The organism is Streptomyces sp. NPDC088246, assembly GCF_044741025.1.
Taxonomy (GTDB): Bacteria; Actinomycetota; Actinomycetes; order Streptomycetales; family Streptomycetaceae; genus Streptomyces.
In genome coordinates this window covers 1-113,178 of record NZ_JBIURV010000026.1, presented here as the reverse complement: position 1 = coordinate 113,178, position 113,178 = coordinate 1, and the positions used below count along the sequence as shown (strand labels likewise).

Here is a 113,178-nt window from a genome sequence, read left to right as displayed (position 1 = left end):
AGTCGGCCCCGGATTCGGTGAGTTCCGCCGCCAGCGCGACGACGTCTTCCGGTCGCGCGAACGGGTCGTCCCAGCCGTGGTACACCGCGACCCTGCAGTCGATCTTCCGCGGAGTCAGTCCCGGCGGCGGGGTCAGCATGCCGTGGAAGGCGGCGACCCCCGTGACGGGTGCACCAGTCCGGGCCATGTCGAGCACGCACAGTCCGCCGAAGCAGAACCCGATGGCCGCGATGCGGGATGCGTCCACCTCGGGCAGCCCTGCGACGGTGGCGACCACGGTGGACAAACGGTCCGCCAGCATGTCACGGTCCTCCAGGAACGGCCGCATCAGCGCGTCGAATTCCTGTCGCGTGGAGCCGCTGACGCCCTTCCCGAAGAGATCCATGACGAACGCCTGGTGTCCCCAGGGCAGTACGCGTTCGGACATCTCGGCGAGTACGTCGCTGCGGCCCTCCGCCCCGTGGCACACCATGACCGTCGGTGCGGGACCGGCCAATGCAGCATCGCGTACGAGGATCCCCTCCAAGGAGGCGGAACCGTGTCGGTAAGCAACTGGCTTGCGGGATACCTCGATCTTCGGCACGGCAGAGATTTTAGGAGATGGCCTCCCAGCGGGACATGGGGCGTCCGACGCCGGCCCCTGGAGACGGGGCCGGGCCGAACCCGTCGGTCAGCCGACGTTCACATCGATGCAGGCGTAGAAAGCGTTGGCGGTGTCCGCGATGTTCCAGACCGCGAGGACCTTCTGCTTGCCCGTCAGGCCGCCGAAACTCACCTGATGGGTGACTGTGGCGCCGGGCTGCGCACCATTTTCGTTGAATTCGGCGATCTTCTGTCCGCCATCGAAGTGCTGCCATGTTCTTGTGGCGTGCCGGGCTGTCAGGACCCATCGGAAGGACGTGGCCCGGCTCACGGGGGTGGCCTTCCACCCCTTGGAGTCGTCGTGGAGTTCAGCGAACCGGCTGTTGCCACCGCTGCAGCTGGTCAGCCCTTTGGGCCTTCCACGCTCTGCGGCTCGTACTTGATGTCTCCGCAGCTCACGGTCCCGGCGGCGCACTGGGCCTGGCGGCTCGGAGGTGACGAGATGTATCCGTGGGCGTCGGCGGAACCGGCCGGAAGGCTCGGGGCCAGTACGGGTGCGAGTAAGGCACCGATGGCTGCGACTTTCTTCCTTTTGGCGTGCATGCTTCTCCTTCACATGAGGCGTCGCTGCACACGGGTCGGGCTGTGGGGGTCATGTAGCGGCAGGCCGGCCTCTCCAGTGTGGGGGGCCGAGAGGTGCGAAGGGCACGGCCAGATCCACCACCACGTATGCCCTGATGTTGCAGACGTCGGAAGGCGGCCTTGCGCTTGGACTGGACCATACCCGCCGACGCGTCCACGTCGACGGCACCGGCTTCGGTCGGAGTTGACGACACAAGCGACTTTCGGTCAGCCCTCACCAGGCCCAACTGGCCATACCCTCGGGGCTCAGGCCGAGATCACATGTGACAGGAGAAGTCATGACCGCACGTCTCCCCGTTCCGCCGTTCACGCGCGAGTCGGCGATCGAGAAGGTCAGGCTGGCCGAGGACGGCTGGAACTCCCGGACGCCCGAGAAGGTGGCACTCGCCTACACCGAGGACTCCCGGTGGCGAAATCGCGCTGAATGGATTATCGGGCGCGACGAAATCGTCGCCTTCCTGGCCCGGAAATGGGCCAGGGAGCTCGACTACCGGCTCATCAAGGAGCTCTGGGCGTTCGACGGCAACCGGATCGCGGTGCGGTTCGCGTACGAGTGCCATGACGACTCGGGCAACTGGTACCGCTCGTACGGCAACGAGAACTGGGAGTTCGACGCGAACGGGCTCATGAGTGCCCGGCACGCGTCCATCAACGACGTACCGATCCGGGAATCCGACAGGAAGTACCACTGGCCGCTGGGCCGCCGGCCGGACGGTCACCCCGGGCTGAGCGACCTCGCCCTCTGACGAGCCGACCAGGCGGGGACAGTCGGCCGCAGGCGGCGGCAGCCAGAAACCGCCCAGGAAGGGGCGGCCCTTGCGGAATATGCGCGCACTCTTCCCACCGTCGTGGCGCGATTCAGCCGGCGTCCGGAGCTTGGACGAGGCCGTCCGTGACCAGACCCTCCAGAACCGCCGCGCCCAGGACCTGCACCGCGGACTGCGGGCGGACCATCACCGTGAACTCCTTGATCAGGCCCGCCTCGTCGAACTGCAGCAGGTCGATGCCATGGATCTGCTTGCCGTTCACATTCGCCCGGAAGAGCAGAATCTCGGACGGGGCCTGTGCCCCGTCCGTGCTGGTCTCGGCCGATCCGTCGAAGTGGCCGATGTAGCGGAATTCCTCGAACGTACGCAGCAGGACCCCGAACAGCCCGAGCACCATGGGCCGCCCCTCGAACGGAGTGAACTTCACCGGGCTGTAGAGGCGAACATCCTCGGTGAACAGGCCGTCCAGTGCGGCGAGATCGCGCTTTTCGACGGCGGCGCGGAAACGGTCCGCGGTCTCGGCAGACATCATCAGCCTCCATACTATAGAATCTGACTATTCACTTTCATGAGTATCATGAAGGGTCAGACAGCGAAAGGGAAGGGTGTCGGGGCCATGGCCTTGCGGCATGCGGTGCTGGCGGCACTGCTGGACGGGGAGTACAGCGGGTATCAGCTGGCCAAGGCGTTCGATGTCGGCGTGGCGAACTTCTGGCACGCACTGCCTCAGCAGCTGTACGCCGAACTGGCCAAGCTGGAGAAGGACGGACTGGTCGCGGGCCGACAGGTGGTACAGGAGACCCGGCCCAACAAGCGGCTGTTCCATGTCACCGACGCCGGGATGGCCGAGCTGGAGCAATTCGCCGCGGCCAGTGCGAAGCCGGGATTCATCCGCGATGACCTGCTCGTCAAGGTCCAGGCTGCCGATCACATCGGAAGCGGTCCGGTCATCGATCAGCTGGACGAACGGGCGGCCGCCGCCTCGGCCAAGGTCGAGCTCTTCGGCAACCTGCTGCGGCAACTGCGCGGCGAGATGGACGAGGACGAGTTTCTGCTCAGGGGTGAGCGAATCGGACCGTATCTGACCTGTCTGCGGGGACTCGCCTTCGAGGAGGAGAACAGGGACTGGTGCCTCCGGATCGCCGCTCTCCTGCGCCGACGGCAGGCCGTTGCAGTGGAGGGCGACGGCGCCTAGCCGGTACCAGGCTGTTCCGATCCCACCGCTTGTCTGTCGTTACGTCGGTGGACGGCGCACTCTCCGGCCTCGCCGTGCCGGAATCACGGCGCCTCCGAGGCGGCGATCCATGTGATGAAGGGGCAGCACGGAGTTCGTGTTCCTCGACGAATCGAGCGGTGCGCCCGAAAAGGCTCGGATCCGCACCTCACCCGGTGACTGCGTCTTCGCACCGCCGTTCGTTCCGCATCGGGAGGGAATCCGAGCGCCAACGAGAGGCAATGGTGGTGATCGCGCGCAGCACCAGGCGGCGATCGTCGTCAATCTGCCCGAGCTGTACGTGCTGGGGGGGACGAGCCCGAGGCAGCTGAAGGACCGAAGGGCTCAACACGGCTGCCGCTCCGGGTCGCCGGCTCGGATTCCGGGGACGTTTCGGGGTTCACCCCGCTTGGGCGGGCTCCCCTCGCACCGCACGGTGGATACATGAACCACTCCAGCAGCTCTGTGTACAACCAGTCGTACGCGTACGGCGACGGCGAAATGACCTCCACGGTCGACGACTTGGAGCGATGCACCGCGGCGCTCTTCGCCGGCCGGCTGCTGCCGGCGCGGCTGCTTCGGCGCATGTTCACGTTGCCGCCCGAGCATGTGCGGATGCTGGGCAGCTCTTCGGCCCGCTACTCCATGGGCCTTCAGACCGCGACGGTCAACGGGGTCACGTTCTGGGGCAAGACCGGCAAGCAGTACGGAAACGACTCGGGGATGTTCTCGACCCTCGACGGGCAGCGGCGCCTCGCCTGGTCGTACTCACCGGTGGCGGGCGGCCCCGAGCAGCAACGCACGACGAAGCGGATCGTGACCGCGCTCACCTGACGAGCCCGGTGGTTCAGACCGACTGGTGGACAAATCGGACGGTGAGCGCGACCGTGGCCGAGCCCTTGATCACGCCGCCCCTGTTCCAAGTGATCCCGTAGTCGGCACGGTCCACGTCGATCTCCGCGCTCGGTGTGACCGCGGTCGGGGTGGACTCGGCGGTACGGGCCGAGAAGGCGAGCGGACGGGCTTCGCCCTCGACGGTGAGCCGACCGGTGACATCCGCGCGGCCGTCGGCACCGGGGATGACGCTGCCCGCCGTGAACAGGTCCTCTGGTATCTGCTGACGGTGCCGGAACACGCTGCCCCGATGAACCAGCTGTCTCAGCTGACGGGGTTCTCCACCGCCGGGACCACCAAGATCGTCGACCGGCTCAGCGAGGCGGGCCTGCTGGAGCGGCGGGCCTCGTGTTCCGACCGCAGAGTGACCTATGCCGCCCTGACTCCCGTCGGGCTGTCCGCCGCCGCCGACGCCTCCTCGGCGCTGGCTGCCGCCCTGCGTCGTCGCGTGGCGGCGGCCGGATTCGGCACGGATCGTTTCGCCGCCTTCGCTGCGGACATCGCGCTGCTCGACCCGGCACCGGGACCGTGCACCGCAGGCCCCGGCCGGAATGCTCCGGCATCTGAGCAGCTACCGGGCCGAGCCTCTCTCAGTGGCGCATCACCACCCCGTCACACCGTCGATCCGCTCGCGCAACAGGTCGGCGTGGCCGATGTGGCGCGCGTACTCCGAGATCATGTGGACGTGGACCATGCGCAGGCCGGCTGCCCCGTTCGCAAGCAGATACACGAGCAGGCCCGTGAGCAGATCACGCGAGAATCATCTCCGCGGACCCGCGCGCGCCTGCTCAGGCGCTCCCGACAGTCGTGCCGCGTGCGGCCGCTCGGCCCTCCCCGGCGGGTTCGAGGAGGTTTCTGCGCAGCGCAGCCACCAATTTCTCGTCAGCACCCAGGAGTTCGGCGGTGTAGTCGCGGACGGAGCCGTGGGTCGCGGCGAGATCCGCCAGGAACAACCGCATGACGTCGGCGGGCGCCTTGCCGTAACCGGGCCAGACCGGGTCCATGTCGGCGTGGTCCGCCCGCCAGTCGGCCAGGAGCCGTTCGGTAGCGAGCTCGGTGAGGGTGAAGTCGGTGACGATGTCGTCCTCGGCCACACCGAGCAGGGACAGAACGAGTGCGGCAAGCAGCCCGGTGCGGTCCTTGCCCGATGCGCAGTGGAAGACGACGGGGCCGCTGTCCTCGGCCGCGAGCACGTCCAGGGCGCGGCGAAGCTCGGCAACTCCGTCGCGGGCGACCTCTGCGTACCGGTCCGCCAGGAAGCGTCCGGTCTCCACATCCGGGCCCAGTACGGCCTGGTCGTAGGGCCGGTGCTCGATGCTGAGGTGGTGGTAGTGCAGTCCCGGCGTGTCGGGCACCCGCCCCTCGGCTGCGATCTCCCAGTCGTAACGCAGGTCGATGACCGTACGGACGCCGAGGGTCAGGAAACGGTCCCAGTCCTCGCCCCGGAGCTTGCTCAGCGAGTCGGATCGGTAGAGCCTCCCCCAGCGGACCGGGCGGCCGCCGTCCCCCCGGTATCCGCCCACGTCACGGAAGTTGTGCAGTCGCTCGAACGCTATGTGTCTGTTCACAATGCAGAACTTTAAGGCCATGTCACCGTGCACGACGGCGCGGTATCGGTGCTCGGACTTGGCCGGCTCGCCGCGCCGTACCGGCTGCGAGTCTGCGCCTTCGCAGGGGCTGAGCCGAGAATGCAGGCGTGTCTACTCCTACCCTCCTCACCGGACGCGATCCACGGAGCGAAGGGGCCCTGCTGCTTCTGTCGGCCGCTTCCGGGGCTGCCGACGCGTTCGTCTTCATCTGTGTCGGTCAGGTCTTCGCCGGAGTGATGACCGGGAATCTGGTGCTGCTGGGCGCTTCCGCCGCCGGTGCCGGGGAGCACGGTGTGTCCCTGCGTGTGATCACCGCACTCGTTTCGTACGGCTTCGGGGTCATGTGCGGTGCGTGGATGAGCGAGCGGCTGCGGTGGCCTTTGCCGGTGATGCTGCTGATCGAGGTGGCGCTGCTGGCCGCGGCCGCTGTGCTGTGGGCGCTGGACCTGATCACCTCCGACAGGGACCGGCTGGAGCTGCTGGTGCTCATTGCCGTCGCCATGGGGATTCAGGGCCGTATCCGCGCCACGCCCACCAATTACTTCACAGGCACGCTCACGTCGCTCGTCAGCCGCGTGACGCTGCGGTCGCGCAACCAGGGGGACGGTTGGGTGGCCGGCCGGCTGATCGCGGTCGTGGCAGGGGCGGCAGTGACCGCGCTGGCGGTACGGTTCTGGCCGGGTGCCGCAGCTACGGTGGCCGTGGCGCCCGCGGTGGGTGCGCTGTTGATCGAGTCGGTGCCCAGGAGGCTCTCCCGGGGCTGACCGCGCCCACCACGGGGTGAAGGGAAGCCCCGGCCGGATCGGGGGAATCCAGCCGGGGCGGCTCATATGTGGGCGCGATGTGCGACATCCACACATAGGTGAACGATAAACCATCGCGCCCCGTTCCCGAGAATCCGCACCCCGGACTGTGATTCACAGCACGGAATCAGGTCCTCCGGATGCGGATCAGCTGCCGGGCGCCTGGCCGCCGTAGCGGCGGTTGAACCTTTCGATACGGCCTGCCGTGTCCGGCACCCGCTTGGTCCCGGTGTAGGACGGGTGACTCGCCGACGAAATCTCCACGTCGATGACGGGATAGCTCCGGCCGTCCTCCCATGGCACCCGCCCATCCGCGTCCGCGGTCGAACGGGCCAGGAAGGCAGCCCCCGCCGCGCGGTCGCGGAAGACCACCGGACGGGAGACGGGGTGAATACGGGACTTCATGCGCGTTCCTTCCTTGCCACCGCGGGGAGGCGGATGGGATCAGGAGCCCGACGCGGGTGCGACGGTCAGCGCTCCTCACGAAAGAGGACGTGCTGCCCCACGACGGGGTCGAACTTACGCAGAACCAGCCGGTCGGGATCGTTCCGGCGGTTCTTGCGCGTCACATAACTCTGCCCCGTTCCGGCCGTCGACCGGAGCGTCACAACGGGGCGGGCCTCACTGCGTGCCATGAACGCCTCCACTCTCTTGCATCGACCCCACTCCCCCCTTATGGGAATGGGTATCGTTTTCGTTCTGATGCTGTAACGCGAGAGGGTCCCGACGCATTCCCGCCCACAAATCGCTTCGAGCCCCCGCCTTGGCGAGCCCCCCGCATATGCCCCGTTCCGGCCGGGCATGCCGCCCGGGGAACGGCGAGCGCGGGCGCACAACCACCTGCGCGCGTCGGATGACTTGCGTCAACTTCCGTCGACAGTACGGTTGTTCGACGGGACGACGCCCGGCGCAGCCTGTGGCATATGCCAGAAGCAACAACCCATCGAGTGTTGCCAAATCCCTTACGGGGTCCCGCGGCCTGTGCGACAGTCGTCTACGGTCCACCTTTCAGACCTGGTCGTGCCGCGCCTGTATCGGAGTACGAGATGCCGTCCCATCTGTCCGCGGACCGCCCCGCCCCACAGCCACCCGAGCGCGACGCCGTCGATGCGTTGATCAACCGGACCCGTCGGTTGCGTGGCGATGTGGATGCCGTGCGGCGGGACGCGGTGCTGATCGACGAGGAAGACCATGAGATGCGCTGGCAGCGCGCACTCTGTGATCTGGCGGTCCACCACCTCGATGATCTCGGCACACAGCTGGGACAGCTCAGAGAAGGTTTTGCGCCGGAGACCTCGGAACAGCCCACGGGGACTTCGACGCAGGACGGCGCGGAGGAGGCCTTCGACGAGCCGCGGCCCGGTTCGCTGATCGGCCGGGTGGGCAGCGCCGAGTGGAATCTGCTGACCGACGAGGTCACCTGGTCCGAGGAACTGTTCCAGATTTTCGGCAGGTCCCCCGATGCGGGACCTCTCTCGCTGGATGACCTCCCGTCCATGCTCCTTCCCGAGGACCAGTCCCTGCTCACCGCACTGGTCACCGACTGCCTGGTTGACGGAAAGCCGATAGACGGCGAATTCCGCATCCTGCGGACCGACGGCCGGATGCGCACGCTCCACATGATGGGCGAGCCCGTCCTCGACGCGGACGGGTGCACGGCCTCCATGTGGGCGGTTCTGCGCGATGTCAGCGAACTGCGGCGCAGCCAGCAAGTGGTGCGCACAACCCATGACTCGCTACGGCGCCGACACCACATGGCGCGGACCGAGCACCGGATGGCGGTCGAGCTTCAGAAGGCTGTGCTGCCCCCGTGGCGGGGCTCGCTACGGCTGCCTTCGCAGGGAGCGGGCGCACTGGAGATCGCGGCCCACTACCTTCCGTCGGAGTCGAGCTCCCTGATCGGCGGTGACTGGTACGACGCGCTGGAACTGCCGGACGGCAGGACCGTCCTCACGGTCGGCGATCTGACCGGCCACGGCATCCAGGCCACCTCGGCCATGGCGATGCTCCTGGGCGCGCTGCGCGGAATGGCCGTGGCCGGCATCGAGCCCGGGGCCCTCATGGGGCATCTCAATCAGTTACTGGAATCCTCCGCCCAGCCCGCTCTCGGCAGTGCGGTGTGCTGCCGTTTCGATCCGGCCACCGGCACCCTCGCCTGGTCACAGGCGGGGCACCCCGCACCACTGCTGTTCCGCAACGGAGAGGGGCGCCCGCTGCCGCCACCGGACGGCGTCCTGCTCGGCGCGGCTTCCGGGGTCGCGTACGAGCAGGACGAAGTACACCTGCTGCCCGGTGATGTGCTGATACTGCACACCGACGGGCTGAACCGTCTCAGCGACCGGGGTGCGGCCCCGGACGCGCTGCTTGCCCTCGCACCGCACTTCGCGCAGGCCCGTACGGCACAGGAGTGCGTACGGACGGTCGTCGCGGAGTTCGGTGGCACCGAGCGCCTGGACGACGCGTGCGTGCTGATCGCCCGCATCGGGGCGTAGAGCACGGCGACGCGCGCGCGGACACGTGGAACACCGGACACGGCGCAGTACGCAGGAGGGCGAACGGCCTACGGCTGCGGTGCCCGGACAACCGGTGGCCGGACTGTGGTCGGTCGGACAGGTGATGGTCGGGGTGTCCTCACTACGGCGCCCGCATGTCAGATCTGCGACGAGCGCCTTGGCCGCTTGATGATGGAGCTCTGCGGCAGGGCGAGCTTGATCTCCTCGCGCAGGTCCTCGATCTTCGCGTAGCCCGCGAACCGGCCCGTCAACCGGTACATCTCGCGCAGCCGGTCCCAGGTACGGTGCGAGGAGGTCTCCCCCATCGTCACCAGGGCGAGCCGCGCATAGCGGTCGGCCTGCTCGGGATCGTCGGCGATGAAGCACGCCGAGGCGAGTGAGATGTAGTCGAAGATCCTGGACCGCTGGCGCCCGTTGGCCCGAAGCTCCAGAGCCTGCTTGGCGTGGCGCTGAGCCACGATCGCCACCGAAGGATCGTGTTCGGCGAGCGTACGGAACGCCAGGGCCTGCATGCCGTGCAGATCCGCCTCGTCGAACAGCTGCATCCAACTGGGCGGCGGCACATCGCTCTTGTCCGATACGAAGAGCTCCTCGGCCTTGCCGAGCGTCCGGCGCATGGCCTGGCCGCGGCCCATGGACGCCTGCGCCCAGGCCTCGATGGTGTGCAGCATGGCCTGGGTTCGCGGCAGCACCATGTCTCCGGAGCCGGACTTGGCGAGCTTCATCAGGTCCAGGGCGTCGTCGGGACGGCCCAGGTGGACCATCTGACGGGCCGCCCTGGAGAGCGCCTCGCCTGCGCGCGGGCGGTCGCCGCCCTCGCGCGCCGCGTGGGCGGCGATGACGAAGTACTTCTGGGCGGTCGGTTCGAGACCGATGTCGTGGGACATCCATCCCGCGAGTACGGCGAGATTGGCCGCGACGCCCCAGAGGCGGCGCTGCAGATGTTCGGGGTGACGGAAGGCGAGCATGCCGCCCACCTCGTTGAGCTGGCCCACCACGGCCTTGCGCTGGAGTCCCCCGCCCCGGGACGCGTCCCAGGCGCGGAACACCTCGACGGACCGTTCTAGCGCCTCGATCTCCTCCGACCCGATGGGCGCGGCCTCGTACCGGTCGAAACCGGCCGGGTCCGCGTACAGGGGGTCGTCGGTCCTTGGGGCATCGGCCGCCAGTACAGGGTCGGTGTGCAGCCAGTCGTGCATGGGGCCGGTGATGGTCGATCCTGCGGCGAGCGCGGCGCCCGCGCTCACCAAGCCGCGTCGGTTGAGCATGAGGTCCATTCCCGTGAATTCGGTGAGGACCGCTGCCGTCCGCTCGGGCGCCCAGGGAAGTCCGTCGGGATTGTGCTGCTTCCCGGCCTCCCGCTGTTTCCCCGCACGCCCGCGTCGGCCGAACCCGAGGTCCTCGATGGTCACGACACGACCGAGCCGCTCGGTGAACAGGGCAGCCAGCACTTTGGGCACGGGATCGCGGGGGGACTCCCCCATATCGATCCAACGCCTCACCCGCGAGGTGTCGGTGGCCAGCTGCGGATGGCCCATGGCCGCCGCCTGCCGGTTCACCATTCTCGCGAGTTCGCCCTTGGACCAGCCGGCAAGGCCGAACAGGTCGGACAGGCGGGTGTTGGGTTCTCCGGTCACTTCAAGCCCCCAGGTTCTCGGCTGTGTTGACAGTAGCCCCCTGTCAGATGCCTTGCGACTATTCGCCAGGGTTCGCCAGGGTGCGCCAGATGGTCTGCTACCCGCGGTCCGATGTCAGGTAGGAAAGCGCCACCCCGCCCGGCAGCCCTAGGTACTCCCCAGGGTGCCGAACGGCCGCCGGCCGGGGCGGTGCACGCAACTTGTCGGCGCACGAAGGGATCTGTCTCGCCCATGTACACAGCATCGTCCTCCGTGACCGCCCCGCCCCGGCCGCTTCGTCCCCTGGGGGCGAGCGGCGGGCCGTACCTCGCACCGCATGCCGGTCCGCCGGTACCCGGCATGGTTCGGCCGCGGCGGCCGGCGGGGCTGGGCGGCCCGCCTCTCAGCGGGCGGCTGGACCTGTCCGGCCCGCAGGGCGCTCAGCTGAGGATGGCGATCGCCTCGGTGCACCGGATCTGTCCGGAGTTCAATCCGGTCCAGGTGCTGCGCCGCAGCGGCCGTTCGGTGCTCCTGGTCGGCTCCACCGGTCGCACCACTGCGGTCGCCAAGTGTTTACTGGACCACTCCCCCGCATGGTCGGAGCGGTTCCGTCACGAAATAGCTGCATATCGTGCGTTCGTCCGGCACCGCCCGCCGGTGCGGGTGCCTCGGCTCATCGCGGCCGACCCGGAGAACTGCACTCTGGTGATCGAACGGATGCCCGGCCGGGTGGCTGCGCTGACCCGGCACCCGTCGGAGGCGCCACCCCGTGCGGATGTGCGGGCCGCGCTCGGCGCGATCAGCCGGGTCAATGCCTGGCGGCCGGCTCCGGGGCTCTTCGACGCACCGCTGGACTACGCCTCGCGAATCGCCCGCTATCACGAGCTGGGGCTGTTCACCGACCGTGATCTGGGCGATCTGCAGAAGCTGCTGCACGGTCTGGCGCATGCGGGCGGCCGTCAGGGCATGGGGCAGTTCTGTCACGGCGACGCGCTGCTCTCCAACATCCTGCTGTCGCCCACGGGTCCGGTGCTGGTGGACTGGGAACACGCGGGCTGGTATCTGCCGGGCTACGACCTGGCGACGCTCTGGGCGGTCCTGGGCGACGCACCGGCCGCGCGGCGTCAGATCAGCCAGCTGGCGCAGGCCGCGGGGCCTGCGGCGCGGGATGCGTTCCTGGTAAACCTGATGCTGGTGCTGACTCGGGAGATCCGTACGTACGAGACGGCTGTCCAGCGGGCCATGCGGGAGCCGGCGCCTGCGGGAGCCGGTCAGGACCGGCCGGGTGTGCTCTCGTCGAGCGAGGAGCAGCGGCTGCTGCTGCGTCGGCTGCACGACGACTGCGCGATGGCCCGCCGGGCCGTACGTGCCGCGGTCGGCACTCGCTGACCCTGCCCCGGGGGACGCGCGCTGCGGGTCCGGTGCCGACACACCGGGCCCGCAGCGCGCTGTTGTGTTGTTTCCTCCGGCCCGTGCGCGGTCGGTCAGGGGCTCTTGAAGTCGACTGCGTCCACGTCGAACGAATTGTCCTGCGGGGACGTGAAGACGAGATACAACTTGTGGGTGCCCTTCAGTTCCTGGACGGGCACGGCCGGGGTTGCCTGGTAGTTGTCCCAGCCACCCGTGTTGGGGACCGGGGTGGTGGCGAGCAGAGGACCGTCGGGGGCGTCCGCGCGCAGTTCGATCGCGCCGACCCCGTACGGTGAGGAAAGCCGGTAGCTGACCGTGCCGATGCCTTCGACGCTCATCGGGTCGAAGGCGACCCAGTCGCCGTTGGAGACATCTCCGATCCGTTTGCCGTTCTCGGCGCCTTCCTGGGCGACGATCCGGGTGCCGGACTGGGCGTCGTAGTACTCCGCCTGCTTGTGCTTCGGCTGGAGCACGGCGCGACCGTAGCCGGTGAGGGCGGAGACGCCGTCGCCGCCCTTGTCCGTGTACTTGGCGTTGAGTACATAGGTGAGGTCCGCGCCTTCTGGGTGGCCGCCCAGGTCTCCGGTGTCCACGGTGCCTTCACAGCCGGGGATGTCGGTGGTGGGGTGCTCGTGGTCGTCGTGTCCGAGTGCCGGGTTGACGGTGACCTTGGAACAGTCGACCGGACCGTCCTCGGGATCGGTGACCGTGACCTTGTACGGGATCTTGTCGCCGAACTCGATGAGTTTGCCGCTGACGGGGAAGTCGATGGTCACCTTGGGGGCGGTGTTGCCTGCGGTGACGGGGATGTTGGCGTAGCCGGACTTGCCGGTGGAGTCGGTGACTTTGAGCTGGGCGGCGAAGTCGCCCTTGACCGTGTAGGTGTGGCTGGGGTTCGCGTCGGTGGAGTCGTAGGTGCCGTCGCCGTCGAAGTCCCAGGCGTAGCTGAGCGTGTCGCCGTCGGGGTCGTTGCTGCCCTCGCTGGAGAAGTCGACCTTCAGCGGTACGGGGCCGTCAGTGGCGGAGGCGGCGGCCTTGGCGACCGGCGCCCGCTGTCCCTGTGCGTAGTCGATGCGGTAGAGCCCGGAGTCGTTGTTGCCGCCGCCGAAGGAGCTGCCCCATTCGAGGACGTAGAGCGATCCGTCGGGGCCGAACGTCATGTCCATCGGCTTGTTGAACTTCTGGGAGGACAGGAAGTCATTGATCTTCAGGAGTTTCTGGTCCTTGTCGAAGCGGACTTCCTTGACGAAGTTGCGCGACCACTCGTAGAAGAAGCCTGCGCCCTCGAAGTAGGCGGGGAATTTCGTGGTGGACGGGTTCTTCTTGTCGTAGTGGTAGACGGGACCGCTCATAGGGGCCGAGCCGCCGCTGCCGACCTCGGGAAATTCGTTGGATTCGCCGTAGCCGTACCAGATCTCCGGCTGCTGGATCGGCGGGAGCTCGGTCAGACCGGTGTTGTTGGGCGAGGGGTTGACCGGGTTGGCGCAGTCGAACTTGGGGCCGATTTCCTTGGTGTCCGGGTTGTAGGGGGCATAGGCCTGGTTGTTGCCGTGGCAGAACGGCCAGCCGAAGTTGCCGGCCTTCTTGATGACGTTGTACTCGACGAGGCCTTCGGGCCCACGGTCGGTGGTCGGCAGTCCGCGGTCGGGGCCGTAGTCGGAGGCGTGAACGTAGCCGGTCTTGGGGTCGACGGTGAAGCGGAACGGATTGCGGAAGCCCATCGCGTAGATTTCGGGGCGGGTCTTGGCCGTTCCCGGGGCGAAGAGGTTGCCCTTGGGAATGGTGTAGCCGCCGGAGTCCTTCGGCTTGATGCGCAGGATCTTGCCGCGCAGGTCGTTGGTATTGCCCGCGGTGCGGGCGGCGTCCAGCATCTGCTTGCCCTCGCGCCAGTCGAGCGGGGCGTAACCCTGCCAGTTCGGGTCGAGGTTGGGCGGAGTGTCGTCGCCGACGCCGAGGTAGAGCGTGCGGTCGGGGCCGAACTCGACGGCGCCTCCGGTGTGTCCGGGCTCCGGGAACGTGCGGTCGCGGTAGGCGGGGACGTCGATGAGCTTCTTCTCGCTGGTGAGTTCGAGACTGTTGCCCTTGACCGTGAACCGGGAGAGCCGGTTGACGTCCTCGGTGGCGCCTGCGGGGGCGTAGTAGAGGTAGATCCAGTGGTTCTTCTTGAAGTCCGGGTCGAGTTCCATGCCGACCAGGCCGTCCTCACCGCCGGTGTAGACATCGAGCTTCCCGGCGGTGGTGGTGGCATGGGTCGCCGGGTCGTAGATGTTCACCTCGCCGCTGCGCTGGATGTAGAAGACGCGGCCGTCCTTGGCGACATCGAGCTCCATCGGGTCGGCGGTGTTGTCGTCGAGAGTGACCTTCTCGTAGCCGCTCCAGACGGTGCCGCCGCAGTCGCCGGGCTTGTTGCCCGCGGCCCACTTGACGCCGCCGATGACATGGGTGCGGAAGGCGGCTTCGCTGTACGAGGCCGTGTCGTGGCCCATGGCGGTTGCCCAGACCCTGCCGCCCTCGGTGTTGCGGCACCAGGAGATGGGGTGGTCGGCGCCCATGGCGGATCCGCCGGGGTTGTACGTGGTTTCGTCGGCGGTGACCAGGACGTGGACGTCACCACGGGGGTTCTTGTCGAAGTTGTACCACTCCTCGGGGCGCTCCCAGCGTTCCGGGAGTCCTGCGGTGGAGGGGTGGACGCGGTCGGCGACCTTGGCGGTGCCCTGAAGGACTCCGGGTGAGTGGGCGGGCATGTGGACGCCGCCGTTGATGGCCTCGTCCCACCAGGGGAAGGTGTCCTCGATCCCCATGTCGAGGGTGTTGTGGACGGCGACTACGCCGCCGCCGTTGCGTACGTACGTCTGCATGGCTTCGCGCTGGGCGTCGGTGTCCCAGACCATGCCGGAGTTCTGCAGCATGACGATGACGTCGAAGTCCTTGAGCAACGCGTCGTCGAAGACGGCGGGGTCGGCGGTCTCGACGAGTTCGAAGTTGTTGGCGGCCGCCTCTTCCTTGAACATCTGGATGCCGGCGGGAATGGAGGCGTGCACATAGCCGACGGCGCGGGTGAAGAGCAGGGCACGGAAGGCGGGGGCCTTACCGGTGGTGGCTGCGGTCGCGGGCAGCGCGGTCAGCGCGAGTAGCAGTGCGCTCACTAACGCGATGAACGTATGCCGTATGTCACGAGCATGACAGTCCCATCGTTGACGGCTCACGAGCGGGTCCTCTCTGCGGGTCGTGGACGAGCGGGGTCAGGGGGTGGTTTCGAGGGCACGGCGCAGAAACGCCAGGCCGTCGGTCGCGATGGTGTCCTGGGTGTCGGCGAGCGGCCGCCAGACGGAAGCGGCGACCGCTATGGCGTCGTTGTGCGCGGTGAACGACTCGATGCAGAGCGGACCGCGGTAGCCGCTCGTGATGAGTGCGGTCAGGAAGCCGGGCCAGTCGAGGGAGTCGGCGCCGGGGGCGCCCCGGTCGTTGGCGCACACCTGGACATGGACGATGCGGCCGGCAGCACGGCGTACGGCGTCGGGCAGGGAGCGTTCCTCGATGTTCTGGTGGTACACGTCGAGCGCGAGGCCGATGGTGTCCTCGGGTAGCCCGGTCAGTGCCGCGAGGGTCTGGTCGACGGTGTTGAGCAGGCTCGTCTCGTACCGGTTGAGGGGCTCCACGGCGATGCGCACACCGGCGGCGTGTGCGTGATCGACGACCGGGGCGAGGTTCTCCCGTAACTCCTCGTACGCCGCGGTGCGTTCGGTGCGGTCCATTCGCCAGGTGCGGCCGACCGCCGTGTACACGGGTCCGGCGACGGTGGGGGCGTTCACAGCCTGGGCTGCGTCGATGCAGCGATGCAAGTAGTCCTGGGTGACCCGGACGGTCTGCGGATCGGTGCGGACGAGATTGCGCTCGGGCGGCATGACGGCGATCACGGCGGCGACTGCGAGACCGGATGCGTCGAGGAGTCTGCCGACAGATGCGGGTGCCCAGTCCCGTTCGTTCTCCAGCGGGATCTCGACACAGTCGAAGCCCCACGCGGACAGGCGCGGCAGAGCGTCACCGAGCGCTTCGTATGTCACCGGCGAGTGCCAGATCCAGGGATTCGCGCCGAGCGGGAAAGCGGCGGCACTCACTTCTTGCCTCCCCACTTCTCCGGGAAGCCGGGGAGGTTCTCGCAGCCGCACATCGCGTAGTGCAGTGGCGGCATGCCTGGCTTGAGGTACTGGTCCAGGGTGTCCTGGGTGACGGTGGGCTGCGGAAGCTTCCACTCCTTGGGGACCTGCTCCCCCTTGAGAATCCTCAGCGCGGCGATGACGGGCGTACGCCACTGGAAAGTGGGGTACGACGGGGCGATCGCGGTGAGCTTCTTCTCTTTCCATACCTGGAGGAAGTCCTGCTGGTCCTCGCCGGTGATCGGCGGTACGTCCTTGCCGGCGTCCTCGAAGGCTTCGACAGCGGCGACGGAGGTCGCTCCGGAGTCCATCCAGACGCCGTCGATATCGCCGTTGCGGGTGATCGCGTCGGTGACGATCGCCTTGGTCTTGGCCGGGTCGCCGTCGGTGAACTTCACGTCCACGACGTCGAGTCCGCTCTTGTCGAGCGCAACCTTCGCCGCCGACCAGCGGGTCTCCAGCACATCGACGCCGGGGGAGATCCGCAGGGCGAGAATCTTCCCCTTGGGCTTCACCTTCTCGACGAGGAAGTCGGCGGCGACCGCCCCGTAACCGTAGCCGCCGATCGGGTTGATGAAGGTGACGGCGCACTCCGTCTCGACACCCCGGTCGAAGACGATCACGGGCACCTTTCCGCAGGCCTGCTCGACGGCAGGGGTGAGGGTGGCCGTGGTGTTCGGCGAGACGATCAGGACGTCACAGCCCTGACCGGCGAGCTCCTGGATGTCGGAAATCTGCTTGTCGTCCTTGCCCTGCGCGTCGAGCACGGTGAAGTCGGTGATCTCCTTGTGGAGTGCGACCTCGGCCTGCATGTCCTTCAGGCCGACCTGGCGCCAGGGGTTGAAGACTCCGGCGTTGGACAGACAGAGGTGGATTCCGCCGGGGCCCTTCTTCTTGTACTGCGTGGTGTCGACGAGCTGCGGCTGGAGCATCTGCTCCCACGGCTTGCCTGCGGGGCCCTGCGGGGACTCCTTGGCGAGGGCGAGCTGGCGGTCGTATTCGACCTGGTCGAAGAAGTTCGACTGCCGGCCGGTACCCGGGTCGCCCGCGGTGCCGCTCGCTGCTCCGGCAGGCGCGTCGGGCGGTGCGTCGCTCGTGCAGCCGGCGAGCAGGGCCGCGCCGAACAGAGCGGCGAGGGGCACGAGTGCGTGTCGGATCTTTCGCGTGCTCATGAGGGTTTCTCTCCCGAGGGCTCGGTGCCGCGGCGGCGCAACCGGGACCAGTCGGCTGCGCCGATGGCGACGGCTGCGATGACAATCACGCCTTGCACGGTCGATTCCAGGGCGCCGGAGACGCCCTGGAGATTGAGCAGGGTGAACAGCGCCTGGAGCGAGAAGGCTCCGGCCATCGCCGCGACGACGGAGCCGCGCCCGCCGCCGAGCATCACGCCGCCCAGGACGACGGCGGTGATCGCCTCGAACTCGTAGCCACGGCCGGCCTGCGCCGAGACTCCGGAGAATCCGCCGATGAGAACGGCGGCGAGTGCGGCCGCGGTGCCGGAGAGGATGAAGGCGATGGTGCGGGCGCGCGCGACCCGGACTCCGGCCAGGCTCGCGGCGCGTTCGCTGTCGCCGGTGGCGAGAAGCGTACGGCCGAAGTCGGAACGCATCAGGCGTACGGCGAGGAGGCCCGCAACGACGCACACGAGGACGGCCCAGGGCAGCCAGCCGAACGCGGTGCCGCGCCCGAGCCGGCGAAATGCCGCAGGCAGCGCGCCGTGCGGGGAACCGCCGGTCCAGAAGAAGACGGCGCCTTCGAGGATCAGCATCATGCCGAGCGTGGTGATGAACGACGGCACTCGCAACAGGGTGGTGATCAGTCCGCTGACGAGACCGGCAAGGGCTCCGGCCAGCAACAGGATCACGGTGACGAGCAGCCAGGGTGCGCCCGGGAACGAGCCGTACAGTTCGGCGGCGACGACCACTCCGGCAGTGACGATCGCTCCGACGGACAGGTCGAACTCCCCGCACACGATGACCAGATACTGACCTGCTGCGAGGATGACGAGAGGTGCGGCGCGCTTGATGAAGGAGAGGAAGCGGTCGGGTTCGTAGAAGCCCGGGTCGGTGAGGGCCAGCGCGGCAAGGAGACCGGCGAGCAGGATGTAGACGGGTGTGCCGGTGGTGAGGGCACTCAGGACGCGGCGGCCGGCGGGTGCCTGTGCACTGGTCATGCGGTCCTCTCCTGCGAGGTGCGGCGGCCTCGTGCGTACAGGGCGACCGCCACGATGATGACGACGCCTCGGACGACGTTCTTGAAGAACGGGTCGACGGCGAGCTGGTTGAAGACGCTGTCGAGCACGGCGAGGACAAGGACTCCGCCGAGGGTTCCCGCCACTCCCCCACGGCCCCCGGCAAGCGCGGTGCCGCCGAGAACGACGGCGGCTATGGACTCCAGGTCGTAGCGGGCCTCCGTGCCGGCCCAGGGAGCTCCGGCACCGAGCCGGGCTGCGAGGAAGAGGGCCGCGGCGCCGACACAGAGTGAGCACAGGACATGGGCGGTGACGACGGTGCGTCGGGTGCGGACCCCGGAGAGCCGGGCCGCGTGCTCGTCACCGCCGGTTGCGTACATGTGGTGGCCGAGCCGGCTGCGGCGGGTGATGAGCCAGAGAGCGGCCGCGACCGCGAGAAGCAGGAAGAGGGAGACGGGGACCGGTCCGATTCGGTCGTAGCCGAGGTGCTGGACGGAGGCGGGGACCCTGCCCGCCGGTCCGGTGTAATGGTCCTCGATCCAGCCGCGCAATATGAAGGCGGTGCCGAGGGTGGCTATGAAGGCGTTGACCTTGAGGCCGGTGACGATCAGTCCATTGGCCAGGCCGACGGCGGCGCAGAGGGCGAGGACGGCAAGGATCGCCACGGGAACGCTGCCGCTCTCCATCGTTTCCGCGGCGACGAGGGTACCCAGGCTGATGAGGTAGGCAACGGACAGGTCGAGTGATCCGGTGAGAATGACGACGGACTGACCGACGGCGACGAGACCGAGGGCGACGCAGTTCTGCAGGATCGTCACCACGTTGGTGACGGTGAGGAAGTCCCCGCCGCGGGCGGCGACGACGACCCAGCCGAGAACGGTGACAGCGAGGGCAGCGAGCCAGACTCCCGCTACGGGGCCGGTGAGGCGCAGCTCGGCTCTCCGTCCCGGGCCGGTGCGGTACCGGGTCTTCAGGTCGGGCCGGAGTACGGTCATGCAGCGCCCTCCCGCGTACGGTCGCCACCGGTGGCGACGCGCATGACGGCCTCTTCCGTGGCTCCGGCGGGAAGTTCGCCGGCGAGGCGGCCTTCCGACATGACGAGGATGCGGTCACTCATGCCGATCAGCTCGGGCAGTTCGGAGGAGACGATCAGTACGGCGAGGCCCTCGCTTGCCAGTTCCCGTACGAGGGTGTGGATGGCTGCCTTGGCGCCGACGTCGACGCCGCGGGTCGGTTCGTCGAAGAGGAGCACTCGGGGACGGGAAGCGAGCCATTTGGCGATGACGACCTTCTGCTGATTGCCGCCGGACAGATACTGGACCTGCTGGTCCTCGCCGTGAGCCTGCAGGCGTACGCGTTCCAGCAGCGCGGTCACCTCGCGGTCCGCGCGCGGTCTGCCGCGGGCGGGCACGGCCCGGGTCACGAGCAGCGTGTTGTCGGTCACGGACTGGCGCAGAGCGAGGCCTTCGGCCTTACGGTCCTCGGTGACCAGGGCGATTCCGGCCCGGACGGCGTCCCGGGGGCGGGACGGGCGAAGTGGTTTTCCGTCGACGGTCATGATGCCCGTGGTGAAGGGGGCGACACCGAAGAGGGCACGGGCGAGGGAGGTGCGACCGGAGCCCTGGAGACCGGCGACGCCGACGACCTCACCGGCCCGCAGAGTCAGATCGATACCGGAGATCCGGGCGTTGCCGCCACCGCTGACGGTGAGCCTCTCCGCGCCCGCCTCACCCGGGCGGGCGCGGGGCGGGTAGTAGGCGCCGAGTTCCCGCCCGACCATGGCGCGGACGACCGTGCCGGGGTCGGTGTCGCGAGTGTTGAGCGTGGCGACGCGGCGGCCGTCCTTGAGGACCGTGATGCGCTGCGAGAGATCGAAGACCTCGCGGAGCCGGTGCGAGATGTAGAGGATGCCGAGCCCACGGGCGGTCAGTCGGCGCACCAGTGAGGCGAGTTGTTCGACCTCGTGACCGGCGAGCGCGGCGGTGGGTTCGTCCATCACCAGGATCCGGACGTCGGAGGCGAGGGCCTTGACGATCTCGACGGTCTGCCGGCGTGCGACGGACAGTTCGTGGACGGGGGTCCGCGGGGTGATACCGGTCTCGCCCAGCTCGGCGAGGAGCTCGGCGGTACGCCGCTCCATGGCACGCCGGTCGACGAGTTTGTACCGGGTCGGTTCACGGCCGAGGAAGACGTTCTCGGCGACGGTGCGGTGCGGGAGCAGCGCAAACTCCTGGTGGATGATGCCGATCCCGGCGGCCTGGGCCTGCGCCGGATGACTGAAGGAGTACGCGGTTCCGTCGATGGTGAGGGTCCCCTCGTCGGGTAGGTGCTCGCCCGCGAGGATCTTCATCAGCGTTGACTTTCCTGCGCCGTTCTCCCCCACCAGGGCATGCACCTCTCCGGCTTCGAGGTCGAGCCCCACCCCTTGGAGCACACGCACCCCAAGGAAGCTCTTGGACACACCGTGCATCGTCAGCATCGAATGGCTCCTCGCTCAGCGGTCTGCAGAGCAGAGTCGTGACATGCCTTAGGACTGTCAAGGTCTCAAGTGCCTTTGATTTCAATCCACTTGTCGCAGACTTATGCCGATGGTCGAACGGAGAACGCCTTGTGAGCAGCGAAAGTCGTCCTTAGGGTGACTGTCATGTCTTCGCCGTCGGATCGCACATCCGCTGCCACCTCGCACTCGCCGGGTGAGGTGCTCGCGCTGATCAGTTCAGGGGCGGTGGCGACCCGTGCCGATATCGCCCGGATCACCGGGATGGCCCGTTCGACCGTCTCCCAGCGGGTGGACGCGCTGATCGGGCACGGTCTCGTGGACGAGGACGCCGACGGCGGTTCCACCGGCGGCCGCCCGCCGCGCCGACTGGCGCTGCGCACCCGTGAACACGCGGTGGCCGGGGTGGATCTGGGAGCCTCCCACTGCAGGGTGGCCCTGATGGACATCGGTGGCGCCACTCTGGCGGTGCAGGAGGAACCACTGTCGATCGGTGACGGACCGGACTCCGTACTGCGGCACGTGGAGCGGACCGTGCGCACCCTGCTCGACGAGGCGCACCGGAAGCCTGAAACGCTGCGGTCCATCGGCGTCGGGGTACCGGGCCCGGTGGAATTCTCCACCGGCCGACCTGTCGATCCGCCGATCATGCCGGGCTGGCACCAGTATCCGATCCCGGAGTTCTTCGCCGCCCGGTTCGGGGTGCGGGCACTCGTCGACAACGATGTGAACGTGATGGCGCTGGCCGAGCAGCGCCGTGCGTTCCCGGACTGCCGCTACCTGTTGTACATCAAGGTCGGTACGGGGATCGGCTGCGGGATCGTCGCGGACGGCCAACTGCACCGGGGTGCACAGGGCTGTGCCGGCGACATCGGACATATCCGGGTCGCGGACCTCGACGATCCGTGTCGGTGCGGCAATTCGGGCTGCCTGGAGGCAGTCGCGGGCGGTGCGTCACTGGCGGCGAAACTGGTCGGTCTGGGACTGGACGCGACGTCGGGAAGCGATGTGGTGCGGCTGGTGCAGTCCGGGAACCGGGACGCCGTAAGGATGGTGCGCGAGGCGGGGAGGGCGGTCGGCGAGGTACTCGCCGCTCTGGTGAACTTCTTCAATCCGGACACGGTGGTGGTGGGGGGCGCACTGGCCGCCGTCCACGACCAGTTGCTCGCGGGGGTACGCGAGGCGGTCTATCGGCGCTCGCATCCGCTGGCCACGCAATTGCTGCGGATCGAGCCGAGCCGTACGGGTGAGAATGCGGCCGCGGTGGGGGCGGGCATTCTCGCGATCGAGCACGCACTGTCTCCCGCCCAGGTGAACCGCCAGGTCGCGGGCTGACAGAGGCCGGGGCAGCCGGGTCCGTGACCGAACGGCCTCAAGTGCCCCTCCGTGTACGGATACCGTGCACGGAGGGGCACGAGTCACGCGGCCACGCGGTCACGCGGTCACGCGGTCACGCGGTCACGCGGTCACGCGGCCACGCGGTCACGCGGTCACGCGGTCACGCGGGAATCATCAGGTCCCACCGGGCCTCGAACAGTGCGCACCGGCACTCCGCCCAACTCCCGTCGCTGACGCCCGCTCCCCGGCCGCGACGCACTCCTGCTGGGTCCCGTACGAGCCCGCAACGTCCCAGCCCTGCGCCCCGACCTCGGAGGCGGCAGCGACCGAGGCAGTCGCGACGGTGACTGCGGCTCCGACGTCCGTGGTCGCGAGCGCCGTGGCAACGCCCATCGCCGCAGCGGCGGCGGTCCTGGTCAGCTTGTGCATGAAGGCCTCCACGCTGTTCGGATGCGCGCAATCCCTGGTGCTGCTGCCACGACGCCCTCTGCGGTCTCAGCGCGTCCGCACGATGTCCACGTCGGATGCCTTCACAAAGGCGACCCGGTGGCCGATCTGCACCGTCACGTACTTCTCCTTGCCGCGGAAGTACGAGTGGTCGAGCGGGTACGAGGCGTCGATCGTCGGGGCGTAGAAGAAGCCTGTGGGTGCCTCACCGCCGCCGGGATAGGACTGACCGGCCTTGATGGTGTACTGCAGCGGCGAGCCCACCCGCTGGTCCGCGAAGTCCGCGGGGTACTCGGACTTCTCCGGGTACGCCACCCCGTACACCGGCACCTCCGTACGGCCCGCCTTCGGCCTGACCACGTAGCCGGAGGTGGGTGTGGTGGTCCGGGTGTGGGCCGGGGACTGGAACCACGCCTTCTGGCCGTACCACCAGATCGCCGTCCAGCCGGGGGCGTGGTCCGCGACGACGGCCTGCTGGGTGGCGCTGATCTTGCTGCCCCAGTCGGCGGCGCAGTTCGTGCCGGGCGAGCCGTCGGTGTGCAGGCCGGGGTCGGAGAAGAGCGGTGCGTCGGTGGACGGTGCGGTGTGGAGCGGGACGGCGCTGGAGCCCTGGACCGGCAGGTCGACGCCCTTTTCGCAGTCGCGGAACGCCTGCTTGTTCTTCTTGAAGTCCGGGTTGACGGTGATGAGTTCGCTGCTCCTGGGGGCGCTCGGCACGGTGGGCTTGCCGAGCAGCGCCATGAAGTGGTTCCAGTCCCAGTACGTGCCCGGGTCCCAGTGCATGTTCTTGGTGCCGGACGCGCTGGTGGGCGGCACACCGTCGTGGCCGATGATGTGCTGGCGGTCGAGCGGGATGTCGTACTTGGCGGCGAGGTAGCGCACCAGCTTGGCGGTCGAGCGGTACATCTCGGGGGTGTACCACTTGGCGCCCTCGACGGCGACGCCCTCCTGCTCGATGCCGATGGAGTGGCTGTTGACGTACCAGTTGCCCGCCTGCCAGGCGACGTCCTTGCCCTTGACCATCTGGGTGACATGACCGTCGCCCGAGCGCACCACGTAGTGGGCGGAGGTCTGCTTCAGCGGGTTCTGGAAGATCTTCAGGGTGGTATCGAAGTCTTCCTCGGTGTCATGCAGAACAATGAATCTGATCTTGTTGGTGTGCGGCCGGTCCGAGGTGTCGTAGTTCCCGTACGTCTCCTTGTCGGCCGGGTCACCCGTCTGCTGGTAGGCCGCCGGTACCCAGTCGCATTCGAGGCCGCGCGGGCATTCCGGCCGCACCCCGTCCGCACCGGCCTGCGCTGCGGGACTGAGCAGCGCCATGCTCAGTGCGCCGACCGTGGTCAACGCGAGTGCGAGTCCGGTCCTCTGCTTGGACGTCATGACAACCCTTCTTGGAGCCGTGCGTGATCCGATCTCACTGTTCCGTTGCGCGCACACTCTCTGACCTGAGGTGATAGCGCGTCAAGAGTTCAGTGGAGGTCGCAGGTCGAGCCAGTGGACCAGACCACTGGCAGGGTGCCTGACCTGCGGTCGGAAAGTATCAACCGGTTTCTGACGCCGCCTCGTTACCTTGGCTCAACGGGGCGGTGGGCCGACCGGCGACATGCGCTCGCACGCCTTGAACGAGCGCACTTTTTATGTGACTAATCCCGGATGTGCGTGCCCCGAACGGCCGAAGGGTAGTGCTCGCGCGGACACGACCGGTCCGTGCGACGTACGCACGGAGACATCGGAAAGGCCGGACGCACATGGCTCAGCCCTTCACCCTGCCGGACTTCTACGTTCCGTATCCGGCGCGGCTCAACGCCCATGTCGAGGAGGCGCGACAGCACACCAAGAAGTGGGCGCGCAGCATAGGGATGCTGGAGGGTTCGGGTATCTGGGAGGAGAAGGACCTCGACTCCCACGACTACGCGCTGCTGTGTGCGTACACCCACCCCGACTGCTCGTCCGAGGCCCTCTCACTGGTCACCGACTGGTACGTGTGGGTCTTCTTCTTCGACGACCATTTCCTGGAGCTGTTCAAGCGCACCCCCGACCGCGAGGGCGGCAAGCGGTATCTGGACAGGTTGCCGGCGTTCATGCCGATGGACCGTGGGGCTGAGATGCCGGAACCGACGAATCCGGTCGAGGCGGGGCTGGCAGATCTGTGGGCACGGACGGTGCCGAGCATGTCCGACGCCTGGCGGGTCCGTTTCGCCGAGGCGACGAAGAACCTGCTCAATGAGTCGCTTTGGGAGCTCGCCAACATCAACGAGGGGCGTATCGCGAACCCTGTCGAGTACATCGAGATGCGCCGCAAGGTGGGCGGCGCCCCGTGGTCGGCGGGTCTCGTGGAGTACGCGGCGGGCGCGGAGGTCCCCGATGCGGTGGCCGACGAGCGTGCGCTGCAGGTGCTGCGGGATGCCTTCTCCGACGGCGTACATCTGCGCAATGATCTCTTCTCGTACCAGCGGGAGGTCGAGGACGAGGGCGAGAACAGCAATGGCGTGCTGGTCCTTGAGCACTTCCTCGGCTGCTCGACGCAGGAGGCCGCCGATGCGGTGAACGATCTGCTGACGTCGCGGCTGCAGCAGTTCGAGAACACGGCGCTCACCGAACTCGGTCCGCTCTGCGCGGAGAAGGGGCTGGACCCGGCGGACACAACGGCGGTGCTGGCATACGTCAAGGGGCTGCAGGACTGGCAGTCGGGCGGTCACGAGTGGCACATGCGCTCCAGCCGCTACATGAACGACGGCGGTGCCGGTGAGGCCGCGCTCGGCTTCGGTATGGCCGCGGCGTCGATCCGGTTCACACGCCGCTCGGAGACGGCCCGGCTGCGCAGCCACACCCATGTGCCGTACCAGCGTGTCGGCCCGTCCCTGCTGCCCGCCTTCGAGCTCCCGTTCGGTACGACGCTCAGCCCGCATCTGGACGGGGCGCGGGTACGGATCGTCGACTGGGCGAACCGTATGGGAATCCTGGAGGCTCAACCGGGCGTACCGGGATCGCACATCTGGGACGAGGAGCGGCTCCTCGCGACCGACCTGCCACTGTGTGCGGCGGGTCTGCACCCGGATGCGACGCCGGAGGAGCTGGATCTGTCCTCGCAGTGGCTGACGTGGGGGACGTACGGTGACGACTGGTTCCCGGTGGTGCACGGGCGGGCGCGCGACCTGGCGGGGGCCAAGCTCGCCAATGAGCGTCTGTCGCTGTTCATGCCCCTTGACGGGTCCGCGACGCCCGAGCCGGTCAACGCCCTGGAGCGCGGACTCGCCGATCTCTGGGCGAAGACCTCGGCCCCGATGGACGCGGGCGGGCGCCGTGCCTTCCGAACGGCGGTCGAGGACATGACCGCGAGCTGGGTGTGGGAACTGGCGAACCAGGTGCAGAACCGTATTCCGGATCCGGTGGACTACATCGAGATGCGACGGAAGACCTTCGGCTCGGATCTCACGATGAGTCTGTGCCGGCTGGGGCACGGCAGGAAGGTGCCGGAGGAGATCTACCACAGCGGTCCGCTGCGTTCACTGGAGAACGCTGCGTCGGACTACGCGTGTCTGCTCAACGACCTGTTCTCGTACCAGAAGGAGATCGAGTACGAGGGTGAGGTGCACAACGGCGTCCTGGTGGTGCAGAACTTCTTCGGTGTGGACTATCCGACCGGGGTGGCCATCGTGCACGACCTGATGAAATCGCGGCTGCGACAGTTCCTGCACGTCGCCGAGCAGGAACTCCCCGTGCTGTACGACGACTTCGAGCTGGACGCGGCGGCGAGGGAGATCCTGGCCGGGTACGTGCAGGAGCTCAAGCACTGGATCGCGGGCATCTTGATCTGGCACCGGGGCTGCCGGCGCTACCGCGAGCAGGACCTGCGGCGGGGCACCGGCACCCCGTGGCACCTCAGCGGTCCCACGGGGCTCGGTGTCTCGGCGGCGCGGGTGACCGCGCTGTTCGCTCAGCCCTCGGCCAGCAGCGTGTAGCGCCCGCCCGCACGCGCTTTGAAGACCTTCTGGCCGCTCGCGAACAGCGAGCTGCGGAGGGTTACTTCGCGGTTTCGGCTCGCCGTGATCACCACACGGCGGGCCTGCCCCGCGGCCCATTCGATGTCGACGGTGAAGCCGCCTCGGGCGCGCAGCCCGCGCACCGACCCGTCCGCCCAGCTCGCCGGGAGGGCGGGGAGGATCTCGACGGCGTCGTGCTGGCTCTGCAGCAGCATCTCGGCGATGCCGGAGGTGGCCCCGAAGTTGCCGTCGATCTGGAACGGGGGGTGGGTGTCCCAGAGATTGGGCAGGGTGGAACTCTTCAGCTGTTCGGCGAGCATCTTGTGGGCGTGGTTGCCGTCGCGCAGCCGCGCCCAGAAGTTGATCTTCCATGCCTTGGACCAGCCGGTGCCGCCGTCGCCGCGTGCGCCGAGGGAGACCTTGGCTGCTTCGGCCCATTTGCTGCTGGGTTCGATCTGCCGCCCGGGGTGCAGGGCGAAGAGGTGCGAGACATGGCGGTGGTCGTCGGCCGGGTCGTCGCGGTCGGTCTTCCACTCCTGGAGCTGGCCCCAGGAGCCGATCCGCAGCCCGGGGTCGAGCCGGTCGAGGGCAGTCTCCAGGCGGCTGCGGAAGGCAGGTGCGTCACCGAGGGTGCGGGCGGCCTCCAGGGTGTTGGTGAGGAGGTCGTGGACGATCTGCTGGGACATCGCGGCGCCCGCGGTGAAGTCGCCGTGTTCGGGAGAATAGCTGGGGGTGACGACGAGCAGTCCGTCGCGCGGGTCGGTGCGCAGATTGGCCAGCCAGAATTCGGCGGCCTCCTTCATGGCCGGGTAGGCGGTGGAGCGCAGATAGTCGGTGGAGCCGTTGAACCGGTAGTGCTCGTACATCTGCTGGGTGAGCCAGGCGGCGGCCTCCGGGAACCAGAAGGCGGTGGACCAGTCGTGAACGCCGGTGAAGCCGTACGGGTTGGTCTCGTTGTGCACGACCCAGCCCGCGGTCCCGAACATCTCCTTCGCCGTCTTCCGGCCGGGGGCGCGCATCGCTTCGATGTAGCGGTCGTACGGCGCGGTGGTCTCGGCGAGGTTGGTGACCTCCGCGAGCCAGTAGTTCATCTGCAGATTGATGTTGCTGTGGTAGTCGGCGGACCACGGCGGGGTGGTGGAGTTGTTCCAGACGCCCTGAAGGTTGGCGGGCAGCGAGCCGGCCCGTGAGGAGGCGATCAGCAGGTAGCGGCCGTACTGGAAGAACAGCGCCTCCAGGGCCCGGTCGGCGGGGCTCGTACCGTCCGTGTACTGGGCGAGCAGCTGATCGGTGGGCAGGTCGGACAGTTGCTGGCCGATGTCGAGGGCGACCCGGTCGAAGAGGGCGCGGTGGTCGCGTACGTGGGTGGCGCGGACCTTCTCGTACGAGGTCCGGGCGGCGGAGTCCACAGCGGCGGTGACCGCCCTGTGCGGGTCGTCGCCGCGGTAGGAGGGGTAGCGGTCGGCGTAGTCGGTGGCTGCGGCAAGGACGAACCAGGCGCTGTCGGCTCCGGTGACGGTGAGGGTGCCGTCCGCACCGGCGGTGACGGTGCCGCCGCTGGTCCGGATGCGGATCTGGGCCTCGAAGCACAGGCCGTTGTCCTTCAGGGCGCCACGTACGGTGAGCCGGTCCCTGTCGGCGGTGGCGGTGCAGTCACTGCGGGGTGAGGTGTAGCGCAGGGTGAAGGACACCTGTCCCGGACGGTCGGCGGATAGGCGCCCCACAATGACCTTGCCCGGGTAGGAGACGAAGAACTCCCGTGTGTGGACGGCGTCTTGGTGGGTGTACGTGACGGAGGCAAGGGCGTTTCGCAGATCGAGGGTGCGCCGGTAGGAGGCGTCGGGGGCGGCCGGGGCGCTCGGCAGGTCCAGCCACAGGTCGCCGAAGACCTGGTAGGCGCCGTAACCGCGGCGCGCCTGGCCGAGCTCGGCGGCGACAGCGTCCGGGCCGAGAGCGCCCTGACTGTCGAGGCGTTCCTGTACGCCGGAAAGGGCGCCGGGCCTGGGCGCGGTCCAGTTCCCGAAGTCGTAGCCCTCGGCGGAACCGGGGCCGCCGGTCCACAGCGTCTTCTCGTTGAAGGTGAGCCGCTCGGAGGCCAGTGTTCCGTACACGCTCGCGCCGAGGGCACCGCCGCCGATGGGCAGCGACTCGCGCTCCCAGCCCGCGGCAGGGGTGCTGTACCGGAGCGTCGGTTCCGCCGATTTCTCCGAGTACGCGGAGCCTTTCGCCTCCCCTGATTCATCGGAGGTACTGGCGGCCGCCGCCGTGTCGGAAAGGGCAGGGATTCCCAGCGCGAGAACACTGGTTGCGCCTATCGCTGCCTTCACTGTGGTGCGTCGCGTCATCCCGGATGTCATGCGGACGACGGTAAAGGTCCGACGACTGCCCCGACAAGGCACATGACAAAGCGGCCCCTTGGACAGAGGCCGCCAACACTTGGACAGATGGGTTATGCATGCGCCCCCAGCCGCCCGATGTGTACGGGCGGCCGACGAAGGGACGGTTTCAGCCCTGCTGGAACAGCTCGGCGGGCAGAGGCTTCAGCAGGGTGTACAGATCGTCGGTGATCGGCCGGTCCCAGCTGGCGATGGTGACGAGCACGCCGTCGCTGCGGTCGAACTGGACGCAGGAGATCCGGCTCTCGGAGAGCTTGACGCGGCGGACGATCAGCAGGTTGTCGCCCTGCATCACGGGCATGTCCTCGGTGCCGGTGACCTCGACCGGCTCGTCGTTCTCGAGCGCGAGCAGCAGCTGGGCGACCTCGAACGGGACCTGGCCCTCCTCGGTCTCGCGGGCGGGCGAGCCCTCCGGGAGATTGCCGATGATCATCGCGGGGCCGCGGCCGCCGAACAGGTCGTAGCGCAGAAAGACGCCCTGGCAGCTCCCGTCGGGCGCGGGCAGCAGACCGGCGCCGAGGTTTCCGGGCCAGTCCCCCGGGTCCATGGCCAGGACGTCGAAGTCGGGGCCCGCGGGTGTGGCGGCGCTACGGCGGCGGAGGAAGGACATGCAGACATGTTACGTGTCCGGGCTCACGTTGCGGAGCCGGGTCTGCGCCGGCCGGGACACAGCCGGGTCCGCGGCTCGGGCTCCGGCGGGCCCGATGGCCGCACTCCGGCGGTTCCGCGGCCCGTGCTCCAACTGCACCCCGGCCCCGCCCCCGGACCTGTCCGGTGGATCTCCGCGGGCCCGCGACGCCTGGCACGGCACCTCGCCGCGTTGTCGGAGTCATCCAAGTACGCCCAGTACGAGGACGATCCTTTCGCCTTGCGATGCACCGCACCAGACGCCGCGGGCTGATCCGCAAAGATCCGCCGGACAGGCCCTGGCTAGCCGGATTCCGCGGCCAGTGCCTTCAGCACGTCGACGGCCTCGGCGGCCCGGTCGTAGGGAACGAACAAGTGGTCGTGGTGGAAGCCGGCCACCACATTGCAGCTCAGCCCGACGTCGGTAAGCGCCAGGGACACTGCGGCAGTGAGCCCTACCGCGTCCAGCGCGGAGTGGACACGCAGGGTGATCCAGCCCGCCACGTAGTCGTATCGCAGCCCGGCGGAGACGGCATCCGTCTCCGGCAGCACCATGGTGAGCCCTTCGGGCTCGGTGACCGTGACGACCGGATTGACGCCTTCGGGCATCACCCCGTCGGGCGCGGTGGTGAAGACATGGCGTCCCGGGTTCAGCTCCGGCCGCATGCCGCTCAGCAGGGTTCGAAGATCGCGCTCACCTGTCATGATCACCACGCTACGTGGCGCGGTGGCGCTCGTGGTGACGTGCGACCCGGGCGCGGTTTCCGCAGGACGGCTTGCGCCACTCCTGGCGGGGATGCCCCTTGATGAAGTAGCGCACGCAGCGTGGGGCGCGGCAGGCACGCAGGGCCGTGCGGTCCGGTCCGGCGAGGAAGCCGACGGCCGCGCGGGCAAGGGCCGCGATCTCACGGAACGCCCCTGTGCCGCGCTCACCTTCCACCGGTCTTCCCTGGCCCGGCAGGTCCGGGTGCGCGGGCCCGTGGTCGCGGAGAGCGCCGAGCAGAGCGCGGCGGACTTTCTGGCCCGGGGTGCGGGGGCCAGGGCCGAGTCGCTGCTCGGGCGGCAGAGCAGCCCGCTCGGCGACCTCGCGGAGCGCGACGCGGCGGTACGGGAATCGCTGGCGCGCCTGGAGCGGGAGCCGGCTCTCGTACCGCCGGGCTGGACGCTGCACACGGTGCGCCCGCAGAGTGTGGAGTGCCGGCAGGGCGACAAGAAGCGCAGACACACACGGTTCAACTACCGTGCTGGCGAAGACGATTGGGTGCGCGAGCTGCTGTGGCCCTGAAGAGGAGCGCCGGGCGTTCGACGCTCAGGTGAGGTCGAATTCGCCGCTGCGGGCGTTCACCACGAGGGCGCGCCATTCGACCGGGGTGAAGATCAGCGACGGGCTGCCGGGTTTTCCGGCGTTGCGCATCGCGATGAATCCTTCGACAAAGGCGATCTGGACATCGCCCGCGCCCTGACTGCCCGACCGCCAGTCCGCTTCGCTGAGACCGAGGTCCGGCTTGTCCCAGCCCGCAAAGGGCTGCCGGCTGGTGGTGCTCTCCGCCACGTCGGCTCCTCCCACTTGTCGTCCCGGGCCAGAGCCCAGCCACCGACGGCGGCCTGGGACAGGCCGCGGGCCGGGCTTCCACCGGCCCGGGACGGACCGCGGTCAGCGGGTGGGAGGCTCGGCTCCGACCAGCCACATGGAGAAGAACTGCGCCCCGCCGCCGTACGCATGGCCGAGCGCCCTTCGCGCCCCCGCCACCTGGTGCTCGCCGGCCTGTCCCCGTACCTGCAACGCGGCTTCGGCGAAGCGGATCATGCCGGAGGCGCCGATGGGATTGGTGGAGAGCACCCCGCCCGAGGGATTCACGGGCAGATCTCCGTCGAGTTCGGTGACACCGGACTCGGTGAGCTTCCAGCCCTCGCCCTCGTCGGCGAAGCCGAGGTTCTCCAGCCACATCGGTTCGTACCAGGAGAACGGCACGTACATCTCGACGGCGTCGATCTCCCTTCGGGGGTCGCCGATCCCCGCCTGCCGGTACACATCGGCGGCGCAGTCCTTGCCCGCCTGCGGCGAGACGAAGTCCTTGCCGGCGAACAGGGTCGGTTCGCTGCGCATCGCGCCGCCGTGCACCCAGGCGGGCGGATGCGGCGAACGGTCCGCACCGGAACGGTCGGTGAGGATCATCGCGCAGGCCCCGTCGGAGGACGGGCAGGTCTCCGAGTAGCGGATCGGGTCCCAGAGCATCGGTGCGGACTGGACCTTCTCCAGGGTGATGTCCGGGTCATGGATGTGCGCGTACGGATTCTTGAGCGCGTTGCGACGGTCCTTGTACGCGACGAGGGAGCCGACCGTTTCCGGCGCTCCGGTACGGCGCATGTAGGCCCGGACGTGCGGGGCGAAGAAGCCGCCCGCGCCCGCCAGCAGCGGCTGCTGGAACGGGATGGGCAGCGACAGGCCCCACATGGCGTTGGACTCCGACTGCTTCTCGAAGGCGAGTGTGAGGACGGTGCGGTGCACCCTCGCGGAGACCAGATTGGCGGCGACCAGTGCGGTGGAGCCGCCGACCGAGCCCGCCGTGTGCACTCTGAGCATCGGTTTGCCGACCGCGCCGAGGGCGTCGGCGAGATAGAGCTCCGGCATCATCAGGCCCTCGAAGAAGTCGGGTGCCTTGCCGATGACGACGGCATCGATGTCCGTCCAGGTCAGCCCCGCGTCCTCCAGCGCACGGACGGCGGCCTCGCGGACGAGTCCGGCGATGGAGACGTCCCGGCGGGCGGAGACGTGCTTGGTCTGGCCGATGCCGACAACGGCCACGGGCTCCTTAGGCATGAGCACTCTCCCCTTCGAGGACGGCGACCAGGTTCTGTTGCAGGCAGGGCCCGGAAGTGGCGTGGGCGAGTGCCCGGTCGGACTCCCCACGGTGGATACGGGCCGCGGCCTCGCCGAGACGGATCAGCCCGGCAGCCATGACGGGGTTGGCGGCGAGCGCACCGCCGGACGGGTTGACGGCGACGCTGCCGTCGAGCCCGAGCGCCTTGCGCAGCACCACCTCCTGGGAGGTGAACGGGGCGTGCAACTCGGCGGTGTCCACGGGCCGTTCGAAGACCCCGGCGTATTCGGCAGCGAGCCGGGTGGATGGTGATTCGGTCAGCTCCCGGACCCCGAGACTGTGGGGCTCGATGCGGTGGTCGATACCGCGGATCCAGGCGGGGCGGGGGCACAGGGCCCGTGCGGTGTCGCCGGCGGCGAGGATCACGGCGGCCGCACCGTCTCCTACCGGCGGGCAGTCACCGGTCCGCAGCGGATGTACGACGTATTCGCCGGCCGGGACCGGGCCGGCGATCTGGGCGTGCGGGTTGTCCGCGGCGGCGGCGCGGCTGCGGGTGGCGATCGCGGCGAGCGCGGCCTCATCGGTGTCGCCCGCGTCGATCAGCGCCTGCGCCTGAAGTGCGGCGAGTGCGACGGAGTCCGGCCAGAGCGGGCCGACGTAGTACGGGTCGAGCTGGCGGGTGAGGACGTCGCGTACCTCACCGGGCGAGGACTTTCCGTAGGAGTAGACGAGCGCGGTGTCGTCCTCGCCCGTCTGGATCTTCACCCATGCCTCGTACAGCGCCCAGGCGCCGTCCATCTCCACATGGGACTCGGAGATCGGCGGGTGGGCGCCGACGCCGTCGAGGGCCATGGTGAAGGAGAAGGCGCGACCGGCGAGGTAGTCGCTGGATCCCGAGCAGGTGAAGCCGATGTCGCGTGCCCTGAGGCCGGTCGCGTCGAGGACCTGGTGCAGGACCGGCATGAGCATTTCGACTTCGGAGAGTTCGTCGGTGCGCCGCAGATGATCCGTCTGCGCGAAGGCGACGATCGCTACGTCTCGCATCTACAGCAGCTCCTTGTACGCGTCGTAGTCGGCATCCGGCTCTCCGGTGGGCCGGTAGTGGTCGGGGTGGCGGCCGCCCTCGGTCCAGACGGGCTCGACCCGCAGACCCATCCGCACCTGGTCGTACGGGATGCCGCCGATCCGCCCGTGCAGGGCGAGGTCGGCGCCGTCGAGGGCGATGTGGGCGTAGACGTACGGGACCTCGATGGCGTCGTTCATGGCGTTCTTGGCCTTGATGTTGACGATGCAGTACGTGGTGACGGTGCCGCGCGGGCCGACCTCGACCTGTTCGGCGGTGGCGACGCCGCAGGTGGGGCAGGCGCCGCGGGGCGGTACGTACACCTTGCGGCAGGACGGGCAGCGCTCGCCGACGGTGCGCTGCTCGGAGAGGGCATTGAGGTACGCGCTCTGGGCGCGGCCGGGGGTGTACGTGTAGTCGAGGCGGGCCGGGGTGACGATGCCGGTGACGGGGTCGGCGAACTCGCCGCTGTGCGGGGCGCTTTCGGCCGTCTCCTCGCCCTCGTACGGTTCGAAGCAGGCGATGTCCGTGATGGCACCGGTCCGCTGCGGGGCCCAGCGGATCCGGACCCGCATACCGGTGTTCACGGCTTCGGGTCCCGGCGAGTCGAGGACATGGAGCAGGGCTGTGTCGGCCCCGTCCAGCTTGACCAGCACCCAGGCGAACGGGGTGGCCAGGGGCTGGTCGCGGCGCGGGGCCGGGTTCCAGGCCCAGGTGGTGACGGTGCCGGTGGTGGCGACCTCGGTCAGTTCGCGCAACTCCTCGGCGGTGACGGGGTCGTACTCGACGGGCGGGACCATGACCTTTCCGTCGCCGGTCCGCACGCCGAGCACGGTTCGTTCACGCAGCCCGGTGAGGAAGGCGCTCTGGACCGGGCCCAGAGAGCGGGTGAAGGGGAACTCGACCACCAGTGGTGCGCTGAGGACGTCGGGCACGGTTGTCTCCTTGGCTCAGGCGCGCCGGTAGACGGGCGGGCGCTTCTCGGCGAAGGCGCGGGCGCCTTCCTTGGCGTCGGCGGTCGCGAAGACCGGCCAGCCGCGCTTCAGTTCGGCGGCGAGCCCATCGGTCTCGGTCATTTCGGCGGTCTCGTACACGGAGGCCTTGACGGCCTCGACGGCGAGCGGGCCGCAGGCATTGATCCGCTCGGCGACGTCGAGGGCCTGTTCCAGTGCGGTGCCGTCGGGGACGACTCTGCCGATCAGCCCGATGCGGGCCGCTTCGTCGGCGCTGTACGGGCGTCCGGTGAGCAGCATTTCGAGGGCGTGGGTGTGGGCGATCTGGCGAGGCAGCCGTACTGTCGAGCCGCCGATGGGGAACAGTCCGCGCTTGACCTCGAAGAGCCCGAAGGTGGCGCTCGCACCTGCGATACGGATATCGGTGCCCTGCAGGATCTCGGTTCCGCCCGCCACGCAGTGACCCTCGACGGCGGCGATGACCGGTTTGCGGGGGCGATGATGGCGCAGCATCGCCTTCCAGTGCAGATCGGGGTCGGCGGTCATCCGGTCGCGGTACTGCTCGCCATCCATCCCCTTGCCCGCCAGGGCTTTGAGGTCCATGCCGGCGCAGAAGCAGCCGCCCGCGCCGGTGAGGACCACCGAGCGAACGGTGTCGTCCTCGTCCGCCTCCAGCCAGCCGTCGTACAGCCCGACCAGCATCGGCAGCGAGAGTGCGTTCTTCGCCTCCGGCCTGTTCAAGGTGAGCACCAGCGTGGCGCCCTCGCGCTGCACGGTGAGGTGTTCCGTACCACCCATTGCCTGCCTCCCGTCTCAAGACCTAGAACAGGTTGCAGTAGGTGGGGGTCCAGTTCAATAGTTTTCTGACAGCCAGTCAGATTTCTTCGACGGCACCCCTTCCCACTTGTGCCTCCCAGCGCTCTAATGACCGCCGAGCCAGTCAGCATCCGACGCCAGGAGGAACGGTGGAGTACAACCTTGCCGACCTGTTCGAGTCGGTCGTCGACGCGGTCCCGGAACGCGAGGCGCTCGTCTACCTCGATCACCCCGGTACGGGTGCGGAGCGCCGCCTGACGTACGCGGAACTGGACGCGGCCGCCAACCGCATCGCCCACCATCTGATCGAGGCGGGCATCACCCCCGGCGAGCATCTGGGGCTGCACCTCTACAACGGAGTCGAGTACCTCCAGACGGTGCTGGCCTGCCTCAAGGCCCGTATCGTCCCGGTCAATGTCAACTACCGTTACGTGGAAGAGGAGTTGACCTACCTCTACCGTGATGCGGACCTGGCGGCGCTGGTCTTCGACGCCGAGTTCGACGAACGGGTCTCGGCCGCGGCGCCGAAGGCCCCGACCCTCCGTCACCTGATCCGGGTAGGGGCACCGGTTTCAGGCGTCCGCGGGCCGGACGCCGTGGCGTTCACGGACGCCGAGGCGGCCGGGAACCCGGAACGCGGCTTCGCGCCGCGGTCGGCCGACGACCAGTTCATCATCTACACCGGTGGCACGACCGGAATGCCCAAGGGTGTGATGTGGCGCCAGGAGGACCTCTTCTTCTCCGGCCTCGGTGGCGGTGCGCCGACCGGCGAGCCGGTGAAGACCCCGCAGGAGCTGGCCGAGCGGGTGGCCGCGGGCGGTGACGGGATCTCGTTCTTCCCCACTCCCCCACTGATGCACGGCACCTCGACGCTCACCGCGTTCATCGGTTTCAACTTCGGGCAGCGGGTCGTGATCCACCGCAAGTTCGTGCCCCAGGAGGTGCTCCGTACGATCGAGAAGGAGAAGGTCACCAGCGTGTCCCTGGTGGGCGATGCGATGCTGCGGCCGTTGATCGACGCACTGAAGGGCCCACTGAAGGGCACCGACTGTTCGTCGATGTTCTCCATCTCCAGCTCGGGCGCGATCATGTCGGACTCGGTGCGTGCGGAGTTCCAGGCACTGGTGCCGACGGTGATGCTGCTGAACAACTTCGGCTCGTCGGAGTCCGGGTTCAACGGTACGGCGACAGCCGACTCGGGCCCGGAGAAGGGGTTCCGGCTCCAGGTCAACTCCCGTACGGCGGTGGTCGATCCGGCGACGTACAAGCCGGTTGCTCCGGGCGAGCCGGGGCGGATCGCCCAGCGCGGCCATGTGCCGCTCGGGTACTACAACGACCCGCAGAAGACCGCGGAGACGTTCTTCCGCAGGGGCGACGAGCGCTGGGTCCTGCTCGGTGACATGGCGACCGTCGACGCGGACGGCATCGTCACGGTCCTCGGCCGGGGTTCGCAGTGCATCAACACCGGGGGCGAGAAGGTGTATCCCGAAGAGGTCGAGCAGGCACTGAAGGCCCATCCGGATGTGTACGACGCACTGGTCACCGGGGTGCCCGACGAACGGTGGGGAAATCATGTCGCGGCGGTGGTGCAGCTGCGCGAAGGGGCGGCCGAGCCCTCGCTCGACGACGTCCAGGCGCACTGCAGGACCCGTCTGGCCGGCTACAAGATCCCCCGCCGGCTGGTGATCACTCCGCGGATCCAGCGCTCCCCGAGCGGCAAGGCCGACTACCGGTGGGCCCGCTCGATCGTCGCCCCCCGGCGCGGCCCCGAGGGCTGAGACCGGGAACCGAGGGCCGGAAGTCACCCGGATGGCGCCCGGCCCGGTGCACCCCAGGGGCACCCGCACGGGCTCCGGTCCGGATCACCCGGATGCTCCGTCGCGCGCCGGCTCCGCACACCGGGCGGCGCCACCGGCCTGAGCCATACGGGGACGCTGTGTACCCGACCGCTCACCCTATGTGGCAATGGGGGGAAATCGCCCATAGCGTCGGCTCATGAGGAAACGACACATGATGAGCCTTGTCTCCGCCGCGGTCGTCTCGGCCGCGGGACTCGTCGTCTCGGCCGCGGTATTCGGGACGGCAGTTCCGTCCACCACCGTCGCGAGCCCGCGTGTGGTGCACCCCGGCGGGTCGATCCAGAAGGCGGTGAACGCTGCCAAGCCGGGCGACACGGTCGTCGTCATGCCCGGCACGTACCGCGAGACCGTCCTGATCGACAAGAAGGGCCTGACCCTGCGCGGCCTCGGCGACCGAACCGTCATCAAGCCCCCGACGGGGAAGACGCAGTCCACCGACGCCTGCGCGAAGGCCGGCAGCGGAATCTGCGTCCTGGGCAAGAAGGGCCGGACCGTCGACGGCGTGAGCATCGATTCGCTCACCGTCTCCGGATTCAAGAAGAACGGCGTCTGGGCCTCCTGGACGGACCAGCTGACCGTCCGGCGCGTGACCTCCGAGCACAACGGCGTCTGGGGCATCGCCCAGGAGCGCTCCACCCGCGGCCGGTTCACGGGCAACACCGCCCGCGCCAACGGCGACGCGGGTCTCTTCGTCGCGAACACCGTGGACGAGGAGGGCGGCGCCACCGATACCCGCGGCACCGAGATCCAGGACAACACTCTGGCGGACAACCGGATCGGTTTCACCGCCAGGCGCGTGAGAAACATGTCGGTCCACGACAACACCTTCACCGGCAACTGCAGCGGTGCCTTCATCGTGGGCGACGAGGGCAAGCCGCAGGCCGGAGCCATGACGATCCAGTTCAACCAGATCACCGACAACAACAAGTTCTGCGCCAAGACCGAACGCCTGCCCGCCATCCAGGGTTCCGGCATCGTGCTCACCGGCGCCGCGGACACCCAGGTCCGCTCGAACACGATCAGCAACAACGTGGGCGCCACGCCGCTCTCCGGCGGCGTCGTGCTGTTCAAGAGCTTCGTGGGCACGAAGAACACCGGCCACACCATCAGCGCCAATGTCGCGCTCGGCAACAAGCCGGCCGACCTGGCCAATGGAGACACCGGCAAGAACAACACCTTCGTCGCCAACGTCTGCAAGAAGTCCACACCGGCCGGGATGTGCTGACCGGTGCACCCTCGCACTAGGAGAAGCGAAACAGCATGACCACTGTGAGTCCCACCCCCACACCGACCCCCGCACACACCGCCCTCCCGCACCCCGTCACGCCCTCTCAGCCGGCCATGCAACTGCGCGAGATCGTCTTCGGGGCAGCCCGCGCGGCCGCTGTACGCGCCGCGGCCCGGCTGGGTGTCGCCGACGCGCTGGGCGAGACGCCCGCGACCGCACAGGAACTCGCGACGCTGGTGAAGACCGAGCCGGTGCCCCTGCGCCGGCTGCTGCGCGCGCTGTCCTGCTACGGGATCTTCGCCGAGACCCCGGACGGGTACTTCACCCACACAGAGATGTCCCGCCTGCTGCGCGAGGACGACCCGAACAGCCTGCGCAACATCTCCCTGTGGTGCACCGAGCCCTGGACCTGGGACGTCTGGCCGCGGCTCGACGAGGCGGTGCGCACCGGCAAGAGCGTCTTCGCGGACGTGCACGGCAAGGGGTTCTTCGACTACCTCCACCAGGACGCCCACGAGTCGGCCCAGGTCTTCAACCGGGCCATGACCACCTCCAGCATGCAGTCCGCGCTGGATGTCGCCGAACTCCTCGACCTCACCGGGGTGTCCGCGGTCGCCGACATCGGCGGCGGCCAGGGGCACGTGCTGGCCAGCCTGCTGGAGAAGCACCCGTCGCTCCGCGGTACCCTGATGGACCTGCCGGGTGTGGTGGCACGTGCCGACGCCCGGCTGCGGGACGAGGGGCCGCTCGTCGACCGGACCCGTATCGTGGCCGGGGACTGCCGCGAGGCCATCCCCGTCAAGGCCGATCTCTACATCATCAAGAACATCCTGGAGTGGGACGACGACAGCACGCGCAGGACGTTGCGCAATGTCGTCGCGGCAGCCCGCCCCGGAGCCAGGGTCGTCGTCATCGAGAACCTCGTCGACGACACCCCGTCGATGCGGTTCACCACCGCGATGGACCTGCTGCTGCTCCTCAACGTCGGCGGTGCGAAGCACACCAGGGAGAGCCTGGTGACCCGGATCTCGGATGCCGGACTGCTGATCGGCAGGGTCGTCCCGGTCAACCCCTACCTCCACGCGTTCGAATGCGTGGTCCCCGACTGATCGCCCCTCCCCGGCGAACTTCCCCGGGAACAACGGAAATCGCCCCGGGTCCGGCCAGTCGGCCGGACCCGGGGCGATTTCCCGCCTCAAGCGGTGGTGCCGCGCTCCCACCGGTAGAACTCGTGGGCCATGGCGTCCTTGGGGCTGCGCCAGGTCTTCGGGTCGTACGCGCTCACATATGCGGTGAGCTTGTCACTGATGTCCTTGAACGCCGGGTGCTCCGTCACCTTGGCGATCTCGGGACCCGGCGGACGGTCCGATTCGATCAGGTGCAGATAGACGTCGCCGAACTGAAAGAGCTTGCGCCTGGTGACGCCGACGAGGTGCGGCAGTTCGCTGCTGTCGGAGGCGGCGAACAGCTCGGCGATGTCCGGCGCCGAACCCGGCGCCATCCGGGCGACGATCAGAGCGTGGTGCATCGTGGGAGGCCTTTCTGGTTCCCGGCCCGGCCGCCCGGCCGTGCGGCCGGGCGGCGAGTCGTGGGCGGACGGCTGGTCAGCCGGCGGAGACCGAGGCGGTACGGTGCTCCCGGGCGCGCTGCTCGATCTTGTCCCGGATGAGCTCCATCTGGACCTTGGAGTTGCGGTTGATGTTGTCGGTCATCCACGCGTCGTCGACGGGTGCGTCGGGCCGCATCGCGAATTCCTGGGACCAGCGCATCTTTGTACCGCCGGGGACCTCCGAGTACTCCCACCGGATGTTCATGTGCTGGAACGGCCCGGGCTCGACACGGCGGGCGCGGACCGTGCGTGCGGCGCGGTCGACGGTCCGCTCGGAGACCCAGCTCCAGACCTTGTCGTTCTCGTCGGGGTGCATGGTCAGGCGGAACGTCGTGCTGTCGCCGTCCCGTTCGATGACTTCGACCGCGGCGTACTCACTGAACAGCCGCGGCCAGTTCTCCAGATCATTCGTCACGTCCCACACGAGGTCCAGGGGGGCGGCGATGGTGATCTCGTTCTCGGTGTGTCCGGACACTTCAGGCTCCAGTCATGAGGGTGGTGTTGACGAGGTCGAGGAATTCCTCGGGGGTCTTGCAGCGGTCGGCATCGGCCGGCAGCGCCCTGCCGTGCCGGTTCTCCAGCACGCCCACGATGCCGAGAAGGCCGAGCGAGTCGAGGCCGAACTCGTCGAAGGCGGACCCGGGACGCTTCTCCATGTCCCGCGGGTCGACGGTGAGGCCGGCGCCCTTCTTCATCAGGACGGCGAGTTCCGTGTAGGTCAGTCGATCGGTCATGAGGACTTCTCCTTACTCACACTTGGATGTCGGTGGGGCGCCGGAGCACCATCGCCGCGTTCGAGCCCATGAGCCCGCGGCTGATCACGAGCGCCGTCCGCAGTTCCGCGGGGCGCGCCTGGCCGGTGACCACATCGAGGTCGTGGCACACATCGAAGACGTTCGGGGTGGGCGGGATCAGCGCGTTCTCCATGGAGAGCACGGCGGCGGCCGCATCCAGCACCGGCGCACCGCAGTAGGCGCGCCCGATGCCGGTCTTGGGCGCCGTCACCGGTACCTGTCGGCCGTGCGCGCCGAGCGCGTCCGCAATCGCGAGCGCCTCGGCGCGGTCGGCCGCCGGTACGCCGAGGGCGTCCGCGAAGACGACGTCGATCTCGTCCGGCGAGCAGTCGGCCTCCCGCAGGGCGCCGATGATCGCCTGGGCGAGGCCCTCCCGGGACTCCTCCCACCGGGCCGCTCCGGTGAACGTGGCGGCGTGCCCGGCAACTTCGGCCCGGACACGGGCCCCGCGCCGACGGGCCGACTGCTCCTCCTCGACCACCAGCATGGCGCCGCCCTCGGCCGGCACGAAGCCGCAGGCGTCCGAGGTGAACGGCCGGTAGGCGCGGGCGGGGTCGTCACTGGTACTCAGGTCCTCGTACCCGAGCTGGCAGACGACCGAGTAGGGAGCCAGCGGTGCCTCGGCCGCGCCGACCACCACCGCTTCGGTACCGCGGCGGATCGAGCGGGCGGCATGCGCCAGCGCGTCCAGACCGCCCGCTTCGTCGCTGGCCACGACCGCGCACGGCCCCTTGAAGCCGCCACGGATCGAGATCTGGCCGGTGCTCGCGGCGTAGAACCAGGCGATGGACTGGTACGGACCCACGTAAGTGGATCCCTGTCCCCACAGCCGTTGGAGTTCCCGCTGGCCGAATTCGCCGCCACCGGACCCGGCAGCGGTCACCACGCCGACGTCGAAGGGTGAATCCTCGTAGTCGGCGCGGCCCAGCCGGGCATCGTCCAGCGCGATGTCCGCGGCGGCCATCGCGAAGTGCGTGAACCGGTCGGTCTGGACGATGAAGCGCTCTTCGATCAGCTCCGCCGCCTCGAAGCCCCGCACCTCGCCCGCGACCCGCAGCGGAAGCTGCTCGCACCCCTCGCGGGTGACCCGGTCGAGAACGCTGATCCCTTCGTGCGTCCTCTTCCAGAAGGCCTCGGTGTTGGTGCCGTTGGGGGCGACGACACCGATGCCGGTGACGACGGCCCGCCGCGCTCTACGGGTTTTCATGGTGTCCTCCCACCTGTTCTCGTCAAGGCCACCGCCGATTGGAAGCCGCCGAACCCGCTGCCGACCGAGAGGACGCTACGCAGCTTCAGGGGACGTGCGGTGCGCGGCACGTAGTCGAGGTCGCACTCCGGGTCCGGGCTCTCGTAGTTCGCCGTCGGCGGCACCGTCTGGTGGACCAGGGCGAGTACGCAGGCGGCGATCTCTATGGCCCCGATCGCCCCCAGCGAGTGGCCGACCATGGACTTGATCGAGCTCATCGGTACGTCGTAGGCGTGCGCGCCCAGTGCCCGCTTCACGGCGGCCGTCTCGTGCCGGTCGTTCTGCTTGGTGCCCGAGCCGTGTGCGTTGACGTAGTCGATCTGCGAGCCGTCCATGCGGGCGTGGTCGAGGGCCCGGTTGATCGCCTCGGCCATCTCCAGCCCTTCGGGGGTCAGCCCGGTCATGTGGTAGGCGTTGCCGAAGGTGGCGTAGCCCGCGATCTCGCAGTACACGGTCGCGCCGCGGGCCCGGGCGTGCTCCAGCTCCTCCAGCACAAGCACCGCTCCGCCCTCGCCCATGACGAAGCCGTCGCGACGGGAGTCGAACGGCCGGGAGGCGTGTTCGGGGTCGTCGTTGTTCGCCGAGGTGGCCTTGATCGCGTCGAAGCACGCCACCGTGATCGGGGTGATCGGTGAGTCGGACGCCCCGGCGATGCAGACGTCGACGCGGCCCTCCTCGATGGAGTGGAAGGCGTACCCGATCGCGTCGAGACCGGAGGTGCAGCCAGTGGAGACGGTCTGCACCGGGCCGTGCGCGCCGACCTGTTCGGCCACGGCCGAGGCGAGGGAGCTGGGTGAGAAGGCCCGCTCCAGATGCGGACCGGCCGGCCGGTGGTCGACATCCCAGCGGGCGCCACTGCCGCTGACGGCGACGTAGTCGTGCTCCAGTCGGGTGGTGCCGCCGACCGCGGTGCCCAGCGACACACCCATCCGCCAGGGGTCCACCGTCTCCGGGTCGAGCCCCGCGTCACCGAGGGCCTCCCTGGCGGCAACCATCGCGAACTGGACGTACCGGTCCGACCTGGCGACCTGGTCCGCGTCCAGTCCGTGCGCCGCCGGGTCGAAGTCGCACTCGGCGGCGATGCGGGAGCGGAAGCCGGCCGGGTCGAAGAGCGTGATGCCCCGGGTGGCGGTGCGTCCGTTCGCGAGGAGGTCCCAGAAGGCCGGTGCGCCGATGCCGCCGGGGGCCACGACGCCGACACCGGTGACCCCCACGCGGCGGGTCATGAGGCGGCCTCCGTTCGTTCCGGCGGGGCGACGCCCCCGGCGGACTCCGTGTGCTCGGTGTCGACGTGGCCGAGTTCCGGGCGCGGGGCGAGGGGGCCGAGGTGGAAGACCATGCGTGCCTCGACGTCGCCCACGTTTCGGAATCGGTGGCGTACGTGGGGAGGGATCAGCAGGCCCTGGTCGGGCCGCATCCGGTGCGGTTCACCGTCCAGATCCACCTCCAGGAGACCGTTCACGACGTACACGAACTCCTCGGAGTACGGGTGGTAGTGCTCGCCGATGCGGTCGCCGGGCTGAACGATGGCCAGCCCCATGAATCCGCTGGTGGCTCCCACGGCCGTCGGCGTGAGCATGGCGCGAAGGTCGCCTCCGCGCCTGCGGTTGGGCTGCGTCTCGCTGAGGTCCACGATGCGTGGCCGGTGCATGGTCATGACTGCTTTCCTCCTGGCGCATTGCGCGTTGTGATGACGGGTTGAGCGAGAACCCCCCAGGGTGCGGATGCGCGACTCAGGACTCCGTGGCCTGCCGATCCGTGATCAGGGTCATCTCGGACTCCGTCAGGAAGTGCGGGATCCCCTGCTCGGTCGTGGGCACGGCATTCGCGCCGCCGTCGAGGAGGCGTCCGAGCCTGGCCACCTTGCCGGGGCCGTCGATGCCGACCACCTGGGTCGGCTGCGCGTCGATCGGTCCGACCGCTTCGAGCAGGCGGACGACGACGTCGTCACGTTGGAAGATGGTGCTGCTGTCGATGATGCTCGCCGGGTCGTCGGCCGCCTCCTCGTCGTGACCGGCGAGCAGCCGGGCGAGTGCCATGCCGCATCCCTCCTTGGCCTGGTAGAAGAGTGCGTGCCGACGGATGTCCTCGGTCCTGTGCCGGCCCGTGGTCACGTGGTGGACGGTCGGGAGCGCCGCTCGGGTGAAGAACATCCGGGCGGAGTCCGGGTCGCTGAGGTCCCGGTCCTGCTCCAGGTACGGGTTGATGGCCTCTTCGACGGCCCTGACCTCGGGCGCCCGGGCGACGTGCCGCAGGGCCGCGAGGAGGTCGCCCTCGACCTCGACCGCCCGTACGACGCGGTTTCCGTGCATGAACAGCGAAGTGCGGCGCAGCCGGGTTACATCGTCGACACGAGCCTTCGGGGACTCGTAATCGGCCAGGATCTTCGCCACGATGTCCTCTGTGCCCGGCTTGACGGTGAAGGTGAGCGCGTGACGCACCACCCCGTCGCCCAGCCGGGCTGACGCCTGCAGGCGGCCCTTGGCCGCCTCGGGCGCCAGCTCGAACGCTTTGCCGGTCTCCCGCAGGACGCTGAAGCGCAGCGAACGGGTGTCGCGTACGCAGCTGTGCAGCGGCTGCACCGTCGCGACGTGCTCCTCACTGTTCACCCAGGCGAGGAACGGCGGTGCGCTCTCCCACTCGCTGGTGATCAGCCACTGGGAAGGGTTCTCAATGGACTGGCACAACTGGTCGCTGATGTGCCCGGGGACGGATGCCACCTGATTGCGCAGGTGCTCATACGCCTCCAGGAACTGCTTCTGGGCCCCGTCGTAGAGGTCCAGCAGCAGAACGACACGAAGCCTGGAACCGTCGAAGGCGGACTGGGAGATCCGTTCCGAGAGGGTGGCGGTCATCTTTCGATCTCCTTCGAGACGGTTTCGTGGTCAGGCCGGATGGCATGCCGTCAACCGTCGGTTGGCGAGTGGATCCGGAGCGGGGACTCTCCCGGCGGATGTGATAGGTCCGCCCCCGTGACTGCGGGCATCGTCTCCGTGACCGATCGTGAAACGCTGGTCCGGGTGGCGCGAGATTTATGAACCGTTCAGGTGAGCGGCCGTCCGAACCGCTCCGACAAGGGCATTGAACAAGGCAACCGAACGGCGTCCGAGCTGGAGCAACTGATGAACGAGAACGTCGACATTCGCGTACCGGTCCTCATCGTGGGCGGCTCGCTGGTGGGCCTGTCCGCCTCACTTTTCCTCGGCCGGCTCGGCATCGAGCATCTGCTGGTCGAGAAGCACCGATCCACCTCGACACATCCTCGCGGACGCGGCAACAACGTGCGCACGATGGAGGTCTTCCGCACGGCGGGTGCCGAGCCGGGCATCCGGGAGGCGGCCTCGGTCCTCGCCGACAACCACGGCATTCTGCAAGCCGGCTCGCTCACCGGGGACGACCAGGAGTGGCTGTTCAAGGAGATCGACCCGGGTGGCGGACTCGCCCGTTTCAGCCCGGCCGGCTGGTGTCTGTGCAGCCAGAACGATCTGGAACCCGTGCTGGTGAAACTGGCCCGTGAACAGGGCGGCGATCTGCGGTTCTCCACCGAGATGCAGAGCTTCGACCAGGACGGGTCGGGAGTGGACGCGGTGCTCAAGGACCGGGAGACCGGAGAACACATCAGTGTGCGCGCGGACTACCTCATCGCGGCCGACGGGCCGCGCAGCCCCATCCGTGAGCAGCTGCGCATCGACCGGACCGGGCCCGGTGATCTCTTCCACAACGTGAGCATCACCTTCCGCTCCCGGCAGCTCGCCGATGTAGTGGGTGACCGGCGCTTCATCGTCTGCTATCTGACCAACCCCGCTGCGGACGGGGCCCTGTTGCCGGTGGACAACAAGAAGGAGTGGGTGTTCCACGCGCCGTGGCAGCCCCAACTGGGCGAGACCCTGGAGGACTTCACCGACGAGCGGTGTGCCGAGCACATCCGTACCGCGGTCGGCGCTGCGGACATCGACATCGAGATCACCGGCAAGGCCCCGTGGCACGCCGCGGAGCGGGTCGCGGAGCGGTACGCGTGCGGCAGGGTCTTCCTCGCCGGGGACTCGGCCCATGAGATGTCCCCAACCGGGGCGTTCGGCTCCAACACCGGCATCCAGGACGCGCACAACCTGGCCTGGAAGCTCGCCACGGTACTCAGGGGCGAGGCGGGCCCGGGTCTGCTGGACACATACGAGGCGGAGCGACTGCCGGTGGCGCAGGCGACGAGCGCGCGGGCCTCGGCTCGCTCCAGCGAGCACAGCCACCCGGGATACGCGGCGGCGCCGGGCGTGGGCGGCGGGAAGCAGGGTGGCATGCTCACCGTGGCGCTGGGCTACCGCTATGTCCGCGGCGCCGTACTGGGTGCCGATCCACAGCAGCCCGTGGTGCCGCAGGGAATGCAGCTGACCGGTCAACCCGGCAGCCGTGCACCGCATCTGTGGGTGCGTCAGGCCGGTGATCGCAAGTCCACTCTTGATCTGTACGAGCGCACCCTCGTGCTGCTCACCGACGGTGCGGACGTGACATGGCGGCGGGCGGCGGCGCGGGTCGCCGACCGCCTTTCGGTACGGCTCCAGGCGTACGGCATCGGCCCTGGCGCCGATCTGGAGCCGGAGAACGGGGCCGACTGGGCCGGGATCCACGGCACGACGCCCGAAGGCGCCGTACTGGTGCGTCCCGACGGCTTCGTGGCCTGGCGGTCGACGGCTTCCGCGGCCGACGCCGAGGCCACCCTCCACGAGGTCCTGACCACCCTGCTGCACCGGACCTGACCCTGCCGGTGAGCGCCCGGGGAATGCGTCAGAGCAGACCGAACGACCGCAACTCCGCGAGGAATTCTTCCGGCCTCTCGGTGTGGACGAGGTGTCCGGCCTCGATGGTGACGAAGCGGCCACGGGGTATCCGTCCCGCCATCCAGGCCAGCCTGTCCTGGGCGATCTGGCTGGAGGGGCCGCCGCCGATGACGAGGGTCGGGGCGGTGATCTCGCCGAGGCGTTCCCGACCGGCCGGGTCCGGTTCGTTCAGCTGGGCGTTGGTCGACGGCACCACGAGCCAGTCGAAGTCCGGCTCCTCGTCGGGCCGTTCGACGAGGCCTCGCGGCGGGTCCAGCGGAAACGGCGGCGGGACCTCCTCCAGGACGAGCCGGCCGATCAGTCCAGGTTCCTGCTCGGCAAGCAGATACGCGGCAGCGGCGCCCATGGAGTGTCCGATCACGGTGGCACCCGCCAGGTTGCGGGCCTCCAGGAAGGCGTGCAGATCGTCCCGGAACAGCTCGAAGGAGTAGCGGCCGGGCCAGTCGCTGAGTCCGTGCCCGCGGAAGTCGAATGCGTAGACCCGGTGTTCGTCGGCCAGGCGTTCGGCAACCTCGGTCCAGGTCCTGCTGTCGCCGCCGCGACCGTGGACGAGCACGACGGGCGGCGCCGACGGATCCCCCCATACCCGGTAGGCGAGCCGTGTGCCACCGGCCTGCACGCTGAGCACTTCCGGATCGAGGAAGGCGTTGACCGTACGGACGAAGGCACCTGGATCGTCCAGCCAGGGGAAGTGCGCGGCGCCGCGCTGCACGACGAATTCGGCGTTCGGGAAGAGCGCCACCAGTTCGGCGGCGCGGTCGGGCGTCGGCCCTCCGTCGTACTCCCCCGCGAGGACGAGGACCGGCGCGGTCACGTTCCCCAGCGCGGCGACGGTGGCGGCAGGGTCGAAGGCGCCGTCCTGGTAATAGACCTGGGCCGCCTCGGAGTTGGTCTGCCCGGTTGCGGTGGCGGCATGGGCCCGGGCGAGGGCGTCCCATCGCCCGTAGGTGAACGGCTCCACGGCGGACCGGACCTCACCGGCGCCGCGCCCCGACCAGATGTCCTCCAGTGCGGTCCGCCCGGCCGCGTACCACGGTTCGTCGCGGCGCAGTTCACAGGCTTCGCGCCAGTCCTGGTCGGTGACCTCGATGCCGACGGCCCGGGTGTCGGGTGTGATGAGCGTGATCGTGCGCAGCCGCTGCGGGTGCCGGGCTGCGTAGAGCGCGGTCAGATCGGCGGAGCCGGAGTGGGCAAGCAGGTCGATGCGTTCCTGGCCGAGGTGTTCGCGCAGCGCCTCGACGTCGTCGACCAGCCGGTCGCAGCGGTACGTCGACGGGTCGTCCGGCACCGCGGAGTCCCCGGTACCGCGCAGATCGAGTACCACGAGCTGCCGGTGGGCCGAGAGTCCGCCGAGGTCACCCAGGTACGCGCCGGCACGCATCGGTCCACCGGGCAGACAGATGAGCGGTGCGCCCGATCCCAGGAGGCGGTAGGCGAGTTCGGTCCCGTCGTATGCGTGGAAGATCGGCATGTACGCCATCCAAACAGGGCCGGCCGGACGGCGCAGCCGTGTTCGGTGTGAGCGTATCCGCGAGAGGTGGCGCACGCGCAGCGTGGCGACAGTGATGAAGGGGCGGGACGCAGATGGGCTGTGTCGCCCCTCTTGCCATGTGGCGGAACATCCTGAATTACTGCTACCGAAAGATCGACCGAATGATCGGTCGCCTGCACGGAAGAGGGAGATCCGGATGACGGCTCTGCTGGACGCGGCGGAACGGCTGGGCCGCGACGAGCTGGAGGCACTCCAGCTGGAGCGGTTGCGGGCCACGCTGCACCACGCGTACGAGAACGTCGGCCACTACCGGGCCGTGTTCGACAAGGCCGGGTTGCACCCGGACGACTGCCGTACGCTCGCCGATCTCGCCCGCTTCCCCTTCACGACGAAGGCGGATCTGCGGGACAACTACCCCTTCGGTATGTTCGCCGTCCCCGAGGACCGTGTACGGAGGATCCATGCGTCCAGCGGAACGACGGGCCGTCCCACCGTCGTCGGTTACACCCAGCGGGACCTGGACACCTGGGCGGACATGGTCGCCCGCTCGATCCGGGCCGCCGGCGGCCGTCCTGGGCAGAAGGTCCATGTGGCGTACGGATACGGGCTGTTCACCGGCGGTCTGGGGGCGCACTACGGGGCGGAACGGCTCGGCTGTACGGTCATCCCGGCGTCCGGCGGCATGACGGCCCGCCAGGTCCAGCTGATCCAGGACTTCCGGCCCGAGATCATCATGGTGACGCCGTCGTACATGCTGACGCTCCTCGACGAGTTCGAGCGGCAGGGCGTCGATCCACGGACGACCTCCCTGAAGATCGGGATCTTCGGTGCCGAGCCGTGGACGGAGGAGATGCGGCGCGAGATCGAGGAGCGGTTCGCGATCGACGCGGTCGACATCTACGGTCTTTCGGAGGTGATGGGGCCCGGTGTCGCGCAGGAGTGCGTGGAGACCAAGGACGGGCTGCACATCTGGGAGGACCACTTCTATCCGGAGGTCGTCGATCCGTTCACCGGCGAGGTGCTGCCCCCGGGTGAGAAGGGCGAGCTGGTCTTCACCTCGCTCACCAAGGAGGCCATGCCGGTTATCCGCTATCGGACGAGGGACCTGACCCGGTTGCTGCCGGGCACGGCGCGGGTGTTCCGGCGGATGGAGAAGGTGACCGGGCGCAGCGACGATCTGGTGATCCTGCGCGGGGTGAATCTCTTCCCGACCCAGATCGAGGAGATTGTGCTGCGCACGCCGGGGGTGGCGCCGCACTTCCAGCTGCGGCTGACCCGCGAGGGCCGCCTCGACGCACTGACCGTGCGGGCGGAGGCACGGGCCGAGGCCACACCGGAGCAGCGGATGGCCGCCGCGGAATCGATCACGGCGGCTGTCAAGGACGGGATCGGGGTGTCGGTCGGGGTCGAGATCGTCGATCCCGGGACGCTGGAGAGGTCGGTCGGCAAGTTCAGGCGGATCGTGGACGAGCGTGAGGGGCGTTAGTACTCCAGCTGTGGATCGTGATCTCGCTGGCGGGGCCTGGTAGGGGCACGGGTACGGCCACCGTTGTTTATCGTGACTTGTGTGGAGTAACGATGAGACGGTGGCCGCAGGTCGCAGCATAGATTCCGCTCGCTGGCGGGAGGCGTTCGAGGCCCTGATGGCAAATCGCGGGACGGTTCGCCCGGGTCGAACCACGGCGCCGGGCTGGGCGGTTGGTGCTGGGTCTGCTGTCAAACCTGCCGCGCAAGAACTGCTGGACGATCGCGGAGTGGGCCGGGGAAGCGAGTCCGCACGGCATGCAGCATCTGCTGTGCCGGGCCTCCTGGGATGCCGACGCCGTCCGTGATGACGTCCGCGAGTACGTCGTCGAGCGCCTGCACGATGAGGAGGCGGTGCTGGTCGTGGACGAGACCGGCAACGTGAAGAAGGGTGTCCACACCGTCAGGGTCCAGCGCCAGTACACCGGCACGGCCGGGCGGATCGAGAACTCCCAGGTTGCCGTCTACCTCGTCTATGCGGGTGCCCGAGGCCATGCGGCGGTGGACCGGTCCCGCGGTCCCGGACCTGCGACCCGGACCGACGCGGGGCGGCGGGGCTCGGCGAGGACATCGTCTTCGCGACCAAGCCTGAACTGGCGCACGATGATCGAACGGTTCCTGGACGCCGGACACTGCGTCGGCCGGGTCACCGGCGACGAGATCTACGGAGGCAACCCGAAGCTGCGGTCCGCCCTGGAGGAGAACGGCCTGGGCTGTTTCCTCGCGGTGGTGCTCGGCCTAAGTCACCACCGAAGCAGGCGAGTTCCGTGCCGACACGCTCGCCGCGAAGGCGCCGAAGCATGCCTGGCAGAAGCTGTCGGCAGGCGCGGGAGCCAAGGGCCACCGCTTCTACGACTGGGCCGTCATCGACCTGGCCGAGCCCGGCCCCGGCCACCGGCAGCTCCTGCTGATCTGCCGCAACCGCCGCACCGGTGAAAAGCACACCAGATCGAGGCACATCCGCTCAATGACGCCTGAAACCCCGAGAACGGAGCCTTCGACGCGTTGGACGCCGCTGAGAGCGTGGAGCCCTACGCCACCTCGGTGGCCGACCCTGCGGCGCTCGACCTGACCGACGCCGTGACGCAGTGGTTCTCCGACTCGGAGTCGAACAACGGTCTGGCTGTGCGCGCCGGCGACGAGGAAAGCGACACCGCGACCGACATCACCTACCGTTCGTCGCGCTCGTCCGGGAAGGCGGAGACCCGGCCCCGGCTGCGCGTCGCCTACCTCCCGGCGACCGCACCGGGCAAACCGACCAACGTGCGTGCCATCCCCGGCGACAAGGGCCTGGTCGCCACATGGAACGCGCCGGAGGACACCGGCAACTCCGCCACGGACGAGCTCACCTACAGGGTGACTGTCCGCAACAGCGGTGACGTGCAGGTCGCCGAGGTCACCACCGCCGACCGGCGGGCCGTCTTCGGCAACCTCGACAACGGTAACGGCTACACCGTCGACGTGGCGGCCGTGAACCCCCTCGGCGCCGGTCAGGTATCCCGCTCCGGTCTCGTCAAGCACAGTGCGGCAGCAGTTGACGAGGCGGCGCTGAGGGACGTGGTCAAGCAGTTCGCGAGCGCTTCGGACGGTCTGCTGTCCGGTACCTACACGACCGTCGACGCGGCGCTGACCGCTTCCTCTCGTGCCTCGTCCTTCGAGACACTGCTGCGCGCCCAGGCTCCCGCCCTCCTGGAGGACCGGGCCGCCAACGCCCGCCACAACCTCGCCTACCGGAACTTCACCAGCGATCTGTCACAGGCCGTGGTCACTACCTCCGGCAGCACCGCGACACTGAGGCTCACCCGGACCGGCGCCCGGACCGAAGTCGAAGGCGGCAACGCCTCGGACCCGATCGAGGAGGAGATCGACGAGGAGATCGACGAGGAGTACGTCTTCGCGCTTCCGGGCAGTGGCAAGCCGCCCGTACTCCAACGGGTCAGTGACGACCGGGACGTCTACACCGAACTGCCGGCCGGTGAGAGCGTCCGCGTCGCGGTGACATCGGAGAGCACGGACGGCAACGAGACCCCGGAGACTCTGGACGCCCCGGCCATCGCCACGGACGCCGACGGATTCTCACTGGCCGATCCCAATCCGGCGCCTGTCCTGGCCCGTACCTCGCTCAACTACTCCGGCGCCGCCGCCTGGGCCAAGAAACACGCCAAGGACAAGGACGAGTTCGGCACCGACTGCACCAACTTCGTCTCCACGGCGCTCAACCGGGGCGGCAAGATGCGAATGAAGGCGCCCGGCTGGTACCAGAACGACCACTACTGGTGGCGGACCTACGGCTTCTTCGGCAACGAGACGTACTCCTGGGCCGCCTCCGATCACCTCTTCTCCTTCTTCAACAAGGAAGCAAAGGTAACCTGGCGCAAGTACGACAGCCAGGCCACCCCGGGCGACGTGGTCTTCTGGCAGTGGAAGAGCAATAAGCCCATCCAGCACGCGTCCATGGTCATCGCCAAGTCCGGCAGTCGCGTCACCATCGCGCAGCACACCAGCAAGTACCGCACGTCGACCATGGCGTCCGCCCGCAGTCGTAACCATCCCCGCTCAGTCTGGATCGCCCATGTCACTCCGCGCTGGTAAGCGCGCCACCCTCACCGGGGCCGCCACGGTCCTCGTCGTTCTCTGTGCGGCTGCCGTCTGGTGGTTCAACCGCACCGACGACGCCCCATACGCAATCGCCGCCGAGCCGCAAGTGAGCGTCACCTACGAGGGTCAGCGTCCGCCCGAGGAGGTGCGTACATTCCTGACTGTGTTCGTCCAGCGTCTGGCGGACGGGGATGTGAAGGGCATCGACACACTGGCCGACGGCTACCCCGACGGGGCGGCGACGACTCGGGAGTCCTCGGACTTCCTGCGCCCGCTCGCCACGGCGGCGGCGGCCGGCCCGGTCACCGCCCGTACCGAACAGGTACGCGACAACCGCTCGTTCCTGCAGCGTCTCAAGGCTCCCCAGGGCGGTACGTCCGAGGCCGAACTCACCCTGCCGGACGGCAAGCACGTGCGCATCCAACTGGCCAGGGAACACGGCGTGTGGTGGGGCTACGCCCTCGCCTCGGCCAGCTGATCCCGGGTCCCGACCAGCACCGCGCCCCGCACCCGGCAGCCTGCCGGGTGCGGGGCGCGGTGTGCGTGGCAAGCAGTAGGTGGCACGTCGCGGGAAGCCGGTCGTACCCAGTACGAACGGTCCCGCGACAGCCACATGATGACGTACAACCTGGAAGCCCGCCTTCCCCGACCGCGCCGCCGAAACGGCCGGCCGGCCGGCTGCGAGTCGCGGCCGGTCAGTCGGGCCACCTCGGCAAGGATCTCCGCGGAGCGGGCCAGGCAGGCAGTGGCCACCACGTCCCCCGGCCGAGGTCCGCGTCGGGAAGGATCTCCACGCCTTCCCGGAGCCGCCCGGGGCCGCAGGTCGGTGTGCTGTCCGCCATAGAGGTCGTCGGCCAGGACGCCGCTCTCGTACACCTGCCACTGCTCGTCCGTGGAGACGACGTCCACCGTTCCGTCCGCGTACGTCACTTCCAACTGGGCGAGCCGCACCAGGTGTTCGCCGTAGACGGCACGACGTCCGTCCCAGCCGTTGCCGAGCAGGACGTCCACGACGCTGTCGCCTTCGCGTAGCAGTGCGGTGACCTCGTGCACTTGGTAGCGCAGCCGGTGGTAGTAGCTGGTCCAGCCGGGGCCAGTACCTCGTCTCCGACGCGATGGCCGTTGACGGTCGCGGTGCAGACGCCGTGCGCGGTGGCGTAGAGGCGGGCCGAAGCAATGCCGGGACGCGGCCGTACCGTTCGGGTGAGGACGGGGCGGGGCGACCGATGCCGCCGATGGTGTGCGCGGTGATGAACCGGGCCGACCAGTCGCCGGGCTCCGGCAGGCCGGCCTCGGCGGTGGCGGGCTCGCTCCACTCACTCCACCGCCCGCTGGAAGCCACCCGCACCCATACCGGCGAGCCGTTCGCTCTGCTCACGGGTGATGCCCAGCGCCACAGCCCCACCGAGCCGCGGGCTTCTCGGAGCGTCACACCGGGAGATCCCGGTGGCCGGTACTGCCCTGCGCCGGTCAGCCGGCGGTCGAACTCAGCCCGCACGGCATCCCGCGTCGTCTGCCTGCGGCCCGACGCCCTGCCGGAGAGCGTGGCGCTCGGATCGCACGCCGGCGCGGTGTCGGGCCGGGCGGCCGCGCGGGCGCGCATCACACTCGGCCAGCAGTCCCGCAGGAGACGGACCGGACCGGCCCGGCACGATCCGGAGCCTCGACCCCGGACGCCGTCCCGCAGGACACTCACCGAGCTCCCTACGCGAGCCGTTCGCGCAGCTCCCGCTTGAGGATCTTGCCGCTCGCGTTGCGCGGCAGTTCGTCCACGAAGAGGACCTTCTTCGGGGCCTTGAAATGGGCGAGCCGCTCGCGGGCATGGTCGATGAGTTCGGTCTGTGTCGCGTCACCGTGCAGGACGACCACGGCGGTGACGGCCTCGATCCAGCGGTCGTCGGGCAGCCCGACGACCGCGACCTCGGCAACGGCGGGATGAGTGTAGAGGGCGTCCTCGACCTGACGGGAGGCGACGAGGACACCGCCGGAATTGATGACGTCCTTCACCCGGTCGACGACCGTGAAGAAGCCCTCCGCGTCACGCACGGCGAGGTCGCCGGAGTGGAACCAGCCGTCGCGGAAGGCTTCCGCGGTCTCCTCGGGCTTGTCCCAGTAGCCCTCGCACAACTGGGGTGAGCGGTAGACCACTTCACCGGCCGTGCCGTCGGGGACCTCCTTGCCGTCCTTGTCCACGACCCGGGCCTCGACGAAGAGGACGGGCCTGCCGCAGGAGTCCATCCGGCCCTCGTGCTCGTCCGGTCCGAGGACGGTGGCGAGCGGGCCGATCTCGCTCTGTCCGAAGCAGTTGTAGAAGGCGAGCGCGGGCAGCCGGTTGCGGAGCCGTTCCAGTACGGGTACGGGCATGATCGACGCGCCGTAGTACGCCTTGCGCAGCCCGCCGAGTTCGCGGATGGTGAAGCCGGGGTGCTGGGAGAGGCCGATCCAGACGGTCGGCGGGGCGAAGACGCTGTCGGCCTGCCCCGTCTCGACGAGGTCGAAGATCCGGTTCACATCGGGTGCGTCGAGGATGATGTTCTCTGCACCGACCGCGAGGTAGGGCAGCAGGAACACATGCATCTGCGCGGAGTGGTAGAGCGGCAGTGAGTGGACCGGCCGGTCGGTGGCGCGCAGATCGAGCGCGGTGATCGCGCTGACGTACTCGTGGACGAGCGCGCCGTGGGTCATCATCGCGCCCTTGGGTAGTGCGGTGGTGCCCGAGGTGTAGAGCAGTTGGACGAGGTCTCCCGCGGCCGGTTCGCGCTCCGGGGTGAAGGGACGCGGGGTGGCGGTGGCATCGAGGAGGGAGTCCGGCGCGTCGCGCAGCGCGCGTACGGAGAACGCGGCCGGAATCCGGTCGGCAAGGTCCGCGTCGGTGAGGACGAGCGCGCTGCCGGACTGGTCGAGGATGTACGTGAGGTCGTCACCGGTGAGGTTCTGATTGACCGGCACATGGACCAGGCCCGCGCGGGCACAGGCGAGGTAGCCGATCAGATACGCGTCGGAGTTGTGCGCGTAGGAAGCGACCCGGTCGCCGGGATACAGACCGTGTTCGCCGGTGAGGACCGCCGCCGCGGTACTGACCGCCGTGTCGAGTTCCGCGTAGCTCCAGGACCTCTCCGCGTACCGCAGGGCGGTGCTCGCGGGGGTACGCCGGGCGCTGCGGGCCACGACGCCGTCGACTGTGCTGCTCCGTACACCTGTCATGGCGTGATCCTGTGCGGCCGGAACCCGGTGGTCAAGGGGTCGGATACCGGTCGGGATGTTGACAGGGGTGCGGGGGTGCTGGCTGAGTGGCGCGTGGCGACTCGAGCCCTCGGGTAACCGCCTTTCGCGCACGCATAGTTGGGAGGACCGTTGCCTCTCCGTAACCGTCTCAGACTTCTTGCGATATCCGGTCTCGCGCTGTTCACCGTGTCGGCATCGCTGCCGCCCGCCGCGGCCGACGGCTCGCGCACACAGCGTCCGTCGGGCGGTGGGCTGTCCGCCGTGATCCGGTACACCGAGTACGGCATCCCGCACATCGTGGCGAAGGACTACGCGAACCTGGGTTTCGGCAATGGCTGGGCACAGGCCGCCGACCAGGTGTGCACGCTCGCCGACGGCTTCGTGACCCTGCGCGGGGAGCGGTCCAGGTACTTCGGTCCGGACGCGGCTCCGGACGGTTCGCTCTCGTCCGCGACGAAGAACCTCTCCAGCGATCTCTACTTCCGCGGGGTTCGCCGGAGTCACACCGTGGAGAAGCTGCTGAAGGTGCCCGCACCGGCGGGTCGGAGCCGCGACGTCAAGGAGCTTGAGCGTGGCTGGGCGGCCGGGTACAACGCGTGGCTGGCGCAGAACCGGATCAACGATCCGGCCTGCCGGGGCGCGGACTGGGTGCGCCCCGTGACGACGCTGGATGTCGCGGTGCGCGGCTTCGCGCTCTCCGTACTCGGCGGTCAGGGGCGCGGCATCGACGGCATCACGGCCGCTCAGCCGCCCACGGCCACATCGCAGACGCCCGGTGTCCCGTCGCCGGGCGATGCGGCGGACGCGGCACAGCGGCTGCTGTCGACGCAGAACGCGGACATGGGTTCCAACGCGGTCGCGTTCCGCGGCAGTACGACGGCGAACGGGCGTGGCCTGCTGCTCGGCAACCCGCACTATCCGTGGCAGGGCGGTCGGCGGTTCTGGCAGTCGCAGCAGACGATTCCCGGCGAGCTGAATGTGGCGGGCGGTTCGCTGCTCGGCTCGACGACGGTGTCGATCGGGCACAACGAGAACATCGCGTGGAGCCACACCGTGGCCACCGGTGTCACGCTCAACCTCCATCAGCTCACCCTCGATCCGGCCGATCCGACGGCATACCTCGTGGACGGCAGGCCCGAGCGGATGACGAAGCGCACGGTGGCGGTGACGGTGAAGGACGGCGGCGCCGTGACCCGCACCCAGTGGTGGACCCGCTACGGTCCGGTCGTGACATCGCTCGGTTCCGGGCTGCCGCTGCCGTGGACCGCGACGACGGCGTACGCGCTCAATGACCCGAACGCCATGAATCTGCGCTCCTCGGACACCGGACTCGGTTTCAGCAGGGCGCGCAGCACCGCGGACATCCAGGCCACGTTGCGCCGGACACAGGGGCTGCCGTGGGTGAACACCATCGCCGCGGATTCGTCCGGGCATTCGTTCTTCTCGCAGTCGCAGGTACTGCCGAGAATCACGGACGAGCTCGCGGCGCGGTGCTCCACCCCGCTGGGCAAGGCTACATATCCGTCCTCCGGGCTCGCGGTGCTGGATGGTTCGAGGAGCGACTGCGCGCTGGGGTCGGACCCCGACGCCGTGCAGCCGGGCATCTTCGGGCCGAGCCGGATGCCCACCGTCAAGGACGCCCCTTACGTGGAGAACTCCAACGACAGCGCCTGGCTGACCAACGCGGCGGCGCCACTGACCGGCTACGAACGGGTCTTCGGCACGATCGCCACGCCCCGCACGATGCGCACCCGGGGCGCGATCGAGGATGTGTCGGCGATGGCGGCGAAGGGCCGGCTGACCGTGGCCGATCTGCAGGAACAGCAATTCGCGAACCGCGCTCCGGCCGGTGATCTGAGCGCCGCGGACCTGGCGGGCGCCTGTGCGGCGCTGCCCGGAGACAGCGCGGTCGGCAGCAACGGCAAGGCGGTAGATGTGTCGGCCGCGTGCGACGTGCTGCGGCGCTGGGACCGGAAGACCGACACCGGCAGCCGGGGCGCGCTGCTCTTCGACCGGTTCTGGCGCAGGGCGGCCACGCTTCCGCCTGCCGAGTTGTGGAAGGTCCCCTTCTCCCCCGCCGATCCGGTCGGCACGCCGAACACACTGAACACCTCGGCGCCCGGCGTCACCAAGGCACTCGCCGACACGGTGACCGAACTGCGGGCGGCCGGCATTGCCCTGGACACACCGCTGGGGCAGTACCAGACGGTCCTGCGCAATGGGAAGCGCATCCCTCTCGGCGGCGGTACGGAGTCCCTCGGCATCTGGAACAAGACCGAGCCGGTGTGGGACGCGGCAGCCGGGGCCTATACGGACGTGTCGGCCGGGTCCAGTTACATCCAGGCGGTCGGCTGGACCGGTTCCAGGTGCCCGGTGGCACGCACCCTGCTCACGTACTCCCAGTCCTCCGACCCGAATTCGCCGCACTACAGCGACCAGACCGAGCTGTACTCGGGTGAGCGGTGGGTGACGTCCCGATTCTGCGAGAAGGACATTCTGCGCTCGCCCGCGCTGCGGGTGGTACGGGTGCACGAACGACGGTAGTCCGTGAGACACGATCGGTCCTTGTCCGCCCGCGGGGCGGTCAGGGGCCGATCGCGAGCGGCACCATATGGGCGGTGCCGGGGCCGAGTTGGAGCTGTCCGGAAGAGATGCGGTCCGCTCACGCGCCGCGGGCGCGAGTGGCCAGCAGGGTCGCCAGGACGCAAGGCGCGAGCAGCAGCCCGAAGGCGGCGCAGTAGCCGACGAATTCGGTCGAGCCGGCGCCCACACAGGCGTTGAACAAGGCGGAAGAGACGCCCAGAACCGTTATCTGGCCCAGGTTCTGACTGGTCTGCATCGCGCTGCTGGCATAACCCTGCCGGCCGGACGGGGCGTGGGAGAGCGACAGCACGGTGAGCGAAGGAGCGAGCAGACCCATGCCGACGGCCGCGACGACCATCGCCGATGCGGCAAGGGACGCGGGCATCGCGGGAAGCGTCCCCGCGGCGGCAACCACAACCGCCGCCGCCAGCACCAGCTCACCGGCCACGACCAGGCGGTGCCGGGGGACGCGCTCCAGCAGGCGGCTCTGTATCCAGGAGGAAGCGGCCCAGGCCACAGCAGCCCCCGTGAAGGCCAGGCCCGTCACCACGGGGGCCACGTCCCGGCCGGTGACCAGCATCAGCGGCACGAACGCCTCCAGTGTGAAGAACACTCCTGAACTCAGCCCGCGCAGCAGCACCGTGGCCGGCAGGCCGCGCATGGCACACCAAGTACCCGGCGGCAGCAGCCGCGGCGTGAACACCACCAGCAGCGCGAGCCCTCCCAGCGCGAAGAGCAGGTGGCGCAGGTCCCAGCCAGAGGCGCCGTACTGCCCCAGCGCCGCGCCCACGCTCACCGCTGTCGCGACCATCAGCGCAGGGCGCGGCGGTCTGTCTCCCGACTCTGCGTGCGCGGCCGGCCGGGAGCGGCCGCGCAGCACGGCCACCACGGCCAGCGCCGGCAGCACGGTCAGGGCGGCCAGGCCGTAGAACACCGCGCGCCAGGACCACCATTCGGCAACCAGCCCGGCCAGCGGGGGGCCGACCAGCGACGGAATGATCCAGCAGGCACTCATCAATGCCAGAGCACGCGACCGAAGCCGGTCGGGGTAGGCCTGGCCGATGGCGGCATTGATCGACACGGCGACCATCCCGCCCGCCAATCCGTCCAGGAAGCGCCCGGCGGCCAGTTGCCAGATCGAGGTGCTGGCGGCCGAGACGAGCAGGGTGAGCACGGCCAGCACCATGCCCGCCGCCAGCGGACGTTGTGCCCCGGCACGGTCCGCCCAATGACCGCCCAGTACCCCGCCCAGCAGACTCGCCGCCACGAAGCATCCCGCCACCAGCGGGAAGAGCGACACCCCCTCCAGGTCCCGTGCGGCCGTCGGCAGTGTAGGGACCACGGCCAGCGCGGCGAGCCCGGTCAGGAACATCACCGCGGCGAAACCGGAGGTGGCGGCCGCGTACGTTCTGGAGAACAGTCCCTCGGCGGTTTCGGAATGCGCCGACGGACGATCGGCCATCGCCGCAGGCGAGCCACTCGATGAACGCTTGTGGGAATCGGTCACGAGCGCACAAGGTATGTGGAGCGCACGAGGACATGCCACTCGTTTTCGGGCTGCCGCCGCCCCGGGCACGGACCGACGACGCATCAGGGCCCTCAACCTCATGCGGCGGCATCCGGCCGACAGGCCCGCGGCCTCGGCTTCGCCGAGCCGGCGCGTACAGCGTTGCCCCGCGGTTCGGAGCGGACCGCAGGTTACGCGGAGGCGTAAGGAGCGGCGGAGCCCAGGATGTCGAGGCTGTCGAGGGGGCGGTCCTGATGGGTGACCAACGTGGTCAGGGCGTCGGCCCAAAGGGCGACGAGCAGGTTCAGACGGGGCTGTCGCACCAGGTTTCGTGGTGCCTTGGCACGCAGTCGGTAACGCCCTTCGGCGCCGCTCAGCGAGCAGTGGACCGCGTCTGCGACCAGGTAGGTCCACGACTGGAGGAGCCAGCCGTCCGGTACCGCAGGCGGACCCGAGCAGTCGAACACGAACGCCGGGCCGGGCCGCGTGAGGCGGCCGTGGGGGTGGCGGTGCTCCTGGTGCCGGCGGGCCAGGACCTCCGCCACCGTGACGGACGGGCCGAGATCGAGTGAGTCTGCGACGAGACACGGCCGTGACCAGGCCGCGGTGCTGTCCGCTCCGGCGCAGCCGTCGTCGATGAGAACCGCGAGGCCGGCGCTCGGGCGCATGTCCGGGGCACGGAGCATGACATGCAGGGCGAGGTGGGCGGCTGCGGCGGGCGAGCGCATGACCGCGTGCCTGAAGAGTTCGGACGGGAGACGGTACGCAGCCGACACCGCGGGCTCAGGGGGCGGAATGCAGGGAATCAGGGCGTTGCTGTCGTCCACCCCGGCAGGAGGTGTCGGCGAGGTGTGCCGGAGTGGGTCCTGTGGGCCACCCGGCAGCCTTCGGGCGATGTCCGCCCACAGGCGGGTGATCGCCGCCGAGCCGGCCGTGTCGACGCTGCCGGCGATGCGCAGTTCCGGGCCGTCCCAGGACGCGCCGACCTCGGCTCGCAGGCCGCTTGTGGCCAGCCCCCAGTCTCCGGAGGTGGTGCGGTACCACTGGGCCGTTGTCGGCGTGCCTGGAGATGTGGGTGGGGCGTGCACGGCTCCCAGGGCTTCTCGCACCGCGTCGCGCAGGTCGGCGGGTCCTGCGGCGGGTACATGTACCCGGGCCTCCAAGGAGCGGGGGTTTCCGGGAGGTGTGCCGGTGTCGGTCATGGGCGGTGCTCCTCGGTGTGAGGCGGTCGTCTCATGGGTGTCGGACAGTGATGTCGCTGCCATGGCCCACCGGGTCCCCGGCGTGGATCGGGCCGCCGTGGACGATTTCGGCGCGCAGACCCCCTCGGTGGAGGAGACCGCGCACGAGGCCGGGCCGGGTCAGCTGTTCGAGACGGACACAGGGTTCGCTCAGCCGAAGCCCACGGAGCGTGGCCCTGCCGACTTGAAACTCGGTTCCCACGAGCGGGTTGAGCCGTATGCCTTGGCATACGACGTTGCGCCTGCACTGCGCGGGGGACAGCTCGATGCCGGTATCCCGGGCAAGTGCCTCCAGGGCTTCGAGCTCGATCAGGGTGATGTCGCAGACGCCGGTCGCACGGCCGGTACCCCGTTGCCCGGGACGCGGCCCCTCCCCTGCCCAGTAGTTGCGGTCGCCCTCCAGGCCGCGTCCTGCGACGGCGCGGGCCAGCGTGACAACAAACGTGGGGGCACCGGCGGCAGGAGCCAGATGCATGGAGACGACCCGTCCGTGCTCCACGATGTGACCTCCTTCTGAGAGACCTGACGTACTACGAAGTGTGCTTCGGCACGCTCGGAGCCGACGGGGACAGGAAGTTGTCGTGTATCGCCTGAAGCGAGCGGAAGCGGTCCACGTCCAGTTCTTCCAAGGGGAGCTCGCGGCCGACGAGGTCTTCCAGCAGCAGGATGAACTCCATGAAACCGAGGGAGTCGATGATCCGGTTCTCGATCAGGTCGAGATCGGCCGGGATCACCCCGGCCTCCGGGTTCCTGGCCCGCAGCCATTCGGTCACCGGTTTGAGCGCGTCTTCCATGGCCCACCTTCCGTGGATGTGTCGCGGGACCGGCCGGCCGCCTCGTAGGTGCGGCGGAACTGTTCGACGAGGACGGCGGCCGGGTGCTGTCCGGCGACCCTGGAACAGGATCGGCCGCAGTACATGGCCATCTCCTCGATACGGCCCGCCGTTGCGGCCACCGGGACGGCCGCACTGTAGCGGGGGACGGGCAGCCGTCTGCCCCCCGCCCCGGTCGTCGCGATGAAAGTCGCAGGGTGCCGGGGCGCCTGCCCCGTCAGGGAGTTCCGCAGTACGCGGTGCGGCCGGGCGGGCCAGCCGATGTCGAATCGTGTGGTGACGACGGTGTCGTCCGCCGACGCGTCGACCACACGCTGTTTGTAGTGGGGATGGGCGGCGGACTCCACCGTGGGGATGAAGAGAGTTCCGGCCATGGCCCCGTCCGCGCCCTGCACCAGAACCCGCACCAGATCAGTACCGGTCGCGACGCCGCCCGCCACCGCCAGCACGGCGTCGGGGTACCGGGCGCGTGCCTCATGCAGCAAGCGCGCCGCGGGCAGTTCACCGAGAAGGTGCCCGCCTGCCTCGGTGCCCTGGAGGACAAGGACCCCAGCTCCCAGCCGGAGGGCCGCGTCCGCGTCGTGGAGCGTGCCGACCTGGATCACCAGAACACGGCCCGACCGTACGACATCGTGCGCCGCGTCGGCGTCCGGTAGTCCGAAGCTGGTGACGAAGGCATGCCCGGGCAACTGGTCCAGGGCAGCGCGGAGCTGGGCCCGACAGGCGGCGGGGCCGGTCACCTCGGGGATGACGTTCACGCCGAAGGGGCGGGAGGTCGAGGCGACGACGGCTCGTACCAGTTCACGTACCCGTTCCGGAGGCTCCTTGTAGAGCGCCAGGGCGCCTCCCGCCCCGGCCCGGGAGACCGCGGCGCACAGTTCGGGCCCCGCGATGCCTCCCATACCTGCCTGAAGCAACGGGAGGTCGAGGCCGAGGGCGAACTGAAGCCGGTTCATTCCGCTTCGCCGGCCTTCCGTACGGCCACGGTCGCGGCGCGGAGGTCGCCATCGAAGCGTTCATTCATTACGTGCACCCAGCGTTCCAGCCCGAACGCGACACAGCCGGTGAACGCGGGCTTGTCCGCGTAGGCGATGGAGCGGCGTTCCCCGAAGAAGTTGCGGTGGTTGTTCATCGAGGCCACGGCGGTGCCGTCGGTGTGCACGTATTCGTCCTTGACCGGCGCGAGCAGCTGCATGACGGTGCGGGCGCCCTCCTGCTCGAAGAAGGGATCGGTCGCCGGCTGCCGGAAGAGGGTGAGGCCCAGGTCGGCGGCGAAGGCAGCGAGCCGCACATGGTGGTGTTCGAGGTGGTCGCGGACCTGCTCGGCAGAGCCGATACAGATGATCTCCCGCATGGTGAAGCCCCAGAGCCTGCGCAGTCCGTCGTAGTGGTCTTCGTGACGGAAGCACTGGGCGACCGTACTCACCCGCAGGGGGGTTTCCCTCGCGGTTCCGGAGAAGTGCAGAAAGCAGCCGTAGCAGGCGGCGGAGGGCAACAGGTGGTCGGCGTCCGCGAGGTCCCGCGCGGGCACGGGACCGTCGGCGGCACCGCGGCTGTGGGCATCGAGTCGGTCGGGCCGTATGCGGGAGACGGGGCTGCCCAGGTGCGGGAAGTTGCGGAAGTAGTCGAGAGTGCGGAGGTCGTCGGCGTTGAGCAGGGGCGGGAACATCATCCGCGTGGCTCCCGCCCGGGTTCCCCAGTCCGTGAACACGTCGTCCAGAACGTGCAGCAGTACGGTCGCGGACTCTCCGAAGGAAGCGAGACCGTCGCGCACGGTCCACGGGCCGGTGCGGGCTGCGGGGTCAGTACCCGGCATCGAGTACTCCGATCCGGGTGAGGAAGTCCGTGGTCTTGCGCAGCACCCGGGCATGGGCGGCCTGCCGGGCGGGGTGGACGAGCAGTCGCTGTCGGAGCGCGTATCCGTCCGCGATGCCCGCGTCGCGGTAGACCGCGGGGTTGTAGAACGACTCCATGCTCGTGGTCATGTAGCGGCCGACGTAGGCGCTGGTCTCGCGCCGGGTCCGTTCGTCGATGCCGGCCGCCAGGAGCCGGTCCCAGAGCAGCTCAACCAGTCGTCGCCCGAAGGCGATGTGGCGGGATTCGTCCTGGTGGTGAAGGCGGTTGATGTGGCGGATGGTCGTGTGCAGCCGTTCGTCGGCCGCGAGTCGGACGTTGTAGTGGTCGACTATCTGCTCGAAGACCAGGATGCGGATGAACACCAGGAAGTTCTCGATCGCCGCGTCCCGTGGAGTTTCAGGCAGTTTCAGCTTCTTGTCGGGGTAGATCTTGTCGGCGTACTTGAGGCAGAACGTGGCGAAGAACCACATGTGGTCGTTCTCCTCGCCGATGAAGTGGTGGAAGAACTCCGAGGGTGCCTCGAATCCGGGCGTGTGGATCCGCCGCATGACCTCGATGAGCAGCTCCCTGATGCCGTGCACGTTCAGGCTGTAGAAGTGGACGCTCTCCCAGCGGCTCAGGGCGTGCAGTTGCTCCGGGGTCAGGGTCTGCATCGTTTCGGTGCCGTGGACCGTCAGCAGTTCCGGGGACATCCAGAAGTCGTCGGTGGGAATCGCCTTGGGCCAGTCGAAGGTGGTGTACGGGTTGTAGTAGTCCGCAGTCGCTTTGTCGGAGAGCCGTTCCAGGAGCGCGCGGAACTCGGCGGTGTCGTCGGGAACGGGTGGGCGCACGTCGTGTTCCTGTCGGGTCAGGCCCTCCACCGGATCCCCTCCAGCAGCGCCTTGTGGAGTTCGGGATTGGAGGCGGCCACGCAGGAGCGCTGGTTGTCGACGCCCAGGTCGGTCAGCGCGGTGTTCCCGAGCGGCTCGCCGTAGCCGTCGGTGATGACGGCGCCGGCCTTCTCGGCGAGAAAGACCGCAGCGGCGATGTCGTAGGGGAACAGATGGAGCACGCGTCCGTTGCCGACCCGCTCGAACTCGGCAAGGAGCCCGGGGTCGTCGCGCAGCAGCCGGTTGCCGATGTCGACGTACGCGTCGAGCTGGCCGGTGAGCAGCCGGGAGATGGAGTACGTGGCGCTGTTGAAGACGAACACGCCACCGGTGTTCGCGGATCGGTCGATGAGGTGGCCGTAGGCGTCGGTCATCAGATGCGCGGGATGGCCGTTGAATTCGAGGGACCAGAACATCCGGGAGAGGTCGGTGGTCGTGGTCAGGGACGGTACGGGGCGGTCGTAGCCGTGGGCGGTCACCGCGTCCGCGCCGCGCTCCCCGTAGAGGTAGGCCCCCGTCCTCATCTCCATCAGCAGTGCGTATTCCACATCCGCGATGCGGGGGCGGTCGGACATCCGGGCCACGGCCACGGAAACGGTGGCCGATTCGAGTCCCGCGACGGCGGGTCTGGTGCCGTCGATGGGGTCCACGACGAGCAGGAACTCGGGTGCGGCGCCGTGGAATTGCAGTCCACGGTCCTCGGAGTAGACGGCGACCGGTACGCCGCCGTCCACGACGTGCTTCCAGACGGCGGCCTCCGCCACGTCGTCGAGGCCGAACTGCGCGTCGCCACCGGGTGAATGGCCTCGCACGAGCCGACTGTCGAGCCGGTTCTGCGCGGCCAGTACCTCGTCGCGCACCGATGCGGCGAGCTGTACGACGTAGTCCTTCATGCTGTCTCCGTGGTGAAGAGTGCGTCGAGCCGGTCGCAGAGCAGGTCGGCTTCGGCTCGGGTGATGACGAGCGGCGGCCGGATCTTGATGACGTTGCCCCGGCCGTAGCGTGAGGTCCGCAGGATCAGGCCGTGTTCCATCCCGCGCCGCGCCAGGGCCTGTGCCCGGTCGCTGTGGGGGCGGCCGTCCTCGTCACCGATCTCGATGCCGATCATCAGACCGAGGCCGCGCACGTCCACGATGGACGGATGAGCCGTGGCGAGTTCCCGCAGCCGGTTCATGATGTGTGCACCCACCGCTCGTACGTTCTCCAGGAAGCCGGGGCGGCCGATGACGTCAAGGGTCGTCGCTGCGGCTGCCGCCGCCAGGATGTTGCCGCCGTAGGTGAACGAGTGGTGGTCGCTGCCGAGCCCGGACATCCGTTCGTCGGCGATGATGGCGGCGACCTGCGCGCCGGAGCCGCCCAATCCCTTGCCGGCGGTCAGGATGTCGGGGCGCACGCCATAGTGCTCGGCCGCGAACATCCGGCCGACCCGGCCGATGCCCGTCTGTATCTCGTCGAAGATCAGCGCGATGCCCCGCTCGTCGCAGAGGGTGCGCAGCGCGGCGAGATATCCGTCGGGCGGCACTATGTTCCCGCCGCTGCCCGAGATCGGTTCCACGACGACGCAGGCGACGCTGCCCGAACTGGCATGGTCGAGGAAGTCGTTGACTCGCTCGACACAGAGCAGTCCACAGCTGTCGGGGGTCTGCCGGTAGAAGCAGCGCAGGCAGTAGGGGTCGGGGACCTGGACCACGCCGGGCATCAGATGCGGGAAGGGTGCCTTGCGGAAGGACTCACCCGACATGGTGGTCGTCATCATGGTCTGGCCGTGATGGCTGCGGAAGAGGGTGATGACATCGCGCCGCCCGGTGCTGATCTGGGCCATCTTGACCGCGCCCTCGTTGGCGGTGGACCCGCCCGAAACCTTGAGGTGCACCTTGGTGAGGTTCTCGGGACTGACTTCGACCAGGCGTCGCACCAGTTCGTTGACCGGCTTGGTCTGGAAGGTCGACGTCGCGTGCACCAGCCGTTCGACCTGGTCGCGCATCGCCTTGACCACTTCGGGGTGACTGTAGCCGAGGCTGAGGTTGAAGGTGCCGGACGCGCAGTCGATGTATTGATTCCCGTCCGCGTCGTAGAGATAGATCCCTTCACCGTGATCCATCAGGTAGTCGCTGACCGGGTAGTAGATCAATTCTTGGGCGTGCGTCAAGTCGACCATGTGTCTCCTGCTGCTCACGACGTGGAATTTCGACGTGCCCGGCAAGTGCCCTTTGGCGGGGGCGTTCCATCCGCACGGAACAGCCCCCGCGAATCACGGCCTCCCGTGCGGAGGGAATCCCGGTGCTGGAATTTCAGATGTCCAGCACGAAGGTGAACGCGGCATCCCAGCCGTCCGCGGTCCGACGGACATCCATCAGACACTCCGGCCGGAAATACTTGTCCAGGTGATTGCGCCGTTCGTCCGGGAAGTACAGCATCGTGGTCAGTACCTCACCGCCCGGGGGCTGCACCTTGACGTGCACGTGGCGTGTGCGGCCCGGGTACACGGCGGGCAGCACCGTCTCCAGCCGCCAGTTCCCGTCGCTGTCGGCGAACAGGTGGCCCCGGAGCCGGAACCCCTCCTCGTCGTAGACGCCCTCGTCCCCGACCTGCCAGAAGTCGAGGAGTGCGCCACCGACGGGCTTGCCTTCGGGGGTGACGATGCCGCCGTGGAGCAGCAGGGGCGTGCCGCCCTCCACATCGCCTCTGAAGTCCGGCTTGTGCGGGGTGTCGGGCTTGTAGAAGGGCCCTTCCTTCTGCTCCGGAGTGGGCGGGGTTCCATTGCATCTGACCGTTGGCGTCAGCGTCAGCTTCCCGTCGCCGGCTTCCGAAATCCCTTCCCCGGGAGTGGGGCGCAAGTCGCTTTCCGGCCTCGTGTTGTCCACTGCGAAATTCTCCCTTGTTCAAGGATCTTTCGACTCACGGAATCATAACGGCCCGACTTTGCACTGACCAGAACGTATCAGCCTGTTGAGGAGTGCTTATTGGCCAAGAACACCGGGAATTCGTCTTCCGATCTTCACGTTCCCGACCGCGGAATTACCTAAGGCATTGGATTAAGGCATTTTCACCGTACGGAAAGTGACGGTGTTGCAGAGGGTTATGAGGAGTGGGACGGAAGAGACGGACGAGCACGCGCGAGGAGGGGTATGTGAAGGGAATGGGCGGAGACTGAAGGCTGGGCTCGACACCTTCGGGCTGTCCGTGACTCCTGCCCCGGATCGCGGCATCCGGGGCGGCGGACGGCGGAGCCTCGTACGCCTGTCTTCGATGCCCCGCCGCGCTGCCCGCCTGCCTGCCTGGTGGTGCTGCGCCGGCTCCGGCGGCGTGGCCGGGGCAATACGGCGAAGAACCGCACCATGGAGCTCAGCCGGTACGGTCCGCCGCCGGCCCCGGTTCGTCCGCCAAGTGGTGGAGCAACACCGTCCGTGCCCCGGCGAAACAGTCGGCGTCGGGCGGCGCGGTGAGGATGTCCGCCAGGGTGAACAGGTCCAAGGTCCGGCTGAGTTCACGCCAGTCGCTCGGCAGAAGACCACCCGCGTGCCGGTAGCCGGACACGAACCCGTCCACGAAGGAGGGCGGATACAGATGGGCGAAGCGCAGCATATTGCCGATGTCGTAGAGGGGCGAGCCACTGAACGCTTGTTCCCAGTCCAGCACGGCCGCCACGTCCCATCGGCCACGCTCCCGTGAGACCAGCACGTTCTTGGGGTTGAAATCGCAGTGGACCAGTCGGCTGTGCCCGCTCACGTCGGCGACCCGGTGCGCGGTCCGCGCGGCGAGCCCGCGCAACGCGTCGGCCTCCACGGACGTCAAGGCGTTGCCGTCGCCGGTGGTGGCCAGGCATCGCTCGACGAAACCGGGCAGGTCGGCCGCCTCGTCACCCGCCTCGGCCGGAACGAGGGTGGCGTCGTGGAAGGGGCCCGGCCTGGGCAGCCGTACCGCGGCGATCCGGGCGAGGACCCCGCCCACCGCGCCGCCGAGCTCGGCCGCCTCGGCTGCGGTCGGCTCGTCGGCGAGCGCCTGTCCGAGGGGAATGCCGTCGGCGAACCGGTACACCAGCGTGGGCCTGCCCGTAGCGTTGCCGTACGGATCGGACGCGACGACGTCGACCACCGGAACGGTCGGCGCCGCCCGCTCCAGTACGGCCGACTCCACGGCGCAGGTGTTGCGGTGCATCCGGGTCCCGCTGGATCGGTAGCGACGCAGAACGTACCGCTCCCCCTGTCGTGTCGTCACCAGGCGCATGTCGTTGGTGAACCCGCCGGGCAGCGGGCTCACCTTCGACAGGCTCAGGCCGGGCAACGCTCGTTCCATCAGCCACGCACGGGTCGCGGTGTCGAGGCCGGCATGGTCACCGATCGTCATGACGGCCCCCCTTCCCGTTCGCGGCCCAGTTCAAGCGGTCCCTGCCGCCAACGGCGGTACGTCTGCGCCCGAGCCGTCCGCGGACGGTCGCGCCGTCCCGTCGCGGGCCACGTGCCGTGCTTCCTCGGCAGCCCGCTCGGCCAGCACCAGACCTCCCGCCGGTCCGGCGAGCGGGCCGAGGGCGGCAGGGACCACGAAGTCGTCGGCGGCATGCTCCGGCAGGCCCGGATAGCCGGCCAGTGACCGGGCGAGTTCCGCCCGCAGCAGGGGGAAGAGGCCGGGCAGTACGGCCATCCCGCCTCCGATCACTATGCGTTCGGGCGCGGTGGTGTAGATGATGTCGCGCAGCCCGGAGGCGAGGTAGACCGCCTCCATGTGCAGGGCGCGTCGGAGCACTTCACCACTCAGCTCCTCCGCCGGTCGTCCCCAGCGGGCGGCGACGGCCTCGCCGCCCGCCATGCCTTCCCAGCAGTCCGCGTGGAAGGGGCAGGATCCCGGGAAGTCGTCCCCCGGTATCCGGGGGACGCTGAGATGCCCCATCTCCGTGTGGACCAGGCCGTTGATGACGCGTCCCCCGATCACCGCCCCGCCGCCGATGCCGGTGCCGACCGTCAGGTACACATAGGTGCCCCGGCCCCGTGCGGCGCCCCAGCGGCCCTCGCCAAGCGCCGCGCCGTTGACATCGGTATCGATGGCAACCGGCACACGGAGCGCCGCGGCAATCGTTCCCGCGACGTCCACTCCGGACCACCCGGGCTTCGGCGTCGCTGCAAGGCGCCCGTAGCCGGGATGCGAGCGGCGCAGTTCGAGGGGGCCGAACGACGCGATGCCCACGGCGTCCAACGGCCCCTTCACCGCAGCCTCCTCGAAGAAGGCGACTGCTCTGGCCAGCGTCGGTTCCGGCTCTCCTGTGGGGAAGCGGATCTCGTCCTCGATCCGGTCGGGCGCCGATCCGACCAGGCACACGAACTTCGTCCCGCCGGACTCGATCGAGCCCAGCCGCGGCCCGTTCACGCGCCCACCGGCCAGCCGTCCGCGCCGGCCGGGCCGACGTCGGAGCGGATGACAACCTTCATGGCGTCGTACCGACTGCCCATCCCGTCGCGGCCGACCCCGCCCAGCGCGCCGAGCGCGTCCTCGTACGCCTCCAGTGGGAACTCGTGCGTCACCAGGCGTTCCAGTCCCAGACCGCCCGCCAGGTCGACGGCCACGGGGAAGGTGTCCCCCCGGAAGTCACCGGCACCGATCAGCCGGATCCCGCGATTGGTCAGCCGGAGCGGCCGCAGCGGCACGCTGTAGCTGTCGTCGAAGCCCATGAGGACGACCCGGCCGCCGTCGTCGATCAGGCGCAGGGCATCCTCCAGACCGCTGCCTGTGGTGTCGAACACGACGCCGGGACGATCACCTCCGGACGCCTTCGCAAGGGCCTCGGCCGCGTCCGTTCGGGACACGTCCACCACATGCTCGAACAAGTCGCGCGCTGCGGACAGCCGGTAGTCGTCCCTCTCGGCCACGATGACGCAGCGCGCCGTCCGGGCGGCGACCAGTGCGACGAGCACGCCGATCGGTCCCGCGCCCAGTACTGCCACGGTGTCATCGACCGTCAGACCGACCGCTTGAACGTTGTTGAGGACACAGGCGAGCGGTTCGATGAGTACCGCGCTACGGAAGGTCATCCCATCGGGAACGCGTCGCACGAACCGTTCCGGCAGCACCACGGCGTCGGCGTATGTCCCGTCACGGTCCACGCCGACCTCCGTCCCCGCCTTGTTCCGGCAGAAGTTCGTCGCCCCGCGCACACACGGCGCACACCAACCGCAGTACAGCGTCGGGTTGACCACCACTCGGTCCCCGACGGCGAGCGACCGCACCCCGGCACCCACCTCCTGGACCAGACCGACCGACTCATGGCCGAGCACCACACCCGGCCTTGCCGGGAAGCGACCGAGGAGAATCTTGCGGTCGGTCCCGCAGATCCCGGTGCCGACAACCTTCACCACTACGTCATCGTCAGCGCCGATGCGTGGCGCCGGACGCTCTTGCAGCTCGACGGACCCGGGCCCCAGGTAGACAAGTGCGCGCACAGGTACCTCCCTCTCGGTGTGCGGCAGCGAGTGCTGCCGGCGCCGTGCAAGGCGAAGCTGTGTTCGGCCATCGACGTTAGCGCAGGGCCACCTGCTGGGAAACGGCGCTTCTGAGCCGTTGGGCGCGCCGCCTCACCCCTGTCGGGCGGCGACGCTTCGTCCCCGTTCCCGTCGAGAATTTCGTCGCTGACTGCCCGCCAGAACTCCACGCGAGGTGAGTTCGCAGGGTGGCTGGTGCCACCCGTGGGCTCGCTCTGCCGCAGTCCCCCCGGACAGGGCTCAGAGGACCGCGGCCAGGACGGTCGCCGTGACCGAGGCGGATGCGCTGCCCACCGCGGCAGTCGTGATCTCGTGGACACCGTCCGTTCGGCAAGGGCTGCCCGCCGCCTCAGCCGACCGGGAGCGTTCTACGGGCGACGGGCTCCGGACGGTGGTTCACAGTGCCCGCCGGTGGCCTTCCCAGTACGGATCGCGCAGCCGCCTCTTGTACAGCTTGCCGTTGGGATCGCGGGGCATCTCCTCGATGAAGTCGATACTCCTGGGGCGCTTGTACCCGGCCAGATGGTGTTCGCAGTGGCTCAGGATCTCGGTGGCCAGCGCTTCCCCCGCCCCGTGTGTCCCGGCCGGTTCGACGACCGCCTTGACCTCCTCGCCCCAGTCGGGATGCGGAATGCCGAAGACGGCCACGTCGGCGACCGCGGGGTGGCTGAGGAGGGCAGCCTCGATCTCGGCGGGGTAGATGTTGACACCACCGGAGATGATCATGTCGATCTTGCGGTCGCGGAGGAAGAGGTAGCCGTCCTCGTCGAGGATGCCGAGGTCGCCGACGGTGAAGAAGTCGCCGATGCGGTTCTTCCTCGTCTTGGTCTCGTCCTTGTGGTAGCTGAATCCGCCGGTGTTCATCTTCATGTAGACGGTGCCGAGCTCGCCGGGCGGCAGGCGGTTGCCGTCGTCGTCGAAGACGGCGAGTTCGCTGATCGGCCAGGCCCTGCCGACCGTGCCCGGTTTCTTCAGCCAGTCCTCGGCGGTGGCGAAGGCGCCGCCGCCCTCGCTGGCCGCGTAGTACTCCTCGACACACCGCCCCCACCAGTCGATCATGGCCCGTTTGACGTGGTCGGGGCAGGGTGCTGCGCCGTGAATGGCATGGCGCATGGCCGTGACGTCGTATCCCCGCTTCACCTCGTCGGGGAGGGCGAGAAGGCGGTGGAACTGGGTCGGGACCATGTGCGTGTGGGTGCAACGGTGGGTGTCGATGAGGCGCAGCATCTCTTCGGGCACCCACTTGTCCATCACGACCAGCGGGTGCCCGATGTGCAGGGACGCTCCCGCGAACTGGAGGACGGCGGTGTGGTAGAGCGGCGAGCAGACGAGATGGACGTTGCCGTCGAAGGGTTTGATGCCGAAGATGCCGAGGAATCCGCCGAGGTGGCTCTCCTCGGGGAGCTTGCCGGGGAGCGGACGGCGGATGCCGCGCGGGCGGCCGGTGGTACCCGAGGTGTAGTTCATGACCCAGCCGAGGGTGCGGGCCTCGGGGGGTGCGTCGGACTGCCCTTCGAGCAGTTCGGCGTACGGGCGGAAGCCGTCGACCATGCCTACGGCATAGCGGTGGCCGGCCGGAAGCTCGGCCTCGTCCGCAGCCGCGGTCGCCGCCTGGGCGAACCGCTCGTGGGCGATGAGCACCTTGGCTCCGGAGTCGGCGACGATCCAGGCGATCTCGGGGCCGACGAAGTGGTGGTTGACGGGTACGAGATAGAAGCCGGCCTGGGAGGCGGCGAGGTAGGCGGTGAAGAACTCGACACCGTTGGGCAGGACGACCGCGAAGGCGTCGCCCCGTCGGAGTCCGGCCGCGCGCAGTCCGTGGACCAGACGGTTGGCTGCGGCGTGCAGCCGGCCCGCCGTCCAGCTCTCGCCGTCGGGCGCGATCAGAACCGTACGGCCGGGATCGGCGGCGGCCTGGGCCCAGAAGCCGTTGGGCGGCCGGTTCATGAGGCGCTCCGTCCGGCGATGCGGTTGATCCGGTCCACGGCGCGCTCGAAGCCGCGGGTCAGATCGTCGAAGACGGCCTGAACGCTGCGTTCGCTGTTCATCCGGCCGACGATCTGACCGACGGGGGTGCCGAGCAGCGCACCGGTCTCGTACTTCTGAATACGGGAGACGGCTTCGGCGACCAGCAGCCCCTGGAGCGGCATGGGCAGGGTGCCGGGTCCGGACGGGTCGTCCCAGGCGTCGGTCCATTCGGTACGGAGCTGGCGTGCGGGTTTGCCGGTGAGCGCGCGGGAGCGGACGGTGTCGCCGGAGCCTGCGGCAAGGAGTTTGCGGGTCAGCGCGCGGGAGTGGAGGTCCGCCTCTTTTGTGGTCAGCCAGAGGGAGCCGAGCCACACGCCCTGGGCGCCCAGGGCGAGTCCGGCGGCGATCTGCTCTCCGCTGCCGATGCCGCCGGCGGCGAGGACGGGGAGCGGCCCCACGGCGTCGACCACGTCCGGAACCAGGACCATGGAGGCGATCTCACCGGTGTGGCCGCCCGCCTCGTACCCCTGGGCTACGACGATGTCGATACCCGCGTCCGCGTGGTGGCGGGCGTGTCTGGCACTTCCGGCGAGCGCGGCGACGAGAACGTCCTGGCCGTGGGCGCGTCCGACGACGTCGGCGGGCGGCGACCCGAGGGCGTTGGCGAGGAGTTTGATGGGGTAGTCGAAGGCGACGTCGAGCTGGTTGCGGGCGACTTCCTCCATCCATCCGGTGATGCGCCAGCCGGACGCCTCGCCCTCGGCGAGTTCCGGTACACCGTGCTCGGCCAGGGTGTCCTGGACGAACTGACGGTGTCCGGCCGGGATCATCGCCTCCACGTCGGCCTCGGTCACCCCCTCCACCTTCTTCGCGGGCATGACGACGTCGAGACCGTACGGCTTGCCGTCGGTGTGCTCCTGCATCCAGTCCAGGTCACGTGCGAGGTCGTCGGGGGCGGTGTAGCGGACCGCGCCGAGTACGCCGAATCCGCCGGCCCGGGTGATGGCCGCGGCCACCGCGGGGAACGGCGTGAAGCCGAAGATGGCGTGCTCGACTCCCAGTTTCTTGCTCAGCTCCGTCTCCATGGGGCGCAGGATGCCGCAGTCGGACATTCGAGGGAAGAGATTTTCTGATGCAGTGTCAGATTCTTTGTGGCGTCGGGGGCCTCCGCGACAGCAGTGGTGACAGTAATCTCTGCGGCGGCAGGAAGTTTCATCGTCGGACGAAATTTCGAAAGTTACTTTCGCGCAGCAGGAAGGGGTTCCGGATGACCGAGGACGCGGCCGTCAGAGGGATCAGCCGACGCAGGCTGGGCGGTGGGATGCTGGCCCTGGGCGGAGCACTCGCCCTGGCGCCGATTCCGTTCGCGGAACGGGCGTCGGCCATGGAGTCGGGGGCGGGGTCGTCGGGTATGCACACAGGGATCGGGACGAGCGCGGCATCCGGGCAGGCCCGGCCGACGCTGCGGCGCGGATCCGCCGCCCGTGCCGGGTTGTTGCAGGGGCCTTTGGACCAATTGGTTGCCGATGCGGAGAAGTTCCTCTCCAACTCCCCCAAACACCCCTGGTACGCGGGTGCGGTGCTGCTGGCCGGGCGAGGTGGCACGGTGGCACTGCACCACCCGATCGGCAAGGCCGTGCGCTACGCGGCGTACGACGAGAAGACCGACACAGGGGTGGAGTTCCCGCCCGACCAGCAGATCGCCATGGCCGAGGACACGGTCTTCGACCTGGCTTCGGTGTCGAAGCTGTTCACCTCGATCCTGGCCGTGCAGCAGATCGAGCGCGGAACGCTGGAGCTGGAGGCGAAGGTTGCCTCATATCTGCCCGATTTCGCCGGTGGCGGCAAGCAGGACATCACGATCCGTCAGCTGCTCACGCATACGTCGGGCTTCCGTGCCTGGATTCCGCTGTACAAGGCACCTACGCGGGAGGGGAAGCTGGAGCTGCTCTGGAACGAGGTGCCTGCCAACCCGCCCGGCACGGTCTACCTCTACTCCGACCTCAATCTGATCTCGCTGCAACTGGTCCTGGAGAAGATCACCGGCCGCACGGAGGATGTCCTGCTCCGTGAGCAGATCACTGCTCCGCTCGGTATGCACCGCACTCGGTACAATCCGCCGGCCTCCTGGAGGCCGAAGATCGCCGCAACCGAGGATGCCCGGCTCCCCTGGTCCGGCCTCGACCGCGGGCTGGTCTGGGGCGAGGTGCACGACGAGAACGCGTACAGTCTGGACGGCGTGGCGGGCCACGCCGGAGTCTTCTCCTGCGCCTGGGACCTCGCGATCCTCGCCCGTACGCTGCTCAACGGCGGGATCTACGGCCGCGCGAGGATTCTCTCCGCCAAATCGGTGGACCTGCTGTTCACGGACTTCAACACCGCGTTCCCCGGCGATGCGCACGGACTCGGCTTCGAGCTCTACCAGCACTGGTACATGGGTGCTATGGCAACCCCTCGTACCGCAGGCCACACCGGTTTCACCGGCACCAGTCTGGTCCTGGACCCCACGACCGACTCGTTCCTGATCGTCCTCGGCAACTCGGTCCACCCGGTGCGTAGTTGGCGCTCCGGCAGCGCGCCACGCGTCGCCACCGCCAACCAGATGGCGCGCGCCGTCGCGGTCCGTCCCGCCCGGGGGCGAACGGCGTGGTTCTCGGGACTGGCGAGCGGCACCGGCGCCACGCTCACGCTGCCCGCGCTGCGTCTCGCGTCGTCGCGGGCCCGGCTGAGCTCGGCCCTCTGGTGGGACACCGAGCCCGGGTCCGATTTCCTCTTCCTGGAAGTGTCGGCGGACGCAGGGGCGACCTGGCAGGCGGTGCCGTTCACCACCGTACCGATGGCCGGTCAACACCACCCGGAGCCCGAACCGCATCCGACGGGCTCGGTCTCCGGCTGGTCCGGCCGCGTCTGGCACCGTCTCGACGCGGACCTCGCCGCATGGCGCGGCAAGGAAGTACGGCTGCGGTGGCGGTACGCCACGGATCAGCTGTACGTCGGGCGCGGGGTGTACGTGGACGCCGTCCGGGTCGAGGACGGCAATCGGACGGTCTTCGACGAGAGCCGGTCCGGGGATACCGCGGGCATCGAGGCGCTGGGATGGACGGCTTCAGCGGACTGAGTCGGGCCGTGGCCTACTGAGGCGGGCTGTCGAGCCATTGGCCGGCCTTGCCGGGGAAGGGCCGTCCGCCTTCCCCGGCACGGTCACAGCAGCTGGACGGCGAGTGCCGTGATGAGGACGCTGGAGACCAGAGCGGTGACGAGCTGCCCACGCCTGCTCGTCACCGCCCGGCCGAGCAGCGCTCCCCCACCGGCGAGCAGCAGCTGCCAACTGGCCGACGCCACAAAGGCGGCCAGTACGAACACCGCCCGCTCCAGGTGGTCCGCGTCGGCGGTGGTACGGCTGCCGAGCACGAGCGCCGCGAAGTAGATGACAGTGGCGGGGTTCATCATGGTCATCCCGAGCAGCATCAGATAGGACCGTGCCGGACTGACAGGGTCCGTCCCGATCCGGTCCACAGTCCGCCGCCCCCGGTACCGCACGATCGCCGCCGTACCGCCGCGGGCCGCCAGCGCGATCAGCACCAGTGCCGACGCCCATCGCAGAGGCGGCATGACCGGTGTGAGCACATGCGTGAGCGAGGAACCACCCACCACCGCGACGACCGCGTAGAGACCGTCGGCGGTTGCGACGCCCAGTGCCGCACAGGCCCCCGTCCTCAGGGACGTCCGGGCGGTGAGACCCACCAAGTAGGTCCCGACCGCTCCCACCGGTATGGCAATGCCGTACCCGGCCAGAAGTCCCGCGACCAGGACGGCGATCATGCGCGTTCGGGAGTCCGGCTCCGCAGTCCGCCGGGCTGCTGCCGACCGCGCACCGAGCGTGCGGCGGAGACCGGCGTCAGCGGGGCGGTGATCGATTCCATGGGCAGATGATGGGGCCGGCGCGGCACCGCGGGCAAGGCATTTTCTTGACGCCGGACCGTCCGGGGCCGGCAGTGCGGCATCGGCACCCCCTTCCGCGGGGCGGGTGCCTGCGACGGAGAATGCTCCGATGACCACATCTCCGCAGAACTGGACGCGCGCCGAACGACTTGATGCCGACCGGGTGACAGAGGCCCTGAACGCCGAGGCAGGTGTCCGGCTGGTGGTGGAGGGGCCCTGTCCGGGAGGGGAGGTAGGTGCCGCGTACGTGCGGTGGCCCGACGGGCACCGGTCCGTGCTGAAGTGGCGGCCGGATACGCAGCTCAAGGATCTGCGGGCGGGACCGTTGGCGGTGTGCGAAGTGCTGCACACGCAGGGGTATCCCTGCCCGTCGACGGAGTTGGCGGTCCAGGTGGATCGCGCGGTCGTTCTGGTCCAGGAGTGCCTGCCGGGCACGCCGGTGAAGTGTCTGGACCACCATGGGCTGGATCAGGCACTGGCCCTGAACGAGTCGCAGGCGGGGCTGTTGGCCGAACGTACGGATGTCCCGTTGATGAACCTGTACCTGCTCGACGACGGCCCCGGCTACTGTCTTCACGGGCCACTGCGTCGGCACAGCCGGCGCAGTGGTGCCCTGGAGCACCGGGTCAAGTCGGCCGGGGCCGATCACCCACACCAACTGCCCGGACACGACGTCGTGCACCACGACTTTCACCACGGCAACCTGCTCGCCCTCGACGGTTCGGTCACCGGAGTCATCGACTGGAACGGCGCCGGCCGGGGCGACCGCCGTTTCGACCTGGTCACTTTGCGCTTCGGGCTGCATGCGAACCAGCAGGCCCCGGGCGTCACGCGCCGCCTCGACGACATTCTGGACGGCCTGCCCGATGATGTCCTGCGTCCCTCCTGGGCGCATATGAGTCTGCGCATGGTCGACTGGGCCATCAGGCACTTCGCGCCGGGCGACGTCGAGCACTGGCTCGACCTGGCCGAGCAACGCGTGTGACGAGCGCAGGGCAGGTGAGCCGCGGCGGAGTTGTGCTGGACGAAGCGTTGCAGGTGCCGGCAGGGGGATGACCTTCTGCGGTCAGCGGGTTGGCACGAAATGAGACCCGGCGCGACCGGCTGGGACTACCGGTACCACCTCTCCACCGCCCCGGGCACCGGGCCGACCGTCCGGGGTGGTCCCAGGAGCCGCAGAGGGCGGACTGTCCCGGGTGCGGGCGGCCGATGCAGCATCTGCTGACGGTGGCGAGCACCGAGGCCGATTCCCGTTCGCGACGGGCCTGGGAGCCGGTGGAGGACCGCGGCCGGCCGTTCGAAGGGGCGGAGCCGGTCCTGGGCGACCTCGGGGGTGCGTATCTGTTCCAGTGCCCCACCTGCCCGGGGCGACCGTACACGCACCGCTTCGACTGCTTCCGAGAGCAGGATAGGGTGCCCGCCGGGCGACCACAGGAGGAACATGAAGGCCGCGATCGAACTATCGACAACTCCATTAAAACCACTGCGAGTTGCCGCTTTCCGGCGATTCGTCCTCGCCAATCTCATCTCGACGACCGGGTCCGCGGTGGCTCCCCTCGCCCTCGCCTATGCGGTGATCGGACAGGGCGGAGGAGCCGGGTCCCTCGGCGTCGTGCTGGCCACCAACTCCGTGCCGACGATCGTCTTCACCGTCGCGGGCGGCGTCCTCGCGGATCGTCTGTCGCGCAGCCGGATTCTGTTTCTGGGCAATCTCCTGTCCGCATCCGCGCAGGGGGTGCTCGCCGTGCTGGTGGCCACTCATCATGCGACGACCGCTTCGATCGCGGCGTGCGGCTTCGCGTCTGGGGTCGCCGTGGCCTTCACCGCACCGGCCGCGGTCGGTGTGGTGGGGCAACTCGTCGCGGCGGAGCACCTGCAGCAGGCCAATGCGCTGGTCCGGCTTCCGAACAATGCCGTCAAGGTGCTCGGCCCCGTCGTCGGAGGTCTGGTCGTCGCGGTCGGCGGCCCGGCGTGGGCCCTGTCGTGGGATGCGCTCACCTTCCTGGTCGCAGCGCTCCTGTTGCTCGGCCTGCGGCTGGGCGCGCCGGTCACGAAGGGCAGCGCCCTGGCCGACCTGCGGGCGGGCTGGTCCGGCTTCCGCTCCCGCACCTGGCTGTGGACGTACACCGCCGCCGGAACGGTCGTGGTCGCCGCATGGCTGGCCGGCTTTCAGCTCCTCGGCCCGGTCGTCGCCGCCGAGCACTACTCGGGGGCGCGCTCCTGGGGGCTCGTCCAGGGCGCGTTCGCGTTCGGGCTGCTTGCGGGGACGGTGGTCTGCCTGCGCTGGAAGCCCCACCGTCTGCTGGCCGTTGCCGTCGTCACCGGCTCCGGGCTCTGCCTGCCACCGGCAGCCTTGGGAATGGGCCTGGCCCTGCCCTGGGTGCTGCTCGGTGCCGTGCTCGCGGGCGTGGGGCTGGATGTCGCCATCGTGGCGTGGAACACCGCGCTCCAACAGCACGTGCCCCAGGAGGAGCTGGGCCGCATGAGCTCGTTCAACGGTGTCGGGGAGCGTATCGCCATCCCGCTCGGCTACCTCGTCACCGCGCTCGCCGCACGTGCCTGGGCCGATCGGACCGTGCTCCTGGTCTGTGCCGGTGCCATCGTGGCCACCACGGTCCTCAACCTCTGTGTGCGGGACGTGTACCGCGTCAATCGCGTCTGAGCGCGCGGGCGTGTACTCGACAGCGCACCCGGTAGGCCACCGTCTCAGACCGGTCCGGGGTCGTCCGGCTGGATGCCTGCCCGGCGGGACACGTCCTCGCTGTGCTCCAAGTGGCTGCGCCCCTCCTCGCCGAGCTGCCTGAGCACCCCGGCGAGCACCGTCTCGACGGTGGCCAGCGTTGGGACCATGCTGTCGTACGGTGAAGGCGCGGCGACATGACTGGGCAGAACGACGTCGGCGAGGCTGGTCACCGGCGAGAGCCAGGCGTCGGTGAACAGGACGACCTTGCTTCCGCACTGCGCGGCCATCTCGGCAATGACGATCTTGTCCGGTTCGTAGCGCCGGTAGTCGAAGACCACGAGGACGTCCCGCCGGCCGAGACCCGCCAGGACGGCGGTCCGCTCCACGTCGCGGTCCGGCAGGATGACCACGTCCCCGCGCAGTTGCATGAGGTGCAGCCCCAGGTACTGCGCCAGCAGATGCGTGAACCGGCCGCCGGCCAGGATGATGCGACGCTTGGGGTGGCAGAGCAGGGAGATCGCCGCCTGCACGTCGTGGGGCGGCAGTTCCCGCAGCGTACGTGCGACCTCGGGGCTGAAGACGTCCTGTCCGCCCTCGGGGTGCGCGGTGTCCCGCCCCTCCTCCTCCTGTGCGCCGGGTGACGTACTGCCGTATCCCCGTGTGCTGTAGAGCTGCAGAGGTGAGGCGCTGCGTTCTTCCAGCTCCCCCCGCAGCGCCGCCTGGAAGCCGGGGAACCCCTTGTAGCCGAGCCGGTTGACGAAACGGATCACCGTGGGCGCGCTCACCGCGGCGCGTTCGGCGAGCGTGGCCACCGTCTCGAAACCGGCCGACGGGTAGCCGGCGAGAAGCACCCGGGCCACCTTGCGTTCGGCGGGGCTGAGGTCACCGAACCGTTGCCGGATCTCTTCGGCGAGTGAGGACATGGGCCGGGCCACCTTTCCAAAGGGGTTCAGATTACGCGGATCGGCGTGCTCCGGGTATCCGGGTCAGCTGTCGCCGTGGAGCCGAGAGCTGTGATCAGTGCCGCAAGAAGGGCGACCCTGGGCGGGACCGTCGTCACGTCCAGCCACTCCTGCGGGCTGTGGTCACCGCCGCCGACCGGGCCGAGGCCGTCGAGCGTCGGCACCCCGGCTCCGGCAATGGTGTTGGCGTCGCCGACACCACCGGTGGCAGCGGCTCCCAGGTCGAGGCCGAGCTCAGCCCCGGCCTCCCGGGCGTGGGCGAACACAGCCCGGGCCGCCGGGGTGTCCTCCATGGCCGGGCATGCTTCCGTCTGCCGCACGGTGGCCGTGGTGCCCGGTACGGTCAGGTGGGCGGCGGCGGCCTCGATGGCCTGACGGGCGCGCTGGATACCCGATCCGGTCGAGGAGCGTACCTCCACATGCAACTCGGCCTCGGGGCAGACGATGTTGATACGGCTGCCGGCCCGGATCATCCCTACATTGACCGTGACGTCGCCCCACCGTCCGTTCATCTGCTGGCAGGCGATGAGCAGCTGTGCGGCGGCGAGCGCGGCGTTCGCTCCGCGTTCCGGTTCGATGCCGGCGTGGGCCGCCCGTCCCGTGACGGTGATCATGAAGTCCGCCACCCCCTTGCGGGCGATGACGAGGTCGCCGTTCTCCCGGGCGCACTCCAGGCCCAGCCCGTAGTCCACGGCTGCGGCGAGCTCCGCGGTCACCCGGCGGCTGGCCGGGGAGCCGATCTCCTCGTCGGGGGTGGCGAGGAAGACGATCTCCGCGAAGTCCGTCATCCCGCGGCGCAGCAGGAGTTCCACGGCGGTGAGGCCGGCCAGCAGGCCGCCCTTGTCGTCGCTGACTCCGGGGCCGTGGGCGAGCGGTCCGTTACGGGTGAAGGGGCGCTGCGCCGCTGTCCCGTCGTCGAAGACGGTGTCCAGGTGTCCGGCGAGAAGGATGCGCCGTCCGCCCTGTTCGGCAGGGAGCCGGCCGCGCAGCCGCCCCACCACCAGGTCACCGAAGTGCGTGTCCTGGCCCGGGGCCGTGACGGGCGACCGGTCCACCTCGAACCCCAGGCCGGTCAGGCGTCGCACGGTCCATGCCGCGATGCGATTGACTCCTTCAGGGCTGTACGAGCCGGAGTCGATGGACACCAGATGTTCCAGGTCCGCCAGGTAGCGGGGCTGGAGAGCGAGGGCATCGGGGAGCAGCAGGGCCGCCGTGCCCCGCTGCCGTACCTCGGGCATCACAGGACCTTCGACAGGAAGGTACGGGTACGTTCCTGCTGGGGATCGCCGAGTACCTGCCGTGGCTCACCGGCCTCGACCACGACACCGCCGTCCATGAAGACGGCCGTGTCCGCGACCTCCCGGGCGAATCCGATTTCGTGTGTGACGACGACCATCGTCATCCCTTCTGCGGCCAACTGCCGCATCACGTCGAGCACTTCCCCGACCAGTTCCGGGTCCAGAGCCGACGTCGGTTCGTCGAAGAGCATCAGTTCGGGCTTCATCGCGAGCGCCCTGGCGATCGCGACGCGCTGCTGCTGGCCGCCGGACAGCTGGGCCGGATAGCGCTCGGCGCGGTCGGCGAGGCCGACCCGGTCCAGCAGCCGCAGGGCGTCGGCACGTGCCTCGGCCCTGGTGATTCCCGCGACCTTCACGGGCGCCTCCATGACGTTCTCCAGCGCTGTCATGTGCGGGAAGAGATTGAACCGCTGGAACACCATCCCGATGTCGCGGCGGGCGCGGGCGATCTCGCGTTCCTTCAGCTCGTACAGCCGGTTGCCCTGCTGTCGGTAGCCGACCGGGGCGCCGTCGACGGAAAGGCTGCCTCCGTCGATCTTCTCCAGATGGTTGATGCAGCGCAGGAACGTGGACTTCCCCGAGCCGGAGGGGCCCAGCAGGCAGCAGACGCGGCCGCGTTCGACGGTCAGGTCGATGCCCCGGAGCACGGAGACCTTCCCGAAGTGTTTGCGCACGCCCTCGGCGTGCACCATCGGCGTTTCCACTCTCATCTCTCATCCCTTCGAGTCGGTCGATGCGGCGGGGCCGGTGCGGGAGATCCGGAGTGCGGCACCCGTGACGAGGCGTTGCAGCGGCCCGGTGGCAGGGGTGCCGGGTGTCGTGCCGCGGCCGTATCGGCGCTCCAGCCAGGACTGTGGCAGGCCCAGTGCCGTGACGAGGATCAGGTACCAGATGCTGGCGACCACGAGCATGGGGATGACCTGGTAGTTCTGGGCGTACACGTCCTGGATGTTGGACATCAGGTCGTGGGCGGAGATCACCGAGACCAGAGCGGTCATCTTGAGCATGTTGATCGTCTCGTTCCCCAGCGGAGGGATGATGACCCGCATGGCCTGGGGCAGCACGATGCGCCGGGTGGTCAGGGCCGGTCGCATGCCGAGCGAGTGGGCGGCCTCCGTCTGTCCCGCGTCGACGGACTGGATACCCGCGCGGACGATCTCACTCGCGTACGCCGCCTCGTTCAGTCCCAGTGCCAGGAGTGCGGCGACCGCGGGGGTGAGCACCGTGTTGGTGTCCATGTCCAGGAAGGTGATGTGGGTGAACGGGATGCCGATCAGGATGTGTTTGTAAAGGGCGCCCGCGTATCCCCAGAAGATGATCTGGACCAGTAGCGGGGTGCCGCGGAAGATCCAGACGAACGCGTTGGCCAGGGCGCGGAGTACGGGGTTGGACGACAGGCGCATCACGGCTACGAGAACGCCCAGCCCGAGGCCGACGGCCATGGCTGCGGCGGTGAGCCACAGGGTGGTGGCCAGGCCGTTGAAGACGAGGTCGGCGAAGACGTAGTGCCCGACGATGTCCCAGTGCAGGTTCTTGTTCCCGGCGAGGGAGCCGATCAGGCCGACGAGGGCGATGAGGGCTGCCGCGGCGGCCAGCCATCGGCCCCAGTGGCGGATCGGTACGACGGTGAGGCCTTCCTCGGCAGGCGGTGCGGTGGCCTGGGCGCCGCGTACGGCCCCGGCGGGTGTGAGGGCGGCCATGTCAGGACACCGCCGCGTTCTTGGTGGCCTGCTTCACCGCGATGGAGGCGGCGCCGTACTTGTCGCAGATCCTGCCGAGCGTGCCGTCGTCGATGAGTGCCTGTACGGCCTTGTGGATCGCGTCGGTCAGCCCGGGAAGCTGTTTGCTGACACCGATACCGTTGGGGGTTGCCTCGTAGCCGCCGCCGGCGGCGGGGTCCTCGACGACCTCGAAGGCGCGGCCGCCGTCGGCGGTCTTCGCCGTCCAGCCGGCGCCGGGCTTCGTCAGCAGATCAGCGGCCACCTTCCTTGAACGCAGGGCGAGTTGGGCGTCGGAATCCTTCGGGAACGTCTGGATGGAGATGGCGTCCTTGCCTGCTTCGGCGCACTTGGCCTGATGAGCCTTCAGCACTTCCAGCTGGTGGGTGGCCGCCTCGGTACCGACCTTCTTGCCGCAGAGGTCGTCGAGCCGTGCGATCCGGTCCGGGTTCCCCTTGGCCACGAGGATTCCCGAGCCCGATACGGAGTAGTCCACGAAGTCCAGGACCCGCTGGCGTTCCTTGGTGTCGGTCATGGCTGAGATGACCGCGTCGAACTTGCCGGCCTGGATGGCGGGCACGATGCCGTCGAACTTCTGGGCGGTGAAGGCGAATCGCACCCCCAGCTTGGCGCCGAGCGCCTGGCCGAGGTCGTAGTCGAGCCCGGTGAGCTCGGGCCGCCCCTCGGTCTCGAACATGATGAACGGCGCATACGGTACGTCGGTGGCCACCCGGACCGTGCCGCTGGACCTGACGGCCGCGGGCAGGGAGGCGTGGAGTTTCGCGTCGCGGGTGACGTGCACACCCGCGACGGTGACATCGCCTGCGGGAGCGGCAGCACCATCGACGGCGCCATCTTTTCCGCATGCGGACAGCGTCGTGGACGATGCGATCAACAGTGCAGTGGCCGCTACTGCGCGGCGGACTGGGCGGGTGTGCAACACGGACCCCTCTCGCGGAACTGCCGTGCGGTTGATTCACCGCCGACCGGATGCCCGCACGTTACACGTCAGGCATATTTTCGCCATACTGTAATGCCTGTAACATATCGATAACGGTCGGACCCGGCGACGAAGCACGCCATCAGCTGCGGATTCTCCAGCCGTCAGCACAGCCCTCACATCACAGCACTCACCCCAGACTCGTTTCAGAACGTCGATCGTCACGGGGATATGTAACGCACCAAATCCACGCCTGGGTCGCCTCGCGCGGCTCAGCACGCCCGCAACTGCGCACCCGGATCCGAAGGGCTCTCGTCCTCACCACGGCAGGTGTGCTGGGCGCCGCCGGCGTCCTCTCGCTGGCCGGTACGGCGAATGCCGCGAGCACGCTCGGCGCATCGGCGGCGGCAAAGGGACGGTACTTCGGCGCGGCCGTCGCGGCCAATCACCTCGGCGAGGCACAGCACGCCTCCACTCTGGACACCGAGTTCAACGCGGTGACACCGGAGAACGAGATGAAGTGGGACGCCGTGGAGGCCACCCGTAACTCGTTCAGCTACGGCCCCGCCGACCAGATCGTCAGCCACGCCCAGGGCAAGGGCAGACAGCAACTACAGCAAGAAGCCGGCGTACGACACGGTGCTCTCCGCACTCGGCGGCTCGACCGGTGGCAGCAGCGGTGGCGGCACGGGTGGCGCGACCTGCACAGCGACCTACACCTAGACGGACACCTGGAGCGACCGCTTCAACGGGCAGGTGACGGTGAAGGCCGGGAGTTCCGCGATCAGCGGCTGGACTGTGCGGTGACCGTGACCTCGCCGCAGCGGATCGCCACGACCTGGAACGGCAGCCCCACTTGGGACGGCAGCGGCCATGTGATGACGATGAAGCCGAACGGCAACGGCAGCCTGACGGCCGGGGCGTCGACAACCTTCGGGTTCACCGTCATGACCAACGGCAACACATCGGCGCCCACGATCGGGGCCTGCACCGCCTCCTGACCGTCCGGCATCCGACAGGGAAATGAGGGCGCGGCGATCCCTGATCGCCGCGCTCTTGCGTGTCACATCGACGGCCGCGCCAGTAGGAGTGGTCGGCGGCCACCGCGGCGGAGAGGCCGGCCGCCGCGACCACGATGCGGGGCGCGGCGTTCAGCGCAGTGGCCGCGGCGCAGCTCAAGCCGGTCTGCGGGTCGGGCTGGCCGACGGCGTCATCTCCTTGCTCGCCTACGGCCTCGTCATCTGGGCGCAAGCGCACGGCGACCTGGCGACGTCGCCGCCCTGCGTGAAACCAGCATCCTCATCGCGGCGCTGATCGCCACGCTCCTCTTCCGTGAGCGCTTCGGCCGTCTGCGCCCCACCGCCGGCGCGGTCGTCCTCGCCGGCATCACCGTTCTCGAACTCGCCCACCCCTGAACGCGACACCTCTGGCGACGCACTCCCAGGACACCCCGCGTGCCGCTGCCACCAAACGGCAACTCCCGGTACGCGATACGGCCCCGTCACGCCCCACCGGCGCTGCCGCACTCCGTCCGGCGCGGCGAGCGCAGGCGTCGGTCGGGACCTGGGCGTCGGCTCCCTACGCCGACCGGCCCGCCACCCGCCCGGCTCCGCTCGGCCCCGGGACCGCCGCGGCCACGCCGGACGGGGCCGGGGCCGTCGACTCCCGTACGACCAGTCTCGGACGGATGAGCAGCGATCGTCCCGCCGCAGGCGCCGAGTCGATCCGCGCCCGCAGCTGCTGGAACGTCTCCGCGGCCATCTCCGGAAGCGGTTGGCGGACCGTCGTGAGCGGGGGCTCGAAGAGGTCTGCGAGGAGGATGTCGTCGAAGCCGACCACGGAGACGTCCTGCCCCGCACTGCGCCCGGCGTCCTTGGCGCCCCGGCAGATCCCGATCGCGCACATGTCGTTGATGGCGACGAACGCGGTGGGCGGGCGTGATCCGCCGAGGAGTTCCCTGGCTGCGTTCCGTCCCAGTTCGGCGGCGTCCTTGTCACCGAACTCGGCGGTGTCGGCGCCGGGCCAGACGATCGCGTCGGCCGGGTCGAGACCGGCCGACTCCAGGGCGGCCCGGAAGCCGCGCAGCCGCTCACGGCGGTTGACGCTGTTGACCGATCCGGAGACGAACGCCAGTCGGCGGTGGCCGAGTTCGATCAGATGACGGGTGGCGAGCTCGGCACCCATCGCGTTGTCGACGCTGATGGAGGACAGCGACGGCGGGTCGCCCGCCTGCGCGGTGCGGTCGAAGGCGACCATCTTCAGTCCGCGGCTGAGCAGCGGTGTCACATGGTCGAGCGAGGGAAGCGAGGAGCACAGCACCACTCCGCTGACCCCGTCCGCGAGCAGCTCCTCGCCGTACTTCAGCTCGCGGGCCGGATCGCGCTCACTGTTGCAGAGGAGTACGTGGTATCCCTCGGCGAGCGCAATGGCCTCCAGCTCACGGGCGAGCGCCCCCCAGAACGGGTTTGCGACGGACGGCACAATGAGACCGATGACCTTGATGCGGCCCGTTCGCAGCATCCGGGCCGCACGGTTGGGCCGGTAGCTGAGCTGCTCGATCACCTGCTCCACGCGGGCCAGCGTGGCCGCCTGCATACGGTCCGTACGACCGTTGAGGACGTTGGAGACCGTGCTCGCGGAGACCCCCGCGGCCTCCGCGACCTGATGGATCGTTACCCCGCTCATGCCACCTCCGGTTCGGAACGCATCTGACCTTAGCAGTGTATCGATTTACTGGAATTGGTTCACCGGTACACCCGTTAACATCCCTGAAAATTCATGTGCATCAGCTGTTGACGTCCCTCTCGGGGCGTTCCTAGCATCAGTGCATCGATTTACCAGCGCTTCCCAGCCATGGCTGGGTTGCCATCGCTGGATCGATCCACAGCCTCTCCACCTCAAAAGGGGTGTCCCATGGAACTCAAAAGACGGTCGCTGCTTGCTGCCATCGGTGCCGGCACCGCTGCCGCCGCCCTCAGCGGGTGCGGCACCGGCACTTCGGCGGCCGGTTCCGCCAACGGCCCGGCCGAAGGCGAGATCACGCTGCTCACCCCGATCTACGAAGGCGCCGACGGCAAGACGCTGTTGGAGAAGGAGATCCTGGGCGGGTTCCGGAAGAAGTACCCGGACGTCAAGGTGAACGTGGACTACACCACGTACGAACAGCTCAACGAGAAGATCACCACGGGGCTCGCGGGCGGTCTGCTGCCCGATGTGCTGATGATGGGCGTGGGCTGGATCCCGCCGTTCGCCGCGAAGAAGGCGATCGCCGAGCTGCCCGAGAAGTTCGCCACCGCGCACGACTACGAGAAGCGGGTCCTGGAGCCGTCCCGGTACGACGGCAAGCTGTACGCGCTGCCGGTCGTCCTCGACACCCGCATCGTCGTCTACCGCAAGGACCACTTCGCCGAGGCCGGCATCAAGAAGACCCCGGCGAACTGGGCCGAACTACGCGCCGTGGCCAAGCAGCTGACCAAGGACGGCCGGATCGGTTTCGACCCGTTCTCCATCCATCTGCGCCAGTGCTGGGAGACCTTCCTCTTCGCCAACGGCGGCCAGCTGTTCAGCGCGGACGGCAAGAAGGTGCTGTTCACCGATGCCCGTGGGGTCGAGGCGCTGCAGTTCTTCAAGGACCTGATCAAGGACGGCTCCGCCGTCTACGCCAAGAAGACGGACCTCGGGGCCCCGACCAACGTGCAGACCGGCAAGGCGTCGATGATGATGACGTCCAGTGCACTGTGGAGGCAGGTCGGCGAACAGACGCCGGACCTGATCAAGGACGACAAGCTCGGGGCGTTCATCCTCGCCAACCGCAAGCCCGCGATGCTCCAGGGCGGCACGCTCGTCACCCAGTCCGCCAGTTCCAAGCACCCGGCAGCGGCCCGTGCCCTCGTCGAGTACCTCGCGACGCCCGAGTCGATCCTCGGTGCGGCCAAGCAGCGAGGATCGGTTCCCGGGCTGAAGGATCTCAGCGACTCCAGCTATGTGAAGGAGAACAAGTTCGTCGATCTCTCCCTGCAGAGCATGGGCGACGCGTGTTCGGAGGGCGGCACCGCTGCCTGGATGGAGATCCGCGAAAAGATCAAGCCCACGCTGGAGCCCGCCATCGTGGGCGGCCAGTCGGCGAAGGACGCCATCGCGGAACTCGGCCGGCTAGCCGAAGCCGCCATCGGCCGGATGTAAGGACCCGTCACTGTGGGAGCGACATCCGTATTGAAGGCGAGGCCCGCGCGGCCCCCTTCCCCGACCGAGCACACGGTCGCGAAGAAACGCACCGGCCGGGCACCCACCGGCCCCGGGCGCCGCAGGCAACGCGCCGGCATGCTGATGGTGGCACCCGCGCTACTGCATGCCTCGCTCTGGATCGGCCTGCCGGTCGTCGCGTCGGTGGTTCTGGCCTTCACGAAGTACGACGTGCTGACGGCGCCGCAGTTCGTGGGCCTGGACAACTTCCGGGACATGCTGGACGACGCGGTGTTCCGCAAGTCCATCGTCAACACCGTCGTCTACACCTTCTTCACCGTGCCGTTCGGCATGCTGCTGGGGCTGCTCGTGGCCCTGGCGCTGCACACCGGGCTGAGGGCGCGGGGCATCTTCCGTACCGCGGTCTTCATTCCCCAGGTGACGGCGACCGTCGCGATCGCCCTGGTCTGGCTGTGGATCTACAACCCGGGCAACGGGCTGCTGAACACACTTCTGTCGTTCCTCGGGATCCAAGGCCCGGCCTGGCTGTCGTCGACATCGTGGGCGATGCCTTCGGTGATCCTGGTCGGCATCTGGCAGGGCATCGGCATGAAGATGCTCATCTACTTGGCCGCGCTTCAGTCCCTGCCGAAAGAGCTGTACGAGGCGGCTTCGGTGGACGGCGCGTCCAAGGTGCGGCAGTTCTTCTCGATCACCCTGCCGCTGCTGAAGCCCGCGACGTTCTTCGTGCTCATCACGTCGATGATCAGCGCGTTCCAGTCGTTCGACCAGATCTACATCCTGACCGACGGCGGCCCGGCCAACAGCACCACGATGATGACGTTCGAGATCTACAAGTCCGCCTTCCGGGAGTTCCGCATCGGCTACGCCTGTGCGCAGTCACTGGTGCTGTTCGTGCTGCTGATGGGCTTCACCCTGGTCAACCGGCGGATCATGGGAGGCACCCGTGGCCACAACTGAGCTGCACAGGCCCGGGGCCCTGGAGAAGGCCCGGCCACAGATGAAGGGCAAGCCGCTCTCCGTCGGCCGGATCGCGCTCTATCTGACGCTCACCGTCGTCTCGCTGCTGATGGTGGTGCCGTTCGTCTGGATGGTGCTCACCTCACTCAAGACGCCGGTCGAGATCGCCTCGCAGGACGCCGGACTGCTGCCGGAACACTGGGAGTTTGGGAACTATCTCGACGCGCTGAAGGCGGCGCCGTTCGCGACGTACGCACGCAACAGCTTCATCATCGCGTTCAGTCACACCGTCATCAATGTGGTGGTGGCGTCGATGGCCGGATACGCGCTGGCGCGGATCAGGTTCCGGGGCAGCGAGGTCATCTTCTACGCCTTCGTCGCCGCACTGATGATCCCTACCTACACCAAGGTGCTGCCCGAGTTCCTGATCGTCCGCTTCATGCCGCTGGCCGGCGGAAACGACATCTTCGGCCAGGGCGGCAGCGGCTGGCTGGACTCCTGGTGGGCGCTGATCGTTCCCGGCGCCGTCACCCCCTTCGCGGTCTTCCTCTTCCGTCAGTTCTATCTGGACCTTCCGGTGGAGCTGGAGGAGGCGGCCAGGCTCGACGGTCTGGGCGAGTTCCGGATCTACGCCCGGATCATGACGCCGCAGGTCAAGCCCGCGCTCACCACCGTGGCGCTGCTGACCTTCGAGTCGTCATGGAACAACTTCCTCTGGCCGCTGTTGGTGACCCGCACGGACAGCCTGCGGGTGATCCAGGTGGGTCTCTCCGTCTTCAAGACGGAGAACGGCCCCCAGTGGCACTTCCTCATGGCCGGCACCACTCTGGCCACCCTGCCCATGGTCATTCTCTTCCTCATCGGCCAGCGCTACTTCGTGCAGGGCTTCGCGACCGCCGGTCTCAAGTAACCGATTCCGGCCCGAACCACCGTTCTTCGAAAGGTACTTACTCCATGTCTGCTGATCTGAACGGCTCCCACGCACTGGTGACAGGGGCAGGCCACGGAATCGGCCGCGCCATCGCCGTCGCGCTCGCCGAGGCCGGTGCCGATGTCGCCGTCCACTACCACTCCTCCGCCGACGAGGCCGCGAAGACGGTCTCCGCGATCGAGGCGCTGGGCCGCAGGGCGAAGGCGTTCAAGGCCGATGTCACGGTGACCGGCGATGTGGACCGGCTCATCGACGAGGCGACCGACTTCCTCGGCGGCCTGGACGTCCTGGTCTGCAACGCGGGCCACCTGATCGGCCGGGCCACGATCGCCGAAATGTCCGACGACCACTTCGACCAGGTCATCTCCACCAATCTGACGTCGACCTTCCGCACCGTGCGGGCCGCACTGCCGCAGCTGACGAAGTCGCCGGCCGGGCGCATCATCACCATGTCCTCGCTGGCCGCGCACAACGGCGGCGGCCCCGGTTCGGTCGCCTACGCAGCGGCCAAGGCCGGTGTCCGCGGCTTCACCAAGGGCTTGGCCAAGGAACTCGGCGGCACAGGCATCACGGTCAACACCGTGGCGCCCGGCTTCATCAAGGGCACCGCCTTCCACGACACGTTCACCGCGCCCGAGGCTCAGCAGGCGATGGAGGCGGGCATCCCGGTCGGCCGGGCCGGCACCCCGGAGGATGTCGCCGCGGCGGTCGTGCATCTGGCGTCGCCGTCGTCCGGCTTCCTCACCGCCACCACGGTGGACATCGACGGTGGCGTGTGGCCGCGTTGAGGCGCATCGCCCGGGAGCGCGGCGGCTGGTGGCACGCGTACGTCTGCCCGGCGCACGGTGTGGAACTCGACCACGGTGACCTGCTCTCCGGGGTCTTCCCGGCGGGCGGTGCTCGGTGTGCGTACGGCTGCCGGGTGGACGACGAGGCGGTGCGCGGCGCCTGGCTGGTGCTGTCGCACCAGGCGTGGGCGCGGCACCTTCGGGTGCTCGCCCACCAGGGCGAGCGCGCTCAGGCGGTGGCGCGGCTCGTCGAGTACGCCGGTCTGTACGCCGAGCTCGCCACCGAACGGCACGGTGAGGCACAGACCTGGATGCTGCGCGGCCGGCTCTTCCATCAGGCGCTGACCGACGCCATCTGGGCTGTCAACATCGGGCACACCGTGATCACGCTCGCCGAGGAATCCACGGAACATCTGGCGGCGGTGCTGCCGCTCCTCGACGACCTGGAGCGGGCCGCGCTGGACGCCCGGGACGTGCTGACCGGTCAGGGCCACCTCGCCTCCAATTACACCGCGTGGCTCAACGCGGCCGGTGTGGCGGCGAGTCGGGGCGCCGCTGCGGCCCGGGGCCAGGAGTGGGGCGGCGCCAAGCAGTGGCTGGAGGGCGAGCACGGGCTGTATGCGCATCTGCGGGTCGCGGTCGCCGACGACGGCTGGGAGTGGGAGGGCAGCACCTACTACCACGGGTTCGTGCTGCGGGCCGCGCTGCTGGCGCTGCGCCGCACCGACCCTGCGGCCGTTCCGTCCGATGTGGTGGACGTACTGGCAGCGATGACGGACGTACTGGCGACGATCGCCACTGCGGGCGGCATCCTGCCCGCACTGCACGACGGCCCGTATCTGCGCGGTCCGCTCGCGCTGGAGTGGCTCGAACTTGTCGCACTGGCACAGCAGTTGGTTCCCTCCGCCGCTCTCGATGCGGTGGCGGAGCGGGCTCGCGACGAACTCGGCGCACATGACGACAGGCTCGACCGCGAGCTGGGCGGATGGTTCGCGGGACCCCCACTGCCGGAGCGTCCGGTGCCGGCGCCGGTCACAGTGTTCTCCACCGCCGGATACGCGGTGCTGCGCCACGCGGGCGTCCACGCACTGCTGGACTTCGGTCCGCACGGCGGCTCGCACGGGCACCGCGACAAGCTGTCGCTGTATCTGTACGGAGACACCACCCCGTGGCAGCCCGACCCAGGTCAAGTGCCTTATGCCCATGCCGAGTTCCGCGATCTGTACGCATCGACCGAGGCGCACCCCTCCTTCCGCGCGGACTACGCGGAACAGGCCGAGTGCATGGGGAAGTTGCTCGGCTCGGACGGCTCCCGCGTCACGGCCGAGGTGACGACTGCGTACGAAGGTGTGCGTGCGGTGCGGCAGGTCGCGCTCGGCGACAGCTATCTGGTCGACCTGCTGACCGTGACCGCCGAGGACGAGCGCCGGCTCACCGCGCAGCTGCGTCCCGGTGTCGCGCTGGACATCCAGCTCCAGGCCGCGGGTCCGGTGCGCACCACCTGGTACGGCGACGAGACCCTGCACGGCTGGCACATCCACACCCCCGGCGCGGCCGTGCGTCCAGTCACCCGGCCGGGCCCCGGTCCGGCCGACGATCCGCAGCGCATGCGTTCCCGGGTCGACTTCACCGCGAAGTCGGACCGGATCACATTCGCCTCGGTGTATCAGGCGGCGTCGGCGGGCCCTGCCGTCACCGGCGTAGAGCTGGACGGTGACGGACTGCTGACGGTCGCGCTGGCCGACGGCAGCACCGCACGGTTCCGGACGGAGGACTGAACCCTTGTTGCTCTCGGCGACCCCGCCGCCCGGTCCGCGCCCCGCGCAGGAGGTGCGGTTGTACGAGGAGGCCGCCCGCCACCGCGGGCTGGCCCCGCCCCGTACGCACCCTCTGGCCAGCATCACCTGGCTGGGCCCGGCCGCCTCCAACCCGGCGCTGGCCTACCGGGTCGGCGGCGACCCGGCCCATCTGGCGGAGAGCCGCCGCTGGATCGAGGCCGCGGTGCGGCTGCCGCACTGGGGCAAGGCCCATATGCCGGACCGCGATCTGGACGCAGGCTGGCTGCTGCACCATCTGTCGCTCGCGTACCGGTGGATCGGCGACGATCTGCCGGACGGGGTGCGGGCGCTGCTGCGGTACAAGCTGCTGCTCCAGGGGCGGCGGATGTTCGAGTTCGCGGCGGCGGGTGAGGGCGGCTGGTGGTCGTCGTCGTACTGGCAGAACCACAACTGGATCTGTTACGCGGGTCTGGCGACGGCCGGATATGTGCTGGGCAAGGAGGAGTGGACCGAGCGTGCCAAGGACAACCTCGGCACGGTCCTCGATCTGATGCCCGAGGACGGCTCGCACGCCGAAGGTGTCGTGTACTGGCGCTACGGCGTGCCCTTCCTCGCCATCCATCTGGATCTCCTCCAGGAGGCGGAGGGCATCGACTGGTGGGGGCGGGGCGGTTTCCTCTCCCGCACCTTCCGCTACCGGCTGCACCAGACCGCCCCCGGCTTCGCGTTCAATGTCGACCACGGCGACTGCCACGACCGGCGCAGCGGGCACAGCGCCGGTCTGTACTACCGTCTCGCCGCCCAGTACGGCATCCCGGAGGCACAGTGGATGGGCGATCTCGCCTCGGGTGAACTGCTGTGGCAGGAAGCCGCGGAGAGCGGGGTGCGGCCCGGGATTCTGCCGGAGGCCTACCTCGAATACCTCTGGTACGACCCGTCCGTGGCCGGCGCCCGTCCCACCGAGACCTGGGCCTTCTTCCCGGATCTCGGTCTGCTCGCGGCCCGTACCGGCTGGGACGACGACGCCACGCTCGTCTCGTTCAAGGCAAGCCCCGGAGGTGGCCACAAGGCGTGGGAGACGTCGGCGAAGCACCGGGCCGAGCGGGGCTGGGAGACCCTCAGCCAAGGGCACCACCACCCCGATTCGGGCTCGTTCGTGCTGGTCTCGCAGGGTGCGTTCCTCGCGGTCGACGAGGGTTACAGCAACCGCAAGCGGGCCGCGCACCACAACCTGCTGCTGGTGGACGGACAGGGGTACGCGGACGAGGACCGCTACCACGTCTACAAGGACATCCCGTACGAGCGGCAGGCCCGGCAGCGTGATGTGCTCGCCGCCCCCGACTGCGGCTGGGCGCATGCCACGGCGGAGATCGCCGCGATGTACGACCCCGGGCTCGGGGTGCGGCGGCTGGACCGGACGCTGGTGTTCACCCCGTCGGGGCGGCTCGTACTGCTGGACCTCGCCGAGGCGGACGCGGAGCGGGAATGGACGTTCCTGCTCCAGACCGACCGGCCGACCGAGCCGCAGCCGGACGGCAGCCGGCTGATCCGGTCCGGGGCGGCCTCGGCGCTGGTGCGGCAGTTCGCGCCACTCGACGGCTCCGTAGTCTCCGAGGCCACGGAGGTCGAGGCCAATCCGACGTCGAGTACGCCGGAGCTGCGCCTCACCCGCACGCTGCACACGCTGCGTTCGACGACCGCGCGGACGTCGAACGGTCTCTTCCTCACCGCGATCACCCCGGGCGGCGGACAGGTCGCCGCCGAGCGGGTCGTGTGTGCGGAGGGCGAGGGCATCACCTTCGGCGAGGAGACCGTGCTCCTCTCCCCCGTCGCCCGTCGCATCCGTACCGCCGCCGTCTCGGCCGATGCGGCGGCGGTGCTGCTCGGCGGCAACGGCTGCGCGCCGTATGTGGTGGCGGCCACCCGGCTGGAACTGAACGGCCGCGTGCTGCTCGATGTCCCGGAACCGTACACAGGAAAGGTCGGCTGATCATGCAGGCAACCCTCTCGTCCGGCTGGCCGACGCTGCTGCGGCGGCTGGAGTTCGTGGCCTACCCGGCCGCCGCCGGGGCCGCGTTCGCCGTGCTGTCGCTCGGTGTCGTGACCTGGCTGCCCGCGCTCGCCGCAATGGGGCACGCCCTGCAGCGGTGGCGGGCGGAGGGTGACAGCCGTTGCTTCACCAACGCGTTCAGCGCCTTCCCGCAGTACTGGCAGGCCCTGTGGCGCCACAGTCTGGCGTCCACCGCGGCAGGGATCGTCCTGACCGCCAACATCGTCCATCTGCTGGGCCGCTCGGAGCCGTGGACGTTCGTACTCCTCGCCGCGCAGGTGGGCATCGCGGCCGCTCTGGTCGTCCATCATGTTGCGCTCGCGGCCGAGGCGGGCCGGTCACCGCACGGGACGGTCCGCACCTGGTCGCGCGGGGCACTGGCCCTCGGCTTCGGGTCCGCGGCCCGTGGCACCGCACTGCTCGGCGCGGTGATCTCCGCCGCGCTGCTCTCCCTCGTCGTACCGCTGGGGCCCTTGCTCCTCGGCCCCAGCGTCCCCGTACTACTCGCTCTGTCCTTCGCAGACCCCAGGAGGCACACCCCATGAGCCGCGTACTACGCACCACTCTCGTCGCCGCGCTCGCCGCAGGCGCCCCGCTCGTCTTCCCCCCGACGTCCGTGGCCGCCGAAGCCGCCACCGCGTACTACGTGTCGCCGTCCGGCAGTGACTCCAACGCCGGTACGTCGGCGAGCGCCCCGCTCGCCACGATCCAGAAAGCGGTCGACCTGGCACCGACGGGCTCGGTCGTGAACCTCGCCGCCGGCACGTACCAGCAGGACGTCGTGACCAAGCGCGCCGGAGTCAGCATCACCGGCCCGTCGAACGCCGTGGTGAAGGGGGCCGGCGACGCCCGGATCATTCAGGTGCAGCACGACTCGACGACGCTCAGCGGTTTCACCGTGGACGGGCTGCACGGGTCGTCCACCGATGTGTCGGGGTACCGCCTCAAGCTCATCTATGTCATGAGCACAACTCCCGGCAATGGTGTGGGCGGTCTGCGGATCACCGGAATGACACTGAAGAACGCCGCCGACGAATGCCTGCGGGTGCGCTATCTGGTGACCGGCGCCGACATCTCCGACAACACGATCACCAACTGCGGGGTCAATGACTTCAAGTTCGGCGGCGGCGGCAAGAACGGCGAGGGCATCTACCTCGGTACGGCCCCCGAGCAGCAGGGGGCGAACGGCGCCCCGGACGCGGCCCCCGACATCAGCAGGAACAACCGCATCCACCACAACACCATCGTCACCCAGGGCAATGAGTGCGTCGATGTGAAGGAGAACTCGACCAACAACTACGTCGAGCACAACGACTGCAGCGGTCAGAAGGACTCCGGCTCCGGTGGGCTGGACGCGCGCGGCAGCGGCAACATCTTCCGCTACAACACCATTCACGACAACGTCGGCGCGGGCATCCGGCTCGGCGGCGACACCGCGACCGACGGCATCGACACCAGTGTCTATGGCAACACCATCACCGGTAACGCGGGCGGCGGCATCAAGTTCATGCGCACCCCGCAGGGTCCGGTGTGCACCAACACGATGAGCGGCAACACCGGTGGCGACGCGGTCGGCACCTACAGCAGCGAGTACACGCCGACCGGTGCGTGCCCCCAGTGAGCGGGCAGGGACCCGCGAGACGCGGGGTACTGACGGCGGCGGCCGGGCTGGCGGCGGTCGCCGCGACGGCGCCGGGGGCTCAGGCCGCCGAAGCGTCGAACAGTGGCATGGGCCGGTCGCGCTGGACGACGTCCTGGGCGACCGCGCAGACCGCGCCGACCGCCGCCGACGCGGTGGCGAGCGCCGGGCTGACCGACGGCACGTTCACCGCCGACGTACGGCTGTCGGCGGGCGGAACGGTCCGGCTGCGCTACGGGCACGCCTTCGGCACGGTTCCGGTCCTGATCGGCCCCGTGACGGCGGGCGGCCGGCCGGTGACGTTCGGCGGGCGAGCGCAGGCGTGGATCGCCGCGGGCGCCTCGCTGACCAGCGACCCGGTCGCCGGTCTGCGCACCACCGAAGCGGCGGCTCTGACGGTGGAGACCCGGCTCCCCGGCCCCACCGGGCCGCTGTCCTTCCACCGCAACACCCATGCCTCGCACACCGTCGACGGCGTGCGCACCACATCGGTGTTCCTGCTGACGGGTGTCGAGGTGACCGGCGCGCACGGGCCGGTGATCGCGGTGCTCGGCGACTCCATAGCGGAGGGCGTCGGCACACCCGACGACGCCGATCTGCGCTGGCCCGACCAACTGGCCAGGCGCCTTCCCGGTTCGGCCGTCGCCAATCTCGGCATCAGCGGCAACCGGGTGCTGCTGGACGACGCCCGGTTCGGGCCGAGCGGACAGGCACGCTTCGACCGCGATGTGCTGTCGCTTCCGGGACTGCGGACCGTACTCGTCCATCTCGGCGTCAACGACCTTCAGCAGCCGCCGAGCCAGACCGATCCGGCGCGGGTCCTTTCCGGGTACCGACAGCTGGTGCTTCGCGCCCGTAACACCGGGCTGCGGGTGGTCGGCGCGACCATCACCCCGTTCGGGGGCTGGATCCGCTGGACGCCGGAGCTGGAAGCGGTACGGCAGCAGGTCAACGCGGCGGTCCGGACCGGCCGGGTCTTCGACGCCGTCGCCGACTTCGACGCGGCACTGCGCGACCCGGAACAACCGTCGCGGATGCTGCCCGCGTACGACAGCGGCGACGGACTGCACCCCGACCCCGCCGGTCATGCCGCGCTGGCCGCGGCCGTCGACCGCCGACACCTTCTGTGAGGGCCGCATCATGAACCCAGGCATCACTCCGGGCGCCACCCGGCGCACCGTTCTCGCCGGGGCGGCGGTGCTCGGCGCAGCCGCCGCCCTGCCGCTCACGCTCACCGCGGCTCCCGCGCACGCGGCAGCCGGGGACGCCGTCGTCGATGACGCCGCCTCCCTGCGCACCCGCTGGCACACCCTGCTCACCGGCGGCCCGGGTCTCGACCTGACGGACCCGCAGATCGCCGCGGCCGTGGCCAGGACCGGCAAGGCCGCCACCACCTCGGCGAAGGGCCTCGACCCGACCCGTACCGACGGGCTGTTCCCCGATCTGACCAGCACCACGCTCTCCAACCACGTCACGACATCGTTCAAGCGGCTCGCCACGGTCGCGACCGCGTGGGCCGTGCCCGGCACTCCTCAGTACGGTGACACCGCGCTGCGCGATCTGCTGCTGGCGGGCATCGACTGGATGCTGACGAACCGTTACGGCCCCGGCCACACCCGGTTCGACAACGACTGGGACTGGGAGATCGGCTCCGCGCTCGCCCTCAACGACGCGTCCGTGCTGCTGTACGACGCGCTCGGGACGGAGCGGCTGGGCCGGATCAACACCGCTGTCCGGCACTACACGCCCGACCCGAACCTCTGGCGGGCCGACCGGCAGATCGCGACCGGCGCCAACCGGGTGTGGATCTCAACCGTCGTCGCCGTCAACGCCGTGCTCAGCGACAACGGCGACGATCTGGCCCGGGTCCGTGACGCTCTTTCGGACGTCGAGGGTTCGGGTGCCAACAGTGTCCTCGCCTTCAACGACGAGGGCGCCGCGGCGGAGGGTACCGGCGAGGGCTTCTACTCCGACGGTTCGTTCCTCCAGCACTACAAGCACCCGTACAACGGCGGCTACGGCAAGGAGTTGCTGAACAACCTGTCCCGGCTGCTGAACCTGCTCGCCGGTACGGCGTGGACGGTCACCGACCCCGATCTCGACAACGTCCGCAGCTGGGTCGCCGACGGCTTCGACCCGCTGCTGGCCCGCGGCGATGTGATGGCGTCGGTGTGCGGGCGCGAGATCGCCCGCCCCAGCAAGCAGGGCCATGTCTCGGCGCAGACGGTCATCGAAGCGGTGGTACGACTGATCCCGAGCTTCCCCGGCGAGGCGGCCGACCGGTTCACCGCCCTGGTCAAGCAGTGGATCGCCGAGGACACCTACCGGGACTTCCTGGCCGTCACCGACCTCGCCTCGCTCGTCGCCGCCCGGCAGATCATCGCTTCCCCGGTCCCTGCGCGTGGTCCGCTGATCGCGCACAAGCAGCACCCGCGGATGGACAAGGCGGCCCACCACCGGCCGTCCTTCGCGCTGGGCATCTCCGCGTACTCGTCCCGGATCTACAACTACGAGTCGATCCAGAACGAGAATCTGCACGCCTGGCACCTCTCCGACGGCATGGTCCTGCTCTACACCGACGACCTCGGGCACTACAGCGACGACTACTGGCCGACCGTCGACCCGACCCGGCTGCCCGGTACCACCGTCATCGCCGGCCGGCCCGCGGACGCGGCGGGGCAGCGCACCACCAGCACGGCCGACTGGGCGGGCGGCACCGCACTGCCCGGGACGACGCTCGGTGCGTACGGCATGGAGCTGCGCGCGTACGGAAGTTCGCTGCACGGGCTGAAGAGCTGGTTCTGCCTGGACGATGTGATCGCCTGTGTCGGCTCAGGCATCACCTCCGACGCGGGCACGGCCGAGACGGTCGTGGAGAACCGGAAGCTCAGCGCCCCGAAGGCGGCCCTGCTCGTCAACGGCACGGCCGCGCCCACGGACGCCGGCTGGTCGGCAGAGCTCGACCAGGTGCGGTGGCTGCATGTCGCCGGGACCGGCGGCTACGTATTCCCCGAGCCGGCCACGCTCCACGCCCTGCGTCAGGACCGCACCGCGACGTGGCGCGAGATCAACCTCAAGTACGGCACGGACACCCCGGTCACCCGCCCGTATCTGACGCTGTGGCAGGACCACGGCACCGCGCCGAGCGGGGCGGGCTACTTCTGGCTGCAGGCCCCGGCGGCCTCCGCCGAGCGTACGAAGCAGTGGTCGTCCGCGCCTCCGGTGAAGCTGATCGCCCGCTCCACCGCCGTGCATGCGGTACGCCGCTGCGCGGACGGACTGGTCGCCGCGAACTTCTGGACCGCGGGAACCGTGCAGAACCTGGCATCGGACGGTCCCGCCTCGGTGCTCGTACGACCGGACGGAAAGACGGTGAAGGTGTCACTGTCCGATCCGACGCAGCTGCGGTCCTCGGTGGTCCTGGACCTGGCGCAGCGCGGTCTGACCGTCGTGTCCGCCGATCCGGGTGTCAGCGCCGCACGCACCGGCAACGGCATCCGGATCACCGCCGAGACCGCTGAACGCCACGGTGCAACCCTCAGCCTCACCCTGAAGAGGAGCTAGACCCTTGCTGTTCGACATGGATCTGGACCGGCTGCGCGACTACCGGCCGGAGCCGGAGGAGCCGGCCGACTTCGACGCCTTCTGGGAGAAGACGCTCACCGAGACGGCCCGCCATCCCCTGGAAGCCGAGTTCGTCCCGTACAACGCGGGCTTCGCGACCGTCGATGTGCTCGATGTGACGTTCCGGGGCTGGGGCGGGCAGCCCGTGAAGGCATGGCTGATGCTGCCGAAGGCGCGCTCGGGTCCGCTGCCCGCCGTGGTGCAGTACATCGGCTACAACGGCGGCCGGGGCATTCCGTACTCCTGGCTGACCTGGAGCGCACTCGGCTACGCGCATCTGGTCATGGACAACCGGGGCCAGGGCGGCGGCGGCAAGAACACCGCGGACACCCCTGACATCGGCCCCGACGGGCACGGCTCGTCCTCCCCCGGCTTCCTGACCCGCGGCATCGAGGACCCGTACCACCACTACTACCGGCGGCTGATCACGGACGCGGTGCGGGCGGTGGACGCGGCGAAGGCCCATGAGGCGGTGGACGCGTCCCGGGTCGCGGTGCTCGGGGGCAGCCAGGGCGGCGGGCTCGCCCTGGCCGTCGCCGGGCTGCGGGACGACATCGCGGCGACGGTCGCCGATGTGCCGTTCCTCTGCCACTACCGGCGTGCCTCGCAGATCACGGACGCCGGACCGTATGCGGAGATCGCCCGCTGGCTGTCCGGGCACCGCTTCCGGATCGGCGAGGCGATGGAGACCCTGTCCTACTTCGACGGGGTCAACTTCGCGGCACGGGCGAGTGCCCCGGCGTGGTTCTCGGTCGGTCTGATGGACAGGATCTGCCCGTCGTCCACGGTGTTCGCCGCGTATCACCGCTATGCGGGTCCGGCCGAGATCGAGGTGTTCACGTACAACGGGCACGAGGGCGGCGCGGAGTACGACCTGCCGCGCAAACGCGACGCGCTGCGCGGCGTGTTCGGACGCTAGCGCAAGAAGGTCACCGGCCCAGCGCCGCCATCGCGGCGTTGTGGCCGGGAACCCCGCTGACCCCGCCACCGCGTACGGCGCCCGCCCCGCACAGCAGCACATTGGCGTGCGCCGTCTCCACACCCCACCGGCCGGTGGATTCAGTGGCGTACGGGAACGCGAGATCCCGGTGGAAGATGTGGCCTCCGGGCAGCCGCAGATCCTGTTCGAGGTCGAGCGGTGTCTTGGCCTCGATGCACGGCTCGCCGTTCTCGTCACGTGCCAGGCAGTCGGTGATCGGCTCGTCCAGGTGCGCGTCGAGTTCCGCGAGCGTGGCCGCCAGCAGCTCGGCGCGCGTCGCCGCGTTGTCGGCGGCGAAGAGCCGGGCGGGGGTGTGCAGGCCGAAGAGGGTGAGGGTCTGGTAGCCGCGGGCTGCGAGGTCGGGGCCGAGGATCGACGGGTCGGTCAGCGAGTGGCAGTAGATCTCGGACGGCGGGGCGGCGGGCAGCCGGCCCCCCGCCGCGTCCCGGTAGGCGTCGGCGAGCTGCCCGTACCCCTCGGCGACGTGGAACGTGCCGGCGAAGGCCTCGCGCGGGTCGACAGAGCGGTCACGCAGCCGGGGCAGCCGGGTGAGCAGCATGTTCACCTTCAGCTGCGCGCCCTCGGCCGGGGTGGGCGGCTCGTCCCCGAGGAGAGCGGCGAGCGCCTGCGGCGAGGCGTTGACCAGGACCCTGCGGGCCGTGACGACGTGTTCCGCCTCGGTCGAGCGGACGGTGATCTCGGCCCGTGTTCCGTCGGTGTCGATACGGGTCGCCTCGTGCCGTACGCGGATCTGAGCCCCGGCCTCGCGGGCGGCACGGGCGAGGGCGTCGGTGAGCGCGCCCATGCCGCCGACCGGGACGTCCCAGTCGCCGGTTCCGCCACCGATGACGTGGTAGAGGAAGCAGCGGTTCTGGAGCAGGGACGGATCGTGCGCGTCGGCGAAGGTGCCGATCAGTGCGTCGGTGAGCACGACTCCGCGTACGAGGTCGTCATGGAAGTTCTTCTCGACGGCGACACCGATGGGCTCCTCGAAGAGTGTTCGCCAGGCCTCCTTGTCACCGATCCGCTCGCGCAGCGCGTCCCGCGTCGGCAGAGGTTCGGTGAGTGTCGCAAAGGCCCGCTCGGCGACGCGTCGCGTCATGCCGTAGAAGCGCTGCCACGCCTCGTACTCCCGGTCCGAGCCGGTGAGTGCGGCGAAGGATTCCCGGGTGCGGTCCCCGCCGACGAGCAGCCCGGTGGCGCGGCCGCCGCGCACGGTCGGGGTGTACGAGGAGACGGTCCGCTTGCGTACGGCGAAGTCCAGGCCGAGATCGCGGACGATCTTCTGCGGCAGCAGGGACACGAGGTACGAGTAGCGCGACAGTCGGGCGTCGACCCCGTCGAAGGGGCGGGTCGAAACGGCCGCTCCGCCGGTGGTGGCGAGGCGTTCCAGGACCAGGACGGACTGTCCGGCGCGGGCGAGGTAGGCGGCGGCGACCAGACCGTTGTGGCCGCCGCCCACGATCACTGCGTCATAGCTGTCGGGTGCGGGCATGACCCTTCGTAGCACGGGACGATCACCCCTGAACAGAGGCTGTGGCGTCCGGTCAGTGCGGCGGCACTCCCCGCCCGCGGCGCAGCGCCGCGACCCGGCGGTACAGCTCCACGGCCTCCGGTCCCCGGCCGAGCTGCTCCAGGCAGTGTGCCTCGTCATTGCGGGCGGCGAGGGTATCGGGGTGGTCGGCGCCCAGAACGCGTTCGCGGGCCGCGGCGACCTGGCGGTAGACGGTGAGGGCGTCGGCCCAGCGGCCGAGCCAGCCGAGGCCGACGGCGACCTCGCGGCGGCTGACGAGGGTGTCGGGGTGGTCGGCGCCCAGGACGCGTTCGCGCACCGCGCACACGTCGCGCGCCTCGGCGAGCGCTTCCTCCCAGCGGGCGAGGCGGCCCAGATTGACACCGAGGCCGTGGCGGGCGCGGAGCGTCTCGGGGTCGGCGGGACCGCCTACTCTGGTCCGGTCGTCTACGAGGGCACGGTAGAGCTCCAGGGCCTCCGCGCTGCGACCCAGGCGGCCGAGGCTGATGCCGACCTCGTAGCGGGCGGAGAGTGTGTCGGGATGGTCGGCGCCGAGCGACCTCGACCGGGCCTGGGCGACTTCGCGGTAGGTCTGCAGGGCCTCCGTCCAGCGTCCCAGCCGGCCGAGCGTGTACGCCACTTCGTAGAGCGTGACCAGGGTGTCGGGGTGGTCGGCACCGAGCAGGCGGGAACGGGCCGACGCCACGTCCCTGGACATCCGGTACGAGTCCTCCAGCCGGCCGAGTCTGCTGAGGTTGAAGGCGAGGTTGTGGCGGCAGCGCAGGGTGTCGGGGTGGTCGGGGCCCATCGACCGTTCCCTGGAGGCGAGGACCGTCGCGTACACCTGATGGGCCTCGAAGTGCCGGCCGAGCCGGCCCAGGACGTAGGCCATCTCCTGGCGGGCCGCGAGGGTCTCCGGGTGATCGGGTCCCAGGGTGCGTTCGCGGCCCTGGGCGACGCGGCCGAACTCCCGCAGGGCGTCCGACGCGCGCCCGGTGTGGCTGAGGGTGAAGCCGACCTCGTACCGGCTGGAGAGGGTGTCGGGGTGGTCGGGGCCGAGGGCGTGCTCGCGTTCGGCGGCGACCGCACGGTGTACTTCGCCGGCCTCCTCCCAGTGGCCGAGCCTGCCGAGGTTGAGGCCCGCGCTGTGCCGGTTGGCGAGGATGGAGAGCAGTTCCGGCGACGGGGTCGGCCGCTCGGCCCTGACCTGTGGCAGTTCTCCGGTGAGGTGTCGCATGTCGGTGCCGGTGGTCCATTCGCCGGTGAGGCCCGCGGAGTGGTCGGGCGGCGCGAGCCCGAGGGCGCCGGACGCCTTGTGTCCGGTGGTCATGCCGCGGGTCCAGGCCGGCAGCTCCTGCCCGGGACGCACGACGGGAACGGGCGGCGCGAGCCGTACCTGCCCCGAAGGCTGGAGCTGCGGCTGCTCGCCGGTGCGGCCGACGGCGATCCGCTGCCGTAGGTCGCCCGCGTCGACGGGCCGCTCCTCCGGGGTCTTGGCCAGCAGTTCCAGGACGACGCGGTCGAAGAATCCAGGGAGTTCGGCCCGATGGGTGCGCAGTGGCTCGGGCTGGGTGTCACGGTGTCCGACGAGAACGGCCCAGGCGTCTTCGAGGTCGAACGGCGGTGCTCCGGTGGCGATCTCGTACAGGACGCAGCCCAGTGAGTAGAGGTCGCTGCGGTGGTCGACATGGCCGCCGCTGATCTGCTCGGGCGACATGTAGTGCGGGGTGCCCATGGCGATGCCCGTACCGGTGAGGCGGGAGGTGAAGCCGATGTCGTGGCCGAGCCTGGCGATGCCGAAGTCGCAGATCTTCACCGTGCCGTCGGCCAGCCGCATGATGTTGGCGGGCTTGAGGTCGCGGTGCACGATGCCCTGCTGGTGGGTGTAGCCGAGCGCGTCGGCGACCTGCTCGGCGATGTCGACGATGTCGGGCACCGGCAACGGGTGCTGTTCGTTGTCCTCCAGGAGCTGGCTGAGGTTACGGCCGTCGAGGAGTTCCATCACCAGGTAGAGGACGCCTTCGTGTTCGCCGAAGTCATGGACGACGGTGACGCCCCGGTGCTGGAGGGCAGCGGCCACCCGGGCCTCCCGGCGGAACCGTTCACGCAGGATCCGGGTGAAGGACTGATCGTGCTGGGGCCCCATCGGCTTGAGGCATTTGACGGCCACGTGGCGGCCGAGCGACTCGTCGCGGGCGCGCCACACCTCGCCCATGCCTCCGCGCCCGATCAGATCGAGCAGTCGGTACCGGCTCTGGATCAGCCTGGTGTCCGCCATCGCCTGCTGTCGCCCCCGTCGCTTCGCCTGCTTCTGTGCCCTCCCCGGCCCGTCCAGTATGGCGGCCTGGCTGCGCAGTTTGTACGGGGTGGGGCGGCTGCCGGGACCGAGTCGCGCCATCGCGTTCAGAATGTGACCGGGCGGAAGTTGCCGGCGGAGCCGGGAGGGATGCAGCGCAGGGCGGTTCCGGCGTGCGCAGGCGGAGTCACTCCGGCAAAGGGCTCAACCGGCCGCTCATACGCGGGTCGTCCACCTCTCCCGGATGCGTCAACCGGATACCGAAAGCATTCTCGACAAGCGACAGGACGCCATGGAGAGGGGGCCACTCGCCAAGGACGAGCCCCAACGGCCGCATGTACTCATCGAGCCGTGTCGGGTCCTGCCCGGTCGGCTCAATCGCCCGGAGCGTGTGAAAGTCGACGATGACGTCGCCGTCGACCGCGTACTTGAACCAGTACATCGGCTTCTCGTTGTAGTGCAGGGCAACGGCCTCAGTGCCGACGGACACGGCGCTCAGGATCTGCTCCTCGAGCCCGTGCACACCACTCTGTTCCCACGCCCAGGTCCATGAGCCGTCGGTGCCCGTGGTGACGACCGGTTCCTCATCGTCGAGAAGGTCGTCGCCGAAGTCGTCCGACAGATCCATGCCGTCGCGAAGCGCGAGGGTTCCCCGGTCAACCCCCATGCGGGTGAGCAGCTCGACAGGGCTCAGACCCCGTACGAAGGTCAACGTGTAGATGGGGAAGTCGCCTACCCGGAACATCTCCAGGCCGCGTCCTGCGTGTGCACTCGTCATTCGGCGGATGCTGTCACACCCCGCTGACACCACAGCAAACCGCCGTCGCTTGACAGATCAACTGCATCGGATGTCTTCTTCGTGGCCTCTTCTTTCGGGGGAGATGCGCCCGTTGTCACTCCGCCGCACCCTGGAGAGATGAGCGTCCCGATAGTCGTCCACGGCCTCTCCCGCTCCGGCGGGCGGAGGGTCACCATCAACGGGCAGATCGTCGGGCTCGCGCACGATGACCGCTTTGCCGATCAGCTCCCAGTTGACCGGTACGGTCGTCAGTAGTGAGATCCGGGTCGATGCGTTCGCTTTTACCGGACGTGGAAAGCTTCTACGCCACCGAGGTGCGTGAGAAAGCGCGGCTCGGTAGCGCCGATCAGGACACGGCGACCTATCTCTACGGCAGAAGGACATTGATGTCGCAGGCCATTGAGGGTATCGACCCGACGGTACCGCCCAGCGGGACCGTCTGTGTGGAATGTGAAGCGGCGCAGGGCTGGTGGCTGCATCTGCGCCGCTGCGCCCAGTGCGGGCACGTCGGTTGCTGTGACACCTCCCCGGAGCAGCACGCCTCCCGGCACTTCGCCGACACCGGGCATCCGGTCATCCAGAGCTTCGAGCCGGGCGAGGACTGGTTCTGGGACTTCCGCACCAAGGAGATGTTCAGCGAGGGCCCGAACCTGGCGCCGCCGCAGCACCACCCGCAGACGCAGACGGTGCCCGGCCCACACGAACGGGTGCCTCTCGACTGGCAGAGGCACACCCACTGAGGCCAGGACCCACGGTACGCCGCCCCTGACAGCGAATTGACCGATGCCACAACACGGCATCGGCATCGGCTGTGCCAGCCGTGCCTGGGTTGTTCGTCGGCGAGGCGGGACAGGAGGGTGGCGAGCGGGTCCGGGAGGCGGATCGGTGTGCTGTTGAGGAGGAGGACGGCGTGGCTGTCGAGGACGCCGAGGTGCGCGGCGGTGAGCATGACGATGTGGGTGAGGTGCTGGCCGAACAGCAGGAGCAGGGCGCCTGCCGCTCGCACGTCCAGGGGCAGTTTCTCGTCGTGGAAGCACTGCTGGAGCAGATCCCAGTGGGTGTCTTCGTCGATTCCTTCGGGCTCGGCCTTGGCACGGTGCGGGACCAGCAGGTCCCGGCTGTGGCCGCGGCGGGCCGTCCGGACGAGGAAGTCCCGCAGCTCGTAACGCGTGCTGGGGCCGTCGGCGAGCCACAGGTCGACATGATGCTGGGCCGCCTCGGGGGCGTGCGCGGCTTCGACGGCGGCGGGGAAGTCCAAGGAACACAGACACGTCGGCCTGCTGTACCGACGTGATCGGCTCCGCCCGGTTGCTCGGATCAGGCATGGGGGACGACGGCAACAGGGCAGCGCGCGTGATGAATGGCAGCTTGGGCGACTGGGCCCAGGTGTGATGGGGCGGGGCGGGGCTTGCGTCGGCCGACAACCAGCAGGGCGGCGCCATGGGCGGCCCGTACGACAGCCTTGGCGGGGCTTTCGAGAGCGATGCTGTCGCTCACCTCCACGAGCGGGAACTTGTCACGCCAGGGGCGGAGGATCTGGTTGAGGTGCTTCTGCGCGTCCTGAGTGATTTCTTCCGTCACGTCGTGATCCACGCCCCAGGGCGCGTATGCGACCAGCGGCAGGCTTTGGCCATGGACGGCTCGAAGAGGCACGCTTCGCGCCGCGGCGGTACCGAAGGCGAATTCGAGCAGGTCGTCGCAGGGGCCGTGCAGTTTCAGTGCCACCACGACGCCGCCTTCCACAGCTGGAGCGGGTTGTGGCCCTTGTCCGCTTGTTCCGGCGCGTACCAGGACCACCGGCCCGTCGGCCCGTACCACGACGGGCATGCTGATGTCTCCGAGAAAATAGCTCTCGACGGGCACCAGTCCGCGCGAACCGAGCACGATCATCTCGGACTCCGATGCCGCTCGCAGAAGCGCGTGCAGGGCGTCGTCGGCAACCAGGTTGCCGACAATGGGAAGGCCCGGGTGGCGCGCCTGGAGCTCCGCCCGCGCCTTGTGCACGATCCGCCTCGCCCAGTAGTTCTGATCCATCTCCGCAGGAACGCGGGTCGGTTCCGGCACCAGCAGAGGCCACGCGTGCAGCAGACGCAGCGTGAGCTTGCGCCGCTCGGCTTCGTCGGCGGCCCACCGGGCAGCGGCAAGGCTCTCGGGTGAGCCGTCGAGGCCCACGGTGACGACTGGCTCCATGGCGACTGCCTCCGTCTCGTAAGTCTCGTACAGCCTCGTAAAGGTTGGAATGACGGCAAGCGAGTCCGCATGCCCGGCCTGCTGCGTCCCTGTGCTCTTGTCCGTAACCAGCCAGACGAGGGTGAGGGGCAATCGATGGTGTGAGCATCCGCGCCGACGCGCCGATAACGGCTTCTTCTCGTTCGAGGAGTACCGCAAATCTCCGGGTGCCGCATGCCGACCCCGATGTGGCAGAACTCGTAGGGGCGGGAAATCCGCACAAGGAGGAAGCGCGGTCGTCATTCCCCTGGTGGTTGGGCATCGACGGGTTCCGGGGCGAAGGGTGGAACGGGCTGCCGACGAGGCAATCCGGCACGAAGAGCCACTCCCCTCCCACACGGTCCTGATCCGAGCTCGGTCGGCCTTGCCGTGGGCCCGTGCAGACTGCCCTGCGCTGCCGTTGCGGTGCGCGGTGAGGCGGATTGCCGGGCCCGAAAGTCTCACGTGCCGGTGCCGGAAGTCCGGATGTCGTCGGTCCGGTAGGCAACACGCTCAGCGACGGAGACCACACCGTCAACGCTCCGGCACAGCCGTTCGATGATGGGGATCACGCTCTTGAACTCGACGGATCCGCTGAGGACGACCTGTCCCTGGCGTACTTCGACCGTCACCTCCGAGGGGGCCAGGCCCATCGTCCGCTGTAGTACGTCCCGGTTGATTTCCTCGTAGATGGCGTCGTCACGGCGCAGGAAGACCCGCAGCAGGTCACGACGGCTGACGATGCCCAGCAACTTGTCCGTCTCGTCCACGACGGGCAGCCGTTTGACGTTCTGCACCTCCATGAGGCGGGCAGCCTCGACCACGGTCCACTCCGGGCGCGCACACACCGCGGGAGCCGACATCAGTTCCTCGGCCCTGGCCCCCTCGGCTTTGGCCCGCTCCCACGCCTCCAGATGCGGAATCGGTGTGCGGCCGGACGGATCAACCTGGTCGGAAGACTTGCGCAGCAGGTCGGCCTCGGACACGACACCCATGGGGCGATCCAGTTCATCGACCACGGGTACCGCTGTGACATCGTTCTCCGCCAGCAGCTTGACGATCTCTTTGAACGGCAGGTCACGCCGTGCCCTGACGACGTCTCTGGTCATGAGCTCTGCGACCGATCGGTGGTGCATGCGGCTTCTCCCTTCGGGATGTGACGGCCGGTGATGGTCATATGTCGAGCGGGTCAGGACCCGTCGCCGCGAGTCGCGCGGATGGGCCGGCCAGGCTCGTCGGTGGACCAGTGGACCAGTGGGCCCGGTACCGGCCCGCTCGGCCACGCGGGAACACGGTTTCTCATCCCATGCGGCGACACGCCATACGTGGCACGTTGGGTACAGCAACATCATGAGGAATTGGCGGCGATCATGCGAGCTCACCTCGGCGATCAGCTTGTTGTCGAAAGCCCGGCCACCGGCGCCGGCAGGCGCGACGGCGAGATTGTCGGACTCCACCATGAGGACGGAACCCCTCCCTACGACGTGCACTGGTCGGATACCGACCAGGTGACGCTCGTGTTCCCCGGGCCCGACGCCCATATCCGTCACCTTGAGCACCGGCCCGGCAGATCCCGCGAGCCGTCCCGGCCGGGCATGGCCGAGGCCGGCGCCGAGTCCGCCGGGGTCCGGCTCGATGAGGCACCCAACCCCGGCGACATCGGCCGGCGCGTGGCCATGGAACGCGAGCGACAGGGGCTCAGCCGTGCAGAAACAGCCCGCCGCGCCAGAATGGCGCCGGACTACCTGGCATACCTCGAGCAACGGCCGGCGGACCCGAGTCCGGCGAGTCTCATCAGCCTGGCCGACGCACTCGGCACCACCGTCGCAGCCCTGCGCGGAGGCGGCATTGATCTGCCACCCGGCCAGGGCCAGGCACTCCTGCACCCCCGGTTGCGGGACCTGGACCCCGACGAATGCCGCGCCCGGCTCTCCACACACGGCGTAGGACGCATCGCGGTGGCAACACCCGATGGCCCGGCAGTCTTTCCAGTGAACTACGAGGTCATCGATGGCACGATCGCTTTCCGGACCGCACCTGACGCAGTGCCTGCGACAGCCGGGGGAACAGATGTCGCATTCGAGGTCGACCACGTGGACGAGGCCATGAGCCAGGGCTGGAGCGTGCTTGCCGTAGGCCCTGCGCGGATCGTCACAGAACCCGACGCACTGCGGCAGCTTGCCGATCGGGCCCATACCACGCCCTGGGCAGGGGGCGAACGCAACACATGGGTGTCGATCCGGCCCACGCGCCTCACAGGGCGGCGCATCAGTCCAGCTGATCAGTGACCGACAGCGGACTGCCGCGACGCCCGGCGGGCATTCCACGACCACGATCCAGTCCTGACCGCACAGTGGTCCCCCCAATGGGCCCACCGACTCGGGCAGGGAGGCTTTGGCGATCCAGGCCCCTGCTCTCCGACGCTCATGTGACAGCGCTGGTCTACTACGCTGTTGCGTCATTGCGTCCATGCGTGGCGCGTAGCCGTGACGCTTTGTCCCTGTTTCCAGGGCCGCCTTGCCTTCCCTGCACGGCCACTTACGACCGAGTCAGACCGTACGCCGAACCCGGCATCCGCGCCGTCCACATCGCGGTGGCGTCGCCCTGCTCACCCTGTGATTCACGGCGATCCACGACGAGGGGCACGCCGTACCGAGTGCGCGCAGCGAAGCCCGTTCGGCGCTGACGCTTGACTTCGAGCAGGGTCTCCTCCATAACGTCATCCCATGTCGGACGGAAAAGACTCGGGCGAGCCCGGAAAGCTGCCGCGCTCGCTGTACGAGCGGGAGCTGTACCGGCTCCAGACCGAACTCGTGAAGCTCCAGGAGTGGGTACGCGCGGAAGGCGCACGGCTCGTCGTGGTGTTCGAGGGACGTGACGCGGCGGGCAAGGGGAGCACGATCAAACGCGTCACCGAACACCTCAATCCCCGAGTGGCACGTATCGTCGCTCTGCCGCGGCCCACCGAGCGCGAGCGCGGCCAGTGGTATTTCCAGCGCTACGTCGAGCATCTTCCAGCCGCGGGGGAAGTGGTCCTGCTCGACCGCAGCTGGTACAACCGCGCAGGCGTCGAGCGCGTCATGGGTTTTTGCACCATGGAAGAACATCAGCGGTTCCTCCGCCAGTGCCCGATCTTCGAGCGGATGCTGGTGGAGGACGGCATTCTGTTGCGCAAATACTGGTTCTCGGTGAGTGACGCGGTGCAGGAAGAGCGGTTCCGACGCCGGCTGAAGGATCCCACACGCCGGTGGAAACTCTCGCCGATGGACCTGGAATCGATCAGCCGCTGGGAGGCCTATTCGCGGGCGAAGGACGAGATGTTCGTCCATACCGACATCTCGGAGGCTCCGTGGTACGTCGTCGAGAGCGACGACAAGCGCCGGGCCCGGCTGAACATGATCGCCCATCTCCTGTCGAGCGTGCCGTACGAGGCAGTCGCTCCGCCGGTGATCGAACTGCCTCCGCGGCCTGCGGCCACCGGGTACCAACGGCCGCCGAGAGACCTTCAGACGTACGTCCCCGACCACGCGTCGCAACTCAGGAAGTGAGGCGAGGGGTCTCGCACGATCGGGCCGCCAGAGGTACGACAGCCACCGGACAGTCGGCGTGGTGGAGCAGGGTATGGGCAACTCGGCCGAGTTGGAGTCCGAGGTGGCTGCGGCGGCGATGCGCTCCGACAACGATCAGGTCTGCCGCGGCCGAGCGCTGGACCAGCACTTTTGCGGCCGTTCCCTCGACCGCCGCCGAGTGCAGCCGGACCGTCGGGTGATCGCGTACGGACTCGGCCACCGCTTCGTCGATCAGGGTCGCCGCACGTTCCTTGTGGTACAGGTGCTCACTGGCAGTACGCCGGGGGTCGGCTCGGTCGTGCGAGGGACAGCGCCAGGCATGTACGGCATCCAGGTCGCAGCCCCTCGCCCCAGCCTCGTGGAAGGCGAACCGGACCGCCGCCCCTCCCCTGTCCGGTTCCCCGATACACACGAGGATCCGCCCGTGCGCGCCTTCGATTCCGGCCCTGTCACCGCGCACGACGATGACGGGACAAGGGACCCGGGCAGCCACGGACAGGCTGACCGAGCCGAGCAGAAGTCCGGTGAGCCCGCCACGGCCTCGCTCCCCGATGATCAGCGCCTCGGCATTGCGTCCCTCGTACAAAAGGGCGATCACCGCGTCCTCGGGCGTCACCTCGACCGAGACGTCGACGTCCGGATGACGGCGACGGGCACGCTCAGCAGCAGTTTCAACGATGCTGTCGGCGAGCGCCTGCTCCGCAGGGCGGCCCAGGCCGAGCGCCGGCGCGGCGCCCTCGTACCGCTCCCACCTGGACGCGTACACCAGCCGCAGCGGCAGCCCATGAAGAGCCGCCTCATCGGCGGCCCAGTCGACTGCCCGCAGGCTGGTCTCCGATCCGTCCACACCCGAGACCAGAGGCTGCTTCATCATTTCCACCGCCTTCCACTCGACCGGGCAAGAAGTACCTGCCCTCACAGTTGCACTGGAGCGGGCCGTCCATGAGGACCCGTTCGGCCCGGATACGGAACGTTCGGCCCCCCTTCGTGGTCAGGCTGGTCCGCACGCACGACGTGGTCTTCGGCAGCGGCAGAAGAGACTCGGCGGTGCTGGTTGCCGCCCCGGCGTCCGGCTGGCCCACGAGACGCAGGAGGCCGATAGTGGAGGGAGGAGTGCAGGGTGGTGCGGCGCGAGCGCGCGGGGGGGGTGCCCCTATCTGTTTCGTCAAGCCTGGCGGGGCTGGTTCGTAGGGGTTGGTCCTGGTTTTCGGGAACGTCCCGCGAAGCGGGACGTTCCCGGCGGA

Annotated in this window: 99 protein-coding genes and 5 pseudogenes (1 of these 104 only partly in view); 39 read left to right on the top strand and 65 right to left on the bottom strand. The window is 69.1% G+C overall.

Translation table 11 applies throughout. The features are described 5' to 3' along the window. Nucleotides 1-583 carry the 5' portion of a dienelactone hydrolase family protein gene (locus ACIPEK_RS31010; RefSeq protein ID WP_402002769.1) on the bottom strand. The gene continues 155 nt to the left of window position 1, outside the view, so the window shows 583 of its 738 coding nt (coding positions 1-583); it begins with the start codon at nucleotides 581-583; its stop codon lies beyond the left edge, outside the window. An 87-nt stretch (nucleotides 584-670) separates the two neighbouring features. Beyond that, nucleotides 671-1,185: pseudogene (locus ACIPEK_RS31005) on the bottom strand (lytic polysaccharide monooxygenase auxiliary activity family 9 protein). Nucleotides 1,186-1,502: 317 nt separating this feature from the next. On the opposite strand from ACIPEK_RS31005, the gene ACIPEK_RS31000 reads away from it, so the two are divergent. After that, nucleotides 1,503-1,970, top strand: coding sequence for a DUF1348 family protein (locus ACIPEK_RS31000; protein WP_402002767.1), 468 nt, complete (start codon nucleotides 1,503-1,505; stop codon nucleotides 1,968-1,970). 112 nt (nucleotides 1,971-2,082) lie between these two features. On the opposite strand, the gene ACIPEK_RS30995 is transcribed toward ACIPEK_RS31000, so the two are convergent. Beyond that, a complete protein-coding gene (locus ACIPEK_RS30995) occupies nucleotides 2,083-2,523 on the bottom strand; it encodes a nuclear transport factor 2 family protein (RefSeq protein ID WP_402002765.1) in 441 nt (146 codons plus the stop codon). Between the two features lie 84 nt (nucleotides 2,524-2,607). On the opposite strand from ACIPEK_RS30995, the gene ACIPEK_RS30990 reads away from it, so the two are divergent. Next, on the top strand, nucleotides 2,608-3,186 hold the full coding sequence (locus tag ACIPEK_RS30990) for a PadR family transcriptional regulator (protein ID WP_402002763.1): 579 nt from the start codon (nucleotides 2,608-2,610) through the stop codon (nucleotides 3,184-3,186). A gap of 462 nt (nucleotides 3,187-3,648) precedes the next feature. Next, the gene (locus ACIPEK_RS30985; RefSeq protein ID WP_402002760.1) at nucleotides 3,649-4,038 is read left to right on the top strand and encodes a hypothetical protein; all 390 of its coding nucleotides are present in this window, start codon (nucleotides 3,649-3,651) and stop codon (nucleotides 4,036-4,038) included. Between the two features lie 13 nt (nucleotides 4,039-4,051). Here the strand turns inward: ACIPEK_RS30985 and ACIPEK_RS30980 are convergent, their stop codons facing one another. After that, on the bottom strand, nucleotides 4,052-4,339 hold the full coding sequence (locus ACIPEK_RS30980) for a YceI family protein (RefSeq protein WP_402002757.1): 288 nt from the start codon (nucleotides 4,337-4,339) through the stop codon (nucleotides 4,052-4,054). Nucleotides 4,340-4,348: 9 nt separating this feature from the next. Here ACIPEK_RS30980 and ACIPEK_RS30975 point away from each other — a divergent pair. Then, nucleotides 4,349-4,402: pseudogene (locus ACIPEK_RS30975) on the top strand (hypothetical protein); the annotation flags it as partial. 297 nt (nucleotides 4,403-4,699) lie between these two features. Here ACIPEK_RS30975 and ACIPEK_RS30970 read toward each other — a convergent pair. After that, nucleotides 4,700-4,798, bottom strand: a pseudogene (locus tag ACIPEK_RS30970) (DUF664 domain-containing protein); the annotation flags it as partial. Between the two features lie 88 nt (nucleotides 4,799-4,886). Beyond that, nucleotides 4,887-5,666, bottom strand: a complete 780-nt coding sequence (locus ACIPEK_RS30965) for a tyrosine-protein phosphatase (protein WP_402002755.1) — start codon at nucleotides 5,664-5,666, stop codon at nucleotides 4,887-4,889. A gap of 128 nt (nucleotides 5,667-5,794) precedes the next feature. On the opposite strand from ACIPEK_RS30965, the gene ACIPEK_RS30960 reads away from it, so the two are divergent. Next, entirely contained in the window at nucleotides 5,795-6,451 is a 657-nt protein-coding gene (locus ACIPEK_RS30960; RefSeq protein ID WP_402002752.1) for a YoaK family protein, read from the top strand. Between the two features lie 186 nt (nucleotides 6,452-6,637). Here the strand turns inward: ACIPEK_RS30960 and ACIPEK_RS30955 are convergent, their stop codons facing one another. Next, nucleotides 6,638-6,895: a type B 50S ribosomal protein L31 gene (locus ACIPEK_RS30955; protein WP_402002749.1), complete on the bottom strand. Its 258-nt coding sequence runs from the start codon at nucleotides 6,893-6,895 to the stop codon at nucleotides 6,638-6,640. A gap of 65 nt (nucleotides 6,896-6,960) precedes the next feature. Then, nucleotides 6,961-7,125, bottom strand: a complete 165-nt coding sequence (rpmG, locus tag ACIPEK_RS30950) for a 50S ribosomal protein L33 (protein WP_402002746.1) — start codon at nucleotides 7,123-7,125, stop codon at nucleotides 6,961-6,963. A gap of 411 nt (nucleotides 7,126-7,536) precedes the next feature. Here rpmG and ACIPEK_RS30945 point away from each other — a divergent pair, with 411 nt between their 5' ends. Beyond that, complete coding sequence (locus ACIPEK_RS30945; protein WP_402002743.1) at nucleotides 7,537-8,982, top strand: PP2C family protein-serine/threonine phosphatase; 1,446 nt, start codon at nucleotides 7,537-7,539, stop codon at nucleotides 8,980-8,982. Nucleotides 8,983-9,140: 158 nt separating this feature from the next. On the opposite strand, the gene ACIPEK_RS30940 is transcribed toward ACIPEK_RS30945, so the two are convergent. Continuing rightward, nucleotides 9,141-10,640, bottom strand: coding sequence for a hypothetical protein (locus ACIPEK_RS30940; RefSeq protein WP_402002740.1), 1,500 nt, complete (start codon nucleotides 10,638-10,640; stop codon nucleotides 9,141-9,143). A gap of 231 nt (nucleotides 10,641-10,871) precedes the next feature. Between ACIPEK_RS30940 and ACIPEK_RS30935 the strand changes: the two genes are divergently transcribed. Next, entirely contained in the window at nucleotides 10,872-12,008 is a 1,137-nt protein-coding gene (locus tag ACIPEK_RS30935) for an aminoglycoside phosphotransferase family protein (protein WP_402002737.1), read from the top strand. Nucleotides 12,009-12,103: 95 nt separating this feature from the next. On the opposite strand, the gene ACIPEK_RS30930 is transcribed toward ACIPEK_RS30935, so the two are convergent. The 6 genes from ACIPEK_RS30930 to ACIPEK_RS30905 form a co-directional block, all read right to left on the bottom strand. Next, entirely contained in the window at nucleotides 12,104-15,175 is a 3,072-nt protein-coding gene (locus ACIPEK_RS30930; protein ID WP_402002734.1) for a ThuA domain-containing protein, read from the bottom strand. Between the two features lie 96 nt (nucleotides 15,176-15,271). Then, on the bottom strand, nucleotides 15,272-16,147 hold the full coding sequence (locus ACIPEK_RS30925) for a sugar phosphate isomerase/epimerase family protein (RefSeq protein ID WP_402002731.1): 876 nt from the start codon (nucleotides 16,145-16,147) through the stop codon (nucleotides 15,272-15,274). Beyond that, nucleotides 16,144-17,358, bottom strand: a complete 1,215-nt coding sequence (locus ACIPEK_RS30920; protein ID WP_402002728.1) for an ABC transporter substrate-binding protein — start codon at nucleotides 17,356-17,358, stop codon at nucleotides 16,144-16,146. The genes ACIPEK_RS30925 and ACIPEK_RS30920 overlap by 4 nt, the downstream gene beginning before the upstream one ends. Beyond that, a complete protein-coding gene (locus ACIPEK_RS30915; protein ID WP_402002725.1) occupies nucleotides 17,355-18,359 on the bottom strand; it encodes an ABC transporter permease in 1,005 nt (334 codons plus the stop codon). Before ACIPEK_RS30915 ends, ACIPEK_RS30920 begins: the two co-directional genes overlap by 4 nt. Then, nucleotides 18,356-19,372: an ABC transporter permease gene (locus ACIPEK_RS30910; protein WP_402002722.1), complete on the bottom strand. Its 1,017-nt coding sequence runs from the start codon at nucleotides 19,370-19,372 to the stop codon at nucleotides 18,356-18,358. Before ACIPEK_RS30910 ends, ACIPEK_RS30915 begins: the two co-directional genes overlap by 4 nt. Then, nucleotides 19,369-20,856 carry a sugar ABC transporter ATP-binding protein gene (locus ACIPEK_RS30905; protein WP_402002719.1) on the bottom strand — a complete coding sequence of 496 codons (1,488 nt, stop codon included), beginning with the start codon at nucleotides 20,854-20,856 and terminating at the stop codon, nucleotides 19,369-19,371. The genes ACIPEK_RS30910 and ACIPEK_RS30905 overlap by 4 nt, the downstream gene beginning before the upstream one ends. 165 nt (nucleotides 20,857-21,021) lie before the next feature. Between ACIPEK_RS30905 and ACIPEK_RS30900 the strand changes: the two genes are divergently transcribed. Further along, on the top strand, nucleotides 21,022-22,209 hold the full coding sequence (locus ACIPEK_RS30900; protein ID WP_402002716.1) for an ROK family protein: 1,188 nt from the start codon (nucleotides 21,022-21,024) through the stop codon (nucleotides 22,207-22,209). 177 nt (nucleotides 22,210-22,386) lie between these two features. Here ACIPEK_RS30900 and ACIPEK_RS30895 read toward each other — a convergent pair whose 3' ends face one another. Both ACIPEK_RS30895 and ACIPEK_RS30890 read right to left on the bottom strand, forming a co-directional pair. Beyond that, nucleotides 22,387-22,641, bottom strand: coding sequence for a hypothetical protein (locus ACIPEK_RS30895; RefSeq protein ID WP_402002713.1), 255 nt, complete (start codon nucleotides 22,639-22,641; stop codon nucleotides 22,387-22,389). Between the two features lie 66 nt (nucleotides 22,642-22,707). Beyond that, nucleotides 22,708-24,039: an N-acetylmuramoyl-L-alanine amidase gene (locus ACIPEK_RS30890; protein ID WP_402002710.1), complete on the bottom strand. Its 1,332-nt coding sequence runs from the start codon at nucleotides 24,037-24,039 to the stop codon at nucleotides 22,708-22,710. 368 nt (nucleotides 24,040-24,407) lie between these two features. Between ACIPEK_RS30890 and ACIPEK_RS30885 the strand changes: the two genes are divergently transcribed. After that, nucleotides 24,408-26,621, top strand: coding sequence for a germacradienol/geosmin synthase (locus tag ACIPEK_RS30885; RefSeq protein ID WP_402002707.1), 2,214 nt, complete (start codon nucleotides 24,408-24,410; stop codon nucleotides 26,619-26,621). Here ACIPEK_RS30885 and ACIPEK_RS30880 read toward each other — a convergent pair. The 4 genes from ACIPEK_RS30880 to ACIPEK_RS30865 all read right to left on the bottom strand — a co-directional run bounded on the left by ACIPEK_RS30880 (nucleotide 26,597) and on the right by ACIPEK_RS30865 (nucleotide 30,485). Beyond that, nucleotides 26,597-28,999: a glycosyl hydrolase family 95 catalytic domain-containing protein gene (locus tag ACIPEK_RS30880; protein ID WP_402002704.1), complete on the bottom strand. Its 2,403-nt coding sequence runs from the start codon at nucleotides 28,997-28,999 to the stop codon at nucleotides 26,597-26,599. The genes ACIPEK_RS30885 and ACIPEK_RS30880 overlap by 25 nt on opposite strands. A gap of 148 nt (nucleotides 29,000-29,147) precedes the next feature. Next, a complete protein-coding gene (locus ACIPEK_RS30875; RefSeq protein ID WP_018550733.1) occupies nucleotides 29,148-29,648 on the bottom strand; it encodes a hypothetical protein in 501 nt (166 codons plus the stop codon). A 320-nt stretch (nucleotides 29,649-29,968) separates the two neighbouring features. Beyond that, complete coding sequence (locus ACIPEK_RS30870; RefSeq protein ID WP_402002701.1) at nucleotides 29,969-30,370, bottom strand: ACT domain-containing protein; 402 nt, start codon at nucleotides 30,368-30,370, stop codon at nucleotides 29,969-29,971. Nucleotides 30,371-30,380: 10 nt separating this feature from the next. Further along, nucleotides 30,381-30,485: a CGNR zinc finger domain-containing protein gene (locus ACIPEK_RS30865; RefSeq protein ID WP_402002698.1), complete on the bottom strand. Its 105-nt coding sequence runs from the start codon at nucleotides 30,483-30,485 to the stop codon at nucleotides 30,381-30,383. Between ACIPEK_RS30865 and ACIPEK_RS30860 the strand changes: the two genes are divergently transcribed. Continuing rightward, a complete protein-coding gene (locus tag ACIPEK_RS30860) occupies nucleotides 30,462-30,950 on the top strand; it encodes a pyridoxine 5'-phosphate oxidase C-terminal domain-containing protein (protein ID WP_402002695.1) in 489 nt (162 codons plus the stop codon). The two genes, ACIPEK_RS30865 and ACIPEK_RS30860, sit on opposite strands and share 24 nt — an antisense overlap. A gap of 24 nt (nucleotides 30,951-30,974) precedes the next feature. Here the strand turns inward: ACIPEK_RS30860 and ACIPEK_RS30855 are convergent, their stop codons facing one another. The 5 genes from ACIPEK_RS30855 to ACIPEK_RS30835 all read right to left on the bottom strand — a co-directional run bounded on the left by ACIPEK_RS30855 (nucleotide 30,975) and on the right by ACIPEK_RS30835 (nucleotide 35,301). After that, nucleotides 30,975-31,217 (bottom strand): DUF397 domain-containing protein, encoded by a 243-nt coding sequence (locus ACIPEK_RS30855; protein WP_402002692.1) that lies wholly within the window; start codon nucleotides 31,215-31,217, stop codon nucleotides 30,975-30,977. 102 nt (nucleotides 31,218-31,319) lie between these two features. Beyond that, nucleotides 31,320-32,486, bottom strand: a complete 1,167-nt coding sequence (locus ACIPEK_RS30850) for a thiolase domain-containing protein (protein ID WP_402002689.1) — start codon at nucleotides 32,484-32,486, stop codon at nucleotides 31,320-31,322. Next, entirely contained in the window at nucleotides 32,479-33,531 is a 1,053-nt protein-coding gene (locus ACIPEK_RS30845) for a thiolase domain-containing protein (protein ID WP_402002686.1), read from the bottom strand. The genes ACIPEK_RS30850 and ACIPEK_RS30845 overlap by 8 nt, the downstream gene beginning before the upstream one ends. Then, nucleotides 33,532-34,485: a Zn-ribbon domain-containing OB-fold protein gene (locus ACIPEK_RS30840; protein WP_402002683.1), complete on the bottom strand. Its 954-nt coding sequence runs from the start codon at nucleotides 34,483-34,485 to the stop codon at nucleotides 33,532-33,534. It abuts the gene before it with no gap. 15 nt (nucleotides 34,486-34,500) lie between these two features. Then, complete coding sequence (locus tag ACIPEK_RS30835; protein ID WP_402002680.1) at nucleotides 34,501-35,301, bottom strand: crotonase/enoyl-CoA hydratase family protein; 801 nt, start codon at nucleotides 35,299-35,301, stop codon at nucleotides 34,501-34,503. A 167-nt stretch (nucleotides 35,302-35,468) separates the two neighbouring features. Between ACIPEK_RS30835 and ACIPEK_RS30830 the strand changes: the two genes are divergently transcribed. From ACIPEK_RS30830 to ACIPEK_RS30820, 3 genes are all read left to right on the top strand, one after another. Further along, complete coding sequence (locus ACIPEK_RS30830; RefSeq protein ID WP_402002677.1) at nucleotides 35,469-37,097, top strand: acyl-CoA synthetase; 1,629 nt, start codon at nucleotides 35,469-35,471, stop codon at nucleotides 37,095-37,097. Between the two features lie 217 nt (nucleotides 37,098-37,314). Further along, on the top strand, nucleotides 37,315-38,403 hold the full coding sequence (locus ACIPEK_RS30825; RefSeq protein ID WP_402002674.1) for a nitrous oxide reductase family maturation protein NosD: 1,089 nt from the start codon (nucleotides 37,315-37,317) through the stop codon (nucleotides 38,401-38,403). Nucleotides 38,404-38,438: 35 nt separating this feature from the next. Then, nucleotides 38,439-39,515 carry a methyltransferase gene (locus ACIPEK_RS30820; RefSeq protein ID WP_402002671.1) on the top strand — a complete coding sequence of 359 codons (1,077 nt, stop codon included), beginning with the start codon at nucleotides 38,439-38,441 and terminating at the stop codon, nucleotides 39,513-39,515. An 86-nt stretch (nucleotides 39,516-39,601) separates the two neighbouring features. On the opposite strand, the gene ACIPEK_RS30815 is transcribed toward ACIPEK_RS30820, so the two are convergent. The 7 genes from ACIPEK_RS30815 to ACIPEK_RS30785 form a co-directional block, all read right to left on the bottom strand. Next, nucleotides 39,602-39,934 carry a TcmI family type II polyketide cyclase gene (locus ACIPEK_RS30815; RefSeq protein WP_383077400.1) on the bottom strand — a complete coding sequence of 111 codons (333 nt, stop codon included), beginning with the start codon at nucleotides 39,932-39,934 and terminating at the stop codon, nucleotides 39,602-39,604. A 76-nt stretch (nucleotides 39,935-40,010) separates the two neighbouring features. Continuing rightward, complete coding sequence (locus ACIPEK_RS30810) at nucleotides 40,011-40,490, bottom strand: SRPBCC family protein (RefSeq protein ID WP_402002667.1); 480 nt, start codon at nucleotides 40,488-40,490, stop codon at nucleotides 40,011-40,013. A 1-nt stretch (nucleotide 40,491) separates the two neighbouring features. Further along, a complete protein-coding gene (locus ACIPEK_RS30805) occupies nucleotides 40,492-40,749 on the bottom strand; it encodes an acyl carrier protein (RefSeq protein WP_327277229.1) in 258 nt (85 codons plus the stop codon). 16 nt (nucleotides 40,750-40,765) lie between these two features. Next, nucleotides 40,766-42,016 carry a ketosynthase chain-length factor gene (locus tag ACIPEK_RS30800; protein WP_383077403.1) on the bottom strand — a complete coding sequence of 417 codons (1,251 nt, stop codon included), beginning with the start codon at nucleotides 42,014-42,016 and terminating at the stop codon, nucleotides 40,766-40,768. Continuing rightward, on the bottom strand, nucleotides 42,013-43,281 hold the full coding sequence (locus ACIPEK_RS30795; RefSeq protein ID WP_327277227.1) for a beta-ketoacyl-[acyl-carrier-protein] synthase family protein: 1,269 nt from the start codon (nucleotides 43,279-43,281) through the stop codon (nucleotides 42,013-42,015). The genes ACIPEK_RS30800 and ACIPEK_RS30795 overlap by 4 nt, the downstream gene beginning before the upstream one ends. Further along, nucleotides 43,278-43,712 (bottom strand): cupin domain-containing protein, encoded by a 435-nt coding sequence (locus ACIPEK_RS30790; protein ID WP_327277226.1) that lies wholly within the window; start codon nucleotides 43,710-43,712, stop codon nucleotides 43,278-43,280. Before ACIPEK_RS30790 ends, ACIPEK_RS30795 begins: the two co-directional genes overlap by 4 nt. A 76-nt stretch (nucleotides 43,713-43,788) precedes the next feature. Further along, the gene (locus ACIPEK_RS30785; RefSeq protein ID WP_402002662.1) at nucleotides 43,789-44,910 is read right to left on the bottom strand and encodes a SchA/CurD-like domain-containing protein; all 1,122 of its coding nucleotides are present in this window, start codon (nucleotides 44,908-44,910) and stop codon (nucleotides 43,789-43,791) included. Nucleotides 44,911-45,177: 267 nt separating this feature from the next. Between ACIPEK_RS30785 and ACIPEK_RS30780 the strand changes: the two genes are divergently transcribed. Then, nucleotides 45,178-46,806: an FAD-dependent oxidoreductase gene (locus ACIPEK_RS30780; protein ID WP_402002659.1), complete on the top strand. Its 1,629-nt coding sequence runs from the start codon at nucleotides 45,178-45,180 to the stop codon at nucleotides 46,804-46,806. A 28-nt stretch (nucleotides 46,807-46,834) separates the two neighbouring features. On the opposite strand, the gene ACIPEK_RS30775 is transcribed toward ACIPEK_RS30780, so the two are convergent. After that, nucleotides 46,835-48,358: an alpha/beta fold hydrolase gene (locus ACIPEK_RS30775; protein ID WP_402002787.1), complete on the bottom strand. Its 1,524-nt coding sequence runs from the start codon at nucleotides 48,356-48,358 to the stop codon at nucleotides 46,835-46,837. 217 nt (nucleotides 48,359-48,575) lie between these two features. On the opposite strand from ACIPEK_RS30775, the gene paaK reads away from it, so the two are divergent. The 4 genes from paaK (at nucleotide 48,576) to ACIPEK_RS30755 (ending at nucleotide 52,979) form a co-directional block, all read left to right on the top strand. Then, the gene (paaK, locus tag ACIPEK_RS30770; protein WP_402002656.1) at nucleotides 48,576-49,865 is read left to right on the top strand and encodes a phenylacetate--CoA ligase PaaK; all 1,290 of its coding nucleotides are present in this window, start codon (nucleotides 48,576-48,578) and stop codon (nucleotides 49,863-49,865) included. Nucleotides 49,866-50,080: 215 nt separating this feature from the next. Next, nucleotides 50,081-50,839: a transposase gene (locus ACIPEK_RS30765; protein WP_402002653.1), complete on the top strand. Its 759-nt coding sequence runs from the start codon at nucleotides 50,081-50,083 to the stop codon at nucleotides 50,837-50,839. A 69-nt stretch (nucleotides 50,840-50,908) separates the two neighbouring features. Beyond that, nucleotides 50,909-52,495 (top strand): amidase domain-containing protein, encoded by a 1,587-nt coding sequence (locus ACIPEK_RS30760; RefSeq protein ID WP_402002650.1) that lies wholly within the window; start codon nucleotides 50,909-50,911, stop codon nucleotides 52,493-52,495. Continuing rightward, a complete protein-coding gene (locus ACIPEK_RS30755; protein WP_402002647.1) occupies nucleotides 52,476-52,979 on the top strand; it encodes a hypothetical protein in 504 nt (167 codons plus the stop codon). Before ACIPEK_RS30760 ends, ACIPEK_RS30755 begins: the two co-directional genes overlap by 20 nt. Here the strand turns inward: ACIPEK_RS30755 and ACIPEK_RS30750 are convergent. Together ACIPEK_RS30750 and ACIPEK_RS30745 are read right to left on the bottom strand one after the other, a co-directional pair. After that, nucleotides 52,955-53,817: pseudogene (locus tag ACIPEK_RS30750) on the bottom strand (alpha-L-rhamnosidase N-terminal domain-containing protein). The gene ACIPEK_RS30755 and the pseudogene ACIPEK_RS30750 sit on opposite strands and share 25 nt — an antisense overlap. 388 nt (nucleotides 53,818-54,205) lie before the next feature. After that, on the bottom strand, nucleotides 54,206-55,705 hold the full coding sequence (locus tag ACIPEK_RS30745) for an acyl-CoA synthetase (RefSeq protein ID WP_402002644.1): 1,500 nt from the start codon (nucleotides 55,703-55,705) through the stop codon (nucleotides 54,206-54,208). 150 nt (nucleotides 55,706-55,855) lie between these two features. Between ACIPEK_RS30745 and ACIPEK_RS30740 the strand changes: the two genes are divergently transcribed. Then, nucleotides 55,856-58,270: a penicillin acylase family protein gene (locus ACIPEK_RS30740; protein WP_402002642.1), complete on the top strand. Its 2,415-nt coding sequence runs from the start codon at nucleotides 55,856-55,858 to the stop codon at nucleotides 58,268-58,270. A gap of 118 nt (nucleotides 58,271-58,388) precedes the next feature. On the opposite strand, the gene ACIPEK_RS30735 is transcribed toward ACIPEK_RS30740, so the two are convergent. The 15 genes from ACIPEK_RS30735 to ACIPEK_RS30665 all read right to left on the bottom strand — a co-directional run bounded on the left by ACIPEK_RS30735 (nucleotide 58,389) and on the right by ACIPEK_RS30665 (nucleotide 74,139). Beyond that, nucleotides 58,389-59,771, bottom strand: coding sequence for an MFS transporter (locus tag ACIPEK_RS30735; protein WP_402002639.1), 1,383 nt, complete (start codon nucleotides 59,769-59,771; stop codon nucleotides 58,389-58,391). Nucleotides 59,772-60,007: 236 nt separating this feature from the next. Further along, nucleotides 60,008-61,018 carry a hypothetical protein gene (locus ACIPEK_RS30730; protein WP_402002636.1) on the bottom strand — a complete coding sequence of 337 codons (1,011 nt, stop codon included), beginning with the start codon at nucleotides 61,016-61,018 and terminating at the stop codon, nucleotides 60,008-60,010. A gap of 31 nt (nucleotides 61,019-61,049) precedes the next feature. Then, nucleotides 61,050-61,556, bottom strand: a complete 507-nt coding sequence (locus ACIPEK_RS30725; RefSeq protein ID WP_402002633.1) for an MOSC domain-containing protein — start codon at nucleotides 61,554-61,556, stop codon at nucleotides 61,050-61,052. A gap of 31 nt (nucleotides 61,557-61,587) precedes the next feature. After that, nucleotides 61,588-61,851, bottom strand: a complete 264-nt coding sequence (locus tag ACIPEK_RS30720) for an acyl carrier protein (protein ID WP_402002630.1) — start codon at nucleotides 61,849-61,851, stop codon at nucleotides 61,588-61,590. Next, complete coding sequence (locus ACIPEK_RS30715; protein ID WP_402002627.1) at nucleotides 61,827-62,846, bottom strand: NAD(P)H-dependent flavin oxidoreductase; 1,020 nt, start codon at nucleotides 62,844-62,846, stop codon at nucleotides 61,827-61,829. Before ACIPEK_RS30715 ends, ACIPEK_RS30720 begins: the two co-directional genes overlap by 25 nt. Continuing rightward, entirely contained in the window at nucleotides 62,843-63,706 is an 864-nt protein-coding gene (locus ACIPEK_RS30710; protein ID WP_402002624.1) for an aminoacyl--tRNA ligase-related protein, read from the bottom strand. The genes ACIPEK_RS30715 and ACIPEK_RS30710 overlap by 4 nt, the downstream gene beginning before the upstream one ends. Continuing rightward, nucleotides 63,693-64,577 carry a diiron oxygenase gene (locus ACIPEK_RS30705; RefSeq protein WP_402002621.1) on the bottom strand — a complete coding sequence of 295 codons (885 nt, stop codon included), beginning with the start codon at nucleotides 64,575-64,577 and terminating at the stop codon, nucleotides 63,693-63,695. The genes ACIPEK_RS30710 and ACIPEK_RS30705 overlap by 14 nt, the downstream gene beginning before the upstream one ends. 17 nt (nucleotides 64,578-64,594) lie before the next feature. Then, nucleotides 64,595-65,509, bottom strand: coding sequence for an inositol monophosphatase family protein (locus tag ACIPEK_RS30700; protein ID WP_402002618.1), 915 nt, complete (start codon nucleotides 65,507-65,509; stop codon nucleotides 64,595-64,597). Next, nucleotides 65,506-66,774 carry an aspartate aminotransferase family protein gene (locus ACIPEK_RS30695; protein WP_402002615.1) on the bottom strand — a complete coding sequence of 423 codons (1,269 nt, stop codon included), beginning with the start codon at nucleotides 66,772-66,774 and terminating at the stop codon, nucleotides 65,506-65,508. The genes ACIPEK_RS30700 and ACIPEK_RS30695 overlap by 4 nt, the downstream gene beginning before the upstream one ends. Nucleotides 66,775-66,907: 133 nt before the next feature. Further along, nucleotides 66,908-67,480 (bottom strand): hypothetical protein, encoded by a 573-nt coding sequence (locus ACIPEK_RS30690; protein ID WP_402002612.1) that lies wholly within the window; start codon nucleotides 67,478-67,480, stop codon nucleotides 66,908-66,910. Between the two features lie 481 nt (nucleotides 67,481-67,961). Next, on the bottom strand, nucleotides 67,962-68,963 hold the full coding sequence (locus tag ACIPEK_RS30685; protein WP_402002609.1) for a phosphotransferase family protein: 1,002 nt from the start codon (nucleotides 68,961-68,963) through the stop codon (nucleotides 67,962-67,964). A gap of 30 nt (nucleotides 68,964-68,993) precedes the next feature. Beyond that, nucleotides 68,994-69,977: an ROK family protein gene (locus tag ACIPEK_RS30680; RefSeq protein ID WP_402002606.1), complete on the bottom strand. Its 984-nt coding sequence runs from the start codon at nucleotides 69,975-69,977 to the stop codon at nucleotides 68,994-68,996. Next, a complete protein-coding gene (locus ACIPEK_RS30675; protein ID WP_402002603.1) occupies nucleotides 69,974-71,047 on the bottom strand; it encodes a zinc-binding dehydrogenase in 1,074 nt (357 codons plus the stop codon). The genes ACIPEK_RS30680 and ACIPEK_RS30675 overlap by 4 nt, the downstream gene beginning before the upstream one ends. 435 nt (nucleotides 71,048-71,482) lie before the next feature. Then, nucleotides 71,483-73,033, bottom strand: coding sequence for an acyl-CoA synthetase (locus tag ACIPEK_RS30670; protein WP_402002600.1), 1,551 nt, complete (start codon nucleotides 73,031-73,033; stop codon nucleotides 71,483-71,485). Continuing rightward, nucleotides 73,030-74,139 (bottom strand): NAD(P)H-dependent flavin oxidoreductase, encoded by a 1,110-nt coding sequence (locus tag ACIPEK_RS30665; RefSeq protein ID WP_402002597.1) that lies wholly within the window; start codon nucleotides 74,137-74,139, stop codon nucleotides 73,030-73,032. Before ACIPEK_RS30665 ends, ACIPEK_RS30670 begins: the two co-directional genes overlap by 4 nt. A gap of 182 nt (nucleotides 74,140-74,321) precedes the next feature. Here ACIPEK_RS30665 and ACIPEK_RS30660 point away from each other — a divergent pair, with 182 nt between their 5' ends. Continuing rightward, the gene (locus ACIPEK_RS30660) at nucleotides 74,322-76,172 is read left to right on the top strand and encodes a serine hydrolase (protein ID WP_402002594.1); all 1,851 of its coding nucleotides are present in this window, start codon (nucleotides 74,322-74,324) and stop codon (nucleotides 76,170-76,172) included. 83 nt (nucleotides 76,173-76,255) lie between these two features. Here ACIPEK_RS30660 and ACIPEK_RS30655 read toward each other — a convergent pair whose 3' ends face one another. Then, entirely contained in the window at nucleotides 76,256-76,876 is a 621-nt protein-coding gene (locus ACIPEK_RS30655; protein WP_402002592.1) for a LysE/ArgO family amino acid transporter, read from the bottom strand. Between the two features lie 229 nt (nucleotides 76,877-77,105). Here ACIPEK_RS30655 and ACIPEK_RS30650 point away from each other — a divergent pair, with 229 nt between their 5' ends. Further along, the gene (locus tag ACIPEK_RS30650; protein WP_402002589.1) at nucleotides 77,106-77,981 is read left to right on the top strand and encodes a phosphotransferase; all 876 of its coding nucleotides are present in this window, start codon (nucleotides 77,106-77,108) and stop codon (nucleotides 77,979-77,981) included. A 456-nt stretch (nucleotides 77,982-78,437) separates the two neighbouring features. After that, the gene (locus ACIPEK_RS30645; RefSeq protein WP_402002586.1) at nucleotides 78,438-79,658 is read left to right on the top strand and encodes an MFS transporter; all 1,221 of its coding nucleotides are present in this window, start codon (nucleotides 78,438-78,440) and stop codon (nucleotides 79,656-79,658) included. Nucleotides 79,659-79,702: 44 nt separating this feature from the next. On the opposite strand, the gene ACIPEK_RS30640 is transcribed toward ACIPEK_RS30645, so the two are convergent. From ACIPEK_RS30640 to ACIPEK_RS30620, 5 genes are read right to left on the bottom strand one after another with little or no spacing between them, the layout of a single operon-like run. Then, nucleotides 79,703-80,602 (bottom strand): MurR/RpiR family transcriptional regulator, encoded by a 900-nt coding sequence (locus ACIPEK_RS30640; RefSeq protein ID WP_402002583.1) that lies wholly within the window; start codon nucleotides 80,600-80,602, stop codon nucleotides 79,703-79,705. Between the two features lie 26 nt (nucleotides 80,603-80,628). Next, the gene (locus ACIPEK_RS30635) at nucleotides 80,629-81,879 is read right to left on the bottom strand and encodes a M20/M25/M40 family metallo-hydrolase (protein WP_402002580.1); all 1,251 of its coding nucleotides are present in this window, start codon (nucleotides 81,877-81,879) and stop codon (nucleotides 80,629-80,631) included. Continuing rightward, nucleotides 81,879-82,649, bottom strand: coding sequence for an amino acid ABC transporter ATP-binding protein (locus tag ACIPEK_RS30630; RefSeq protein WP_402002577.1), 771 nt, complete (start codon nucleotides 82,647-82,649; stop codon nucleotides 81,879-81,881). The genes ACIPEK_RS30635 and ACIPEK_RS30630 overlap by 1 nt, the downstream gene beginning before the upstream one ends. Before the next feature lie 3 nt (nucleotides 82,650-82,652). Beyond that, nucleotides 82,653-83,639, bottom strand: a complete 987-nt coding sequence (locus ACIPEK_RS30625) for an amino acid ABC transporter permease (protein WP_402002574.1) — start codon at nucleotides 83,637-83,639, stop codon at nucleotides 82,653-82,655. 1 nt (nucleotide 83,640) lies between these two features. Next, nucleotides 83,641-84,459: an ABC transporter substrate-binding protein gene (locus ACIPEK_RS30620; protein ID WP_402002571.1), complete on the bottom strand. Its 819-nt coding sequence runs from the start codon at nucleotides 84,457-84,459 to the stop codon at nucleotides 83,641-83,643. Nucleotides 84,460-84,884: 425 nt separating this feature from the next. On the opposite strand from ACIPEK_RS30620, the pseudogene ACIPEK_RS30615 reads away from it, so the two are divergent. Next, nucleotides 84,885-85,598: pseudogene (locus ACIPEK_RS30615) on the top strand (endo-1,4-beta-xylanase). 225 nt (nucleotides 85,599-85,823) lie between these two features. Here the strand turns inward: ACIPEK_RS30615 and ACIPEK_RS30610 are convergent. Then, a complete protein-coding gene (locus ACIPEK_RS30610; RefSeq protein ID WP_402002568.1) occupies nucleotides 85,824-86,006 on the bottom strand; it encodes a hypothetical protein in 183 nt (60 codons plus the stop codon). Between the two features lie 169 nt (nucleotides 86,007-86,175). Beyond that, nucleotides 86,176-87,282 (bottom strand): LacI family DNA-binding transcriptional regulator, encoded by a 1,107-nt coding sequence (locus ACIPEK_RS30605; protein WP_402002565.1) that lies wholly within the window; start codon nucleotides 87,280-87,282, stop codon nucleotides 86,176-86,178. A gap of 228 nt (nucleotides 87,283-87,510) precedes the next feature. Here ACIPEK_RS30605 and ACIPEK_RS30600 point away from each other — a divergent pair, with 228 nt between their 5' ends. Genes ACIPEK_RS30600 through ACIPEK_RS30550 form a run of 11 tightly spaced genes read left to right on the top strand, consistent with a single transcriptional unit; the run spans nucleotide 87,511 to nucleotide 101,489 of the window. Next, on the top strand, nucleotides 87,511-88,779 hold the full coding sequence (locus tag ACIPEK_RS30600; protein WP_402002562.1) for an ABC transporter substrate-binding protein: 1,269 nt from the start codon (nucleotides 87,511-87,513) through the stop codon (nucleotides 88,777-88,779). A 12-nt stretch (nucleotides 88,780-88,791) separates the two neighbouring features. Next, nucleotides 88,792-89,760 carry a carbohydrate ABC transporter permease gene (locus tag ACIPEK_RS30595; RefSeq protein WP_402002559.1) on the top strand — a complete coding sequence of 323 codons (969 nt, stop codon included), beginning with the start codon at nucleotides 88,792-88,794 and terminating at the stop codon, nucleotides 89,758-89,760. Continuing rightward, a complete protein-coding gene (locus tag ACIPEK_RS30590; RefSeq protein ID WP_402002556.1) occupies nucleotides 89,747-90,670 on the top strand; it encodes a carbohydrate ABC transporter permease in 924 nt (307 codons plus the stop codon). Before ACIPEK_RS30595 ends, ACIPEK_RS30590 begins: the two co-directional genes overlap by 14 nt. 44 nt (nucleotides 90,671-90,714) lie before the next feature. Beyond that, nucleotides 90,715-91,479, top strand: coding sequence for an SDR family NAD(P)-dependent oxidoreductase (locus ACIPEK_RS30585; protein WP_402002553.1), 765 nt, complete (start codon nucleotides 90,715-90,717; stop codon nucleotides 91,477-91,479). Continuing rightward, nucleotides 91,467-93,257, top strand: coding sequence for a heparinase II/III family protein (locus ACIPEK_RS30580; RefSeq protein WP_402002550.1), 1,791 nt, complete (start codon nucleotides 91,467-91,469; stop codon nucleotides 93,255-93,257). The genes ACIPEK_RS30585 and ACIPEK_RS30580 overlap by 13 nt, the downstream gene beginning before the upstream one ends. Nucleotides 93,258-93,261: 4 nt before the next feature. Further along, on the top strand, nucleotides 93,262-95,247 hold the full coding sequence (locus tag ACIPEK_RS30575) for a hypothetical protein (protein WP_402002547.1): 1,986 nt from the start codon (nucleotides 93,262-93,264) through the stop codon (nucleotides 95,245-95,247). Nucleotides 95,248-95,249: 2 nt separating this feature from the next. Next, on the top strand, nucleotides 95,250-95,852 hold the full coding sequence (locus ACIPEK_RS30570; protein WP_402002544.1) for a DUF624 domain-containing protein: 603 nt from the start codon (nucleotides 95,250-95,252) through the stop codon (nucleotides 95,850-95,852). Continuing rightward, nucleotides 95,849-96,928, top strand: coding sequence for a DUF1565 domain-containing protein (locus ACIPEK_RS30565; protein ID WP_402002541.1), 1,080 nt, complete (start codon nucleotides 95,849-95,851; stop codon nucleotides 96,926-96,928). The genes ACIPEK_RS30570 and ACIPEK_RS30565 overlap by 4 nt, the downstream gene beginning before the upstream one ends. After that, nucleotides 96,925-98,076: an SGNH/GDSL hydrolase family protein gene (locus tag ACIPEK_RS30560; RefSeq protein WP_402002538.1), complete on the top strand. Its 1,152-nt coding sequence runs from the start codon at nucleotides 96,925-96,927 to the stop codon at nucleotides 98,074-98,076. The genes ACIPEK_RS30565 and ACIPEK_RS30560 overlap by 4 nt, the downstream gene beginning before the upstream one ends. Nucleotides 98,077-98,086: 10 nt before the next feature. Then, nucleotides 98,087-100,510 (top strand): polysaccharide lyase 8 family protein, encoded by a 2,424-nt coding sequence (locus ACIPEK_RS30555; RefSeq protein WP_402002536.1) that lies wholly within the window; start codon nucleotides 98,087-98,089, stop codon nucleotides 100,508-100,510. 4 nt (nucleotides 100,511-100,514) lie between these two features. After that, nucleotides 100,515-101,489, top strand: coding sequence for an acetylxylan esterase (locus ACIPEK_RS30550; RefSeq protein WP_402002533.1), 975 nt, complete (start codon nucleotides 100,515-100,517; stop codon nucleotides 101,487-101,489). Between the two features lie 10 nt (nucleotides 101,490-101,499). Here ACIPEK_RS30550 and ACIPEK_RS30545 read toward each other — a convergent pair whose 3' ends face one another. The 3 genes from ACIPEK_RS30545 to ACIPEK_RS30535 all read right to left on the bottom strand — a co-directional run bounded on the left by ACIPEK_RS30545 (nucleotide 101,500) and on the right by ACIPEK_RS30535 (nucleotide 106,136). Continuing rightward, entirely contained in the window at nucleotides 101,500-103,044 is a 1,545-nt protein-coding gene (locus tag ACIPEK_RS30545; RefSeq protein WP_402002530.1) for a phytoene desaturase family protein, read from the bottom strand. Nucleotides 103,045-103,096: 52 nt separating this feature from the next. Then, nucleotides 103,097-105,340 carry a tetratricopeptide repeat protein gene (locus tag ACIPEK_RS30540; protein WP_402002784.1) on the bottom strand — a complete coding sequence of 748 codons (2,244 nt, stop codon included), beginning with the start codon at nucleotides 105,338-105,340 and terminating at the stop codon, nucleotides 103,097-103,099. A 205-nt stretch (nucleotides 105,341-105,545) separates the two neighbouring features. Continuing rightward, the gene (locus tag ACIPEK_RS30535; RefSeq protein ID WP_402002527.1) at nucleotides 105,546-106,136 is read right to left on the bottom strand and encodes a DUF6461 domain-containing protein; all 591 of its coding nucleotides are present in this window, start codon (nucleotides 106,134-106,136) and stop codon (nucleotides 105,546-105,548) included. Between the two features lie 138 nt (nucleotides 106,137-106,274). Between ACIPEK_RS30535 and ACIPEK_RS30530 the strand changes: the two genes are divergently transcribed. From ACIPEK_RS30530 to ACIPEK_RS30520, 3 genes are all read left to right on the top strand, one after another. Further along, complete coding sequence (locus ACIPEK_RS30530; protein ID WP_402002524.1) at nucleotides 106,275-106,412, top strand: hypothetical protein; 138 nt, start codon at nucleotides 106,275-106,277, stop codon at nucleotides 106,410-106,412. A gap of 131 nt (nucleotides 106,413-106,543) precedes the next feature. Continuing rightward, entirely contained in the window at nucleotides 106,544-106,897 is a 354-nt protein-coding gene (locus tag ACIPEK_RS30525) for a UBP-type zinc finger domain-containing protein (protein WP_402002781.1), read from the top strand. Between the two features lie 170 nt (nucleotides 106,898-107,067). Further along, complete coding sequence (locus ACIPEK_RS30520) at nucleotides 107,068-107,451, top strand: hypothetical protein (protein ID WP_402002521.1); 384 nt, start codon at nucleotides 107,068-107,070, stop codon at nucleotides 107,449-107,451. Between the two features lie 23 nt (nucleotides 107,452-107,474). Here the strand turns inward: ACIPEK_RS30520 and ACIPEK_RS30515 are convergent, their stop codons facing one another. Both ACIPEK_RS30515 and ACIPEK_RS30510 read right to left on the bottom strand, forming a co-directional pair. After that, complete coding sequence (locus ACIPEK_RS30515; RefSeq protein ID WP_402002779.1) at nucleotides 107,475-108,347, bottom strand: universal stress protein; 873 nt, start codon at nucleotides 108,345-108,347, stop codon at nucleotides 107,475-107,477. Nucleotides 108,348-108,826: 479 nt separating this feature from the next. Beyond that, nucleotides 108,827-109,501, bottom strand: coding sequence for a CBS domain-containing protein (locus ACIPEK_RS30510; RefSeq protein ID WP_402002518.1), 675 nt, complete (start codon nucleotides 109,499-109,501; stop codon nucleotides 108,827-108,829). Nucleotides 109,502-109,735: 234 nt separating this feature from the next. On the opposite strand from ACIPEK_RS30510, the gene ACIPEK_RS30505 reads away from it, so the two are divergent. Then, nucleotides 109,736-110,653: a pyridoxamine 5'-phosphate oxidase family protein gene (locus tag ACIPEK_RS30505; protein WP_402002777.1), complete on the top strand. Its 918-nt coding sequence runs from the start codon at nucleotides 109,736-109,738 to the stop codon at nucleotides 110,651-110,653. A gap of 438 nt (nucleotides 110,654-111,091) precedes the next feature. After that, nucleotides 111,092-111,913 (top strand): polyphosphate kinase 2, encoded by an 822-nt coding sequence (gene ppk2 / locus ACIPEK_RS30500; RefSeq protein ID WP_402002515.1) that lies wholly within the window; start codon nucleotides 111,092-111,094, stop codon nucleotides 111,911-111,913. Here ppk2 and ACIPEK_RS30495 read toward each other — a convergent pair. After that, nucleotides 111,903-112,805: a universal stress protein gene (locus tag ACIPEK_RS30495; RefSeq protein ID WP_402002775.1), complete on the bottom strand. Its 903-nt coding sequence runs from the start codon at nucleotides 112,803-112,805 to the stop codon at nucleotides 111,903-111,905. The genes ppk2 and ACIPEK_RS30495 overlap by 11 nt on opposite strands. Nucleotides 112,806-113,178 lie beyond the last annotated feature (373 nt).

Coding starts and splice junctions, on each gene's coding strand:
- ACIPEK_RS30885 (WP_402002707.1), top strand. CDS start 24,408: ATGGCTCAGCCCTTCACCCTGCCGGACTTCTACGTTCCGTATCCGGCG.
- ACIPEK_RS30845 (WP_402002686.1), bottom strand. CDS start 33,531: ATGCGAGACGTAGCGATCGTCGCCTTCGCGCAGACGGATCATCTGCGG.
- ACIPEK_RS30860 (WP_402002695.1), top strand. CDS start 30,462: ATGCCCCTTGATGAAGTAGCGCACGCAGCGTGGGGCGCGGCAGGCACG.
- ACIPEK_RS30605 (WP_402002565.1), bottom strand. CDS start 87,282: ATGAGCGGGGTAACGATCCATCAGGTCGCGGAGGCCGCGGGGGTCTCC.
- ACIPEK_RS30745 (WP_402002644.1), bottom strand. CDS start 55,705: ATGACAGGTGTACGGAGCAGCACAGTCGACGGCGTCGTGGCCCGCAGC.
- ACIPEK_RS30630 (WP_402002577.1), bottom strand. CDS start 82,649: ATGAGAGTGGAAACGCCGATGGTGCACGCCGAGGGCGTGCGCAAACAC.
- ACIPEK_RS30625 (WP_402002574.1), bottom strand. CDS start 83,639: ATGGCCGCCCTCACACCCGCCGGGGCCGTACGCGGCGCCCAGGCCACC.
- ACIPEK_RS30920 (WP_402002728.1), bottom strand. CDS start 17,358: ATGAGCACGCGAAAGATCCGACACGCACTCGTGCCCCTCGCCGCTCTG.
- ACIPEK_RS30695 (WP_402002615.1), bottom strand. CDS start 66,774: ATGGTCGACTTGACGCACGCCCAAGAATTGATCTACTACCCGGTCAGC.
- ACIPEK_RS30870 (WP_402002701.1), bottom strand. CDS start 30,370: ATGACAGGTGAGCGCGATCTTCGAACCCTGCTGAGCGGCATGCGGCCG.
- ACIPEK_RS30635 (WP_402002580.1), bottom strand. CDS start 81,879: ATGCCCGAGGTACGGCAGCGGGGCACGGCGGCCCTGCTGCTCCCCGAT.
- ACIPEK_RS30995 (WP_402002765.1), bottom strand. CDS start 2,523: ATGATGTCTGCCGAGACCGCGGACCGTTTCCGCGCCGCCGTCGAAAAG.
- paaK (WP_402002656.1), top strand. CDS start 48,576: ATGACGGCTCTGCTGGACGCGGCGGAACGGCTGGGCCGCGACGAGCTG.
- ACIPEK_RS30640 (WP_402002583.1), bottom strand. CDS start 80,602: ATGTCCTCACTCGCCGAAGAGATCCGGCAACGGTTCGGTGACCTCAGC.
- ACIPEK_RS30685 (WP_402002609.1), bottom strand. CDS start 68,963: ATGACGATCGGTGACCATGCCGGCCTCGACACCGCGACCCGTGCGTGG.
- ACIPEK_RS30915 (WP_402002725.1), bottom strand. CDS start 18,359: ATGACCAGTGCACAGGCACCCGCCGGCCGCCGCGTCCTGAGTGCCCTC.
- ACIPEK_RS30645 (WP_402002586.1), top strand. CDS start 78,438: ATGAAGGCCGCGATCGAACTATCGACAACTCCATTAAAACCACTGCGA.
- ACIPEK_RS30710 (WP_402002624.1), bottom strand. CDS start 63,706: ATGCCGGGTACTGACCCCGCAGCCCGCACCGGCCCGTGGACCGTGCGC.
- ppk2 (WP_402002515.1), top strand. CDS start 111,092: ATGTCGGACGGAAAAGACTCGGGCGAGCCCGGAAAGCTGCCGCGCTCG.
- ACIPEK_RS31000 (WP_402002767.1), top strand. CDS start 1,503: ATGACCGCACGTCTCCCCGTTCCGCCGTTCACGCGCGAGTCGGCGATC.
- ACIPEK_RS30535 (WP_402002527.1), bottom strand. CDS start 106,136: ATGACGAGTGCACACGCAGGACGCGGCCTGGAGATGTTCCGGGTAGGC.
- ACIPEK_RS30825 (WP_402002674.1), top strand. CDS start 37,315: ATGAGGAAACGACACATGATGAGCCTTGTCTCCGCCGCGGTCGTCTCG.
- ACIPEK_RS30895 (WP_402002713.1), bottom strand. CDS start 22,641: ATGCACAAGCTGACCAGGACCGCCGCCGCTGCGGCGATGGGCGTTGCC.
- ACIPEK_RS30905 (WP_402002719.1), bottom strand. CDS start 20,856: ATGCTGACGATGCACGGTGTGTCCAAGAGCTTCCTTGGGGTGCGTGTG.
- ACIPEK_RS30720 (WP_402002630.1), bottom strand. CDS start 61,851: ATGGAAGACGCGCTCAAACCGGTGACCGAATGGCTGCGGGCCAGGAAC.
- ACIPEK_RS30495 (WP_402002775.1), bottom strand. CDS start 112,805: ATGAAGCAGCCTCTGGTCTCGGGTGTGGACGGATCGGAGACCAGCCTG.
- ACIPEK_RS30530 (WP_402002524.1), top strand. CDS start 106,275: ATGAGCGTCCCGATAGTCGTCCACGGCCTCTCCCGCTCCGGCGGGCGG.
- ACIPEK_RS30880 (WP_402002704.1), bottom strand. CDS start 28,999: ATGACATCCGGGATGACGCGACGCACCACAGTGAAGGCAGCGATAGGC.
- ACIPEK_RS30910 (WP_402002722.1), bottom strand. CDS start 19,372: ATGACCGTACTCCGGCCCGACCTGAAGACCCGGTACCGCACCGGCCCG.
- rpmG (WP_402002746.1), bottom strand. CDS start 7,125: ATGGCACGCAGTGAGGCCCGCCCCGTTGTGACGCTCCGGTCGACGGCC.
- ACIPEK_RS30935 (WP_402002737.1), top strand. CDS start 10,872: ATGTACACAGCATCGTCCTCCGTGACCGCCCCGCCCCGGCCGCTTCGT.
- ACIPEK_RS30820 (WP_402002671.1), top strand. CDS start 38,439: ATGACCACTGTGAGTCCCACCCCCACACCGACCCCCGCACACACCGCC.
- ACIPEK_RS30985 (WP_402002760.1), top strand. CDS start 3,649: ATGAACCACTCCAGCAGCTCTGTGTACAACCAGTCGTACGCGTACGGC.
- ACIPEK_RS30565 (WP_402002541.1), top strand. CDS start 95,849: ATGAGCCGCGTACTACGCACCACTCTCGTCGCCGCGCTCGCCGCAGGC.
- ACIPEK_RS30795 (WP_327277227.1), bottom strand. CDS start 43,281: ATGACCCGCCGCGTGGGGGTCACCGGTGTCGGCGTCGTGGCCCCCGGC.
- ACIPEK_RS30700 (WP_402002618.1), bottom strand. CDS start 65,509: ATGAAGGACTACGTCGTACAGCTCGCCGCATCGGTGCGCGACGAGGTA.
- ACIPEK_RS30510 (WP_402002518.1), bottom strand. CDS start 109,501: ATGCACCACCGATCGGTCGCAGAGCTCATGACCAGAGACGTCGTCAGG.
- ACIPEK_RS30875 (WP_018550733.1), bottom strand. CDS start 29,648: ATGTCCTTCCTCCGCCGCCGTAGCGCCGCCACACCCGCGGGCCCCGAC.
- ACIPEK_RS30515 (WP_402002779.1), bottom strand. CDS start 108,347: ATGGAGCCAGTCGTCACCGTGGGCCTCGACGGCTCACCCGAGAGCCTT.
- ACIPEK_RS30660 (WP_402002594.1), top strand. CDS start 74,322: ATGACCGAGGACGCGGCCGTCAGAGGGATCAGCCGACGCAGGCTGGGC.
- ACIPEK_RS30525 (WP_402002781.1), top strand. CDS start 106,544: ATGTCGCAGGCCATTGAGGGTATCGACCCGACGGTACCGCCCAGCGGG.
- ACIPEK_RS30570 (WP_402002544.1), top strand. CDS start 95,250: ATGCAGGCAACCCTCTCGTCCGGCTGGCCGACGCTGCTGCGGCGGCTG.
- ACIPEK_RS30790 (WP_327277226.1), bottom strand. CDS start 43,712: ATGACCATGCACCGGCCACGCATCGTGGACCTCAGCGAGACGCAGCCC.
- ACIPEK_RS30815 (WP_383077400.1), bottom strand. CDS start 39,934: ATGCACCACGCTCTGATCGTCGCCCGGATGGCGCCGGGTTCGGCGCCG.
- ACIPEK_RS30555 (WP_402002536.1), top strand. CDS start 98,087: ATGAACCCAGGCATCACTCCGGGCGCCACCCGGCGCACCGTTCTCGCC.
- ACIPEK_RS30545 (WP_402002530.1), bottom strand. CDS start 103,044: ATGCCCGCACCCGACAGCTATGACGCAGTGATCGTGGGCGGCGGCCAC.
- ACIPEK_RS30730 (WP_402002636.1), bottom strand. CDS start 61,018: ATGACCGACACCGGCACACCTCCCGGAAACCCCCGCTCCTTGGAGGCC.
- ACIPEK_RS30780 (WP_402002659.1), top strand. CDS start 45,178: ATGAACGAGAACGTCGACATTCGCGTACCGGTCCTCATCGTGGGCGGC.
- ACIPEK_RS30835 (WP_402002680.1), bottom strand. CDS start 35,301: ATGGGTGGTACGGAACACCTCACCGTGCAGCGCGAGGGCGCCACGCTG.
- ACIPEK_RS30890 (WP_402002710.1), bottom strand. CDS start 24,039: ATGACGTCCAAGCAGAGGACCGGACTCGCACTCGCGTTGACCACGGTC.
- ACIPEK_RS30800 (WP_383077403.1), bottom strand. CDS start 42,016: ATGAAAACCCGTAGAGCGCGGCGGGCCGTCGTCACCGGCATCGGTGTC.
- ACIPEK_RS30735 (WP_402002639.1), bottom strand. CDS start 59,771: ATGGCCGATCGTCCGTCGGCGCATTCCGAAACCGCCGAGGGACTGTTC.
- ACIPEK_RS30785 (WP_402002662.1), bottom strand. CDS start 44,910: ATGACCGCCACCCTCTCGGAACGGATCTCCCAGTCCGCCTTCGACGGT.
- ACIPEK_RS30775 (WP_402002787.1), bottom strand. CDS start 48,358: ATGCCGATCTTCCACGCATACGACGGGACCGAACTCGCCTACCGCCTC.
- ACIPEK_RS30665 (WP_402002597.1), bottom strand. CDS start 74,139: ATGGAGACGGAGCTGAGCAAGAAACTGGGAGTCGAGCACGCCATCTTC.
- ACIPEK_RS30955 (WP_402002749.1), bottom strand. CDS start 6,895: ATGAAGTCCCGTATTCACCCCGTCTCCCGTCCGGTGGTCTTCCGCGAC.
- ACIPEK_RS30505 (WP_402002777.1), top strand. CDS start 109,736: ATGCGAGCTCACCTCGGCGATCAGCTTGTTGTCGAAAGCCCGGCCACC.
- ACIPEK_RS30850 (WP_402002689.1), bottom strand. CDS start 32,486: ATGCCTAAGGAGCCCGTGGCCGTTGTCGGCATCGGCCAGACCAAGCAC.
- ACIPEK_RS30655 (WP_402002592.1), bottom strand. CDS start 76,876: ATGATCGCCGTCCTGGTCGCGGGACTTCTGGCCGGGTACGGCATTGCC.
- ACIPEK_RS30755 (WP_402002647.1), top strand. CDS start 52,476: ATGTCACTCCGCGCTGGTAAGCGCGCCACCCTCACCGGGGCCGCCACG.
- ACIPEK_RS30585 (WP_402002553.1), top strand. CDS start 90,715: ATGTCTGCTGATCTGAACGGCTCCCACGCACTGGTGACAGGGGCAGGC.
- ACIPEK_RS30670 (WP_402002600.1), bottom strand. CDS start 73,033: ATGAACCGGCCGCCCAACGGCTTCTGGGCCCAGGCCGCCGCCGATCCC.
- ACIPEK_RS30805 (WP_327277229.1), bottom strand. CDS start 40,749: ATGACCGATCGACTGACCTACACGGAACTCGCCGTCCTGATGAAGAAG.
- ACIPEK_RS30600 (WP_402002562.1), top strand. CDS start 87,511: ATGGAACTCAAAAGACGGTCGCTGCTTGCTGCCATCGGTGCCGGCACC.
- ACIPEK_RS30900 (WP_402002716.1), top strand. CDS start 21,022: ATGTCTTCGCCGTCGGATCGCACATCCGCTGCCACCTCGCACTCGCCG.
- ACIPEK_RS30715 (WP_402002627.1), bottom strand. CDS start 62,846: ATGAACCGGCTTCAGTTCGCCCTCGGCCTCGACCTCCCGTTGCTTCAG.
- ACIPEK_RS30650 (WP_402002589.1), top strand. CDS start 77,106: ATGACCACATCTCCGCAGAACTGGACGCGCGCCGAACGACTTGATGCC.
- ACIPEK_RS30540 (WP_402002784.1), bottom strand. CDS start 105,340: ATGGCGGACACCAGGCTGATCCAGAGCCGGTACCGACTGCTCGATCTG.
- ACIPEK_RS30990 (WP_402002763.1), top strand. CDS start 2,608: ATGGCCTTGCGGCATGCGGTGCTGGCGGCACTGCTGGACGGGGAGTAC.
- ACIPEK_RS30945 (WP_402002743.1), top strand. CDS start 7,537: ATGCCGTCCCATCTGTCCGCGGACCGCCCCGCCCCACAGCCACCCGAG.